Source organism: Rhodopseudomonas infernalis (assembly GCF_022271405.1).
In the GTDB taxonomy this organism is placed as follows: Bacteria; Pseudomonadota; Alphaproteobacteria; order Rhizobiales; family Xanthobacteraceae; genus Rhodopseudomonas; species Rhodopseudomonas infernalis.
Genome location: NZ_JAJNAL010000003.1, coordinates 1 through 113,411 on the forward strand (window position 1 = coordinate 1; position 113,411 = coordinate 113,411).

The 113,411-nt window shown below is 65.2% G+C and carries 104 protein-coding genes, 1 other RNA gene, 1 pseudogene and 1 riboswitch (1 of these 107 running past the window's edge); of the genes and pseudogenes, 42 read left to right on the plus strand and 64 right to left on the minus strand.

What is annotated here, in order from left to right; genetic code table 11:
* Positions 1-452: 452 nt before the first annotated feature.
* Positions 453-2,795 (minus strand): NAD-dependent DNA ligase LigA, encoded by a 2,343-nt coding sequence (gene ligA, locus LPW26_RS03420; RefSeq protein WP_238732884.1) that lies wholly within the window; start codon positions 2,793-2,795, stop codon positions 453-455.
* 187 nt (positions 2,796-2,982) lie between these two features.
* Here ligA and LPW26_RS03425 point away from each other — a divergent pair, with 187 nt between their 5' ends.
* A complete protein-coding gene (locus LPW26_RS03425) occupies positions 2,983-3,270 on the plus strand; it encodes a GIY-YIG nuclease family protein (protein ID WP_238732885.1) in 288 nt (95 codons plus the stop codon).
* Between the two features lie 174 nt (positions 3,271-3,444).
* On the opposite strand, the gene recN is transcribed toward LPW26_RS03425, so the two are convergent.
* The 8 genes from recN to LPW26_RS03465 form a co-directional block, all read right to left on the minus strand.
* Positions 3,445-5,130 (minus strand): DNA repair protein RecN, encoded by a 1,686-nt coding sequence (gene recN, locus LPW26_RS03430; protein ID WP_238732886.1) that lies wholly within the window; start codon positions 5,128-5,130, stop codon positions 3,445-3,447.
* A gap of 12 nt (positions 5,131-5,142) precedes the next feature.
* Positions 5,143-6,048: an outer membrane protein assembly factor BamD gene (locus LPW26_RS03435; protein WP_238732887.1), complete on the minus strand. Its 906-nt coding sequence runs from the start codon at positions 6,046-6,048 to the stop codon at positions 5,143-5,145.
* Between the two features lie 314 nt (positions 6,049-6,362).
* Positions 6,363-7,325, minus strand: coding sequence for a UDP-3-O-acyl-N-acetylglucosamine deacetylase (gene lpxC / locus LPW26_RS03440; RefSeq protein ID WP_238732888.1), 963 nt, complete (start codon positions 7,323-7,325; stop codon positions 6,363-6,365).
* A 362-nt stretch (positions 7,326-7,687) separates the two neighbouring features.
* Positions 7,688-9,466: a cell division protein FtsZ gene (gene ftsZ, locus LPW26_RS03445; RefSeq protein WP_238732889.1), complete on the minus strand. Its 1,779-nt coding sequence runs from the start codon at positions 9,464-9,466 to the stop codon at positions 7,688-7,690.
* A gap of 93 nt (positions 9,467-9,559) precedes the next feature.
* Complete coding sequence (gene ftsA, locus LPW26_RS03450) at positions 9,560-10,885, minus strand: cell division protein FtsA (RefSeq protein ID WP_238732890.1); 1,326 nt, start codon at positions 10,883-10,885, stop codon at positions 9,560-9,562.
* Positions 10,882-11,874: a cell division protein FtsQ/DivIB gene (locus LPW26_RS03455; protein WP_238732891.1), complete on the minus strand. Its 993-nt coding sequence runs from the start codon at positions 11,872-11,874 to the stop codon at positions 10,882-10,884. Before LPW26_RS03455 ends, ftsA begins: the two co-directional genes overlap by 4 nt.
* A gap of 278 nt (positions 11,875-12,152) precedes the next feature.
* Positions 12,153-13,142 (minus strand): D-alanine--D-alanine ligase family protein, encoded by a 990-nt coding sequence (locus tag LPW26_RS03460; RefSeq protein ID WP_238732892.1) that lies wholly within the window; start codon positions 13,140-13,142, stop codon positions 12,153-12,155.
* A gap of 138 nt (positions 13,143-13,280) precedes the next feature.
* Entirely contained in the window at positions 13,281-14,597 is a 1,317-nt protein-coding gene (locus LPW26_RS03465; RefSeq protein WP_238732893.1) for a glycosyltransferase family 87 protein, read from the minus strand.
* 297 nt (positions 14,598-14,894) lie between these two features.
* On the opposite strand from LPW26_RS03465, the gene LPW26_RS03470 reads away from it, so the two are divergent.
* Positions 14,895-15,728 (plus strand): bestrophin-like domain, encoded by an 834-nt coding sequence (locus LPW26_RS03470; protein WP_238732894.1) that lies wholly within the window; start codon positions 14,895-14,897, stop codon positions 15,726-15,728.
* Between the two features lie 4 nt (positions 15,729-15,732).
* Here LPW26_RS03470 and murB read toward each other — a convergent pair whose 3' ends face one another.
* The 11 genes from murB to rsmH all read right to left on the minus strand — a co-directional run bounded on the left by murB (position 15,733) and on the right by rsmH (position 29,837).
* Positions 15,733-16,665: a UDP-N-acetylmuramate dehydrogenase gene (gene murB, locus LPW26_RS03475; protein WP_238732895.1), complete on the minus strand. Its 933-nt coding sequence runs from the start codon at positions 16,663-16,665 to the stop codon at positions 15,733-15,735.
* A gap of 13 nt (positions 16,666-16,678) precedes the next feature.
* Entirely contained in the window at positions 16,679-18,082 is a 1,404-nt protein-coding gene (gene murC, locus LPW26_RS03480; RefSeq protein WP_238732896.1) for a UDP-N-acetylmuramate--L-alanine ligase, read from the minus strand.
* 125 nt (positions 18,083-18,207) lie between these two features.
* A complete protein-coding gene (gene murG / locus LPW26_RS03485) occupies positions 18,208-19,308 on the minus strand; it encodes an undecaprenyldiphospho-muramoylpentapeptide beta-N-acetylglucosaminyltransferase (protein ID WP_238732897.1) in 1,101 nt (366 codons plus the stop codon).
* A gap of 4 nt (positions 19,309-19,312) precedes the next feature.
* A complete protein-coding gene (locus LPW26_RS03490; RefSeq protein WP_238732898.1) occupies positions 19,313-20,455 on the minus strand; it encodes an FtsW/RodA/SpoVE family cell cycle protein in 1,143 nt (380 codons plus the stop codon).
* Positions 20,456-20,698: 243 nt separating this feature from the next.
* Positions 20,699-22,099: a UDP-N-acetylmuramoyl-L-alanine--D-glutamate ligase gene (gene murD / locus LPW26_RS03495; RefSeq protein ID WP_238732899.1), complete on the minus strand. Its 1,401-nt coding sequence runs from the start codon at positions 22,097-22,099 to the stop codon at positions 20,699-20,701.
* 166 nt (positions 22,100-22,265) lie between these two features.
* Positions 22,266-23,351, minus strand: a complete 1,086-nt coding sequence (mraY, locus tag LPW26_RS03500) for a phospho-N-acetylmuramoyl-pentapeptide-transferase (protein ID WP_238732900.1) — start codon at positions 23,349-23,351, stop codon at positions 22,266-22,268.
* A gap of 10 nt (positions 23,352-23,361) precedes the next feature.
* Entirely contained in the window at positions 23,362-24,801 is a 1,440-nt protein-coding gene (locus tag LPW26_RS03505; protein ID WP_238732901.1) for a UDP-N-acetylmuramoylalanyl-D-glutamyl-2,6-diaminopimelate--D-alanyl-D-alanine ligase, read from the minus strand.
* Positions 24,798-26,261: a UDP-N-acetylmuramoyl-L-alanyl-D-glutamate--2,6-diaminopimelate ligase gene (locus LPW26_RS03510; RefSeq protein WP_238732902.1), complete on the minus strand. Its 1,464-nt coding sequence runs from the start codon at positions 26,259-26,261 to the stop codon at positions 24,798-24,800. The genes LPW26_RS03505 and LPW26_RS03510 overlap by 4 nt, the downstream gene beginning before the upstream one ends.
* A 227-nt stretch (positions 26,262-26,488) precedes the next feature.
* Positions 26,489-28,201, minus strand: a complete 1,713-nt coding sequence (locus LPW26_RS03515) for a peptidoglycan D,D-transpeptidase FtsI family protein (RefSeq protein ID WP_238733054.1) — start codon at positions 28,199-28,201, stop codon at positions 26,489-26,491.
* A gap of 50 nt (positions 28,202-28,251) precedes the next feature.
* Positions 28,252-28,632 (minus strand): cell division protein FtsL, encoded by a 381-nt coding sequence (ftsL, locus tag LPW26_RS03520; RefSeq protein WP_238733055.1) that lies wholly within the window; start codon positions 28,630-28,632, stop codon positions 28,252-28,254.
* Positions 28,632-29,837: a 16S rRNA (cytosine(1402)-N(4))-methyltransferase RsmH gene (gene rsmH, locus LPW26_RS03525; protein ID WP_406676918.1), complete on the minus strand. Its 1,206-nt coding sequence runs from the start codon at positions 29,835-29,837 to the stop codon at positions 28,632-28,634. The genes ftsL and rsmH overlap by 1 nt, the downstream gene beginning before the upstream one ends.
* Before the next feature lie 302 nt (positions 29,838-30,139).
* Here rsmH and LPW26_RS03530 point away from each other — a divergent pair, with 302 nt between their 5' ends.
* The gene (locus LPW26_RS03530; RefSeq protein WP_249785037.1) at positions 30,140-30,997 is read left to right on the plus strand and encodes an N-acetylmuramoyl-L-alanine amidase; all 858 of its coding nucleotides are present in this window, start codon (positions 30,140-30,142) and stop codon (positions 30,995-30,997) included.
* A gap of 81 nt (positions 30,998-31,078) precedes the next feature.
* On the opposite strand, the gene LPW26_RS03535 is transcribed toward LPW26_RS03530, so the two are convergent.
* Entirely contained in the window at positions 31,079-32,023 is a 945-nt protein-coding gene (locus tag LPW26_RS03535; protein WP_238732904.1) for an AraC family transcriptional regulator, read from the minus strand.
* A gap of 31 nt (positions 32,024-32,054) precedes the next feature.
* Between LPW26_RS03535 and LPW26_RS03540 the strand changes: the two genes are divergently transcribed.
* The 3 genes from LPW26_RS03540 (at position 32,055) to rnpB (ending at position 34,420) form a co-directional block, all read left to right on the plus strand.
* The gene (locus LPW26_RS03540; RefSeq protein ID WP_238732905.1) at positions 32,055-32,663 is read left to right on the plus strand and encodes a type 2 periplasmic-binding domain-containing protein; all 609 of its coding nucleotides are present in this window, start codon (positions 32,055-32,057) and stop codon (positions 32,661-32,663) included.
* A gap of 38 nt (positions 32,664-32,701) precedes the next feature.
* On the plus strand, positions 32,702-33,853 hold the full coding sequence (locus LPW26_RS03545) for an MFS transporter (protein ID WP_238732906.1): 1,152 nt from the start codon (positions 32,702-32,704) through the stop codon (positions 33,851-33,853).
* A gap of 109 nt (positions 33,854-33,962) precedes the next feature.
* Positions 33,963-34,420, plus strand: an RNA gene (rnpB, locus tag LPW26_RS03550) — RNase P RNA component class A.
* Between the two features lie 209 nt (positions 34,421-34,629).
* Here the strand turns inward: rnpB and LPW26_RS03555 are convergent.
* Together LPW26_RS03555 and LPW26_RS03560 are read right to left on the minus strand one after the other, a co-directional pair.
* A complete protein-coding gene (locus LPW26_RS03555) occupies positions 34,630-36,216 on the minus strand; it encodes a DHA2 family efflux MFS transporter permease subunit (RefSeq protein ID WP_238732907.1) in 1,587 nt (528 codons plus the stop codon).
* Positions 36,217-36,406: 190 nt separating this feature from the next.
* On the minus strand, positions 36,407-37,657 hold the full coding sequence (locus LPW26_RS03560) for an HlyD family secretion protein (protein ID WP_238732908.1): 1,251 nt from the start codon (positions 37,655-37,657) through the stop codon (positions 36,407-36,409).
* A gap of 186 nt (positions 37,658-37,843) precedes the next feature.
* Between LPW26_RS03560 and LPW26_RS03565 the strand changes: the two genes are divergently transcribed.
* Complete coding sequence (locus LPW26_RS03565) at positions 37,844-38,485, plus strand: TetR/AcrR family transcriptional regulator (protein ID WP_238732909.1); 642 nt, start codon at positions 37,844-37,846, stop codon at positions 38,483-38,485.
* Positions 38,486-38,514: 29 nt separating this feature from the next.
* Here LPW26_RS03565 and LPW26_RS03570 read toward each other — a convergent pair whose 3' ends face one another.
* Both LPW26_RS03570 and LPW26_RS03575 read right to left on the minus strand, forming a co-directional pair.
* A complete protein-coding gene (locus LPW26_RS03570) occupies positions 38,515-39,717 on the minus strand; it encodes an extensin-like domain-containing protein (protein WP_238732910.1) in 1,203 nt (400 codons plus the stop codon).
* A gap of 108 nt (positions 39,718-39,825) precedes the next feature.
* On the minus strand, positions 39,826-41,781 hold the full coding sequence (locus LPW26_RS03575; RefSeq protein WP_238732911.1) for a methyl-accepting chemotaxis protein: 1,956 nt from the start codon (positions 41,779-41,781) through the stop codon (positions 39,826-39,828).
* Positions 41,782-41,998: 217 nt separating this feature from the next.
* Here LPW26_RS03575 and LPW26_RS03580 point away from each other — a divergent pair, with 217 nt between their 5' ends.
* On the plus strand, positions 41,999-42,235 hold the full coding sequence (locus LPW26_RS03580) for a hypothetical protein (RefSeq protein WP_238732912.1): 237 nt from the start codon (positions 41,999-42,001) through the stop codon (positions 42,233-42,235).
* A 24-nt stretch (positions 42,236-42,259) separates the two neighbouring features.
* On the opposite strand, the gene LPW26_RS03585 is transcribed toward LPW26_RS03580, so the two are convergent.
* Positions 42,260-46,387: an autotransporter outer membrane beta-barrel domain-containing protein gene (locus LPW26_RS03585; RefSeq protein ID WP_238732913.1), complete on the minus strand. Its 4,128-nt coding sequence runs from the start codon at positions 46,385-46,387 to the stop codon at positions 42,260-42,262.
* A 266-nt stretch (positions 46,388-46,653) separates the two neighbouring features.
* On the opposite strand from LPW26_RS03585, the gene LPW26_RS03590 reads away from it, so the two are divergent.
* Together LPW26_RS03590 and LPW26_RS03595 are read left to right on the plus strand one after the other, a co-directional pair.
* Positions 46,654-47,601, plus strand: a complete 948-nt coding sequence (locus tag LPW26_RS03590) for a LysR family transcriptional regulator (RefSeq protein ID WP_238732914.1) — start codon at positions 46,654-46,656, stop codon at positions 47,599-47,601.
* Positions 47,602-47,639: 38 nt separating this feature from the next.
* Positions 47,640-48,278: an HAD-IA family hydrolase gene (locus LPW26_RS03595; RefSeq protein WP_238732915.1), complete on the plus strand. Its 639-nt coding sequence runs from the start codon at positions 47,640-47,642 to the stop codon at positions 48,276-48,278.
* A gap of 237 nt (positions 48,279-48,515) precedes the next feature.
* Here LPW26_RS03595 and LPW26_RS03600 read toward each other — a convergent pair whose 3' ends face one another.
* Together LPW26_RS03600 and LPW26_RS03605 are read right to left on the minus strand one after the other, a co-directional pair.
* Positions 48,516-48,716 carry a DUF3606 domain-containing protein gene (locus tag LPW26_RS03600; protein ID WP_238732916.1) on the minus strand — a complete coding sequence of 67 codons (201 nt, stop codon included), beginning with the start codon at positions 48,714-48,716 and terminating at the stop codon, positions 48,516-48,518.
* Between the two features lie 209 nt (positions 48,717-48,925).
* Positions 48,926-50,374, minus strand: coding sequence for a tryptophanase (locus tag LPW26_RS03605; protein ID WP_238732917.1), 1,449 nt, complete (start codon positions 50,372-50,374; stop codon positions 48,926-48,928).
* A gap of 264 nt (positions 50,375-50,638) precedes the next feature.
* Between LPW26_RS03605 and LPW26_RS03610 the strand changes: the two genes are divergently transcribed.
* A complete protein-coding gene (locus tag LPW26_RS03610) occupies positions 50,639-51,343 on the plus strand; it encodes a L,D-transpeptidase (RefSeq protein WP_406676925.1) in 705 nt (234 codons plus the stop codon).
* Positions 51,344-51,545: 202 nt separating this feature from the next.
* The gene (locus tag LPW26_RS03615) at positions 51,546-53,084 is read left to right on the plus strand and encodes a DUF4403 family protein (protein ID WP_238732918.1); all 1,539 of its coding nucleotides are present in this window, start codon (positions 51,546-51,548) and stop codon (positions 53,082-53,084) included.
* A gap of 118 nt (positions 53,085-53,202) precedes the next feature.
* Here LPW26_RS03615 and LPW26_RS03620 read toward each other — a convergent pair whose 3' ends face one another.
* Together LPW26_RS03620 and LPW26_RS03625 are read right to left on the minus strand one after the other, a co-directional pair.
* On the minus strand, positions 53,203-53,760 hold the full coding sequence (locus LPW26_RS03620; protein WP_238732919.1) for a PRC-barrel domain-containing protein: 558 nt from the start codon (positions 53,758-53,760) through the stop codon (positions 53,203-53,205).
* Positions 53,761-54,075: 315 nt separating this feature from the next.
* The gene (locus LPW26_RS03625; protein ID WP_238732920.1) at positions 54,076-55,557 is read right to left on the minus strand and encodes a hypothetical protein; all 1,482 of its coding nucleotides are present in this window, start codon (positions 55,555-55,557) and stop codon (positions 54,076-54,078) included.
* Between the two features lie 173 nt (positions 55,558-55,730).
* Positions 55,731-55,879, plus strand: a riboswitch (TPP riboswitch).
* Between LPW26_RS03625 and LPW26_RS03630 the strand changes: the two genes are divergently transcribed.
* The 6 genes from LPW26_RS03630 (at position 55,868) to LPW26_RS03655 (ending at position 62,127) form a co-directional block, all read left to right on the plus strand.
* Complete coding sequence (locus LPW26_RS03630; RefSeq protein ID WP_238732921.1) at positions 55,868-57,019, plus strand: FAD-dependent oxidoreductase; 1,152 nt, start codon at positions 55,868-55,870, stop codon at positions 57,017-57,019. Its footprint overlaps the riboswitch before it by 12 nt.
* Positions 57,010-57,207 carry a sulfur carrier protein ThiS gene (gene thiS, locus LPW26_RS03635; RefSeq protein ID WP_238732922.1) on the plus strand — a complete coding sequence of 66 codons (198 nt, stop codon included), beginning with the start codon at positions 57,010-57,012 and terminating at the stop codon, positions 57,205-57,207. The genes LPW26_RS03630 and thiS overlap by 10 nt, the downstream gene beginning before the upstream one ends.
* A 364-nt stretch (positions 57,208-57,571) precedes the next feature.
* On the plus strand, positions 57,572-58,354 hold the full coding sequence (locus tag LPW26_RS03640; protein ID WP_238732923.1) for a thiazole synthase: 783 nt from the start codon (positions 57,572-57,574) through the stop codon (positions 58,352-58,354).
* Positions 58,341-58,949 (plus strand): thiamine phosphate synthase, encoded by a 609-nt coding sequence (locus LPW26_RS03645; protein ID WP_238732924.1) that lies wholly within the window; start codon positions 58,341-58,343, stop codon positions 58,947-58,949. Before LPW26_RS03640 ends, LPW26_RS03645 begins: the two co-directional genes overlap by 14 nt.
* Positions 58,950-59,183: 234 nt before the next feature.
* Entirely contained in the window at positions 59,184-61,124 is a 1,941-nt protein-coding gene (gene thiC / locus LPW26_RS03650) for a phosphomethylpyrimidine synthase ThiC (RefSeq protein WP_238732925.1), read from the plus strand.
* Between the two features lie 178 nt (positions 61,125-61,302).
* On the plus strand, positions 61,303-62,127 hold the full coding sequence (locus LPW26_RS03655; protein WP_238732926.1) for a hypothetical protein: 825 nt from the start codon (positions 61,303-61,305) through the stop codon (positions 62,125-62,127).
* Between the two features lie 462 nt (positions 62,128-62,589).
* Here the strand turns inward: LPW26_RS03655 and LPW26_RS03660 are convergent.
* Positions 62,590-63,119, minus strand: a pseudogene (locus tag LPW26_RS03660) (REP-associated tyrosine transposase).
* 240 nt (positions 63,120-63,359) lie between these two features.
* On the opposite strand from LPW26_RS03660, the gene LPW26_RS03665 reads away from it, so the two are divergent.
* Entirely contained in the window at positions 63,360-63,779 is a 420-nt protein-coding gene (locus LPW26_RS03665) for a cupin domain-containing protein (protein WP_238732927.1), read from the plus strand.
* Positions 63,780-63,963: 184 nt separating this feature from the next.
* Here the strand turns inward: LPW26_RS03665 and LPW26_RS03670 are convergent, their stop codons facing one another.
* From LPW26_RS03670 to LPW26_RS03685, 4 genes are all read right to left on the minus strand, one after another.
* Entirely contained in the window at positions 63,964-64,806 is an 843-nt protein-coding gene (locus LPW26_RS03670) for a hypothetical protein (RefSeq protein ID WP_238732928.1), read from the minus strand.
* Positions 64,807-64,885: 79 nt separating this feature from the next.
* The gene (locus LPW26_RS03675) at positions 64,886-65,113 is read right to left on the minus strand and encodes a DUF6429 family protein (RefSeq protein WP_238732929.1); all 228 of its coding nucleotides are present in this window, start codon (positions 65,111-65,113) and stop codon (positions 64,886-64,888) included.
* A gap of 603 nt (positions 65,114-65,716) precedes the next feature.
* Positions 65,717-66,181: a hypothetical protein gene (locus tag LPW26_RS03680; RefSeq protein ID WP_238732930.1), complete on the minus strand. Its 465-nt coding sequence runs from the start codon at positions 66,179-66,181 to the stop codon at positions 65,717-65,719.
* Between the two features lies 1 nt (position 66,182).
* The gene (locus LPW26_RS03685) at positions 66,183-66,848 is read right to left on the minus strand and encodes a hypothetical protein (RefSeq protein WP_238732931.1); all 666 of its coding nucleotides are present in this window, start codon (positions 66,846-66,848) and stop codon (positions 66,183-66,185) included.
* A 292-nt stretch (positions 66,849-67,140) separates the two neighbouring features.
* Here LPW26_RS03685 and LPW26_RS03690 point away from each other — a divergent pair, with 292 nt between their 5' ends.
* Positions 67,141-67,329: a hypothetical protein gene (locus tag LPW26_RS03690; protein WP_238732932.1), complete on the plus strand. Its 189-nt coding sequence runs from the start codon at positions 67,141-67,143 to the stop codon at positions 67,327-67,329.
* A gap of 187 nt (positions 67,330-67,516) precedes the next feature.
* Here the strand turns inward: LPW26_RS03690 and LPW26_RS03695 are convergent, their stop codons facing one another.
* Positions 67,517-68,809 (minus strand): flavin-dependent oxidoreductase, encoded by a 1,293-nt coding sequence (locus LPW26_RS03695; protein ID WP_238732933.1) that lies wholly within the window; start codon positions 68,807-68,809, stop codon positions 67,517-67,519.
* A gap of 142 nt (positions 68,810-68,951) precedes the next feature.
* Positions 68,952-69,329 (minus strand): hypothetical protein, encoded by a 378-nt coding sequence (locus LPW26_RS03700; RefSeq protein ID WP_406676972.1) that lies wholly within the window; start codon positions 69,327-69,329, stop codon positions 68,952-68,954.
* A 296-nt stretch (positions 69,330-69,625) separates the two neighbouring features.
* Between LPW26_RS03700 and LPW26_RS03705 the strand changes: the two genes are divergently transcribed.
* The 6 genes from LPW26_RS03705 (at position 69,626) to LPW26_RS03730 (ending at position 74,866) form a co-directional block, all read left to right on the plus strand.
* The gene (locus tag LPW26_RS03705) at positions 69,626-70,525 is read left to right on the plus strand and encodes a YiiG family protein (protein ID WP_238732935.1); all 900 of its coding nucleotides are present in this window, start codon (positions 69,626-69,628) and stop codon (positions 70,523-70,525) included.
* 267 nt (positions 70,526-70,792) lie between these two features.
* Positions 70,793-71,791 carry a hypothetical protein gene (locus LPW26_RS03710; RefSeq protein WP_238732936.1) on the plus strand — a complete coding sequence of 333 codons (999 nt, stop codon included), beginning with the start codon at positions 70,793-70,795 and terminating at the stop codon, positions 71,789-71,791.
* Between the two features lie 163 nt (positions 71,792-71,954).
* Positions 71,955-73,136: a cytochrome P450 gene (locus LPW26_RS03715; RefSeq protein WP_238732937.1), complete on the plus strand. Its 1,182-nt coding sequence runs from the start codon at positions 71,955-71,957 to the stop codon at positions 73,134-73,136.
* A 57-nt stretch (positions 73,137-73,193) separates the two neighbouring features.
* Positions 73,194-73,814, plus strand: coding sequence for a collagen-like protein (locus LPW26_RS03720; protein ID WP_238732938.1), 621 nt, complete (start codon positions 73,194-73,196; stop codon positions 73,812-73,814).
* A gap of 128 nt (positions 73,815-73,942) precedes the next feature.
* Positions 73,943-74,557 (plus strand): SOUL family heme-binding protein, encoded by a 615-nt coding sequence (locus LPW26_RS03725; protein WP_238732939.1) that lies wholly within the window; start codon positions 73,943-73,945, stop codon positions 74,555-74,557.
* A gap of 63 nt (positions 74,558-74,620) precedes the next feature.
* Positions 74,621-74,866, plus strand: a complete 246-nt coding sequence (locus LPW26_RS03730) for a DUF2188 domain-containing protein (RefSeq protein ID WP_238732940.1) — start codon at positions 74,621-74,623, stop codon at positions 74,864-74,866.
* Between the two features lie 249 nt (positions 74,867-75,115).
* On the opposite strand, the gene LPW26_RS03735 is transcribed toward LPW26_RS03730, so the two are convergent.
* Both LPW26_RS03735 and LPW26_RS03740 read right to left on the minus strand, forming a co-directional pair.
* A complete protein-coding gene (locus LPW26_RS03735) occupies positions 75,116-76,309 on the minus strand; it encodes a DUF1501 domain-containing protein (protein ID WP_238732941.1) in 1,194 nt (397 codons plus the stop codon).
* The gene (locus LPW26_RS03740) at positions 76,296-77,870 is read right to left on the minus strand and encodes a DUF1800 domain-containing protein (protein ID WP_238732942.1); all 1,575 of its coding nucleotides are present in this window, start codon (positions 77,868-77,870) and stop codon (positions 76,296-76,298) included. Before LPW26_RS03740 ends, LPW26_RS03735 begins: the two co-directional genes overlap by 14 nt.
* Positions 77,871-78,020: 150 nt before the next feature.
* On the opposite strand from LPW26_RS03740, the gene LPW26_RS03745 reads away from it, so the two are divergent.
* A complete protein-coding gene (locus tag LPW26_RS03745; RefSeq protein ID WP_238733058.1) occupies positions 78,021-78,401 on the plus strand; it encodes a DoxX family protein in 381 nt (126 codons plus the stop codon).
* Between the two features lie 77 nt (positions 78,402-78,478).
* Here LPW26_RS03745 and LPW26_RS03750 read toward each other — a convergent pair whose 3' ends face one another.
* From LPW26_RS03750 to LPW26_RS03770, 5 genes are all read right to left on the minus strand, one after another.
* Positions 78,479-79,357, minus strand: coding sequence for an MBL fold metallo-hydrolase (locus LPW26_RS03750; RefSeq protein WP_238732943.1), 879 nt, complete (start codon positions 79,355-79,357; stop codon positions 78,479-78,481).
* Positions 79,358-79,376: 19 nt separating this feature from the next.
* A complete protein-coding gene (locus LPW26_RS03755; protein WP_238732944.1) occupies positions 79,377-79,706 on the minus strand; it encodes a hypothetical protein in 330 nt (109 codons plus the stop codon).
* Between the two features lie 27 nt (positions 79,707-79,733).
* Complete coding sequence (locus tag LPW26_RS03760) at positions 79,734-80,996, minus strand: MFS transporter (RefSeq protein ID WP_238732945.1); 1,263 nt, start codon at positions 80,994-80,996, stop codon at positions 79,734-79,736.
* A gap of 76 nt (positions 80,997-81,072) precedes the next feature.
* Positions 81,073-82,551 carry an aldehyde dehydrogenase gene (locus LPW26_RS03765; RefSeq protein WP_238732946.1) on the minus strand — a complete coding sequence of 493 codons (1,479 nt, stop codon included), beginning with the start codon at positions 82,549-82,551 and terminating at the stop codon, positions 81,073-81,075.
* 93 nt (positions 82,552-82,644) lie between these two features.
* A complete protein-coding gene (locus LPW26_RS03770; protein WP_238732947.1) occupies positions 82,645-83,580 on the minus strand; it encodes a LysR substrate-binding domain-containing protein in 936 nt (311 codons plus the stop codon).
* A gap of 293 nt (positions 83,581-83,873) precedes the next feature.
* Between LPW26_RS03770 and LPW26_RS03775 the strand changes: the two genes are divergently transcribed.
* The gene (locus tag LPW26_RS03775; protein ID WP_238732948.1) at positions 83,874-84,422 is read left to right on the plus strand and encodes a hypothetical protein; all 549 of its coding nucleotides are present in this window, start codon (positions 83,874-83,876) and stop codon (positions 84,420-84,422) included.
* A gap of 38 nt (positions 84,423-84,460) precedes the next feature.
* On the opposite strand, the gene bfr is transcribed toward LPW26_RS03775, so the two are convergent.
* Entirely contained in the window at positions 84,461-84,943 is a 483-nt protein-coding gene (bfr, locus tag LPW26_RS03780; protein WP_238732949.1) for a bacterioferritin, read from the minus strand.
* 136 nt (positions 84,944-85,079) lie between these two features.
* On the minus strand, positions 85,080-85,283 hold the full coding sequence (locus LPW26_RS03785; RefSeq protein WP_238732950.1) for a (2Fe-2S)-binding protein: 204 nt from the start codon (positions 85,281-85,283) through the stop codon (positions 85,080-85,082).
* Between the two features lie 395 nt (positions 85,284-85,678).
* On the opposite strand from LPW26_RS03785, the gene LPW26_RS03790 reads away from it, so the two are divergent.
* Complete coding sequence (locus LPW26_RS03790) at positions 85,679-85,999, plus strand: hypothetical protein (protein ID WP_238732951.1); 321 nt, start codon at positions 85,679-85,681, stop codon at positions 85,997-85,999.
* 221 nt (positions 86,000-86,220) lie between these two features.
* Positions 86,221-86,505: a hypothetical protein gene (locus tag LPW26_RS03795; protein ID WP_238732952.1), complete on the plus strand. Its 285-nt coding sequence runs from the start codon at positions 86,221-86,223 to the stop codon at positions 86,503-86,505.
* A gap of 99 nt (positions 86,506-86,604) precedes the next feature.
* On the opposite strand, the gene LPW26_RS03800 is transcribed toward LPW26_RS03795, so the two are convergent.
* From LPW26_RS03800 to LPW26_RS03840, 9 genes are all read right to left on the minus strand, one after another.
* Positions 86,605-87,840, minus strand: a complete 1,236-nt coding sequence (locus LPW26_RS03800) for a lytic murein transglycosylase (protein WP_238732953.1) — start codon at positions 87,838-87,840, stop codon at positions 86,605-86,607.
* Positions 87,841-87,842: 2 nt separating this feature from the next.
* Positions 87,843-88,430, minus strand: coding sequence for a TIGR00645 family protein (locus LPW26_RS03805; protein WP_238732954.1), 588 nt, complete (start codon positions 88,428-88,430; stop codon positions 87,843-87,845).
* Between the two features lie 118 nt (positions 88,431-88,548).
* Positions 88,549-89,319: a trans-aconitate 2-methyltransferase gene (gene tam / locus LPW26_RS03810; protein ID WP_238732955.1), complete on the minus strand. Its 771-nt coding sequence runs from the start codon at positions 89,317-89,319 to the stop codon at positions 88,549-88,551.
* A 240-nt stretch (positions 89,320-89,559) separates the two neighbouring features.
* On the minus strand, positions 89,560-90,351 hold the full coding sequence (locus LPW26_RS03815) for an IclR family transcriptional regulator (RefSeq protein WP_238732956.1): 792 nt from the start codon (positions 90,349-90,351) through the stop codon (positions 89,560-89,562).
* Between the two features lie 73 nt (positions 90,352-90,424).
* Entirely contained in the window at positions 90,425-91,270 is an 846-nt protein-coding gene (locus tag LPW26_RS03820; RefSeq protein ID WP_238732957.1) for a VOC family protein, read from the minus strand.
* The gene (locus LPW26_RS03825; RefSeq protein ID WP_319942158.1) at positions 91,231-92,028 is read right to left on the minus strand and encodes an aspartate/glutamate racemase family protein; all 798 of its coding nucleotides are present in this window, start codon (positions 92,026-92,028) and stop codon (positions 91,231-91,233) included. The genes LPW26_RS03820 and LPW26_RS03825 overlap by 40 nt, the downstream gene beginning before the upstream one ends.
* Positions 92,009-92,899, minus strand: a complete 891-nt coding sequence (locus tag LPW26_RS03830) for an ABC transporter permease (protein WP_238732959.1) — start codon at positions 92,897-92,899, stop codon at positions 92,009-92,011. Before LPW26_RS03830 ends, LPW26_RS03825 begins: the two co-directional genes overlap by 20 nt.
* On the minus strand, positions 92,899-93,687 hold the full coding sequence (locus LPW26_RS03835; RefSeq protein WP_238732960.1) for an ABC transporter ATP-binding protein: 789 nt from the start codon (positions 93,685-93,687) through the stop codon (positions 92,899-92,901). The genes LPW26_RS03830 and LPW26_RS03835 overlap by 1 nt, the downstream gene beginning before the upstream one ends.
* Before the next feature lie 7 nt (positions 93,688-93,694).
* Positions 93,695-94,672, minus strand: a complete 978-nt coding sequence (locus LPW26_RS03840; RefSeq protein WP_319942159.1) for an ABC transporter substrate-binding protein — start codon at positions 94,670-94,672, stop codon at positions 93,695-93,697.
* Positions 94,673-94,764: 92 nt separating this feature from the next.
* Here LPW26_RS03840 and LPW26_RS03845 point away from each other — a divergent pair, with 92 nt between their 5' ends.
* The 3 genes from LPW26_RS03845 to LPW26_RS03855 are packed head-to-tail and all read left to right on the plus strand — an operon-like array spanning position 94,765 to position 97,933.
* Positions 94,765-95,772, plus strand: coding sequence for a quinone oxidoreductase family protein (locus LPW26_RS03845; protein ID WP_238732961.1), 1,008 nt, complete (start codon positions 94,765-94,767; stop codon positions 95,770-95,772).
* On the plus strand, positions 95,769-97,607 hold the full coding sequence (locus tag LPW26_RS03850) for an AMP-binding protein (protein ID WP_238732962.1): 1,839 nt from the start codon (positions 95,769-95,771) through the stop codon (positions 97,605-97,607). Before LPW26_RS03845 ends, LPW26_RS03850 begins: the two co-directional genes overlap by 4 nt.
* A complete protein-coding gene (locus tag LPW26_RS03855) occupies positions 97,604-97,933 on the plus strand; it encodes a PaaI family thioesterase (RefSeq protein ID WP_238732963.1) in 330 nt (109 codons plus the stop codon). The genes LPW26_RS03850 and LPW26_RS03855 overlap by 4 nt, the downstream gene beginning before the upstream one ends.
* A 48-nt stretch (positions 97,934-97,981) precedes the next feature.
* Here LPW26_RS03855 and ettA read toward each other — a convergent pair whose 3' ends face one another.
* Entirely contained in the window at positions 97,982-99,631 is a 1,650-nt protein-coding gene (ettA, locus tag LPW26_RS03860; protein WP_238732964.1) for an energy-dependent translational throttle protein EttA, read from the minus strand.
* Between the two features lie 226 nt (positions 99,632-99,857).
* On the opposite strand from ettA, the gene LPW26_RS03865 reads away from it, so the two are divergent.
* Positions 99,858-100,073 carry a hypothetical protein gene (locus LPW26_RS03865; RefSeq protein ID WP_238732965.1) on the plus strand — a complete coding sequence of 72 codons (216 nt, stop codon included), beginning with the start codon at positions 99,858-99,860 and terminating at the stop codon, positions 100,071-100,073.
* 88 nt (positions 100,074-100,161) lie between these two features.
* On the opposite strand, the gene LPW26_RS03870 is transcribed toward LPW26_RS03865, so the two are convergent.
* Positions 100,162-101,364, minus strand: coding sequence for a L,D-transpeptidase family protein (locus tag LPW26_RS03870; RefSeq protein WP_238733060.1), 1,203 nt, complete (start codon positions 101,362-101,364; stop codon positions 100,162-100,164).
* Positions 101,365-101,739: 375 nt separating this feature from the next.
* Between LPW26_RS03870 and LPW26_RS03875 the strand changes: the two genes are divergently transcribed.
* Positions 101,740-102,825 carry a hypothetical protein gene (locus LPW26_RS03875; protein ID WP_238732966.1) on the plus strand — a complete coding sequence of 362 codons (1,086 nt, stop codon included), beginning with the start codon at positions 101,740-101,742 and terminating at the stop codon, positions 102,823-102,825.
* Between the two features lie 11 nt (positions 102,826-102,836).
* Here the strand turns inward: LPW26_RS03875 and sseA are convergent, their stop codons facing one another.
* The 3 genes from sseA to LPW26_RS03890 form a co-directional block, all read right to left on the minus strand.
* Positions 102,837-103,694, minus strand: a complete 858-nt coding sequence (gene sseA / locus LPW26_RS03880; protein ID WP_238732967.1) for a 3-mercaptopyruvate sulfurtransferase — start codon at positions 103,692-103,694, stop codon at positions 102,837-102,839.
* 112 nt (positions 103,695-103,806) lie between these two features.
* The gene (locus tag LPW26_RS03885) at positions 103,807-104,229 is read right to left on the minus strand and encodes a rhodanese-like domain-containing protein (RefSeq protein WP_238732968.1); all 423 of its coding nucleotides are present in this window, start codon (positions 104,227-104,229) and stop codon (positions 103,807-103,809) included.
* A 143-nt stretch (positions 104,230-104,372) separates the two neighbouring features.
* Entirely contained in the window at positions 104,373-105,548 is a 1,176-nt protein-coding gene (locus LPW26_RS03890) for a vWA domain-containing protein (protein WP_119856514.1), read from the minus strand.
* 126 nt (positions 105,549-105,674) lie between these two features.
* Here LPW26_RS03890 and LPW26_RS03895 point away from each other — a divergent pair, with 126 nt between their 5' ends.
* The 6 genes from LPW26_RS03895 (at position 105,675) to LPW26_RS03920 (ending at position 110,479) form a co-directional block, all read left to right on the plus strand.
* Positions 105,675-105,878 (plus strand): hypothetical protein, encoded by a 204-nt coding sequence (locus tag LPW26_RS03895; RefSeq protein WP_238732969.1) that lies wholly within the window; start codon positions 105,675-105,677, stop codon positions 105,876-105,878.
* Positions 105,879-106,235: 357 nt separating this feature from the next.
* Positions 106,236-106,490, plus strand: a complete 255-nt coding sequence (locus LPW26_RS03900; protein ID WP_238732970.1) for a GlsB/YeaQ/YmgE family stress response membrane protein — start codon at positions 106,236-106,238, stop codon at positions 106,488-106,490.
* A gap of 121 nt (positions 106,491-106,611) precedes the next feature.
* Positions 106,612-107,454 (plus strand): AAA family ATPase, encoded by an 843-nt coding sequence (locus tag LPW26_RS03905; RefSeq protein WP_238732971.1) that lies wholly within the window; start codon positions 106,612-106,614, stop codon positions 107,452-107,454.
* 223 nt (positions 107,455-107,677) lie between these two features.
* The gene (locus LPW26_RS03910) at positions 107,678-108,721 is read left to right on the plus strand and encodes an aromatic ring-hydroxylating dioxygenase subunit alpha (RefSeq protein ID WP_238732972.1); all 1,044 of its coding nucleotides are present in this window, start codon (positions 107,678-107,680) and stop codon (positions 108,719-108,721) included.
* A gap of 3 nt (positions 108,722-108,724) precedes the next feature.
* The gene (locus tag LPW26_RS03915; protein ID WP_238732973.1) at positions 108,725-109,480 is read left to right on the plus strand and encodes a GntR family transcriptional regulator; all 756 of its coding nucleotides are present in this window, start codon (positions 108,725-108,727) and stop codon (positions 109,478-109,480) included.
* Positions 109,481-109,492: 12 nt separating this feature from the next.
* The gene (locus LPW26_RS03920) at positions 109,493-110,479 is read left to right on the plus strand and encodes a PDR/VanB family oxidoreductase (RefSeq protein ID WP_238732974.1); all 987 of its coding nucleotides are present in this window, start codon (positions 109,493-109,495) and stop codon (positions 110,477-110,479) included.
* Between the two features lie 134 nt (positions 110,480-110,613).
* Here LPW26_RS03920 and LPW26_RS03925 read toward each other — a convergent pair whose 3' ends face one another.
* The 4 genes from LPW26_RS03925 to LPW26_RS03940 form a co-directional block, all read right to left on the minus strand.
* Entirely contained in the window at positions 110,614-110,898 is a 285-nt protein-coding gene (locus LPW26_RS03925; protein WP_119856617.1) for a hypothetical protein, read from the minus strand.
* A 108-nt stretch (positions 110,899-111,006) separates the two neighbouring features.
* Positions 111,007-111,618, minus strand: coding sequence for a GNAT family N-acetyltransferase (locus tag LPW26_RS03930; protein WP_238732975.1), 612 nt, complete (start codon positions 111,616-111,618; stop codon positions 111,007-111,009).
* Between the two features lie 146 nt (positions 111,619-111,764).
* Positions 111,765-112,694, minus strand: a complete 930-nt coding sequence (locus LPW26_RS03935; protein ID WP_238732976.1) for an SMP-30/gluconolactonase/LRE family protein — start codon at positions 112,692-112,694, stop codon at positions 111,765-111,767.
* A 136-nt stretch (positions 112,695-112,830) separates the two neighbouring features.
* Positions 112,831-113,172: a hypothetical protein gene (locus LPW26_RS03940; RefSeq protein WP_238732977.1), complete on the minus strand. Its 342-nt coding sequence runs from the start codon at positions 113,170-113,172 to the stop codon at positions 112,831-112,833.
* Positions 113,173-113,284: 112 nt separating this feature from the next.
* On the opposite strand from LPW26_RS03940, the gene LPW26_RS03945 reads away from it, so the two are divergent.
* Positions 113,285-113,411, plus strand: the 5' end (the start) of a protein-coding gene (locus LPW26_RS03945) for a GIY-YIG nuclease family protein (protein ID WP_238732978.1). It continues 158 nt past the right edge of the window; only the first 127 of its 285 coding nucleotides appear in the window; its start codon is at positions 113,285-113,287; the stop codon falls past the right edge of the window.

Consider the following 113,411-nt stretch of genomic DNA (forward strand, 5'->3'; position numbering starts at 1 on the left):
CCCCCCCACACCCCCCCCCCCCCCCCCCGCGGGGGGCCCCCCCCCCCCCCCCCCCACGAACCCGGAATCTCGGCGGCGCGGCTGATACCGGGTGCCCTGAACCTCGGGATTCCGGGTTCGCTCGCTGACGCGAGCGCCCCGGAATGACGGTCGGTGGGGCCAAAGAGTTCGTGTCGCTTCGGCGCGCGGCGGGATGATGCCCCGGGCTCGGCCCCCCGTCCCTCCCCGAGTCATTCCGGGGCGGCCGCCCCGCAGCGGCGGGCGAACCCGGAATCTCGCGCGGTGAAGCACCGTGCCCAAGAACATCGAGATTCCGGGTTCGCACAGCTTCGCTGCGCGCCCCGGAATGACTCGCGGAGAGGATGGTGCTTCACCGCCAATGCTCTGGGATACTGGGTCGCCCGCCTGCGCGGGCGATGACGATGTGGTGCGTGGCGATACTGGCCGCCCAACTATCCCCCGATCAGCGCCAACCACTCGTCCTCGGTCAGCACCGCCACGCCGAGGTCGCGGGCCTTGGTCAGCTTCGAGCCGGCGTCCTCGCCGGCCACCACGTAGTCGGTCTTCTTCGAAACCGAGCCCGCAACCTTGGCGCCGAGTCGCTCGGCGGCGGCCTTGGCTTCGTCGCGGGTGAATTTCGTCAGCGAGCCGGTGAACACCACGGTCTTGCCGGCGACGGCGGTGTCGCGCTTCACTTCGGCGGCCGGCAGCACCTCGGTCAGTTCGGCGAGCAGCGCATCGAGCGCGGCGCGGTTGCGGGTCTCGGCGAAGAACTCGACCACCGCCTCGGCGACGACGTCGCCGATACCCGCGATGTTGTCGAGATCCTGATAGGCTTCGGACGTGTTGCCGTCCTCGGTCTGCGCGTCGGCGGCCGCGCGCATCGCGTCGAGGAAGGCGTCGAGCGTGCCGTAGTGCCGTGCCAGCAGCTTGGCGTTGCCTTCGCCGACGTGGCGGATGCCGAGTGCGAAGATCAGCCGGTGTAGTTCGATCGTCCGCCGCACATCGATCGCGGCGAACAGATTGCGTACCGAGGTTTCGCCATAGCCTTCGAGCTTCTCGATCTGAAGCTCGGCATTGCGTGCCCTCAGCGTGAAGATGTCGGCGGGCTCCTGCACCCAACCGCGTTCGTGGAACAACTCGATCTGCTTCTCGCCGAGGCCGTCGATGTCAAAGGCGAGCCGCGACACGAAATGCTTGAGCCGTTCCACCGCCTGCGCCGGGCAGATCAGCGCGCCGGTGCAGCGCCACACCGCCTCGCCCTCTTCGCGCACCGCGTGGCTACCGCACACCGGGCATTTATGGGGGAAGTGATAAGGCTGCGCCGAGTCCGGCCGCTTCTCCATCACCACGCTGACGATTTGCGGAATCACGTCGCCGGCGCGTTGCACCACCACGGTGTCGCCCTCGCGGATGTCGACGCCGTCGCGCAGCGGCGAGCCGTCGTTGCCGAGGCCCTTGATGTAGTCCTCGTTGTGCAGCGTCGCGTTCTGCACCACGACGCCGCCGACCGTCACCGGCTGCAGCCGCGCCACCGGCGTCATCGCGCCGGTGCGGCCGACCTGGATGTCGATCTTCTCCAGCACGGTCGTCGCCTGTTCGGCGGCAAATTTGTGCGCGATCGCCCAGCGCGGCGAGCGCGATACGAAGCCGAGCCGCTCCTGATAATCGAGCCGGTCGACCTTGTAGACCACGCCGTCGATGTCGTAATCGAGCTCGGAGCGGTGAAGTTCAATCTCTTGATGGAATTCTAGCAGTTCTTCGACAGAGAAGCATATCTTCGCTAGCGGATTGGTTTTGAACCCACACGTCTCAAACCACTCCGTCATCTTTGACTGAGTGGTTTCGGGCATTTCAGTAATCTCCCCCCACGCATACGCAAAAAACCCCAAAGGACGCTTCCCGGTGATCTTGGGATCCTTCTGCAACAGAGATCCAGAGGCAGCATTTCGTGGATTCGCGAAGACCTTCTCGCCTACAACCCTCTGACGTTCGTTGAGCGCGAAGAAGTCCGATCGGGTCATGTAGACCTCTCCTCTGACCTCGCACACATCAGGAATCCGGTTCCGCTTCAATCGCCGGGGCACCTCTGGGATCTGGAGGACGTTTGCAGTGACGTCCTCACCAATAGATTTATCGCCGCGAGTCGCGGCAGTGACTAAATCTCCTTGCTCGTACCGCAGCGACATCGAGAGACCGTCAATCTTAGGCTCGGCTTCAAAAACGAGAACTTCGCTGCCAGGCAGCTTCAGAAACCGGCGGACGCGCTCCACAAATTCCACAACCTCGTCTCGACTAAACGCATTGTTCAGTGAGAACATTGGCCTTGCGTGGCGAACCTTTGCAAATCCCTTCCTTGGAGGAGCACCGACCAGGAAGGACGGGCTGAAGAGTGTACGGAGATCGGGAAATCGATTCTCGATGCTGTCATTGCGAACTCGCAGCGCATCGTATTCGGCGTCAGATATTGCGGGCGCGTCTTCTTGGTAATATCGGCGATCATGCTCCGCGATTTCCGAAGCAAGTCTCTCCAGTTCTTTCTCAGCCTGCCGTTCGCTGAGACGGGAGACTGGAACCGAACGCAAATCAATCAGTTCGGGAAACCTCTGCTCGATAGCCACCAGCCGCTGCCGCAGCGCGTCGTACTCCGCATCCGAAATCTTCGGCGCGTCGTCCTGATAGTACGCGGCGTTGTGGCCCTCGATCTCCAGCCGCAGCCGCGTCAGCTCGACCTTGGCCTTCGGCTTGGTGAGGGTGGCGATGTCGGGTGTGGCGGGTTTTGTCTTGGCCATCATGTGTCGAGCTTGAGATTCCGGGTTCGCGAGCTCACGCTCGCGGTCGTGCCCCGAACTGCGGGATTCCGGGTTCGGTCGCTTTGCGACCGCCCCGGAATGACGGTGTGGGACGAAACCTATCCGCGAGTCATTCCGGGGCGCTTGCGCAGCAAGCGAACCCGGAATCTCGCCGCGAGCGAGAGCGCCGATGGCCTATTATGTCTATCTCCTCGCCACTCGGGAAGACGGTGCACTGTATCTCGGCGTGACCAACGACCTCGTCCGTCGGGTCTATGAACACCGGACCAAAGCCGTGCCCGGTTTTACCTCGCGATACAACATCAGCAGGCTGGTCTGGTTCGAGGTTTATGACGACCCGATTTCGGCGATCACGCGGGAGAAGGAGCTGAAGAAGTGGCAGCGCGACTGGAAGGTGGCGTTGATTCTGCGCGACAATCCGGGGTGGGAGGATCTGTACGAGACGATCGCGCAATAGGCGGACGCCGGCTGCCCTGAACGTCGGGATTCCGGGTTCGCTCGCTGACGCGAGCGCCCCGGAATGACGGTGTTTGTGGCCGCCCCCTTCTCAACCAGTCATTCCGGGGCGGCCGCCGCGCAGCGGTGGGCGAACCCGGAATCCCGAGATTCAGGGCACTGCTGCTGAGAAATTCTACCCCGCCGCCTTGATCAGCCGGTCCGCTGCAGCCCTCGCCTCGGCGGTGATCTCCGCGCCCGCCAGCATCCTCGCGATTTCTTCGCGGCGGTGGTCTTGTTCCAGCGCGCTGACGCGGGTGGCGACGCGTTTGCCCTTGTCGAGGGCGGCTTTTGAAATCAGCAGATGCTGGTCGGCGCGCGCGGCGACCTGCGGGGCGTGGGTGACGGCCATGACCTGGACCTTGGTGGCCAGCCGCGCCAGCCGGCCGCCGATGGCGTCGGCAACGGCGCCGCCGACGCCGGTGTCGATCTCGTCGAACACCAGGGTCGGCGCCGAGCCCTTGTCCGACAGCACCACCTTCAGCGCCAGCAGGAAGCGCGACAGCTCGCCGCCGGAGGCGACCTTCATCATCGGGCCCGGGCGCGTCCCGGGATTGGTCTGAACCCAGAATTCGACGCGGTCGATCCCCTGCGGTCCCGCCGTGGCAGCGTCGGCCTCGACCTGGGTCATGAACTTGGCGCGCTCGAGCTTGAGCGGCGCCAGTTCGCCGTTCACCGCCTTATTGAGCTTCTCGGCCGATTTGATGCGGGCCGCGGAGAGCTTCGCGGCGGCGGCGCTGTAGCGGCCATCCGCTTCGCCAGCGGCTTTCTCGAACGCGACCAGCTGGTCGGCGCCGGCGTCGATCAGCGCGACGTCGGCGGCATATTGGGCCGCCAGTGCAGCCAGCCCGTCGACCGGCGTCGAGTACTTTCGCGCCGCCGCGCGCAGCGCAAACAACCGCTCTTCGATACGCTCCAGCTCGAGCGGGTCGAAATCGGCGGCGGCGAGCGCGGCGTTGAGATGCTGGTCGGCCTCTTCCAGCGCATTGAGCGCGGCGTCGATCGCCTTGACGGCCGGCTCGATCAGTTGCGGTGCGCTGCCGGCGCGGCGCTCCAGCCGGCGCACCGCGGAAGCCAGCGCAGCAACCGGCGAATGACGGCCGCCGACCACTTCCTGCGCCTCGCGCAGATCGGCAGCGATCTTCTCGCCCTGCATCATCGTGGTGCGACGCTCGGCCAGCGACGTCTCTTCGCCATCCTGGGGTGCGAGCTGCTTCAGTTCGTCGGAGGCGTGGCGCAGATAGTCGGCCTCACGCGCGGCGCGGGCCATGCCGGCCCGGTGCTCGTCGAGCGCGGCGCGCGCGCTGCGGCGGCCTTCCCATAATGTCTCGAGCGCCACGACGTCCTTCTCCAGCCCGGCAAAGGCGTCGAGCAGGCGGCGATGGGTGGCGGCGTCGACCAGCGCGCGGTCGTCGTGCTGGCCATGGATCTCGACCAGCGTCGCGCCGACAGCCTTCAAGGTCTGCACACTGACCGACTGATCGTTGATGAAAGCGCGGGTGCGGCCGTCGGCGAGCTGAACGCGGCGCAGGATCATCTCGCCGGCGTCTTCCTCGTCGCGATCATCGAGGCCATTGGCGGCCAGGATCGCGAATGCCGGGTGCCCCTTGGCGAGATCGAAGGTGGCGGTGACCTGGCCGTGCTCGGCGCCGTGGCGCACCAGCGCGGCGTCGCCGCGGCCGCCCAGCGCCAGCGCGAACGCATCCAGCAGAATCGATTTGCCCGCGCCGGTTTCGCCGGTGAGCACCGCGAGCCCACGGGAAAATTCGATGTCGAGCCGCTCGATCAACACGATATCGCGGATCGACAGGCGGGCAAGCATGTGAGGTCAGTCCTATCCGAGACCGAGCTTTTTGAAGGACTTGCTGATCCAGGAGCCCTTGTTCTCGGTCGGTTCGAGTCCGCCCGACTTTACAAGATTATAAGCGTCTTTGTACCAGCGACTGTCAGGAAAGTTGTGGCCAAGCACGGCGGCCGCGGTCTGCGCCTCGCCGACGATGCCGATCGCCATATAGGCCTCGGTCAGGCGGGCCAGGGCTTCCTCGACATGGCGGGTGGTCTGATAGCGCGTGACCACGGTCTTGAAGCGGTTGATCGCGGCGGCGTAGTCGCGCTTCTTCATGTAATAGCGGCCGACATCCATCTCCTTGCCGGCGAGCTGGTCGCGGGCGCCTTCCAGCTTCTGCTTGGCCTGGTTGGCGTATTCGGAGGTCGGATATTTGCGGATCACCTCTTCGAGCGAGGCGATCGCCTTCTCGGTACGCCCCTGATCGCGGGAGATGTCGGGGATCTGGTCGTAATGCGAGGCCGCGATCAGATACTGCGCATAGGCGGCGTCCGGACTGCCGGGATGGAGCGTGACGTAGCGGGTCGCCGAGCCGATGCAGCTGTCATAGTCGCCGGCTTGATAATACGAGTAGGCGGACATCAGCAGCGACTTGCGGGCCCAGTCCGAATACGGATGCTGACGGTCGACTTCCTCGAATTTCTTGGACGCGGCCTTGAGGTCCTTGTCCTTGTTCATCAGGTACAAGCCCTCGTTGTAGAGCTTGTCGGCCGGCTCGTCGTTGAACTTGTCGTCGTCCTTGGACGTGAACTTGTCCCAGATCGCGCCGGTGCCACAGCCGCCGAGCGGCAGCGCCATGATCGCCAGACTGGCCACCAGGGGAAGGCTGCGCCAGAAGCGGTGGCTTCCGCGCGAGTCCGACCTGTTTCGCAGTCCGAGCCGCTGTGCCGACATCAATTCCAACCTGACCAACTGGAGAACGTTGCGCTCCGGCGCACGGTCGAGCCATGTTGGCTCGCTTGACCGGCCTGCCCCCGAAGCATCGAGTCAACCGTCCGGCTGTTTAGCCGAAAAAGTTTATCGGACCAACCGGGTAAGCAGGCATTCCGCCGGGAATAAGGCGACCGCGCGGCGACGTCCGTGGACGCAGAATGGCTTGCGCGGTGTGACTGCTAAAATGGTGTGACTTCTGAACAGTGCGACTTCTAGATCGAGCGACTTCTAGATCGAGAGACGTCTATATCGAGAGATGCCGGATCCGTCGCGGATCAGGACATGTCCGGACCGTAGGCCGGCGCAACCATGCCGCCGACCAGACCGGTGACGGCTTCGGCATGCCCCCGCACCGCGCGGCGCGCCGGTTCGGCTTCGACCACCCGGAAGTTGGTGCGGTCCGCCAGCAGCGCGGTCAGCACCGAATGGTTGAGCTTGTGGCCGCCGCGGACGGAGCGATAAGCGCCCATGATCGGCAGTCCGGCCAGCGCCAGGTCACCGATGGCGTCGAGCAGCTTGTGGCGGGCGCATTCGTCCGCGTAGCGCAGGCCTTCGGCGTTTAGCAGACGCTCGTCGTCAAACACCACCGAGTTCTCGAACGAGGCGCCGCGGGCATAGCCCAGTTCCCACAGACGGGCCACGTCGCTCATGCAGCCGAAGGTGCGGGCACGGGCGATCTCGCGGCGAAACGCTTCCGGCTCGACGCCGAGGGTGTAGCTCTGCTTGCCGATCACCGGATTGGCGAAGTCGATCTCGACCTCGACTCGGAAGCCGCCGGCGTGGGGGCGCAGTTCGCCCACCGATTGGCCTTGCGTGACGCGAACGGGCTTGAGAACCTGGATGTAGCGGCGCGGCGCGGACTGTTCGCGGAGGCCGGCCTGATCGATGGCGGCGACGAACGGGGCGGCGCTGCCGTCCATGATCGGAACTTCGGCACCGTCGACTTCGATGGTGGCGTTGTCGACGCCCATGCCGCGCAGCGCGGCAAGAACGTGCTCGGCGGTAGAAACCAGTGGGCCGTCGCTGTCGCCCAGCACGGTGGCGAGCTCAGTGGCGACCACCGATTTGGCGCTCGCCTTGATCTCGCGATCCGCGCCGTCGAGGCCGGTGCGAACAAAAATATAACCCGCATCAATAGATGCGGGCCCGATGGTAAGATTGACCGGAAGGCCAGAATGGACGCCGACGCCCGTCACCGTGGCTTGCGAACGCAGCGTCGTCTGCCGGCTGAATTTCATGCGTAAACCGCCCAATAATGACCACCGCCAGTCGGCTCCGGACCACTTTCTGATCTTTTCTCAAGATCTTGTCCGGGCGACTCGATGCGTCCCCAAGTCCGAAAAACCATAGCACTGCCCCAAAGAGCGCCAACTCACGCTTTTTTACGGATTGTTACCCCAACTCCGCCGCATTACCGCCGCCGCCGCCATGAACTCGGACGCAATGATGGCAACAGGCGATCCTCGCTATCGTTCCAGGATCTCAAAATACCCTTTCGAATCAATTACCTACGATCATTTCGGCGATTTGCAGCGCACAAGAAAATGGCCCCGGAGGTGGTCCTCCGGGGCCTTGTCACGGGCTGAAATGTGGCGGGCGTTCAGGTCGCCTGGCGCCGCAGGAAGGCCGGGATATCGAGATGGTCGTCGCCCTGTGGCGCTTGAGCAACAGGCGCCGGACGGCCATGGATGTCGAGGCCCTGCGGGCGCTTGGCATACTCCGACACCGGATCATGACCCATCTGCTCGGCGACGCTGCGCTGCTGCCGACGCTCCGGCAGCGGCGGCATCTGCGGCACCGCCGGGGCGGCGGCCACTCGGACGGGAGCCACCGGCTCCGATTCGTCGTCGCGGCGGCTGAGGCCGTTGGCCAGCCGCTGCAGCAGCGACAGGCGGGTCTTCTGCGGCTCGTCGTCGGTCTCACCGCGAGCGGCCTGACGGATCTCGTTCTGGGCCGGCACCGGCAGTTCGTCGAACCGCGGCATCCGCGGCGCGCGCATCGCGGCGCGGTCGGGCTGCTGCGGAATGAACGAATCGGGGGTCTCCGGCTCTTCGGACACCGCGCGGGTCTGCTCGTGGTCGGGGAACAGCGACGGCTTCTGCGGGATCGTGCGAACCGTCACATCGCCATAGGCGGCCGACTGCATCGGGGCCTGGGCGACCTGCGGGGCCGGCATCTGCTCGGTGCTGACCGCGGCGGCGATCGCCGCCAGCGCGGCACGTTCGACGTTCGGGTTGCGCGCCGCCGGGGCGGCCGGAGCGGCCGCCGGAGCCTGCGCCGAACGGGCGGCGGCGGCTTCGGCGATGCGCTGGTTGTCGGCGCGGAGCTTGGCAGTCAGTTCAGCCAGACGGCTGTCCGCCGGCGCAGCAGCCTGGGCAGCCGCGCCGGCCGCGGCTGCGTTACGCGACAACTGAGCCTGCTCGATGCCGGTCGCCACGACCGACACGCGGATGATGCCGTCGAGGCTCTCGTCGAAGGTGGCGCCGACGATGATGTTGGCGTCCTGATCGACTTCCTCGCGGATGCGGGTGGCGGCTTCGTCGACTTCGAACAGCGTCAGGTCCTTGCCGCCGGTGATCGAGATCAAGAGGCCGCGGGCGCCCTTCATCGACGAGTCGTCGATCAGCGGATTGGCGATCGCGGCTTCGGCGGCGGTCAGCGCGCGCTTCTCGCCGGAGGCTTCGCCGGTGCCCATCATCGCCTTGCCCATCTCGCGCATCACGGCGCGGACGTCGGCGAAGTCGAGGTTGATCAGGCCTTCCTTGACCATCAGGTCGGTGATGCAGGCGACCCCCGAATACAGCACCTGGTCGGCCATCGCGAAGGCATCGGCGAAGGTGGTCTTCTCGTTGGCGACCCGGAACAGATTCTGGTTCGGGATGATCAGCAGCGTATCGACGACTTTGTGCAGCTCGGTGATGCCGGACTCAGCGGTCCGCATCCGGCGCGCGCCCTCGAAATGGAACGGCTTGGTGACGACGCCGACGGTCAGGATGCCCATCTCGCGCGCGGCCTTGGCGATCACCGGCGCGGCGCCGGTGCCGGTGCCGCCGCCCATGCCGGCGGTGACGAACACCATGTTGGCGCCGGTGAGGTGATCGCGAATCTCGTCAATGACTTCCTGCGCTGCAGCAGAGCCGACATCGGGCTGCGAACCGGCGCCGAGACCCTGGGTCACCTGCGTGCCCATCTGAATCAGCCGCTGCGCCTTCGACATCGTCAGCGCCTGCGCATCGGTGTTGGCGACCACGAAATCAACGCCGTCGAGGCCGGCGGTGATCATGTTGTTGACCGCGTTGCCGCCGGCACCGCCGACGCCGAACACAGTGATCCGGGGCCGCAGCTCGCGAATGTCAGGAACGTTGAGATTGATGGTCATGGTTGCCTCTCGATTACGCGCGCGTTGGTTCGTGAAGTGCCCGGCAGACGGCCTGGACAATCTGTGATGGCGGAAGGGGGCGGAAAAGAGTCATCAGAAGCCCTCGCGGAGCCAGCGACCGACCTTGCCGAAGTAACCGGCGTGGTCGGCACTGCGAACAGGGCGGGCGTGCCGCGGCTCGATGTGTTCCAGATGGGCGTATTGCGGATAGACCAGCAGGCCGGTGGGAACCGCAAAGGATGCGCTCTTTGCTTCGGTCGGAAGCCGGCCGAAGCCGAGCGGACGGCCGACCCGCACCGGGCGGCCGAGAATGCGGGTGGCGAGTTCGGGGATGCCGGTGAGTTGCGACGCGCCGCCGCTCAGAACCACGCGGGCTCGCGGCTCAGCAGCAAACGGCGAATCCGCCAGCCGGTCCCTGACCATCTCAAAAATCTCCTCGGCGCGATGCCGGATGATGTTCGCGATCGTGGCGCGGGAGATGAGCTGGGGCGTGTCCCGCTCGTTGTCTCCGGCGGCCGGAATCGTCATCAGTTCGCGCGCGTCAGAACCGCCGGTTAGTACCGTGCCATATAACGTCTTGATTCGCTCTGCATCCGCAATGCACGCGCTTAATCCGCGAGCGAGATCCATCGTGATGTGGTGACCGCCGAGCGCGAAGCCGCTGGCATGCACGAAGCGGCCGCCCGAATAGACCGCCATCGTGGTGGTGCCCGCCCCCATCTCGATCAGCGCCGCGCCGAGATCGGCTTCGTCGTCGGTCAGCACGGAAAGGCCTGCAACGTAAGGGCTCGCCGCCATCGCCTCGACGTTGAGATGGCAGCGCTCGACCGCCAGCATGATGTTCTTGGCGACGGTGGCGTCGGAGGTGACGACATTCATGTCGACGCCGAACTGCCGCGCCACCATGCCCTTCGGATCGCGGATGCCTTTGACGCCGTCGAGCGTGTAGCCGACCGGCAGCGCGTGCAGCACGGCGCGGCCGGGCGCGGTGGCGTGATGCATGCCGGTCGAGGTGACCCGGCTGACGTCGTCGGAATTGACCGCGCCGCCCTTGATATCTGCAGCCGCTTCGATCAACTGCCCCTGCAGCCGGCCGGCAGAGACCGACAGCAGCACGGATTCGACCCGCACCTTGGCCATGCGCTCGGCGAGCGCGACGGCATGGCGGATCGCCTTCTCGCACTCGACCATGTCAACGACCGCGCCGGCCTTGACGCCGCGCGACTGGATCTGGCTGTAGCCGACGAGTTCGATGGCGTGACTGCGACCGCGCAGCGCGTCCTTCGGCGGGCACGGCTTGAGCCGCGCGATCATGCAGGCGATCTTGCTGGTGCCGATGTCGAGCGACGCCACCATCGCGGTGCGATGCGGCGGCATCGGGCGGGTCTTCGGCGTCTGAGTACGATCGAAGCCGGTCACGCGTCACCAGCCTTCTTTTTGGACTTCTTGTCCTTGAACAGGTCTTCGCGCGCCTTCGCGGCCGCGTCGGACAGCCGCACCGTGAGCCGGTCCGGCAACCGCATGTCGATCGTGGTGATGTCGCGCGAGAACAGCTTGTCTTCCTGATCGAGCCTGGTGAGCGTCGCCAGCGAGTTGCCGACTTCCTGCTCCGGCAGCCGGATCACCAGCCCCGTGCTCAGCCAGACATTCCAGCGCCGTTCACCGACCAAGGCGATGGCGCGAATCTGCGGCTTCACCTGCGGATAGCGATCGAGCAGCGCGAGGAAGTCCTTGGCGCGGGTCTCCGCGCCCTTCCCGACCACCAGAGGCAGCGACATGAAGCGCTTCGCCACATAGGGCTCGAGTACGGCGCCGTCGTCGGCGATCACGACGGTGCGGCCTTCGAGCTGCCAGCGCGCGAAGGCGGTGCGCTCGACGATGTCGATCTGCAGCTCACCCGGATAGAATTTCAGCACCGTGGCATCGGCGATCCACGGATTGGCCTTCAGCTTGTCGCGCACCGCCGCGGCGTCCAGGAACAGCAGCGACGATCGGCCGGTGACGCCGCCGATCGCCAGCACTTCGTCCTGCGTGAGCTGCTTGCGGCCGCTGATCGCGACCTGGTGAATGCGAAAGCCGGCGATGTTGGCGACCGCGTTGCGGGCATCGTCGAGCCCCTGCACGAACTCGTCGACGTGGCCGCCCTTGACGATGCCGAGGCCGGCGCTGCCGAGCAGGATGAACAGCGTTGCGAACACGCCGATCCGCCGGGGCGTATATTTCTCCAGCGTGGCGATGAAGCCGGGCACGGGCTCGGGACGGACCAGACGAGTCGGACGCGCTTCCGGCCGTTTGCGGCGCGCCCAGCGATGGCGCAGCAGTGCGACGATCGCAACCGCGACCGCTTTCAGGTCAGACTGAAACCCCGACAGCCGCGACGACCGGGCGAGGCGCCCTCCACCATCCATTGCACAAGCTCATACACGTTAGGCCCGCAACCAACCGGGCTCAGGCGCAAGGGACATCTCGGTGCCGCTCGAGAATCGATCGCGGGACGGAATGTCCGCCCGGTCGCGCCTCGGCAGCCGAGCGCCCGAATGCGCGGCCAGCGTTAACCTTCGGCCCTACTGGTAAACAAAAAGTAAAGGTCGCCGACTCAGGGCTGGATTTGTTGCGATTCATGAGGGATTTGGGCTCCGCAGCGGCAATTCTGCAGCGGTTCCGCAGCGATCCGGCAACGCGGTCGTTAACGCCGGAGAGCCTGCTCCGCGAGCGCAATCTGGCCGTCCAGGAAGTCGGCGAATGCGACGCCCTGCGCTTGCAATGCCTTGGGATACAGCGAAGCCTTGGTCAGGCCGGGCAACGTATTGGTTTCCAGGAAGATCGGCCCATCGGGGGCGACGATGAAATCGGACCGCGAGTAGCCCCGGCAGCCCATCACCCGATGCGCCCTCACGGCATAATCCATGATCACCGCCGAGACCTCGGGAGCGAACCGCCCTGGGCAGATCTCCTGGGTCGATTTGGCGAGATATTTCGCCGTGTAGTCGAACCCGCCCTCCGCCGGCACGATCTCGATCGGCGGCAGCGCCACCAGCGAGCCATCCGCCTGCTCCAGCACCCCGCAGGTCGCCTCGATGCCGGAGACGAACGTCTCGATCAGATAGTCTTCCGTCCTGGCGGCATTCCGCACCGCGACCAGATCCTGTTTGGCGTTGATGAAGAACAGGCCGTAGCTTGAGCCGTCGCGCGTCGGCTTGGCGATCAGCCGGCCGTGCGCTTCGAGCGCGGCCTCGGCCTCGGCCAGCGCGATGCTGACCGGCGCACGGACGCCGGCAATCGCGGCGAAGCGCTTGGCGGCGATCTTGTCGAACGCCAGATGCGACGCCGCTGCGCCGGAGCCGGTGAACGGCACCGACCTCATCTCGCACATCGCCTGCAGTTCGCCGTTCTCGGCGACGCCGCCGTGCAGGCCGAGCACCAGCAGCCGCTGTTCGGTGGCAGCGCGATCAAGCGCTTCGGCCAGCACGCCGAGCGCAGCGCCAGCAGGCCGAAAGGCTTCCTCGAACGGCCGGGTGTGCGCCAGCAGCGCCTCCGGCGTCACCGCATAAACATGGTCGTCGTCATTCCAGAACCACAGGTCGGCGTCCGGTAGCGCCGCGTGCAGCGCCTGCGCCGAAGCAACCGACACCAGCCGCTCCTTGCTGGTGCCACCGAAGAGAATCGTCTGTCGCATAAATCGGTCCGCCGGGCGGTCCCTGTTGGATCAGTGTGGTCCGTGCAGCGCGGGCCGGCGCGGACGCAATGTCCCCGATTTGGTTGATTCGGAGAAGCCGAAGGGTACCGCTTCGGAACCTGTGACGTCGCAGGTTCCTCAGCGCGCGCGGCGCAGGCAGACGAATCCCCAGCCGAGCAGGACAACGATCGCGGGGGTCGCCAGCCCCACGACACGCAACGGCTGCCATAATCCGCCCTCGGTCGCGACCATGCCGAGCCACATCACGCCCGCCCACGCGATCAGCGCTGGCACGGCCCGTACCTCGCCGTTGCGCCGCCATTCGTCGAGTTGCACCACCGCGACCAGCGGCGCCACGAAGGCAACGTAGTTCGGTTGCGACACCGACAGCAGCACGGGCAACGAGGCGCACACAATCGCGCCACCGATCAGCAGCGCCTCCGACAGCGGCGGCTGCGGACCTTGCAGTCGCCAGAACTTCCCGTGACCGAACCGCAGCAAAGCGGCCACGAACACGGCGTCGAACGCCAGCTGACCGAACGTCGCGAAGGCCGGCAGCTTGTCGTCGACTGGTAGTCCGCCGGCACCTATCCGGGCGAGCATCGCGCCGATGCTCAGCATGTCGTAGGAAGTGAATGTGATCTCGGCGGCGATCTTGTCGTTCGGAGTTCCCGTAAAAATCCCGCTGAGGTGCTGCGTCCACATCGCCGTGTAGAGCTTCGCCACTTCGGCCGGGCCGAGGCACAGCATCGGCACGACAAACAGAAACACTATGCTGAAGCCAGCGGTCGCAAGCAGGGTTTTGACGTCCCGCCGCAGCAATGGAAACATCAACAGCACCAGCGGAAACAGTTTGATGGTGAACCCGAGCGCCAGCGCCAATGCGGCGCTGTAGATCCGGCCGCGCACATAAAGAGCCAGAAAAGCCACCATCGTCAGCAGCACCAGCGCGCTCGGTTGGCCGCGGCCGAAGCCGTCGCCGATGAACGGCATCAGCGCCGCGATCGGGCCGAGCCGCAGCATCCACCAGCCGCTCCACGCGGTCTGGGCAAGCGCCGGCGCGCTGCGCTCGAGAGCCCTCGCCCACCAATCGACGGCCATCAGCAAAGCCGCGACGCTGAACGTGTACCAGACCGCGACCGACATCGGCAGCGGCATCGTCCAGGATGGCTTCGGATAGCCATCGAGCGGGTGGCCGAACGGCCCCATCAACAGCGCGAAAAATGGCGGATAATGGTAGGTCCAGCCGTGATGATCGGCGACCTCGTACAATGGATAGCCGGTCCACACCGCCCAGCCGGCGCGGAAGAAGACCTGCACGTCGCCGAGGCCCTGCACGGCCGAACGCTTGACCACGATCGGCAGATAAATGCCTAAAGCAAGCCCCACCAGGCCGATGAACGCGATTTCGTACCAATGCAAGTGCCGCAGTCGCGGCGCAAATTGTCGATCCACAAGATCGCTCCAGTCCGTCGGTCCGGGGAGTGCCACGCCGGCCCGGCAGAAACATGGCGTCGATCAGTCAGTCTAGGTGAAGGAGACGACGCTCCACAACCCGGACCAATTCCGTGCTTCCGCAGCCGAGAGCTGCGCCCACATCGCTTCCCAAACGCGAAAGTCAACGCGACCAGCCACGGTGGACGACGGCAGCTAATCGGGTCAATGTTCGCCGCCTGAGAAGCAGATTAGACCGCGCGATTCGCTGCATGAATTATGGGCAGCAGATCGAACGACCGAGTTACGGGAACCACGATGATCAGGGCTTGGCTCGACCTCTCCACCACCGGTACCTTTGTGACGTTGGCGCTGCTGTATTATGGCGTCGCACTCACGCTGGTCCTTGTGACTTTCGTCTCCCCGATGCGTGGATCGATCTCGAAGCTCAACGGCGTCGTGGCACCGTTCTTTTCGTCGGTTGCCGTGCTGTTCAGCCTGCTCACCGGCTTTCTCGGCTACGAGGTCACCGAGCGCAACCGCCGGGCGACCAGCGCGGTGCAGAGCGAGGCCGGCGAATTGCAGAACCTCTATACGCTGAGCGTCGCGTCGGTCACCGACATGCACAAGATCCGCATCGCATTGAAGGATTACGCCAAGTCGGTGGTGCACGAGGAGTGGCCAGCCTCACGCGGCGAGAGCGCGCCAATCACCACGGAAGCTTACGACGAACTTCTGACGCAGCTTAGCGATCCCGGCATCAGCCGTGACGCGAGCGCGGCGGTGCATGTCGCGATGCTAAGCGCCGCGGTCCGGGTCGGAACCGCGCGGAACTCGCGGCTCAGCCTGTCCACCGATCGCACGAGCGAGCTGAAATGGATTTCGGTGCTGCTGCTCGGCATCATCACGCAGGTTGCGCTAACGCTGGTGCATCTGGAGAAACCGCGGGCGATGGCGGCCGCGCTGTCGGTGTTCGCGACCGGAGCCGTCGTCGCGCTCGGACTGATCGCATTGCAGGAGGATCCGTTCAGCGGCGTGTTTCGGGTATCATCGGCACCGCTCGAACACGTGATAACGCTGCCGGACACACCGGCCTTGCCGCCATCGGCCCAGCCCCCGGTGGCGCCGTCGCCGCCTCCGGCCGCGAAGTAATCGCTCAGCGAGCGGCGGCGGCAGCGACGCCGATGCGCTTGATCTCCCACTGCAGTTCGACGCCCGACTGCGCCTTGACGCGCTCGCGCACGGTGTCACCGAGCGTCTCGATATCGGCCGCGGTGGCTTCGCCGGTGTTGATCAGGAAGTTGCAGTGCATCTCCGAAACTTGCGCTCCGCCGATCCTGAGGCCGCGGCAGCCTGCGGCATCGATCAGTTTCCAGGCGCTGTGACCGGGCGGATTCTTGAAGGTCGAGCCGCCGGTCTTCTCGCGGATCGGCTGCGCCATTTCACGATGCGCCTGCACCTCGTTCATCTTGGCCCGGATCGCGTCCGCTGAGGCCGGCGTGCCGCGAAACCGCGCGGATGTGAAGATCAGTCCGGTGTCGGCGCCGCTATGTCGATAGGAAAACTGCATCGCCGCATTGTCGAGCACATGCTTACGGCCGCTGCGATCGATCGCCGTTGCATCGATCAGCACTTCTCGCGTTTCGCGTCCGTTGGCGCCTGCGTTCATCCGCAGCGCGCCGCCGACCGTGCCAGGGATGCCGTAGTAGAACTCCAGCCCGCCGAGACCGACCGCAGCCGCGGTTTCGGCCACGCGTTTATCGAGCGCCGCAGAGCCGGCATGAACCACCTCGCCGTCCGAACGCACCTCGCCGAAGCCGCGCGGCGCCAGCCGGATCACCACGCCCGGCAGTCCGCCGTCACGCACGATCAGATTGGATCCAACGCCGATACACAACACCGGCACCTCGGCCGGCAGCTGCGACATGAAGTAACCGAGATCATCCGCATCTGCCGGCGTGAACAGCACCTGCGCAGGCCCACCGACCCGAAACCACGTCAGCGGCGCCAGCGACTCGTTGCCGAGGAGTCGCCCGCGCAGCTCCGGCATTGCGGCTTTCAGATCGGGAATGAGATCGGGAAAGCTCATGACGTCACGACCGTCATCCGAGTGCCTTCAGTTCGCCCGGCAGCGCGTAGGCCCATTGGGTGATGTTGCCGGCGCCGAGGCAGACCACGTAGTCGCCGCTCTTCGCCACCCCGGCAACGACCCCGGCGAGCGAAGCGGAGTCCTGCAGCGGAATAACTTCGCGGTGGCCGTGTGCGCGCAAGCCGAGCACGAAGTGATCGCGATCGATGCCCTCGATCGGCGCCTCGCCGGCCGCATAGACGTCGGCGACGATCACGGTGTCGGCGTCGTTGAAGCAGGTGCAGAACTCTTCGAACAGCGACTGCAGGCGGGTGAAGCGATGCGGCTGCACCACGGCGACCACCTTGCCGGCGGTCGATTCACGGGCCGCCTTCAGCACCGCTGCGATCTCGACCGGGTGATGGCCGTAATCGTCGATGATGGTGACGCCATTCCACTCCCCGGTCTTGGTGAAGCGCCGGCGCACGCCGCCGAATCCGGCCAGCGCCTTGCGGATGGTTTCGTCGCTCAACCCGAGCTCGTGCGCCACCGCGATGGCCGCCGTTGCATTCAGCGCGTTGTGGCGGCCAGGCATCGGCACCAGCAGATCAGCGATTTCATGCGCCGTGCCGGCCTTGCGGTCACGGAAGGCAACCTTGAAGGTCGAGCCGGCGCCCGACGGCATGAGATCGATCAATCGCGCGTCTGCCTGCGGGTTCTCGCCATAGGTGATGATGCGGCGATCCTCGATCTTGCCGACCAGCGTCTGCACCACCGGATGATCGATGCACATCACCGCGAAGCCGTAGAACGGCACGTTCTCGACGAAGGTGCGGAACGCTTCCTGCACGGCGTCGAAGGTCTTGAAGTGATCGAGATGCTCGGGGTCGACATTGGTGACGATCGCCACGTCGGCGGGCAGCTTGAGGAAGGTGCCGTCGCTCTCGTCAGCCTCCACCACCATCCAGTCGCCGGCGCCGAGCCGCGCATTGGTGCCGTAGGCGTTGATGATGCCACCGTTGATCACGGTCGGATCGAGGTCGCCGGCGTCGAGCAGCGCCGCCACCATCGAGGTCGTCGTGGTCTTGCCATGCGTGCCGGCGATCGCGACGCAGCTCTTCAGTCGCATCAGCTCGGCCAGCATCTCGGCGCGGCGGACCACCGGAATGCGTTGCGCCCGCGCTGCCAGCAGTTCCGGATTGTCGCGCTTGATCGCCGTCGACACCACCAGCACGTCGGCGCCGGTGATGTTGTCGGCCTGATGGCCGACGTGGATCTGAATGCCCTTCTCGCGCAGCCGGTTGACGTTGGCGCTCTCGGAGGCGTCGGAGCCCTGCACCGTGTAACCGAGGTTACACAGCACCTCGGCGATACCGCTCATGCCGATGCCGCCGATCCCGACGAAGTGAATGGGTCCGATCTCGCGCGGCAGTCTCATGGCAAAAGTCTCTCAAGCTCGGTCGACTGGCCCGGATCTGGGCCGCGACGATTCAGGGCACTTCATGCAAGACGAGGATGGCCGGGACAAGCCCGCTCGGGACAAAAGCCCGAGACCGCGACCGATCAGACCCGCGCCACCTGCATAACCAGATCCGCCAGCCGGTCGGCCGCGTCCAGCCGGCCGACCGTGCGGGCGGCGTCGGCCATGGCGGTGAGCTTTGCCGGGTCCGTGGCAAGCGCGGTGATCTCGCCGGCGAGCCGTTCGGGCGTGAAATCGTTTTGCACCATCCGGATCGCGCCGCCGGCATCGGCCAGCACGCCGGCATTGGCGAACTGGTCCTGGTCGATCGCGCCGGGCAGCGGCACCAGGATGGAGGGCCGACCGATCGCGCCGAGTTCGGCGACAGTCCCCGCACCTGAACGAGATACCACAAGGTGGCTGGCGGCGAGCCGGGCCGGCAGGTCGGTGAAGAACGGCGCCAGCTCGCAATTCAACTTCAGCCGATCGTAGACGGCGCGGACCCGCGCCATGTCCTCGTCGCGGACCTGCTGGGTCAGCACCAGCCGCGCCAGCAGCGCCGGGCCCAGTTGCTCGATCGCGCCGGGCACGATGTCCGCCATCACCCGCGCGCCCTGGCTGCCGCCGACCACGAGCAGCCGCAGCGGCCCATCCGCCTGGAGGGGCGCAAACGGCACCGCCGCAGCGGCGAGGATCGCCGGCCGCATCGGTGTGCCGGTCGTGGTCGTCTTGGCCGCGAGCGCCGGATCGCGGTCGAGCACACCGGGCAGCGAGGTGGCGATCGCACTGACGCGGCTCGACAGCAGCCGGTTGGCGCGGCCCATCACGGCGTTGGCGTCGTGGATCAGCGTCGGAATTCGCAGCGCGCTGGCCGCAAACAGCGGCGGCAGCGTCGGATAGCCGCCGAAGCCGATCACCGCGGCCGGCTTGCGTCGCAGCATCAGCGCCAGCGCCTTGGCGGTGCCGCTGCCGAGTATGACTCCCGTGCGGGTCAGCGCCCATGGCGATTTGCCACGCACTGTCTCGCTCGGCACGACGTCGATCATGTCGGCCGAGAACAGCCCGCTGTAGCGCATCGCGCGGCTGTCGGTGACCAGACGCACCCGCAGCCCGCGCTTCATCAGCACGACGCCGAGCGCCTCGGCGGGGAACAGATGGCCGCCGGTGCCGCCTGCGGCGAGAAGGATGAGGGGCGCGTCGCTCATGGCCTTACGCGTAGCTGCCGGCGGCTTCGATCGCATGGATCTCGGTCCGCGGCCGCTGCCGCGTCAGCGCCAGCATCATGCCGACGCCGTAGGCCAGCGACACCATCGAGGAGCCGCCATAAGAGATGAACGGCAGCGTCATGCCTTTGGCGGGGATCAGTTGCAGGTTCACCGACATATTGATCGCGGCCTGGATGCCGAACAGGATCGCCAGCCCGGACGCTGCGAAACGCGCAAACAGATCGTCGGACTTGTAGGCGCGCGACAGCGTGCGCAGCACGATGAAGCTGAACAGCGCCAGCAGCGCCAGGCAAAGCACGATGCCGAATTCCTCGGCCGCCACCGCAAACACAAAGTCGGTGTGGCTGTCCGGCAGGCTGCGCTTGGCGATGCCCTCGCCCGGCCCGAGCCCGAACCAGCTGCCGTTGCTGAACGCCTCGCTCGCCATGTCGACCTGGAAGGTGTCGCCCGAAGCCGGATTCATGAAGCGCTTGATGCGCCCTGCGACGTGCGGAACGAACAGATAAGCGGCGAACAGTCCGCCTGCGGCTGTCCCGGCTAACCCGAACACCCAGATCACCCGCATGCCGGCGATGAAGAACAGCGCGCCCCACACCATCGTCACCAGCATGGTCTGGCCGAAATCCGGCATCATCACCAACAGCGAGACCAGGGTCAGCACCAGCACCAGCGACATCGAGGTCGCCGGCATTTCAGGCCGCCGCGCGGCTTCCGAGAACAGCCAGGCGGCCAGCACCACGAACGACGGCTTGGCGATTTCAGACGCCTGGATATTGATCCCGAGCAGTGTGATCCAGCGCCGCGAGCCCTTCACTTCCGGCCCGAACATCAGCGTCGCGACGATCAGTATGATCGCCAGCACGAACACGATCAGCGCGCTGCGCCGGATCTGTCGCGGCGACAGAAACGACACGCCGATCAGCACGATCAGCGACGGCGCCAGGAACAGCACGTGGCGATTGAAGAAGTGGAACGGCTCGAGCCCGATGCGGGTCGCGACCGGCGGCGATGCCGCCAGCGACAGGATCACCCCCGCCAGCATCAGTGCGATCAGCGCCGCCAGCAACACACGGTCGACGGTCCACCACCATTCACTGAACGGCGTGCGTTGTTCACGGGAAATCATCGGCAATCCTGGGCCAAGGGTCACTCCATTGGTGCGCCCGTGTGGTTGCCAAGCGGTTAACGGGATGCGCGGCAATTGAGGTTGTGAACGGAGGGCGCATGCCCCAACCTCCTCGGTCATCCCCAGCGCATGCGGGGGATCCGGTATCCAGTGCATTCGTTGCTGATCGCAGGCGCTCTGGAATACTGGGTCGCCCGCATGCGCGGGCGATGACGGTGAAGTTGCGGGGCGGGCGGACCCGCCTCACACCACCGGCGTCACACCATCCAGCCCCAGCACCAGATCGCGAAACTTCGTGCCGCGGATTTCGAAGTTGCGGAACTGGTCGAACGACGCGCAGGCCGGCGACAGCAGCACCACCGGATCTGCCAGGCCCGAGATCGCCGCATCGCGTGCGGCGGCCGGCACGGCATTGTCGAGCGTTCGGCTGATCTCGTAGGGCACGCGGCCCTCCAGCGTCGCGGAGAATTCCGCCGCCGCCTCGCCGATCAGATAGGCCTTGCGGATGCGCGGGAAGTATTCGGCGAGACTCTCGATGCCGCCGGTCTTCGGCTTGCCGCCGGCGATCCAGAAGATGTCGCCGAACGACGCCAGCGCCTTGGCGGTGGCGTCCGCGTTGGTGCCCTTGGAGTCGTTGACGAACAGCGTCGTGTCCTTGCGGCCGACCTGCTCCATCCGGTGCGCCAGGCCGGGGAAGCTGCGCAGGCCCTTCTGCAGCGCATCCGGCGCGACGCCGAGCGACAGCGCGGCGCCCGCAGCAGCGGCGGCGTTCTGCGCGTTGTGCAGCCCGCGCAGCGAGCCGATGCCGCCGAGCCTGGCGATCTCGTGCGAAGCGCCGGCGGACAGGTGAGAAATGGCTTCGCGATCGGCGACGAGGCCGTCGGCCAGCGGCTGCTTCACCGAAATCCGCATCACGCGCTTGCCGGCGCGCTCCAGCCGGTCGGCGATGTCGCGGCCGAATTGATCATCGACGCCGATGATCGCGGTGCCGCCGTCCTGCACGCCGGCAACGAGACGCTCCTTCACCGCGGCGTAGTGCTCGATCGTGCCGTGGCGATCAATGTGATCCTCGGTGACGTTGAGCAGGATGCCAACGGTGGGATCGAGCGACGGCGTCAGGTCGATCTGATAGGACGACATCTCGATCACATGCACGCGGCCGGCGCGCGGAGGCTCCAGCGACAGGATCGCGGTGCCGATATTGCCGCCCATCTGGGTGTCGAAGCCGGCCTCGCGCATCAGATGCGCGATCAACGCCGTGGTGGTCGACTTGCCGTTGGTGCCGGTGATGGCGATGAACGGCGCGTCCGGCGCATGCAGCTTGCGCTCGCGGCAGAACAGCTCGACATCGCCGATCACCTCGACTCCGGCCTCCTGCGCCTTCAGCACGCTCCAGTGCGGCGCCGGATGAGTCAGCGGCACGCCCGGCGTCAGCACCAGCGCGGCAAAATTCATCCACGGCAGATTGCGCAGATCGGCGGTGATGAAATTGGCCTGCGTAGCTTCGACCATGCGGTCGAGATTGTCGTCGCAGGCGATCACTTCGGCGCCGCCGGCCCGCAGCGCATGGCAACTCGCCAGCCCCGACCCGCCGAGCCCGAACACCGCGACCGACTGACCGGCGAAAGACGTGACGGGAATCATCGCGGACCCTCCCCGCGCACGACGTCATCCCCGCGAAGGCGGGGATCCATCCTCCCGGCGCTCGCGTCGGGAGCGCGGAGCCGAACACGTTCATCCCAATGACCGCAGGGGTTATGGGTCCCCGCCTTGGCGGGGACGACTCGTGGAGAAGTTCGCATCGCGCCTCTCACCGCAGCTTCAGCGTCGACAGACCGGCGAGTGCCAGGACGACGGCGATGATCCAGAAGCGGATCACGATCTGCGGTTCGGTCCAGCCCTTCTGCTCGAAGTGATGATGGATCGGCGCCATCCGGAACACGCGCTTGCCGGTGAGCTTGAACGACGCCACCTGCACGATCACCGACACCGCTTCGAGCACGAACAGCCCGCCGATCACCGCCAGCACGATCTCGTGCTTCACCGCCACCGCGATCGAGCCGAGCATGCCGCCGAGCGCCAGCGAGCCGGTGTCACCCATGAAGATCGAGGCCGGCGGCGCGTTGAACCACAGGAAGCCGAGGCCGGCGCCGAGCAACGCCCCGCACAGCACAGCCAGTTCACCGGTGCCGGCGACGTAGTTGACCTGCAGATATTCGGCGAACACCGCGTTGCCGACGAGATACGAGATCATGCCGAAGCTCGCGGCCGCGATCATCACCGGCACGATGGCGAGGCCGTCGAGGCCGTCGGTCAGGTTCACGGCATTGCCGGCGCCGACGATCACGAAGGCGCCGAAGATGATGAAGTACCAACCGAGATTGAGCACGACTTCTTTGAAAAACGGGATCACCAGCGAGCTCGACAGCGTGCCGCGCCCGAGCCACACCAGCGCAAAACATGCCATGCCTGCGATCGCGAATTCGATCAGCAGCCGGGTGCGACCGGAGATGCCGGCGTGGGTCTGCTTGGTGACTTTCATGTAGTCGTCGTAGAAGCCGACGAAGCCGAAGCCGAGCGTCACCGCCAGCACGATCCAGACGTAGGGATTGACCGGATTGGCCCACAGCACGGTGCCGACCGTCAGCCCGGACAGGATCATCAACCCGCCCATGGTCGGCGTGCCGCGCTTACTGACGAGATGCGATTGCGGGCCGTCGGAGCGGATCGGCTGGCCCTTGCCCTGCCGCAACCGCAGATTGTCGATGATCCACGGGCCGCACAGGAACACAAACAGCGCGCCGGTCACCACGGCACCGCCGGTGCGGAAGGTGATGTAGCGGAAGACGTTCAAGGCCGGAAAAGAGCTGGAGAGGTCTACCAACCAATAGAGCATTCAAGCCGCCTTACACCGCAGCATCGTCGCGCGCGGCCTTGCCGGAAAAGCGCTTCTCGAGCGCGGTGACAATCGTTTTCATGCGCGATCCGAGCGAACCCTTGATCATCAGAACATCGCCGGGGCGGATCGCCGCGACGACCTGGGATTCGAGCTCGGCCGCAGTCTCTGCATAGCCCCCTCGCCTTCCGGAGGAAAGGGCGTCCCACAGATGCCGCATCAGCGGCCCGCAGCAGAACACCAGGTCGATGCCGTGGACCTTCACCGCCTCGGCGAGCCCGCGATGCAGTTCCGGGCCGGTCGGCCCGAGCTCGAGCATGTCGCCGAGAACGGCGATGCGCCGGCCCTGCCCTGAAATCTCGGCGCTGCCGAGCACGCCGATCGCCGCCGCCATCGAGGCCGGGTTGGCGTTGTAGCTTTCGTCGATCAGCGTCGCCTGCCCCTGCCGCAGTTCGAGCGGGCGCCGAACGCCGCGGCCGGCCGCGGGTTGCACCTGCGACAGCGCCAGCGCCGCCAGCGCCAGATCGGCGCCGACGAGTTCCGCCGCCGCCAGTACGGCCAGCGAGTTTATCGCGATGTGGCGGCCCGGAATGCCGAGCTTGTAGGTGACGTCGTGGCCGAGGATGTCGGCGTGGACCGCCGAACAGTCGGCATGCAGCGCGACGTCGAGCAGCCGGGCCTCAGCCTTCGGATCGGCGCCGAACGACACGATCCGCGCGACGCCGGCCTTGGCGGCGTTGTCGCACAGCCGACCGAACATCGGATTGTCGCGGTTCAGCACCACCGCCCCGCCCGGCTCCAGACCGGCGAAGATTTCCGATTTGGCATCGGCAATCGCCTCGACGCCGGAGAAGAATTCGAGATGCACCGGCTCCACCGTGGTGATGATCGCCACGTGGGGTCGCACCATCTTCACCAGCGGTTCAATTTCGCCGGCGTGATTCATGCCGATCTCGAACACCGCGTAGGCCGCGGTCGCGGGGCAGCGCGCCAGCGTCAGCGGCACGCCCCAATGATTGTTGAACGACGCGACCGAGGCATGCGTTTCGCCCTGGGGCCCGAGCACGCCGCGCAGCGCTTCCTTGGTCGAGGTCTTGCCGACCGAGCCTGTGACGGCGATCACGCGGCCCGTCAGCCGTGCGCGCGCCGCGCGGCCGAGATCGCGCAGGCCGCCCAGCACGTCGTCGACGACCAGCAGCCGCGCGTCGGCGGCGAACTTGTCGCGCTGCGCGGCTTCGACCACCGCCAGCGCGGCGCCGGCTTTGAGCGCGGCATCGACGAAGGCGTGGCCGTCATGCACGTCGCCCTTGATGGCGAAGTAAGCATCGCCCGGCGCCAGCGTGCGGCTGTCGATCGAGATGCCGAACACGTCGCGCGGCAGCGCGCCGTTGGTGACGGCGTGCATCGCCGTCGCCATCGCATCCGAGGTCCAAAGCGGCTGTTTGCTCATGCTGCACTCGCTGACAACGCCGCCGCGGCGGCTTCGTGATCGCTGAAATGCAGCACCGTGCCCTGCACGATCTGCCCGGTCTCGTGTCCCTTGCCGGCGATCAGCAGCGCGTCACCCTGCTGCAATTCGCCGATCGCAATGCGGATCGCTTCGGCACGGTCGCCGATCTCGCGCGCGCCCGGCGCGGCGCCCAGAATGGCGGCGCGGATCGCGGCGGGATCTTCGCTGCGCGGATTGTCATCGGTGACGATCACGCTGTCGGCGTGCTCGGCCGCGATCGCGCCCATCAGTGGCCGCTTGCCGGCGTCGCGATCGCCGCCGGCGCCAAACACCACGACGAGCTTGCGCTTGGCATAAGGTCGCAGCGCCTGTAGCGCCTTGGCGAGCGCGTCCGGCTTATGCGCGTAGTCGACGAACACCGGCGCGCCATTATGCGCACCGACAAGGTCGAGCCGCCCCGGCGCGCCTTCGAGATGTTCGAGCGCCGCGAACGTCGCCGCCGCATCGCCGCCGGTGCCGATCACTAGCCCGGCCGCGACCAGCGCGTTCTCGATCTGAAATTCGCCGACCAGCGGCAGCTTGATGGCGACGCGCTGGCCGGCATGTTCGATCAGCAGCTTCTGGCCGAAACCATCGATCGCCGCCTCGATCAGGTTGATGCCCTCACCGGGATCACCGTTGCGGCCGATGGTGATCAGCCGCAGGCCGCGGCTGCGCACCGCCTCGATCACTTCGGCCGAACAGTCATGATCGGCCGAGATGACCGCGGCCCCACCGTCCCGCACCAGATCGCGGAACAGCCGCAGCTTGGCGTTCAGATAGTGCGCGACGTCCGGATGATAATCCATGTGATCGCGCGACAGATTGGTGAAGCCGCCGGCCGCGACGCGGACTCCATCGAGCCGGAACTGATCGAGCCCATGCGACGACGCTTCAAGTGCCAGATCGGTGATGCCCTCGCCGGTGATCTCGTCGATCGAGCGATGCAGCGCGATCGGATCAGGCGTGGTGAGCGAGCCGTAGACGCTGCGGGTCGGCGTCACCAGACCAATCGTGCCGATACTCGCGGAGGCGTGCCCGAGTCGCTGCCAGATCTGGCGCGTGAACGCCGCCACCGAGGTCTTACCGCTGGTGCCGGTCACCGCCGCGATCACCTGCGGCTGGCGCGGATAAAACCGCGCCGCAGCCAGCGCTAACCCGCGGCGCGCGTTGTGCAGCCTCAGGAATGGAACAGGGATGTTGCCGGCGGGCGCGTGCTCCCCGGCCACCGCCACCGCGCCGGCTGCGACTGCCGACGCGACGAAGCGCGCGCCATCGGTCTTGGCGCCGGCCAGCGCGAAGAACAAATCGCCCGGCTTCGCCGCACGGCTGTCGACCGCGAGCCCGCCGATGGCGAGTCCCGCGGCCTCGGCCGGTAGCGCGGCTACGTCGGCGTCGCTGAAGAGGTCACTGAGCTTCATGGTCACGCGGTCCGGCCGATCTGATTAAGCTCGCCCGCCAAGTCCGTCATTGCGAGCGAAGCGAAGCAATCCAGTTCAGTACACTGCGCTCTGGATTGCTTCGCTTCGCTCGCAATGACGGGGCGAGTCATCGATTCCCCTCGGGCCGCTGACCGAAAGCCCGGCCCGTCTGCAAGTCCAACGCAAACCGCGCCTTTAAGCGCAAGCGTCCCCCCGGCGCAACTCGGCTAGCGCGGTTCCGCCTGGGCCGTCCGCGATGCCGCAAGAATGAGGCGGTCCGGCGGCGGCAGGTCGAAACGCGGCTCAATCCCGAGCAGGGGTGCAATGCGCGCGATCACGTTGCCCCCGGTGGGCACCGCGTTCCAGCCCGAAGTGATGAAGCCGTGGGTCTCCGGCAGCGCCTTCGGCTCGTCCAGCATCACCAGCACCTGATATTGCGGATTGTCGGCCGGCAGCACGGCAGTGAACGAGTTCAGCACCTGCTTCTTGGCGTAGCGGCCGTTGATGACCTTTTCGGACGTGCCCGTCTTGCCGCCGAGATAATAGCCCTTGGCGATCTGATCGGCCGTCTTGGCGGTGCCGACTTCGGCATTCAGACGCATCAGATAGCGGATCTTGTCGCTGGTCTCTTTCTTGACGACGCGCTTGGCCATCTTCAGCGCATCTTCCTCGGTGCGACGCAGGAAGGTCGGCGGGATCAGATAGCCGCCATTGACCATCGCGTTGATGCCCATCACCGCCTGCAGCGGCGCCACCGCGACGCCGTGGCCGAACGAAATGGTGATGGTGTTCAGTTCGCCCCAGCGCTTCGGCACGATCGGCGATGCGCTTTCCGGCAGTTCGGTGCGCAGCCGGTCGAGCTGGCCGACCTTCTTCAGGAACGCCTTGTGAGCGTCGACGCCCATCGACAGCGCGACGCGGGCCGCGCCGACGTTGGACGAATAGGTGAACACTTCCGACAGCGAGATCGCGCGGCCCATATTGTGGGTGTCGTGGATCTTGAACTTGCCGTAGTGCAGCGGGCCGCGCGCGTCGTACATCGTGTTCAACGTCGCCTTGCCGGCGTCGAGCGCCATCGCCAGCGTCAGCGTCTTGAAGGTCGAGCCCATTTCGTACACGCCGGTGGTCAGCCGGTTGATGCGATCGGGATCGTTGGCTTCGCGCGGATTGTTCGGATCGAAGTCGGGCAGCGACACCATCGCGACGATTTCGCCGGTCCTGACGTTGGACACCAGCCCCGACGCCGCTTTGGCGCTGAACTTCTGCTTGGCCTTGATCAGTTCGTCGCGCAGCGCATGCTCGACGCGAATATCGACGGCGAGTTCGACCGGCTTCTGCAGGCGGTCGGATGCGAAGCCGGCTCGATGCAGATCGGCGAGGCCATTGGTATCGAGCCATTTCTCGATGCCGGCGATGCCCTGGTTGTCGATATTGACGAGGCCGATCAGGTGCGACACCTCGGGGCCGGTCGGATAGACGCGCTTGTTCTCGCGCAGGAAGCCGATGCCCGGAATGCCGAGCTTCTTGATGTCGGCCTGCTGACGCGGCGTGATCTCGCGCTTCAGCCAGACAAACCCCTTCTTCGACGCGAGGCGCTCTCGCACTTCCTGCGTCTCGAGATCCGGCAGCGTCGCGGTGAGCAGTTCGACCGCCTCGTCCTGATCGATGATGCGGCGCGGCTCGCCGAACAGCGACGGCGTCTTGACGTCGGTCGCCAGGATCGTGCCGTTGCGATCGACGATGTCCGGCCGCGCCGTCGCGATCGCATCGGAGGCGGCGGTGCGCCGTGCGCCATGGCTGTCGCCGAGCACCGCGATCATGGTCAGCTTGAACATGATCACGCCGTAGACGCCCGCGAAGGCGAGCATCGCCAGCCCGACGCGGGCACGCGCCTTGGCGTCTCGATCGACGTCGCGGCCGTAGATCAGGCTGCGGATCATGCGCCGGCGCCAATTGACGTGATGGCCGACGAGGGGAAGCGGCGGTTGTGTCACTGCGCTGGCTCCGGCCCCGGCAACGAGCCGGTGATGATGTCGGGATCGATCTTCTCGATCATCGAGGCGATCGGATCGGGGTCGCCCGGATTGACGATGCTCGGCGGCCGCTCCGGCAGGTTCTTGAGCTGGTCGAACTGCCGTGCGTTGATCGGCTTCAGCTTGAGGTGGCGCTCGGCGAGCCCCTGCAGCCGCCCCGGCGCATCCAGCTTGGCCCATTCGGCGCGGAGCTGCGCAATCGCCTCGCGCTCCTTGCGCACTTCGGCGTGGAGCTGCAGCACCTTCTCGGTGCGCCCGGTCGATTCCAACTTGATGCGATAGACATAGGCGGCGGCGAACACCAGCGTGCAGATCACCGCCACATGAATGATGCGCATCATCGGCCGGCCCTCGCCCCGCCCGGTGCCATTACACGCGCCAGCGTCGGCCAGCCCGGCAGGTCATCCGGCACATGCGCCGGCGCGGCACTGCGTTCGCCGCCGCGCAGCTTGGCAGAGCGCGCGCGGGGGTTGGCGGCGATCTCGGCGGCATCCGCGACGATCGGGCGCTTGGTCAGCACGGTGAAGCTCGGCGCCGCCAGCGCCTGCTCGGGCACATGCCGAGAGCCGCCGCCAACGCGACTGCGCGCGGCGAAGAACGTCTTGACGATGCGGTCTTCGAGCGAATGAAACGACACCACGGCGAGCCGGCCGCCGGGGCTTAGCACCCGCTCGGCCGCGGCCAGCGCCTGATACAATTCGTCGAGCTCTTCATTGACGAAGATCCGCAGCGCCTGGAACGTCCGCGTCGCCGGATGGATCTCGCCCGGCTTGCTGCGCACCACCTTGCCGATGATGTCGGCGAGCGCCCGGGTGGTGGTGATCGGCGCCTCGCTCCGGGCCGCGACGATCGCCTTGGCGACGTGGCGCGAATAGCGCTCCTCGCCGAAGATGTAGATGATGTTGGCGAGATCGGCCTCCGATGCGTGCGCGACCACATCGGCCGCACTCGGGCCGTCGCCGCCCATCCGCATATCGAGAGGTCCGTCCAACCGGAACGAGAAGCCGCGCTCGGCCTGATCGACCTGCATCGACGAGACGCCGATATCCATCACCACGCCGTCCACCGCATCGAGCCCCTGCGCGGCGCAGACCTCGGCAAGGTTGGAGAAACGGTCCTCGACCAGCGTCAGCCGGCCGCCGGCGCTCTGCACCAGGTCGAAGCCGCCGGCAATCGCCGTGCGGTCGCGATCGATCGCCACGACCCTAGTGTCGGCCGCGTCAAGAAGCAGCCGCGTATAGCCGCCGGCGCCGAAGGTGCCGTCGACATAGACGCCGCCGTCCCGCGGTGTCAGCAGGCCGACGGCCTCGGGGCCCAGCACAGGAATATGCGGCCGCTGCTCGGTCATGCCGGCTCCACAGCCGCGCGGACGCCTCCGACCTCTCGCCGCCGGCAACCGGCAGCCGGATCGTTGGGCAGCGACATCGTGGATAACCGGTGCATCGTGGTTCGAAACTCCCGGTTCGACGCGGATTTTCGCCAACAGGCCGGCCACCGACCCTGGCGAGCCCGCTGCTCCGGCGGAAATCTGTTGGATTGCCATCGGCTTAAGGGCTGTCCAGAGGGGGCTCGGCCGTTCCCGGCGACATGGCTCTTCACCCCTCAGTAACGTCTCTTAGCCTTAAGAAACCGTTGACGCAGACCGCTCACATGTCCGCGCTCAGCGCGATTTCAACACGTTGGCCAAGCGGTAGCGGGTGATGCTGATCGTCCACACTCCACAGAAAACGTCAAAATCATGACAGCGGCGCGTTGCGACCGGCGGTCGTGCCCGGGATAGTGAACATGGCGCTGCGCCGTGTCGCGCCGGCGTCCTCGCCGTTCTCCTGCCGTTTGGATAGTGTGATGCCTGCTTCGTCCGCCTCTGCCGGTCCGGAGTCGAAACAACGACGTGTCATCCCACTGCCCAAGGGCATCGTGGCTATGCGGACCTTCTTGCCCGATTCCTCGGTCGTCTCCGACATCATCCCGTCGCCGAATTTCGGCGAGCGCAACAGGGGCCGACAGCCCGACATGATCGTGCTGCACTACACCGGCATGCCGGACGTCGAGGGCGCGCTGACCCGGCTGTGCAAGGCCGGCACCGAGGTGTCGGCGCATTACGTCGTGCTCGAGGACGGCCGCATCCTGCAATGCGTGCAGGAATCCAAGCGCGCCTGGCATGCCGGGCTCGCCAAATGGGCTGGCGAAGAGGACATCAATTCCTGTTCGATCGGCATCGAGATCATCAACCGCGGCCATGATTGGGGCTACCCCGACTTCCCGCTCCGCCAGATCGCCGCGGTGATCGCGCTATGTCGCGGCATCATCATCCGCCGCGGCATCGCCCCGCATCGCGTGCTCGGCCATTCCGACGTCGCGCCGGCGCGCAAGAAGGACCCCGGCGAGAAATTCCCGTGGCGCTCGCTCGCCGCCTCCGGAGTCGGCCACTATGTCGAGCCGGCGCCAATCGAATCAGGCGACGCGTTGCGGCTGGGATCCGATGGCGACGACGTCCGCGCGCTGCAGCAGGCGCTGGCCGACTATGGCTACGGCGTCGCCGTCACCGGGAAATACGACCAGGCCACCGCCGAAGTGGTCATCGCCTTCCAGCGCCACTTCCGCCCCGCAAAGGTCGACGGCATCGCCGACGCCTCGACGCTGGCGACGCTGCAGGCGTTGCGGGCGGCGCTGCCGGAATATCTCGAAGCGACCACGCGCTGATCGGCTCGCCGCTCGGCCGGCAAGCAACGCGGCGTTTCGTCCGCAGACGGCGCCATCGCCTCGACGCCGTGGTCTGCCCTATCATCCGATCATGTGGTAATAGCGCGCATAGTTGGTCGGGCTGACGCCCCGCGTTGCCTTCAGCTCCCGATGCAGATGGGCCTGATCGGAAAATCCCGATGAGGCCGCCGTCATCGCCGGCGAGATGTGTTGCAGCAACAGCTCCTCGGCCGCATGCAGGCGCAATTGTTTGCGGAAGAACACCGCCGTCACGCCAAAATTGCGGCGAAAGGCGCGGGCGAAGCCCTGTCCGGTCATCGCCATGCGCGCCGCCGTCTTCTCGATCGAGCATGGCTCGAACGCGAAAGTCTGCATCCAATGCATCGCGCGCGATCGCCATGCCACGGATGATCGCGCACCCGCGACGAAGCGTGCATCGTTGCGGAGGATCATGGAGGCGACCGACGAGATCGCGGTTTCGTCCGCGTGCGCGAAGGCCTGGGTCAGTCTGTCGGCAAGCTCTCCGCCGTCGATTACATGCGGCGCCCGCCAGCAGCCGTTCCATCGATCGTCGCCGCCGGGCAACCATCTGCGCATCCATGGGCCATCGAGATACACGCCCTTGTAGAGCGTTCCCTCACCGCAGCGGGCGGCGTGCACATGGAACGGCGGGATGATCGAGATCTGCCCGGCCCCGGCGGAAAATTGTAGTCCTTCGCACTCGAAATCACAGACGCCGCGCAGAGTGACGCTGATGAAGAACTCGGTATGGAAATGCGGAGCGAAGCCATGCGCCCGCCCCGGCCAATCGAGTAGCTTCATCATCGACGAGAGTATCGCCGCAACATGCGATTCTCCTCCAGCCCAACTCCGGCGCGCAACGCGCGGCTCACCGCCATCGCGATGACTGCAAGAAAGGGACCGCGTCCGTATCGGCACGCCACCCGCCCCCGCAGCGCCTCGCTTCGAGCGATGCTCGGCGATCGGTTCAATAATTTCAATACGAACAGGCTTCCTTGTGACCAAAATTCAACACTTGGCTGCGAGAGGAATTCGCATGTATCAATCGATTGGGCCCGACCAACAGTTTGCGCACGACAAACCGCCGATTATCGGCAAGGTCGCCACGTTGTGCGACGAGCCGGCAGGCCTCACTTGCAGCGTCGACGCAGCCCGGCGGGCACGCATCGCGAACGAAGTGATCTTCTGCGAGTCGTTTGAGATTGCCGCGGAGAAGGTAAAACAGGAGGATATCGACGCCCTACTGGTGCCCGCGGCCTATCCCGGCCTCAATCGCTTCATCATGGACTCGTCGCTACAGGTCTTTCACTCCTTCGTTCAAAAGATACCGCCATTGGTTTACGCCATGCGTGCAGACGCAAGCGGCGAAGCGCACCGATCGGCTCCGACACGTTTGTATCATCATGTCGCCGTCACGCCCCTGATCGCCGAGATCGAGGTGATCGCGCCGGCCACGCGGTTCGTCCCGGTAAGTTCGAACAGCGAGGCCTGCAAAAAATTGCTGGCCGACGATGGCGACGGCGCTGCTTGCATTACCAATGAAATCTGCTCGTTGCATTACGGGCTGCACGTCGTCCAGGTGCTACGGCAGGGCATCGCGATGCCGTGGATCCTGTTCCGGCAGAGCCGCGGGAGCGTCGCGTGACGACAACCGGCTCCGGTCTCTCCAGCTATGTCGGGCTGGTGCTGGGCATCGTCGTCGTCGGAGCCGATGCGTTGGCATTGTCGCCGCTACTGATCGACATCGCCGCGTCGTTTCACACGCCGGTCGAGACGGCAGGGCTGCTCGTTGCGGCTTATGGGCTGGCACTGGCGACGACGGCTCCTCTGGTTGCGCTGAAATTCCAAGACCGCCCGCGGCGGACACTGATGCTCGCCGGCCTGACGCTGCTGGCGCTGGCCGCTGCCTGCTGTGCCTTCGCTACGTGGTTCGGCGTGCTGCTGGTCGGCCGCACGCTCTGCGGCGTGGCAGCCGGGCTGTTTATCCCGGCGTGTTACGCATGGGTCGGCGACAATGTCCCCTACGAGGTCCGCGGCCGCGTCATGGGCCGCGTGATGGCCGGCTGGTCGATCGCGCTGATCTGCGGCATTCCGGCTGGGGCGTGGATCGCCGAGGCTTTTAGCTGGCGCGCGACGTTTCTGGCCGTGTCGTTCCTGGCTGCGGCCGCGGCGGTGTTCGTGCTGCGCATGTCCGAGCAGCGCCCGAGCGAGCAGGGTCAGGTCTCGATCAGCGGCCTGCTGCGCATCACTCTCAGCGCCGACGTCGTCAAACTGCTGAGCATCAATTTCCTGGATATGCTGTCTTTTTACGGGTGCTACACGTTTCTGGGCACCGCCGTGCGCCGCGAACTGGGCGTGGGCAGCGGCGTGTTCGGCGGCCTGGTGCTGTTTTATGGCCTGGGTCTGCTGTGCAGCAGCCTCAACGCGGCGGTGCTCGATAAGGTCGGCAAGGCCGCCGCCTTACGGGCCGCTCTGATGCTGCTCGCGCCGCTTTTTCTGGTGATGCCGTGGGGTCTTTCCAGCACGCTGTCGGTTGCGGTGCTGATGACCCTCTGGGGCCTGCTGCAGGGCGCGATCCAGACCAGTTCCGCGACCTTGATGACCCAGCGGGCCGCGACCGGCCGCGGCATCGGCCTGGCCTTGATGAGTTCGACCACCTACCTGGCGGTGGCGATCGGCTCCAGCCTCGGCGGACGGCTGATGACGGCTTACGACTTTGGCGCGCTGGCCGTGATGGCGTTCGCCGCGCTGCTGCTGGCCAGCCTGATCGCGTTGACGATCGCGGACAGTGCCGTCGGCAGCACCGTCCGGCCAGGCGGCCGGCCCGCCGACTGAAGCTTGCTCGTTCAACGTCCGATGCGATCGACGCCATACCCGGCTTTTCTGCCCGCGCGGCCGCGACGCGGCTTGACGTCGCCGCGCACAGCCCGCATGGCTTGCCGCGTCAGTCGGCCGGACGGCCGCTCCGGCAAGCGCCGAAAGGCCGCCGGGGAGGAAAGTCCGGGCTCCATCGACATACGGTGCCGGATAACGTCCGGCGGGGGCGACCCCAGGGAAAGTGCCACAGAGAACGAACCGCTTCCTCTTTCTTCTCCCTCCCCCGCTTGCGGGGGAGGGTCGGGGTGGAGGCAAGTAAGGGTGAAAAGGTGCGGTAAGAGCGCACCGCGTCGCCGGCAACGGAGACGGCATGGTAAACCCCACCGGGAGCAAAACCGAATAGGGATGGCATCGCGGATAGTTCGCTCTTCGGAGCGATAACTCCGCAGGGTGATGTCAAACCCGCCGTCCGGGTAGGTTGCTCGAGGCGCTGTGCAAACAGCGTCCCAGAGGAATGGCCGTCGCGTATCACGTCCGCAAGGAGGTGGTGCCCTCCAGAACCCGGCTTACAGGCCGGCTGATACCTATCAATGAAGGGCTCGGCGGGAACGCCGGGCCCTTCGCCATTTGGCGACCGCCGCTTCCGCGTCATTACGAGCGAAGCGAAGCAATCCAGAAGCTCAGTGCGCTGGGCTGGATTGCTTCGTCGCTCCGCTCCTCGCAATGACGAACAGCGTACTCATTGCCAATGATAGTAAAGGACCAGCAACGCGGCGGCATTCATTGAAATACCCTCAATGCCCCCCGCCGCCGGCCGCCGCCGGGTTCGCCGGCTTTGCCACCAGCACCACCATCGTGCTCAGGCCGATGTAGAAGATCGTCAGCAGGAAGAACGCGTCGCCGAAGCTCATCGTGACGGCCTGGCGGTGGACGATCTGATTGAACTGCTTCAGCGCCATCAGCGAGGCGTCGCCCATGCCCTGGAAGCGCTGGGTCAGCATGTTGAGGAAGTCGACCGCTTGGGCGTTGCCCCAGTTCACCTTGTCGTGCAGGCGCGAGATGTGGAAGTCGGTGCGGCCGTCGAGGATGGTGTTGATCAGCGCGAGGCCGAGCGCGCCGCCGAGGTTGCGGGTCAGGTTGAACAGGCCGGAGGCGTTCTTGACGCGCTCGGGCGGCAGCGTGCCGAGCGCGATGTTGTTGACCGGCACCATCGCCATCATCATGCCGACGCCGCGGAAGATCTGCGGCCACAGCAATTCATAAAAGTCGTAGTCGCGTGTGATCCAGGTCATTTGCCAGGTGCCGCCGGCGAACAGCAGCAGACCGATGGCGATCAGGATGCGCATGTCGACCAGCGTCATCAGCCGGCCGACCAGCGGCGCCGACAGGAACATCGCGATGCCGGAGACGAACATCGTCTCGCCGATCATCAGCGCGCTGTAGCCGCGCACTTCGGCGAGGTAGCGCGGATAGATGTAGGTCAGACCGTACAGGCCGATGCCGACGCAGAACGAGAACAGGCAGCCGAACGCGAAGTTGCGGTTGGTGAAGGCGCGGATGTCGACGATCGGCTCGCGCGCGGTCAGCACCCGCCAGAAGAACGCCACGCCGCAGACCACGCAAATGATGGCGAAGATAAAGATCGACTCGTCGTTGAACCAGTCGTTGCGCGGCCCCTCTTCCAGCACGTATTCGAGCGAGCCGAGGAAGCCGGCCATGAAGCCGAGCCCCCACCAATCGAAGTGATCGAGCAGCTCGTAATGCGGCTCGTCGAAATCGACCAAGAACCAGACGCCGATGGTGATGCCGATGCCGGGGACGACGTTGATGAAGAACAGCCAGTGCCACGACATCAGGTCGGTGATGTAGCCGCCGACCGTCGGGCCGATGGTCGGCGCCAGCGTCGCGACGAGACCGATGATCGGGCCGACCAAATTGAATTTGCTCCGCGGAAACACCGTATAGGCCGAGGCGAACACGGTCGGGATCATGCCGGCCCCAAGGAAGCCCTGGATCGCGCGCCACACGATCATCTCGGTGATCGACGAGGTGAAGCCGCACATCAGGCTGGCGAAGGTGAAGCCGGCCGCCGAGATGGCGAACAGGTTGCGGGTACCGAGCGCGCGCGATAGGAAGCCCGACAGCGGGATCGCGATCACTTCGGCGATCAGATACGCGGTCTGCACCCAAGAGACTTCGGACGACGACGCCGACAGGCCGGCCTGGATTTCGGAGAGCGATGCCGAGACGATCTGGATGTCCAGGATCGACATGAACATCCCGAACACCATGATCAGGAACGCGATCAGCCGACTCGCCGGCACGTGCTCCGACGGCTCCTGCGGCACTGCTTCGGCAGTTGTGGTTGTCGATGCCGACATCGGCGATTCCCTAGAGCCTCATGCTCCCACCTCCGTCATGGCCGGGCTTGTCCCGGCCATCCACGCCTTTCTCGAGGCTTCCCCAGCAAGGCGTGGATGCCCGGCACAAGGCCGGGCATGACGAGCAACTCATTCTTTGCTCAGACGTCGACGCGTCGCCGGCAGGAAGCCTGCCGCCGCAGCAATATGCTTACTTCCCCGTCCGCGTATCGACCTTGACGTAGACCGACATGCCGGCGCGCAGCAGGCCTTCGCGGGCGACGTCGGCGGGGACGCGGATGCGGACCGGGACGCGCTGCACGATCTTGGTGAAGTTGCCGGTGGCGTTGTCGGGCGGCAGCAGCGTGAACACCTGCCCGGCTGCCGGCGCGAGGCTTTCCACCGTGCCTTCGATCTTGCGGCCCGAATAGGCGTCGACCGAGAGGTCGACGGTTTGTCCGGGCTTCAGCCGCGCGAGCTGGGTTTCCTTGAAATTGGCGTCGACATAGACGCCACTGAGCGGGACGATGTTGGCGAGCCGCTGGCCGGCGTTGATGTAGTCGCCGGTGTTGACCATCCGGTTGGAAAACACGCCGTCGACGGGAGCGCGCACATTGGTGAATTCGAGATCGCGCTCGGCCTTCGCCAGCGCGCTCTGCAGCTCTGCGAGCTGGGCACGAGCCTCGGCCTGTTGCGCCTTGGTAACTTCGACATTGTCGCGCGCCGCGTCATAGGCGGCCTTGGCAGCGGCGACCGAAGCGACGCCCTGATCGCGGCTGGCCTGCGAGGTCTCGAACACGGCGCGGGAGGCGAAGCCCTTTGTGCTCAGCGACTGCTGGCGATCGAAATCCAGCGTCGCCCGCCTGGCGGCGGCTTCGGCGGAATCGCGCTGCGCCTGCGCCTGCTCGACCGCGCTCTGCTGCGCGGTGACCTGACGGCCGATCCGTTCGATCGTCGCCTGCTGGGTGGCGATCTTGGCACGTGCGCTGTCGACCGCGATCTTGTAGTCGCCGTCGTCGATCTTGAACACGACATCGCCGGCCTTCACCCGCGTGTTGTCGCCCGGCAGGATCGCGGCGATGTGGCCGGCGACGCGGGCGCCGAGCGTGGTGTTGTTGGCGCGGACGTACGCATCGTCGGTCGAGACCATGAAGCGGCCGACCAGCATGTATTCGGTGCCGAAGTAAGCGACCGCGGCCAGAACCGCGAGGCCGACGCCGAGCAGCACCATCCGCTTGCGCTTCGGCTTTTTCACCACCTGCGCCGGACGCCCGGCGGTGGCAACCGGCTCGGCTTCGCTGTCCGGCTGCGGCGGCTCGGCAAGCTTCAGCGTAGTGTCGTCATGCACGGATTTTCGGGCCTCGCCCGGCGCAGCGGCGGGCGGTTCGGCAGCCGGGACGACGTCGTCCGACTCAGGCTCTGACCTGATCACGCGGGCAGCAGCTTGGTCGCGTCCGGACATGGGGGCTTCTCCCTGACTGGCTCACACGTGAGCACCTGCCGGGATCTTGGTCCTGACAGTCAATCTCGATTATATTGACCGAACGGTTCGGTCAAGCTAGCGTACTGCGCAAAGCCTAGCAGCACTGCCAAAGCATTGTGCTTAAGGGCAGCGAGGCTGATCACTTTTTCGGGACACGCTGAACCAATGGTTGCACCTGCTGTCCACCATTCCGGCCCGGACGACGACAGTGCCAAGCGCCGTCAGATCGTCAAAGGCGCCCGCACGGTGTTTCTCGAGCACGGCTTCGACGGCGCCAGCATGGGCGAGATCGCGCGCGCGGCGGGTGTGTCGAAGGGCACGCTCTACGTCTATTTCGCCGACAAGACGTCACTGTTCTGCGAGATCATGGAACAGGAAAGCCTGTCGCAGGGCGTGTCGGCGTTCGAGTTCGTGCCGACCCTCGACGTCGAAGCCTCGCTGAAAGTGTTCGGCGCCGCCTACATCAAACTGCTGTGCGACCCGCGCGGCGCCTCGGCGATCCGGACCGTGATGGCGATCGCCGAACGCATGCCGGAGGTAGGCCATCACTACTACGAGCGCGTGATCGCCAATTCGCTCGGCAAGTTCACGCGCTATCTGGAGCAGCAGGTGCAGGCCGGCACGCTCCAGATCGACGACTGCCATCTCGCCGCGGCGCAATTCACCAAGCTGTGCCAGGCGACGCTGTTTCTGCCGTTCATCTTCCAGATGACCGGGGCGCCCTCCCCCGAGCGCATCGCCGAGGTGGTGGACAGCGCCACGCGGATGTTTCTGGCCACTTACCGGGCCAAGCCGGGGATCAACTGATCATTGCCGACTGAGCTTCATCCGCCGGACTAATCGTCTTCCGCCTCGTCGCGGCTAACCGCCTTGCGCGCGGTCGGACGGCCGATCGAACCGGTCGGGCCGTTCCAGCCGGTCGACGCATAGGGATTGCGCTGCTGCAGCCGCGCCGCGATCACTTCGCCCGGCACGGCGGCCGGCTTGCAGATGCTGCGGGCGCTGCGCCGGCGCATCAGGTCGACGTGGATGTGATCGTAGTGATAGACGTTCGAGCCCGGCGCCAGCACGGTGGTGAACATTCCGCAGGCCGAGTTCTGCACGTCGTGCAGGAACGCCTGCTCTTCCGGCAAGCCCTTCCAGCCGCCCTTCACGGTGACGCGCCGGCCATCCGCGAGCACGAAGGCCGCGATGTCGAGCGCATTGCCGAACGCGTGCTCGGAGATGTGCGCGTTGGGATTGCCGTTCATGCCGCGACACGAATAGGCCGAGATCTGCTTGATCTCGACGACCCGAACTCCGAACCAGCGCATCGCCGATGGCTGTACGGATTCCGCGAGCCAGCGATCCAGCGCCGAAACAATCGGGCACGCCAGCGTCGCCGCCGGCTTCACCGCCACCGGGCCGACCGAGCCGGTGATATTGCCCTGCGACGGGCCGAGCCGCGGCAGCGGTCGCTGCTCTTCGGGATAGCGCGGCGCTCCGCTCGGTCCACGTGAATAGCCCGTGACGTTTTCGGCCGGCGGACGCTCGTCGGCTTCCGGCGGCAGATCGATATCCTGCGCGGCCGGCCCGGTCCCGGGCGCATTCAGCGACACCGGTCCACCGCGTCCATTGTCATAGCTTGCGTTCGCCCCATAGCCGCCCTGGGCCGTGCCGTAGGACGGCTGTTGCGCGGGCTGCGCCGGATAGTTGCGCGACTGTGCGCCATAGGCCGGCTGGGTGCCCGGCCAACGCGGCTGGCTCGCGCCGCCGACTGCAGCCGGCGGCCGCAGATCGTTGGCGAAACCCATCGCGCTGTTTTCGCCAAGCGCGGCGACCTTGAGGGGGAATTCGGCGCCGCATACGCCCGGCCCCGAGATCGGATCGATCCGGACCAGTTCGGGCGTCTCCTTGACGGCCCCCGATTTCATGCATGCGACCTCGGCCTCGGTTCGCCACGGTTCGCGTTCGGCGGTCTGAAACAGACCGCGTCCACAACCAGCAAGCGACACAAGGACGAAGGAGCCGACGAGATACAAACGAACTCCGCGCGTCATGCGCGCACAGTCGCTCAATCTGATTAATGAGAATTGAATGGTATCAATTTAACGCTGCTTAACCATGACGCCGCGAGAGCGGAACTCTCGCGGCGCTGATACGCGTAATCAGGCCGCGCGGACTTCGCGCAAAAAGGCCTGCACCTGAGTGTTGAGGGCCTCGCCGGTCTGCGACAGCTCGGTCGCGGCGTCCACCACCTGGCCCGCCGCGACGCCGGTCTCGCGCGCCGCATCGTTGACGTGCGCGATGTTGCTCGACACCTCGGTGGTCGATCGCGCGGCTTCGGCAACGTTGTGGGCGATCTCGCGCGTCGCGGTGCCCTGTTCGCGCACCGCGCTGGCAATCGCCGTGGCGATCTCATTGACGCGGCTGATGGTCGTGGTGATGCCTTCGATGGCCGTCACCGAGCTCTGCGTGGCGAGCTGGATCGCGCCGACCTGCGAGGAGATCTCCTCGGTCGCCTTCGAGGTCTGCTCGGCCAGCGCCTTGACCTCGGCAGCGACCACCGCGAAGCCGCGCCCCGCTTCGCCGGCGCGCGCCGCCTCGATCGTCGCGTTGAGCGCCAGCAGATTGGTCTGCGCCGCGATGTCGCTGATCAGCGTCACCACCTCGCCGATCTTCTGCGCAGCCTCGGCGAGACCCTTCACCTCTTGGTTGGTGCGCCCAGCCTGCCCCGCCGCTTCGCCCGCGACCTGCGCCGACTGATCGACGTGCTTGCCGATCTCCGCGATCGAGGCGTCGAGCTCCTCGACGGCGGCCGCGACGGCCTGCGCATTCGAGGTGGCTTCCGACGACGCGGCCGTTGCAGCATTGATCAGCCGCTGGGACTCCGTCGCGGTGCCCGCCATCGAATCCGCCGTGCCGCGCAGTTCGGTCGCCGCCGAGCCGACCAGATCGACCACGCTGCCGACGCTCGACTCGAACCGCGCCGCGAGTTCGAGCATCGCCTGGCGGCGCTCACTCTCGTTGGCGACGCGCTGCTCGTCCTGCGCGGCGCGCAGCCGCTCGGTTTCGATCAGGCTTTCCTTGAACACTTCGACCGTGCGCGCCATCGAGCCGACCTCATCGCGACGGTTGCAGCCGGGCACGTCGACGGCGTGACGCCCCTGGCTGATCTCGCGCATCGCGCCCTCCAGCGCCTGGATCGGCTTGGCCATGCCACGGCCGAGCCACACGGCGATCGCGGCCGCGGCCAGCGCAGCGCCGAGCGTCGCGAGCGCCAGCCATTGCATCGCGCTGTCCTTCAACGCCTCATAGGCGCTGGCGTCACGCACGATCTGCAACACCGCGACCGGCGCGCCGGAATAGTTCTTGATCTGACCGAACGAGACGCCGGTCGCCTTGCCGCCGTCCTCGCCCTTGCGGATCACCAGTTCGCCGGTCATCGCCCGGCGCACCGCGTCGGCATCCGGCACCAGGCCGATGATCGACGACGCGATGACATTGGTCTTGTCGGCGGTCGGCTGCAGGATCGCGACATCGACGCCGAACCGCGATTTCATCCGCTCGACGAAATTAGCGCCGAACGGCGAGCCGATATCCATCGTGCCGATCAGCCCCTTGCCGTCGACGATCGGCGCGGTGCCGAACACGGTGAGATTGTCGCGGCCGGGCTCGATGCCGCCCTCTGACTTGGCCTTCGACAGCGCTTCGAGGACCATCTTGCGGCGGCCTGAGATATCGTCGCCGAACGCATCCGGCTTGTGGACGCGGGCGAAGGTGGTCGACGGCGGAAGCTGGATAGTGATCAGATCGAGCCCGCGCGACGCCAGCTTGCCGTGCGCCTCCTTCAGCAGCGCGATCGTCGCGTCACGGTTACCCGCGCGAACCGCATCCTTGACCACCTGCATCGCCGCCATGGTCTCGCTGAGCGCCAGGACCGTGCGGGATTCGGCCTCGATTGCCCCGGTCAGATTGGCGTAATCGGCCCTCAGTTCGCGCTCCAGCGCGACATCGATGGTCGCCTGTTGGCGCCAGAAACTGAAACCAGCGAGCGTCGCGCACGAGCCGATGGCAACCAGCATGATCGCCACGATCATGCGTGCCGAAATGGATTTCAGCATAAATAAACTCTCCCTGGTCCGGCCCGGCCGTTCTCGGCTTCGCCAAACAGATGTATCTGGGAGAAATGTGTAATTTCAGTCGGACAACATTGTATTAACGTAGAAATCTGCCTGATGTATTCCAGAACTCCAACATATACTCGCCCGGTAAGGTTGATCAGTTAGGTTAAGCCTGCAATTTCGTTGACCCCCGCCGCCTGGATGGTCATCTGGCGGCATGATCAAGGACGACGACTACGTACTCGACTCCTCGGGCAACAGGGTGCTGATCGGCCTCACTTCAGAAGAGACGGCCGAGTTCTTCCGGCTGGACGAGATCATCAGCAAAAGCGGGCCACCACCCTCGACCGACGAGGAATGGTACAGGCCCGAGGACCGGCGCTGGCTCGAGCTCTACGAGAAACACGAATCCGCCCGTCGTCCATTTCTCAAAAGCAGCAAGACGATGCATTGAGGCGACGAACGCAGCGCGGAGCGTTTACCACGCGTAGCGGACGACGCCCTTGCCAGCGTAGCTGCGGGTGACAGCCGAGAACTCGCCTTCGAAGCTGGCGCCGACCGAGAAGCCGTTCATCCAGTTCACATCCGCTGACACCGTGGTCAGCGCCGCATCGCGCGCCGGTCGGGCGCCACTGACCACGAAGCTGGCGCCCGGCAACGCCTGGAACGTTGCCGCGACCGAGCGGTCGATGTCGAACTCGTGCGCCCAGGCGGCGCGGCCGCGCAGCGTCAGCAGCGCGCCGGCGATCGCGAAGGATTTGTCGGCCCGAAGGCCGAGTTCGCTGCGCGTCGAGGTCGCGGTCCGGGCGTCGTAGCCGAGTGCGAACACGCCGGTGCCGCTCACCGCCTGCTCCGCATAGGCCGGCAGATCGAACGCCGTGACCTGCCCGGCGGCGTAGGGTGTCAGGCCGATGCCGCCGGCAAACGGCGCGACCCATCGATGGCCGGCCTCGACCCGCGCCGAATAGGCGTTGGCGTTGAAGCCGGCGCGAAGCTGATTGAAGCCGCCGAGCGCGACGGTGCGGTCGGTGGTGATGTCCTGCCAGCCATAGGCGGCCGCCGCGGTCAGATAGCCGGCGCCGACGCTGTGGCGGATGAAGCCGCCGACCTGCACCAGATCGGACCGGCCCGAGCCGAGGCCGTTGGCGAGGCCGAACTGGGTCGCCCCGCCGGCCATCGCGAAGCCGGCCACGGTCTGCGGCGACAGCCAGTAATCGGCGCCCGCCGCGAGGCCGTACAGCCGGCTGGTCGAGGTGGCTGAGCCGAGCGAGGCATTGCCATCGGTGGTCTGCGCGCCGCCGAAGACGGCGCCCCAACTGACCCAGCGCGACTCGAACGGCGCCGCGACACCAGCCTTGGCGATCATCGCCTGAGCGTCACGCACCGCGCCACCGCGACCGGCGGCGCCAGCCGCGTAGGACATCGCTCCCGGCGAAGGATCCACCAACCCGCGGCCGTTGCTGAACGGCTCGGTCAGCACGCCCATGAACATATTCATGGCGTTGAAGGTCGCTTGCTGCGCGCCAGTCGGCGTCTCGCCCGAAGCGATGCTCAGTCCGGCCGGGGTCAGCGCACCGAACACGATCGGAATGCTGCCCTCGCGCGCGAAGTAACTGCTGAGCGCGTTCGCGACCTGGGTCTGATTGGCGTTGAGGCCGCTGTTGATGATCGGCGGCGTCGGCGGACCGGGGGGAGTCGGCGGCGTCGGCGTGTAGTCGAGCACCAGATTGAGGTAGGCGTTGTTGGAGTCGTAGCCGAGGCTCGACTTGAAGCCGGACGGCAGGTTGGTGTTGACCAGTGTGCCGAACGTGCCGACCACCCCGCCTGTCGCGTTGACGATGGTGTATTGCCGGTCAACGTAGCCGCCATTGGCGAACGAGGCGTTCACCGTCGCGCCGCCGAGCGTCGCGGTACCCGAGACGTTGACGCGGTCGGCGCTGGTCGGCGACACCTCGACCATGTAGCTCGACGCCGCCGTGAACGTCAGATTGCCGGTCACGCTGAGCGTGCCGATCGAATTACCCGGCGCCAGCGCGCCGCCGTTGATGAGCGTAGTGCCCACGGTGCCGTTGCCGCCCAGCGCCGCACCGGCATTCACCGTGGTCAGCGACGACGATGCGATCGAGCCGTTGACGCTGAGCGTACCGTCCTCGAGCGTTGTTGCGCCTGTGTAGCTGCTAGTCCCGGTCAGCGTCAGGTTGCCGGCGCCGCGCTTGATCAGCGAGCCGGCTCCCGAGACCGCGCCGCCGAAGCTTGTCGCATCACCGCGATTGAACGCCAGCGTGCCGTTGTTGAAGACGTCTCCGGAGATCGAACCTGTGGTGCCGCCGTTGCCGATCTGCAGCGTGCCCGCCGAGATCGTCGTGCCGCCGGTGTAGCTGTTACCTCCCGTCAGCGTCAGCGTGCCGGCGCCCTGCTTGACCAGATTGCCGCTGCCGGAGATCAACCCACCGAAGCCGATCGCATCGGAGCGATTGAACGCCAGCGTCGCGTTGTTGGTGACGTCGCCGACGATCGAGCCCGAGCTGCCGCCGTTGCCGATCTGCAGCGTGCCGGCCGAGATCGTCGTGCCGCCGGTGTAGCTGTTGGCGCCAGTCAGCGTCAGCGTGCCGGCGCCCTGCTTGACCAGATTGCCGCTGCCGGAAATCAACCCGCCGAAGCCGATCGCATCCGAGCGATTGAACGCCAGCGTCGCATTGTTGGTGACATCGCCGGAGATCGAACCTGTGGTGCCGCCGTTGCCGATCTGCAGCGTGCCCGCCGAGATCGTCGTGCCGCCGGTGTAGCTGTTACTACCCGTCAGCATCAGCGTGCCGGCACCCTGCTTGACCAGATTGCCGCTGCCGGAAATCAACCCGCCGAAGCCGATCGCATCCGAGCGATTGAACGCCAGCGTCGCATTGTTGGTGACGTCGCCGGAGATCGAACCTGTGGTGCCGCCATTTCCGATCTGCAGCGTGCCCGCCGAGATCGTCGTGCCGCCGGTGTAGCTGTTACTACCCGTCAGCGTCAGCGTGCCGGCGCCCTGCTTGACCAGATTGCCGCTGCCGGAGATCACGCCGCCGAAGCCGATCGCGTCCGAGCGATTGAATACCAGCGCCGCGTTGTTGGTGACGTCGCCGATGATCGAACCGGTGGTGCCGCCGTTGCCGATCTGCAGCGTGCCGTTGCTGATCGTGGTGCCGCCAGTGTAGGTGTTGGCGCCGGTCAACGTCAGCGTGTCGGCACCGAGCTTGGTGACGCTGCCGCTGCCGGAGATCGCGCCGCCGAAGCCGATCGCATCCGAGCGATTGAACACCAGCGCCGCGTTGTTGGTGACGTCGCCGGTGATCGAACCGGTGGTGCCGCCGTTGCCGATCTGCAGCGCGCCGTCCGAGATCGTCGTGCCGCCAGTGTAGGTGTTGGCGCCGGTCAACGTCAGCGCCTCGGCACCGAGCTTGGTGACGCTGCCGGTGCCGGAGATCACGCCGCCGAAGCCGATCGCGTCCGAGCGATTGAACACCAGCGCCGCGTTGTTGGTGACGTCGCCGGTGATCGAACCGGTGGTGCCGCCGTTGCCGATCTGCAGCGTGCCGTCCGAGATCGTCGTGCCGCCGAGGTAGCTGTTACTACCCGTCAGCGTCAGCGTGCCGGCGCCCAGCTTGACCAGATTGCCGGACCCGAAAACCACGCCGCCGAACGTCGTCGCATCCGAGCGATTGAACGCCAACGTCGCACTGTTGGCGACGTTGCCGGCAATCGATCCGCTCGTGCCGCCATTGCCGATCTGCAGCGTGCCCGAGGAGATGATCGTCCCCCCGGAGTAAGTGTTCTGCCCCGTCAGGGTGAGCGTGCCAGTGCCGACCTTGCCGACCACCAGCGGCGCGTCGCCGTCGACCATCGTCCCCGAGAACGTGGTCGATCTATTCAGGCTGCCGATATTCAGGGTTTGAACTGTGCCGGTCGTGCCCTTGAATGCCGCGACCGTACCACCGCCGGAGAGCGAGCCGATCTCGACTGTGCCGATGTCGGTCCGCAAGTAAAGAATTCCATTGTTTATGATCTGCGCCGTGCCGCCGGACGCGTTCTCGCTGAACAGCATTGCGCCGCCGGACGCCACATTGAAGCTTGCGTTGCCGGCAGTACTGGTGCCGCGAAAGTCCAGCTGGGCCCCCGCGGAGCCCACCTCGAAAATCTGCGGGATGCCGGAATTGTTCACGATCCCGGCGCCTAACATTGCCAAACTGGCAGCAGGCGCCAGCGAGATCGTGTAATACGGCACGTCCGCATCAAACGTGAAACCGCCTACGCCGAAATTGCCGGACACCGTCACCGAGATCGGCGCGCCGTTGTTGGTGAACACCGCCGTTGCTGACGGGTCCGGCACCGTGGCAGGATTGCTCCAGTTCGCAGCTGTGCCGTAATCCGTGCTGCTGATGCCGGTCCAGACCTGCTGCGCCATCGCCGGCTGCGCCAGCGCCACGAGCGCGGTCGACGTCAGCAGTGCGGCAAGCCTGAGGCTTCGGCGCCGCGCACAACTTGCAATCGACTCGACAGCTCCGCGGCCAAAACCCATCGCCCGCACGGCCGACGGCAGCGCCGCCGCAACATCCTGTCCGTCCTGCACGCGAAGCCCCATCGCAATCGCGGATCAAATCGATCCGTCCCCGCATACACCCTAAAGACGCATCGCGATGATGAATAATTGTGTCTGCGAATACAGAGCATCGACGCCGCGAATGATTGGAACCCGTTCGCGACGACTCGAATCAAATCCCAAACATCTGCGACAATTCAACGGAGCGCGACGCGGTCGATGGGTTGAACGACTTGCAGTATTAGTCCGTGCACAGTACTGGCAGCAAAACCCCATCAACAACAAAAACGGTGCCAATGGGGACGATCAACCTTCGTAACGTCGACCTCAATCTTCTGATCGTATTCGATGCCGTCTATGCGACGGGAAACATCAGCCATGCGGCGAGACAATTGTCGCTCAGCCAGCCGGCGGTTTCGAACGCGCTGACGCGGCTGCGCGAGCACTTCGACGATCCGTTGTTCGTACGCGCCGGGCGCGGCGTCGAGCCGACACTGCGCGCGCAGCAGATGATCAATCCTCTGCGCGAGGCGCTGCGGCTGATTCGCGAGCAGTTTGACGCCGACCGTAGCTTCGATCTCGGCTCCGACAAGCGCACGTTCCGGATCGTGCTCGTCGATCTTCTGGAGGTGCTGCTGATGCCGCCGCTGCTGCGCCACATCGCAGCGTACGCGCCGAACGTCAGCATCGAGTCCCGCCCCGCCTGGCCGTCCGGCGTCACCGAGGATATCATCGCCGGCACGCTCGATCTCGCCTGCACCACGCTTCCGGCGAGCGCGCCAGGGCTTGTGTTCGAGACGATCTGCCCGTGCGATTACATCGTGGTGTCGCGGCGCGGCCATCCGCGGATCGGCACGGAGCTCGACCTCGACACTTACCTGTCACTCGATCAGATCGCACCGATCCCGGAGTTGCGCAGCCACAGCGCGGTCGACCGCGATCTCACCGCGCGCTGCGGTCCCCGCCGCATCGCCTATATGGTGCACAAGATGGCGTCGATACCCGCCGTCGTCGGCGGCACCGATCTCGTCGCGATGCTGCCGCGGCGGTTCGCCGAATTGATGGCGCCAAAGTTCGGCCTGCAGATTCACGCTTCACCGGTGGCGATCTCGCCGCAGGACTATCACCTGATCTGGCACGAGCGCCAAACCGACGATCCCGGCCACCGCTGGTTGCGGGAGACCTTGCTGCAGGGGATGCAGCGCGAGGCGCACGACGCACTGGCCGCAGACGCTCGCCCGTGATAGCGGTTCCTGCAACAACAGCGGGGAGATGGAACGCGATGGTCGAGGCGGTGATCTGGGATTTTGGCGGGGTGCTGACGACCTCACCCTTCGAGGCGTTCGCGCGGTTCGAGATCGAGCGCGGGCTGCCGGCGGACATCATCCGCAACACCAACGCGGCCAATCATTTCGAGAACGCCTGGGCCAAATTCGAACGCGCCGAGATCGATCTCGACACCTTCGACGAGCTGTTCGCGGCGGAGTCCCGCGCGTTCGGGGCCGAGGTGCGCGGCAGGGAGGTGCTGCCGCTGCTGTCCGGCGAGCTGCGACCCGAGATGGTCAATGCGCTGCGGATCATCAAGCAAAACCACAAGACCGGCTGCATCACCAACAATCTGCCCGCCAATGCGATCGGCTCGGCCTCGGGCCGCACGCTCTATGTCGCGGAGGTGATGGAGCTGTTCGACCACGTCATCGAATCCGCCAAGATCGGCCTGCGCAAACCGGACCCCAAGATCTACCAGATGATGACCGACAAACTCGGCGTCGACCCGAAGCGTTGCGTTTATCTCGACGACCTCGGCGTCAACCTGAAGCCGGCACGCGAAATGGGCATGACCACCATCAAGGTCGTCACCGCCGAACAGGCGCTGACCGAGCTGGAAGCCGCGACCGGGCTGAACTTACGCGGCGGCTAGAGCGCTTGATCGATTGATTGAAGCAGCGCTGGCTTCAAGCCCGGAGTCGTCAACCTGCGGTGCGCGCGAAGCGCGCCTCGAAGGATGCGGCCAAGGGATGCGGCCAAGGGATGCCACCAAGCGACGTGTCCAAAGGCGCTTGTGGCTCATCCTTCGAGGCCCGCAGCGCCGCGCTGTGCACGAGGGCCTTCGCTGCGCATCGCACTGTCGATTTCGCCGCGCTGCTCCGACGGCGCTTCAGCCCTTCTTCGCCAGCTTCTTTTCGACTTTCTTCCGGACGTTGCCGACTTTCTTGACGGCCTTCTTCACCGCCGACTTCGAGCGACCGGTCTTCTTGGCCTCGTAGCTGACCTCATAATCCTGCCCGCCGGCGACCCGCGCCCGGTCCTGCTTGCGCCCGCGGGCGGTCGTCGTCTTGGTGATCTTCTTCGCAGCCATGCTAGCCTCCTGGTGTTGCCGATGGAGCAACGCGCTGGGGAATCGCAGGTTCCGAGAACGGCGCACCGAGAGAGAATGTATGACCTCGAGCGGTCGTGGCCCCTCCTCGCCGTCACTGCGAGGAGCGTAACGACGAAGCCATCCAGCGCAGTGCACCGCTGGATGGCTTCGCTTCGCTCGCAATGACGATGTCTGGGGCGATGCACCGCTTACAGACTATCCCCGAAATCCTCGCGGAATTTCGCGACGAGATGATTCTGCCAGTCCGACACCGGCTTCAGCAGGCCGTAGAAGAATCGCAGCACCTGCGGCTCCTCGACGAAAGTCAGCCCGCCGATCAGGTGGCGGTTGTCGTACAACCAGGTGATGCGGTCGACTGCGTATTTCACCTGCGACAGCGTGAACACCCGGCGCGGCAGCGCGAGGCGGACCAGCTCCATGTTGGCGAAGATCTCGGTGCCGTCCGGCTCGCGTTGCTCGGAAAGCGTGCCGCGCTCCATGCCGCGAATACCCGAGGCGATGTAGAGCGCGCTCGCCAGCGCGCCCGCCGGGTACTGTGACTGCGGGATGTGATCGACGAACCGCTTGGCGTCGACATGGCAGCCGAGCCCGCCGGCCGGCGTGATCACCGGCACGCCGCGCTCCTCCAACTGCTCGACCATGTAGCCGATGAACATCGGCCCCTGGTTGATCATCTCCTCGTCCATGGTCTCGTCGAGACCGACGGTGAGCGCCTCCATCTCGCGCACCGACATGCCGCCGTAAGTGAGGAAGCCCTCGTACAGAGGCACCAGCGGCCGCATCTTCTCGTACAGCGCGCGGTCGCGAATGCAGATGCCGCCGCCGCGGGCGCAGCCCAGCTTTCGCGCGGAGAAATAGATGATGTCGCACAGGTCGGCGGTGCGGCGAGTGATCTCGCGGATCGACAGACTCTTGCAGTGATCCTCGCGGGTCTTGTTGAAGTACAGATTGTCAGCCAGCAGGCTGGCGTCGAGCACCAGCGGCACGCCATATTCCTTGCAGACGTTGCTGACGTCGGCGAGGTTCTGCAGCGAGAACGGCTGACCGCCGATCAGATTGGTGCCGCTCTCCATCCGCACGAACGCGATGTTGCCGGCCCTCGCCTTCTCGATCACCGCGCGCAGCTTCGCGATGTCCATGTTGCCCTTGAACGGGTTGACGCTGACGACTTCCAGGCCGGCGTCGGTCACCAGCTCCTCCACCGTGCCGCCCTGCAGCGTGATGTGCGCCTTGGTGGTGGTGAAGTGATAGTTCATCGGCACCACCTTGCCGGGCGAGACGAACACCTTGGCGAGGATGTGTTCGCAGGCGCGTCCCTGATGCGTCGGCAGGAAGTAGTTCATGCCGAAGATTTCGCGCAGCCTGGTCTCGAGCCGGGTGTAGGTGGCGCTGCCGGCGTAGCTGTCGTCGGCGACCAGCATCGCGGCCTGCTGGCGGTCGCTCATCGCGTTGACGCCGCTGTCGGTCAGCATGTCGAGAAAGACGTCGTCGTTCTTCAGCAGGAAGGTGTTGTTGCCGGCCTCGGTGATCTTTTCCAGCCGGCGCTCGATCGGCGGCAGGCTGAGCTTCTGGACGATCCGCACCTTGTGCATCTCGAGCGGCACCGTTTCGTTGCCGTAGAACTTCACCGTCGCCATTCCCAACTCCCCAGCAGACCCGCACCACGCGGCGGCCTTGGCTTACCGGGACGCCGAAAGATCGGAATTGCGTCCGATCAATCCTGCCCACGGCCGAATGGCGGGCGCCGGCCACGCCCACGAAACAAAACCCCGCCGCGACGAAACCAAATCCGGGTGCCGACGAAAACGTCCTGAAACCGGGCGCGCGGTACTGATAGTGCCAACAAGTCGCCGAAAACGGCGCTGGCGAACAAAACAGGCGTTCAGAACAGGGAGCGAGCCATGATCCGTTTGATGACCCATCTCCAGCATGCCGGCCGAGCAACCGCGCTGGCCGGCGTCGCGATCGCAGCCATGACCGCCGGCCCGGCCGATGCCGCCCAGCCGCTGCCCTTCCCGTTTCTGCTGATGCCGCAGCCGGCCGCGCTGCAACCGGCGCCCTATGTGCCGCAGGTGCAAGCCGCACCGCAGGACGAGGAGGACGTCGCGCCGTCCGAATTGCCGGCCCGGTTGAAGCGCCAGATCGTCAGCTACGCGACCCGCGAAGCCCCCGGCACCATCATCATCGATACGCCGAACACCTATCTCTACTACGTGCTCGGCGGCGGCCGCGCGGTGCGCTACGGCATCGGCGTCGGGCGCGACGGCTTCACCTGGTCGGGCGTGCAGTCGATTACCAAGAAGGCAGAGTGGCCGGACTGGACGCCACCGCCGGAGATGATCGCCCGCCAGCCCTATCTGCCGCGGCATATGGCCGGCGGCCCCGGAAATCCGCTCGGCGCGCGCGCCATGTATCTCGGCGGCACCATCTACCGCATCCACGGCACCAACGCGCCCTCGACGATCGGCACACACGTATCGTCCGGGTGTATTCGATTGACCAACGAGGACGTCACCGACCTGTATGCGAGGGTCAACGTCGGCGCCAAGGTGATCGTGCTGCCCGACAACCGCCGCGCCGATAACAGCAGCGGCCGCCGCGGGTAGCGGCTGCCAACCAGCCGACGGGAGCAGGCGACCGTGCCGTCTATGAGTCGGCCGGCGCCTGAGTGTCCGCTGCGACACATCGGCGTCGCTTCCGGCCGACATTGCGGCGATTTAACCTCGCCGAGCACCGGCGAACAGGCGCCCCGCTGGCGCCGCCGGGCGCGGGGCTGTATGGTCCCGGCCGTTTCAGCCCGGGGAATTGATGCGTTTCAAGACGATCCTATTCGCGCTTGCCATTGTCGCGCTCTCATTCGGAATCACGCTGGTGGGCTTCGAATGGCTCTCGCCGCGCGCGGTGAGTCCGCCGACGCTGCAGGCGTTGCCGCCGCTGCCGCCGATCCGTCAATCCTCGGTAGTGGTGCCAGTGTCTGTGCCGCTGACGGCGATCCGCGACCTCGTCGACCGCACCGCCCCGCGCAACTTCGCCGGCAAGGCCGACAACCCGCTGCCGCAGCTCGTGCAGAATGCCGATATCAACTGGACGGTGGCGCGCGGCGCGGTCGCCGTGAAGGGCGCCCCCGAACAGGTGACGGTGACGGCGCCGCTGACCGGTACGCTGTCGGCCAAGGGGTCGCTGTCCGCCAGCACGCAGAACAAGGTCGGCGATACGCTCGGGCGCATCTTCGGCGACAGGGTCGCCAAGCAGGTCGGCGTCAACATCAAATCGCTCAGCGCCAGCGGTGAGATCAAGGGCACGATCGCCATCACGGCAAGGCCGAAGGTGCTGCCCGACTGGCACGTCGATCCCAACCTCAGCGCCCAGGTGCTGCTCGCCGATTCAAACGTAGGTGTCGCCGGCGCGCGCATCAACATTCCGGCGCAGGTCAAGCCGGTGATCGACAAGGCCGTCAACGAACAGGTCGCGCAGCTGCAGCAGACCATCCGCAACGACGGCGCGCTGGAGCGCAGCGCCCGCCGCGAATGGGCGCGGATCTGCCGCTCGATCCCGCTGCAGGGCGCCGGCGTCCCGAACGGCTTCTGGCTCGAACTGCGGCCCACCAAGGCGCTGGCGGCGCAGCCGCACATCGATGCCGCGACCGTCGCGCTGACGCTCGGAATTGTCGCCGACAGCCGTATCACCACCGCGCCGACCAAGCCGGAATGCCCGTTCCCGGCGGCGCTGGAGATGGTGGCGCCGAACAGCACGGGCGTGAAAGTCGCCGTGCCGATCGACATCCCGTTTCAGCAGCTCAGCCGGGTGATCGAGCCGCAATTCGTCGGCCGCACCTTCCCGGAGGCCGGCACTGGCGCCGCGGCCGTCACGGTGAAGAGCGTCAACGTCGCCGCTAGCGGCGACCGCCTGCTGGTGTCGATGCTGGTCGATGCGAAGGGGAGCAAGAGCCTGTTCAATTTTGGCGGCGAAGCGACGCTGCACATCTGGGGTCGCCCGGTGCTGAACCAGGAAGACCAGACGCTACGGTTGTCGGATATCCAGCTCGCGGTCGAGTCCGAAGCGGCGTTCGGCCTGCTCGGCGAGGCCGCGCGCGCCGCTGTGCCGTATCTGCAGAAGGCGATCGCCGAGCGGGCGGTGTTCGATCTCAAACCGGAATCGACCAACGTGCAGCGCCGGATCGGCGCGGTGATCGCCTCCTATCAGCGCAACGAGGACGGGCTGCGGATCTCATCGGAAATATCGAGCTTGCGCCTGACCGATGTGGCGTTCGACTCGTCGATGCTGCGGGTGACCGCGGAAGCCAACGGCATTCTCGAAGTCACCATCACCAAGTTGAAGAATCCTTGAGCGCGTAGTTGGCATCGCACGAACACGAAAAAGCCGGGCGGCAGATGCCACCCGGCTCGTTCGATCCGATCATTCGACCGACGATCATCGCCGGTCAGCCTGGATCAGACGTCTCGTCTTACGAGCGGCCGTACTTGAACTCCGGCATCGCCTTCAGCTGATCCTTGGTGGCGTCAAACACCGCATGGTCGGGGTACATCCGCTCCGCCGTGCTGTTGGTGTTCGACGTCGTGGTCGTGGTGGTGGTGGTCGCCGCACCCGTGGTCGTCGCTGGCGCAGTGGTGGTGGTCGCACTGCCAGCCGGGGCAGTGGTCGACGCGGTGGTCGACTTGACCGGCGTATCGACGAATTTCAGCTGGTCGAACTTCACGGCGACGTCGTGCTGGCCGACGCCAAGGAAGCCGCCCACACCGATCACGACGGCATGAACCTTACCCGCCTTGTCGAGCAGAACCTCGGAGATGTCGCCGAGCTTCTCGTTGGCCTGGTTGTAGACGTTCAGGCCGATCATCTTCGACGCGCGCCATTCGGAATTGGCCGACATCGAGCTGGCGGCGGGAGCCGCAGTGGTCTTCGACATCGAGCTATCGGTCGCAGCCGGCGACTGCGCGAACGCGGCGGTCGCGATCAGCGTCGAGCCGAGCAGGCCAGCGAGAACGGTGTTGGTCTTCTTCATTGTGTAGTGCCCTCCGTATTGGTCATGGTCACCAACAAACGAGCAACACTGCGCGCAGTTCCGGAAGTGGATCGCTTTAATTGCGTCGGGCTGCGCACCAAATCGTCACACAGCCGCCACATCGGACGCATCGCGTTCAGTGCGCCGTACAAAGCGACGCAGCATGCCGCCAGCTACAAACGCAAATCCCCGCCACGGTGACGTGGCGGGGATTTGGTTCCAACGGCGTCACTCGTCGGTGGGTAGCATCACGCATGACGAACGGCGACGAGCTGTTAGTTGTTCCGGCGGAACTTTAGAATTCGATAGAGGCGCTCAACGCGCCGGATCGATCTTCGGCTCGGCCGTGTGGGACGCATCCGGTTTGCGCAGATGGATGGTGGCGACATCGTCGCTGTAGACCTTCTCCCAGCCGTCGACGTGGTCGAGCAGCTTGGTGGCGGGATCTGCGGTGCCCAGCAGCGTGGCGTCGATACGATAGCTGTCCAGCAGTTCGAACAGCTTGGCGGGCGGCCGCAGCCGCACCGCGTCGTTCTGCGCGACGACGAAGCGCTCGCCGTACAGCTCGGTGCGGCCGTCGATGAACGGCGATACGCCGGAGGCGATCAGGTAGCCGCCGAAATCGTAGTCATTGAAAACGCGCTGCACGCCGAGCGTCTTCAGCGTCGCCACGGCCGCGACCGGCGTGTGGCTGCGCGGCGGCGCGAACGAATGCAGCGTTGCGAAAGCCAGAGTGCCGCCGATCGCCAGACTGAGGACCGCCGCGATGGCGCCGAACGCCGGCTGGGCCGGGCCGTCCGGAGTTTCGGCGCCGCCGATCTGCCGCGCCAGCGGCGCCGCGATGATCAGCGGCGTCAACAGCGCCAGCACTTCGAGATTGCGGTTGGCGCTGAGCGCCATATGCAGCAGGCCGAGCAGCATCAGGATGCGCAGCGGCGGCAGCGTGACGCCGCGCCACAGCGCAAGGCCGAGCCCGACCAGCAGGGTCACTTCGAGCGGGCCGATCCGCGAGAAATCGGTCGGCGCCCACTCCCCGATCGTTGCCAGCGCCTTGCCGAGATCGAGGATGCGCCGCGATGCCAGGATCGCCTCCCAGCCATAGGGATTGGCGCAGCTCGCGATCAGCGCCAGCACGCCGAACAAGGCCCAGCGCAGCAGCAGCGACCAGCGCCGCTCCGGCGCGCCGAGCGCCGCGTCCAACCCGATCGGCGCCACCAGCGCGAGGCCGAGCACGAAGCCGCCGTGCAGATTGGCCCACAGCGCCATCAGCGGCAGCAGCCACAGCGACGGCGCCGCGCGCCGATCCGCCGCATCCATCAGCGCCGCGACCCACGCCACCATCACCGGCATCGCCATCACATGCGGCCGCGCCACCATGTGCGGCGCCATCAGGATCACCGCGGCGATCACGAACACCAGCGCTGTGCTGTCGCGCAGCCGCCGGCCGAGCGCGCGCGCCATCAGCGCCAGCGTCAGCGCCAGCGATCCCGCCGCCACCACCACCGGCCCGGCCCAGCCGCCGACCGTGTAACTGATCGCAAGCAGCACCTGCGCCAGCCACTGCGTCGAGATCCAGGGTTGGCCGGCCATCGTGAAGGAATACAGATCGGTGCGCGGCACTGCGCGATGATCGATGATCCACTGCCCGATCGTGATCTGCCACAGCGTATCGGGATCGTTGAGCAGCCGATCGCCGACGCTGATCAGCACCGCATAGACCAAGAGGCCGACCCACAGCGGCATCAGGCTGCGCCGCGCGCCGGCCAGTGCAGTCGTCTCGGCAGTGAGGATCGTCATCGGCGCAGTCCGGTCACGGATCGGGTTCCGGGATCAAACACGCGACCGGATAATTTGAAGTAAACCCGTGCGGAGCGGAGCCGCACGCGGCGTGCGCTGGGCGCCGGGCAGGCCCCCGCGCCGCGCCCGCGCCGAAAGGCACGTTGACACCGGGGGTGATCGGCCTACATTAGATTCGTTCCGAGGGGGGCTCCGACGAGGAGCTGAGATACTGCAAGCTCGCCGCTTCAACCGTTTGTCGCATTGAAGCTGAGCGAGACCGCAGTGACCCTTTGAACCTGATCCGGGTCATGCCGGCGAAGGGACAGGGATGCACCAGAGACTCGAAGGCCTTCGCGGGGCCGAATCCGCTCATTCACCCGTATACGCATCTGCAGCAGTGACCTCCGCAGCAGCGACAGCTGCTGCGCCCCCCCGTTCGGCCACCGAGCCGAGCGCCGCGGCGCTTCGCAGCGAGAAGCCGGACCTGCGCAAGGACGCGCCGGTGTCGGTGGTCGGCGCCGGCATTTCCGGCGCCTGGCAGGCGCTGCTGCTGGCCCGCGCCGGCCGCAAGGTCACTCTGTACGAGCGCGGCGACCGGGCGATGACGCAGGCGACCAGCCATTGGGCCGGCGGCATGCTGGCGCCGTATTGCGAGGCCGAGGGCGCCGAGCCGATGGTCGGCCAGATCGGGCTGCGGTCGTTAGAGATGTGGCGCGCCGAATTCCCCGAGGCGGTGTTCAACGGCTCGCTGGTGGTGGCGCATCCGCGCGACCGCGCCGATTTCGAACGCTTCGCCAAGATGACCTCCGGCCACAAGCGGCTCGACGCCGACGGCGTCGCCGAGCTCGAGCCGGCACTGGCCGGCCGGTTCCGCGAAGGCTTGTACTTCCCCGACGAAGGCCATGTCGAACCGCGGCTGGTGCTGGCGCGTCTGCACGAGCGACTGATCGAGGCCGGCGGCGAAATCCACTTCGAATCGGAGATGACGCCGGAACACCTCGACGGCCTGGTGATCGACTGCCGCGGCATGGCCGCGCGTGACAAAGCTCCCGAACTCCGCGGCGTCAAGGGCGAGATGGTGGTGATCAAGACCAGTGAGATCACGCTGTCGCGCCCGGTGCGCCTGATGCATCCGCGCTGGCCGCTCTACGTCATCCCGCGCGAAAACAATCACTTCATGCTGGGCGCCACGACGGTCGAGAGCGAAGATGAGCTGGTGATGGTGCGCTCGGCGCTGGAACTGCTCAGCGCCGCCTACGCGGTGCATCCGGCGTTCGGCGAGGCGCATATCGTCGAGATCGGCGCCGGATTGCGTCCTGCGTTTCCCGACAATCTGCCGCGGATCGCGATCGGCAACCGCCGCGTCGCGACCAACGGCCTGTATCGCCACGGCTTCCTGATGGCGCCATCCCTCGCCGAGAAGGTGGTGGCCTATGTCGAGCGCGGCGAGATCGATAATCAGGTGATGCGATGCTTGTGACGGTGAACGGTGAACAGCGCGAGACCGATGCGACCAGCGTCTCGGCGCTGATGCAGGAACTCGGCTGCACCGCCGGCCACTACGCGGTCGCGATCAACTACGACGTCGTGCCGCGCGGCAAATGGGACGACGCCCCGGTGACCGCCGGCGACGAAATCGAAATCCTCACGCCGCGGCAGGGGGGATGAGAATGGCCTCGCTCCACACGCCGCCGTGCTCGCATCGGGGTGACGCACAGCGCACGCCCCACACCCTGCCGTCATCGCATCGCGGTGAAGCACAGCGCCCGCCCAACACCCCGCCGTCATCGCCCGGCTTGTCCGGGCGACCCAGTATTGCAGAGCGCTCGTGTTCAACCACTGACTCTCTGGGATACTGGATCCCCGCCTTCGCGGGGATGACGGGTGTAGTTGGAGTGGGCGCCCCTGCTCCCCTCCCCCTTGCGGGGAGGGGTCGGGGTGGGGGTCCGCGAGTCGCAGTGCCTGTGTCGCCCTCACCCCAGCCCTCTCCCGCAAGCGGGAGAGGGAGCGCGCAGTGCTCGGAGCATAGCCCATGGTGAAATTCTACGATCGCGAGATCGCCTCGCGCCTGCTGATCGGCAGTGCGCTGTATCCCTCGCCCGCCATCATGCAGGACGCGATCCGCGAGTCCGGCGCGCAGATCGTCACCGTGTCGTTGCGGCGCGAGGCCGCTGGCGGCAAGGCGGGCGATCAGTTCTGGTCGCTGATCCGCGAACTCGGCGTCACCGTGCTGCCGAACACCGCCGGCTGCCGCAGCGTGCGCGAGGCGGTGACCACCGCCAAGCTGGCGCGCGAATTGTTCGGCACGCCGTGGATCAAGCTCGAAGTCATCGCCGACAACGACACGCTGCAGCCCGACGTCGTCGGCCTGGTCGAAGCCGCGACGCTGCTGATCAAAGACGGCTTCGAGGTGTTCCCCTATTGCACCGAAGACCTCAGCGTCGCGCATCGCCTGGTCGATGCCGGCTGCCGCGTCATCATGCCGTGGGCCGCGCCGATCGGCAGCGCGCGCGGCATCACCAATCGCGACGCGCTGAAGCTGCTGCGCGACCGCCTGCCCGATATCACCCTCGTGGTCGACGCCGGGCTCGGCGCGCCGAGCCATGCCGCCGAAGCGATGGAGCTCGGCTACGACGCCGTGCTGCTCAACACCGCCATCGCCAAGGCCGAAGATCCGGTGGCAATGGCACGCGCCTTCAAGCTCGCGGTCGACGCCGGCCGCTCCGGATTCGAAGCGGGGCTGATGGGCGCCCGCGATTTCGCCTCGCCCTCCACTCCTGTCATCGGGACCCCGTTCTGGCATGCCGTATCCTGACCGCTTCTATCCCGTCGTCGACAGCATCGCTTGGGTCAAGCGCCTCGCCGCGCTCGGCGTCGGCACCGTGCAGCTCCGCGCCAAGGATCTCGACGACGGCGCCGCGCTGCAGCTCGTCACCGACGCGCTCGACGCGGTGAAGGGCACCAGCGTCAAGCTGATCATCAATGATTACTGGCGCGCCGCGATCGTCGCCGGCGCCCAGCATCTGCATCTCGGCCAGGAGGACCTCGCCGAGGCCGACCTGCACGAGATCAAGAGTGCCGGTCTGACGCTCGGCCTCTCCACCCACGACGACGCCGAACTCGAAACCGCGCTCGCCGCCGAGCCGGACTACATCGCGCTCGGCCCGATCTTTCCGACCACGCTGAAATCGATGCGGTTTGCCCCCCAGGGCATTCCGAAGATCACCGAATGGAAGAAGCGCGTCGGCAACATCCCGCTGGTCGCGATCGGCGGCATCAAGCTGGAACACGCCGAAGAGATTTTCGCCGCCGGCGCGGATTCGATCGCGGTGGTCAGCGACGTGACGCAGAACCCCGATCCCGACGCGCGCGTGCGGGCATGGCTCGATTTCGTCGCCGAGACGGCGTGATGATGAGCGTGAACGCTGCGACGCGCGGCGCCCTCACCCCAGCCCTCTCCCGCAAGCGGGAGAGGGAGCGCGCCGTGCGCGCGGCGCCGCCCAGACCGATGCGCTAATTCCCCCTCTCCCGCTTGCGGGAGAGGGTCGGGGTGAGGGCGACACGCAACGTGCCCTCACCACTCTGACGAACAGTTCACGAAACAAACAACGCTGCCCGATAACAACCGATAACAGGAGGATGGCATGAATATCCGCTCCAACCCCGAGACCACCCGCGCGGCCGTCACCACCGGCGCCCTGCCCTCCTCGCGCAAGATCTACGCGAACCCGGTCGCGGCGCCCGAGCTACGCGTGCCACTGCGCGAGATCATCCTCAGCGAAGCTGCGACCGAGCCGAACCTGCCGGTGTACGACACCTCCGGCCCCTACACCGATGCGAGCGTCGTGATCGACGTCAACAAGGGCCTGCCGCGCCCGCGCACCCAGTGGGTGCTGGAGCGCGGCGGCGTCGAGCAGTACGAAGGCCGCGACGTCAAGCCGGAAGATAACGGCAATGTCGGCGCTGCGCACGCGGCCAAGGCCTTCACGGCGCACCACCAGCCGCTGCGCGGCGTCGGCGATGCGCCTATCACCCAGCTCGAATTCGCCCGCGCCGGCATCATCACCAAGGAGATGATCTACGTCGCCGAGCGCGAGAACCTCGGCCGCAAGCAGCAGCTCGAGCGCGCCGAAGCCGCGCTCGCCGACGGCGAAAGCTTCGGCGCCGCGGTGCCGGCGTTCATCACGCCGGAATTCGTCCGCGACGAAATCGCCCGCGGCCGCGCCATCATCCCGTGCAACATCAACCACGGCGAACTCGAGCCGATGATCATCGGCCGCAACTTCCTCACCAAGATCAACGCCAATATCGGCAACAGCGCCGTGACGTCGTCGGTCGAGGAGGAAGTCGACAAAATGGTGTGGGCGATCCGCTGGGGCGCCGACACCGTGATGGACCTCTCCACCGGCCGCAACATCCACACCACCCGCGAATGGATTTTGCGCAATTCGCCGGTGCCGATCGGCACCGTGCCGATCTATCAGGCGCTGGAGAAATGCGATGGCGATCCGGTGAAACTCACCTGGGAGCTGTACAAGGACACGCTGATCGAGCAGTGCGAACAGGGCGTCGATTACTTCACCATCCACGCCGGCGTGCGGCTGCAATACATCCACCTCACCGCCAGCCGCGTCACCGGCATCGTGTCGCGCGGCGGCTCGATCATGGCGAAGTGGTGCCTGGCGCATCACCAGGAGAGCTTCCTCTACACGCATTTCGACGAGATCTGCGACCTGATGCGCAAGTACGACGTGTCGTTCTCGCTCGGCGACGGCCTGCGGCCGGGCTCGATCGCGGATGCCAACGACCGCGCCCAGTTCGCCGAACTGGAGACGCTCGGCGAACTCACCAAGATCGCCTGGGCCAAGGGCTGCCAGGTGATGATCGAAGGCCCCGGCCATGTGCCGATGCACAAGATCAAGATCAACATGGACAAGCAGCTGAAAGAGTGCGGCGAGGCACCGTTCTACACGTTAGGCCCGCTGACCACCGATATTGCTCCGGGCTATGACCACATCACCAGCGGCATCGGCGCCGCGATGATCGGCTGGTTCGGCTGCGCGATGCTGTGCTACGTCACGCCGAAGGAACATCTCGGCCTGCCCGACCGCAACGACGTCAAGACCGGCGTGATCACCTACAAGATCGCCGCCCACGCCTCCGACCTCGCCAAGGGCCACCCAGCCGCGCAACTGCGCGACGACGCGCTCTCCCGTGCGAGGTTCGAATTCCGCTGGCAGGACCAGTTCAACCTCGGCCTCGACCCCGATACGGCCCAGGCCTTCCACGACGAAACCCTGCCGAAGGACGCCCACAAGGTCGCGCATTTCTGCTCGATGTGCGGCCCGAAATTCTGCTCGATGAAGATCACCCAGGACGTCCGCGACTACGCAGCCGGATTGGGCGACAACGAGAAGGCTGCGTTGAATCTCGCTGGCGCCGGGTCGTTCGGCAACGTCGGCATGACGATGTCCGGCGTGATCGAAGACGGCATGGCGCAGATGAGCGAGAAGTTCAAATCGATGGGCGAGCAGCTGTATCTCGATGCGGAGAAGGTGAAGGAGAGCAACAAGGCGCTGTCGTAAGGACGGCGGACTGCCTCCTGCAATACATCATTCTCTATTGATCAGACGACAAGTCGCAGCTCAAGCCCTGCCGATCTAGGAGCATTGGATGCCAATCCCTGCCACAAGATCTTGCTCGGAAGAGAAACAAGCCGTTCACATCGTTTTGGTGCACGGGACATGGGCGCGCGGAATCCTGGTGAAAACACCGGTTGCCGCGTGGTGCCACGAAGAAGCGGAATTCATAAGAGTCTTAAAACGTAAGATCTCCGAAATCATGGATAACACCTACCACATCCACATTGAACCATTCAATTGGAGTGGTAGTAATTCGATATTCGCCAGAGAAGAGGCAGCCAAAAACCTAGCAGCAAAGCTCGATGAGATTCCTGCAGATCACCTTTCCTTCGTAGTCGGACACAGTCACGGAGGAAATGTCGGCCTCTTGGCGATAAGCAGGACCGAACAATCGGGCCGACATTATCTCGCCACTGTCGCAACCCCCTTCTTAAAAATATACGCCACAAATCGAGACTACTCGCTTGGTGGATGGCTCCTAAGTTTATACATAGCTCTTCTTTCTATAAGCGCCGGCATTTTTGCACATCGCAACATGGGATCTATTGAAATCTCAATGCCCCTCTATCTCATTTTACTATCTCTAGCAGCAACATTCGGCTGGCTCATTGGAGCCTCCGTCTACCGCTTCCTTATCAACCCCCCTCCAAAAAATCGGCTCTCATGGACTCCCTTTCAGATGAAACCTCGCCTACTGGAGAGAGCTACAGCGTATAACACCAAATGCATTCCTCACCCCCTGCTCGTTGTTCGCGGAATCGACGACGAGGCCGGACTTGTCCTCAGCGCAGGCTTGATAGCAAATCGTGTTACCCGGCTAGTCTACGACTTCTCCACTGGCCAAACAGCGGCAATGATGATAAATCTCGCTTTTGCGATCAGCACTTTATTCAGCCCTGCCCACCCAACGAAATGGGACTGCACCCCCCCGAAATTCTCTGACTGAGACCTGCGAATATATTGGCGACGCAGCACATCAACGATCTTCAATACTAAGCCTTCTAGAATTTGCCCCGTTGGTAAGTGCAATCTTGATTGCATCAGCTCTAATACTCCCCTCGATTTTAAGGGTCATTTTCGGCAGAGAACTAGCGTTCGGATCCGGCAGATGCGACATCTCAGTCGACGCCGTGCCTGACGGGAACGGCGCAACGGTCTTTACGTTACCTATACGCGCGAACCACCAATTTGTGCACAGCCTCTATCATCACGATCAATGCCCAACGCAATTAGCAAGATGGATCGCAGCTTGCACCGCATTGAAGCGATGATACTTCCTTACTATTTTCTGAACCTCCAGCCCGTAGGGCGGATTAGCGAAGCGTAATCCGCCATTGCGCCGACGCAAGCAGTGCGTTTGGCCCGGCGGGTTACGCCTTCGGCTAACCCGCCCTACGGCCGGGTTCCGCTAAGCCTCACCGAACTCACCTTCGGCACCGGCATCTCCCGCCCAGTCGACCGGAAACACCCCGAGCCGGACGTCGCGGTGAAACGACGAATATGGCCAATCCTGCACCCGGCCGACGAGGCCGTGCTTCACCGGATTGATCATGCAGTAGTCGACGTGCCGCGCGTAGTCGGCCTCGTCGCGGATCAGGTGCTCCCAGAACCGGCGCTGCCAGATGCCCCGCTCGCGGCGCCTTGCGCGGACTCTGCTCAGTCGTTCTTGCTTTGGTAGCCCCTTGGCGAAATGCGTCTTGATCAGCCGCCAGCGGGTGGAAAAATCGGCGTCCTCGGCGGCAAGGTCCAGACGGCGTGAAGATGGTCAGGAAGCACCACAACGGCATCGATCTCGAATGGAAGCCCCTGCCGCGTGCGCGCAACCGCGTCGCGCAGGATCGCGATGTGATCGACCAGCAGGGTATTGCGGCGTTCGAGCAGATTGTCGGTGAAGAACCAGCACCCGCCCGGGACGAAAGCGCGACGGTAGTTTGGCATGGCGCATGATAGCAGGATTGGCGCCAGCGTGCCTGGTCGGCGGGTTACGCCTTCGGCTAACTCGCCCTACAAGCTTGCCTCGAACAACCATCGGCCATCCGGCCCGTCCGCATTAACACCGCCTCAACCATGCCTCGCGACCGGACGCCGTCCGACCCCGCCGTCAATTGTTCTGACAGCCCGCGGCCCGCATCATCGCGATGAAGCGATCCCGCTTCCAACAAACAACAAGGATCACCGATGCGGCCCCAAACCTCTGTGGCGCTCGCCATGCTGGCCTACGTCGGCCCCGCCGCCGCGCATGATGCGCCGCACGGCTACCCGGCGGTGCCGCTGCTCTCCACCGGCACGACGATCCTCGGCGAAACCATCCGCTACCCGGCCGGCGACGCCCATGTCACCGCCGCCATCGTCACCCTGGCGGCTGGCGAACGCACCATACTGCACAAGCATGAGGTGCCGCTGTTCGCCTACATTCTGGAGGGCGAACTGACCGTCGACTACGGCGCCCACGGCACACGGATCTATCGCACCGGCGATTCGCTGATCGAGGCGATGGGCGTCGCGCATTTCGGCCACAACACCGGCGCCGTGCCGATGCGCCTGCTCGGCGTCTATATGGGGGCGACCGGGATCAAGGACGTCACGCCGGTCAATTAGTGCGTTTGGCACGGCGGGTTACGCCTTCGGCTAACCCGCCCTACGGGCTACGAGCTGCGCGATCGACCGGCCGGTCGACAGCTGCAGCGGGCCGCCGGCGGCGTCGATCGCTCGTTGCCAAGCTGCGATGCTGGCGAGATGCCGATCCGACAGGACAAATAATTCCATCGACCCGGCTCGCCCCCTACACGTACTTGAACTTCGACGCTAGATTTATGGTCTTGCCGTCGGGGTTGGTGAGGCTGACGTCGACCGTGCCGCTGCCGTCCGGCAGGATGCCAGCGATCGATTGGCCGTCGTCGGCGACGATGGGATTGACCAGCGGCTGGCCGGCGAATTTGATCGCCGCACCCTTGGAGAAGCCGCTGCCGCTGATCAGGACGGCATCACCCTTCTTGCCTTCACCCGGCGTCAGCCCGGTCGCCGCCAACACCTTCTCCTGGCCCTCGTTCGGCACCCGTACCACCAGCGCCGCCACCTCGTAGAGAAAGTTGAAGAATCGACGTTCCTGCGTGCCAAAGATGAAGGCTATCGCATACACCACCGGCTCGCTCGGCGAGGCGTTCGGGTTGATGGCCAAGAGCAGCGTCAGCGCGACCAGACCGGTGAGCGCGCCGCTGATCGGCCGCCCGAAATGCCACAGCGCGAAGCCGTCGTCCCACTGGCCGCTGGATACGCTATTGTCGTACACGCCTTTGAGGCTGATCACGATGCCGCCGAGCGCTCCGAACCACATTGCCGGCATGGCAAACGTGATGTTGAGCACTCTGCCCGTACCCAGATCGAACCATTTCGGGTACCAGAAATACGCGACGCCGAGCGCGAGCAGCAGCACGACGACGATCAGATCGTAGGCGAAGACGCTGTTGCGGCAACGATCCGTTCCGTGCCCGGTGGCCGGCGCATTCGACGCGGACGCAGAACTATCAATATTACTGTCAATGTCTGGAGGCGCCATGCTTCCTCCCGCAAAATCATAAGTTGCAACCAATGACAGGATTGCACGCTTAACGAGAAGTAAAGTCAAGGCCGTCGAGAGGTAGGCGTTCAGAATTTTCAGTGAGACCCCATGTCGCTTCGCTCATGCGGGCTACGTCACCATGTCACTACGTCTTCCCGAACATCGTCTCGAACAGTTCCTTGGCGCGCTGCTGGCCTTCGTCGGTGAAGATGACGGACTTGACCTTGCCGCGCGGGATCTCGATCAGGCCCTTCGCTTGCAGCCGATCGAGCGCGTCCCAGTCGTGGCCTTTCCAGGCGCGGGTGCCGTCGTGCAAGGTGAGATACAGCAGCGCCAGCGTGGCGTCGTCGATCTTGTCGCGGTCGATGTCCATCGCCCTCTCCGTTCAAGCGGCAACCATCTTAGCCAGCAGGCACGTCGGCACAACGAAGCTTAACCATTCATCAACGATAACATCGTGCGGCGCAAAGCCAAGCAGTTGACATTGCATCTAACACGTCATCAGCAAGCGACGGAGTGAGACGATGAGTGAAGCGACATTGATACTTCCGAACATGCGCGGCGCGCTGTGCGACGGTCGACGGTCGACGGTCGACGGTCGACGGTCGACGGCAACGTGCACACACCATTCCAGCTTCGCAACCGCAGCAGCCGGCCGATACCCCGGCCGGCCGTCGCGAACTCGGCGCCGACGCGCGATGATAGCGACGCGGAGAACACGGCGCAGGGGTACGACGAGTGATTCAGTGATCAGGATACGGGCTTGCCGCCGCGAAGCAGAGCTCACGGGTTCGCCGCTGCGCGGCGCTCCGGAATGACCGACGAGAGGACGCATCTGAAGCGCCGGTAGCCTCGATGCAGCAAAGCGAAATCGAGGGTCGAGACCAATGCGCCGGACGTCGGGCACCCGGCTTCGCCGCGAACCCGCCCTACGGTCGTCATCCGAGCATCTTTCTGACTTGTTATTCCCGACGCTTCACGGCTTGCGGAACATCTCGGTAGCCCGGCGGACCGCCTCCGCGATGAGCGCACGGCCCTGGTCGAGCTCCGTGGCGGTCTTGGCGGCTTGTGCGGGAGAGACCAGCTTGCCCTCTGCGCAATCGAGCACCCGGCCACCCGTCGCCGCGGCGTAGGCGGCAGCGGCCAGATAGGCGGACACCCCGGCGTCGATGTCCCCGCCCCAGCGAAACACGATCGCGTATCGCCAAGGCCGCCCGAACGAAACGTCCGGCGTCTCCGATATCACCGTCTTGGCGTCGCGATGATCGCATTCGAATGCCGATGACCGGTCGTGAAGCGTCACCGGCAACGCACCGTGAATTGTCCCTAGAGGCATTGCGGCCGACAGCCGGAGCGGGAAACCTTCGGAGTCGATGGCGCTCTGCCACTCCGACATCGAGCTCAGCTTCCGATCCGACAGCACATAAATTTCCATCGACATGTCAATTCCTCTCAATCACTGCGCGCGACGACGCACGCGACCTGAAAATGGTTAGGATGAGTTGCTTTCGCGAAATGCCGCGAACGATATTCAGTTCGAAGACGGGCGTATCCGGAGCAGCTCGTGTTTTGGTGCGAAGTTCCTCTGCCCGGGCGCGCGAAATCGTCTGAGCACCGGTTTTGACATCGTAAATGGCAATGATGTCACCTTGGATATTGCGGAGCGTTGCATCGGTCCTGATCGTGCCGGCGAGCCCGTAATAAGGATCAACGGTATCGAGACTAAAGCTCCGTTCGATATCGCCCACGCCAGGAAGCCCCTCGAGCCACACCGCGGTCGCGAACGCCGTATGCACCGCGGTCCCGTACATCGCGGGCGACATCGTTGGCAGATATTCCACCATGTTCATGACGCGTACCAGTGTATCACTCAGCGCCAACGATGTTTCATCGATTTCCTGGATGCCCGTAAAGAAACCCGAAGAGGTCGATACCTGGACACCTCCCTGCAGGGTCCATCTTCCCACCTCATCTCGAGGCTGATCTTCTCTGAAGCCAGCTTTGAGCTGCAATCGAGTGTATCGGCGCTCTGTTAGTTCAGCTTTGATCGCAGCAAGCTCGCTTCTCCACCGCCGCAAGTTCCGGCGTTCCAAGGATAGCCACATCATCTGAACCCTCCATCACCGGGCTCAACATTATAGGCTTTAATTCCTTATCTGAAGACGGGGGCCATGTAGACTTTCTTCCTAGGCAATCGAGCGGGTCAGCGAAGCGTATCCGCCTCTCCGCAAACGCCGCCCGGCGGGTTACGCCTTCGGCTAACCCGCCCTACGCTCTGCGCTCGCGGCGCGAGGGACCGACATCGCGCTTAACGTTTCGTTAGGCATAATCCGCTGTTGCCGCGAACCAGACAATTGACATCGCATTTATCACGTCATCAGCAAGCGACGGAGTGAGACGATGAGTGAAGCGACGTTGATACTTCCGAACATGCGCGGCGGCTGCGCAACGGTCGACGGCAAGGTGCACACGCTGTTCCAGCTCTCCAGCCGCAGCAGCCGCAAGATGGCGCGGCCGGATACGACGCGGTCTTCGGCGACGCGCGACGACAGCGCAGTGCCTGCGACGACAAAGTGCGCCGGCGATTAGTTGATGATCAGCTCCCCTCTCGTCATTCCGGGGCGCTCACAAAGTGAGCGAACCCGGAATGACGAACGCGGGGGTGGTGTGCACGTAGCCTCGATGAAGCGTAGCGCAATCGAGGGGCGGTCTCCGCCATCGCTCACGGTTCTAGGCAGCCGCTGGCGCGGCCCCGGATTACGCTGGGCGCAGCGAACTACACGCCCACCCGTTCCTTCACCCGCGCGCCCGACGCGATGGTCGGCGGGGCGGCGTTTAGTTTTTCGATGGCGAAGCCGGCGGCTTGTTTGTAGCCGGCCATGAAGGCGGCGCGCTCGGCGGCGGGGATAACGTCGTCGATATTGTCGAAGGTGCCGCCGCAGCGCTCGTCAACGAGGTTGAGCAGGCCGAACGGGCCGGCGCCGCGGTTGCGCAAAATCAGCTGCGAGATCGGGCCGCACAGCTTGGCGTCGAATGCCGCAAGCGCTTCCTGCGTTGCACCGTGCACGACCATCGCGGCGCCGAGTTCGCGCGCGTCGACGATCGCCTGCGTGCCACCGTTCGAGCCGGTCGGGTACATCGCATGCGCGGCGTCGCCGATCAGCAGCACCGGGCCGTCGCGCCAGGTCTCGACCGGATCGCGATCGATCATCGGGTTTTCGTAAGCGGAGTCGGCGCTGCGGATCAGCGCCGGCATGTCGAGCCAGTCATAGACCCAGCCGTCGAAATGATGCGCGAACTCGCTGGTCGGCACCTGCCGGAACCAGCCCTGCTGCTTCCAGCCCTCGGTGTTGTCGAGCGTGACCTCGGCGATCCAGTTGAGCATCGACAGCCCGGTCTGCGGATCCGGATGCGAGATCGGATAGATCACCACGCGATGCTTGTGGGTGCCGAGCCCGACGAACGAGGCGCCGGTGCGGGTCGGCTTGCCCCAGGTGGTGCCGCGCCACATCACCGCGCCGCCCCAATGGATCGGCGGCTGGTTCGGATGCATCTGGGCGCGGATCGCCGAGTGGATGCCGTCGGCGCCGATCAACAGCGCGCCCGCGACCTCCGAGCTGCCGCCCTCGGCATGCTCGATCGTGGCAACCACGCCGTCCGCAGTCTTGCGATAGCCGCTGACGCGGCGGCCGAGTTGCACCGCATCAGCGCCGAGCCGTTCCACCACCTTGTCGTGCAGCAGCATGTGGAAGCGGCCGCGATGCACCGCGTATTGCGGCCAGTTATAGCCGGCCGGCGTGCCGCGCGGCTCCGCATAGATGTCGTTGCCATTGAGGCCGACCAGCGCCCATTCCCTGGCTGGCAGGCCGACGCTGTCGAGATCGGCCGCGGTGATGCCGAGGTCGTAGAGCTCGCGCACCGCGTTGGGCTGCAGATTGATGCCGACGCCGAGCGGCCGCATCTCGCGCGCCGCTTCGTAGACGACGCATGGCACGCCGATCTGATGCAGCGTCAGCGCCGTCGCCAGTCCGCCGATGCCGCCGCCGGCAATGATCACCTTGTCGCTCATGAACGTCCCGCCCTGATCGTGATTGCGATTGCTGTAGCCAGCTACGGCCGATCAGGCAACCGCGTGATGTCCAGCGGAAACCCGACTTGACGAGCGAAACATAACAGGAACGCCCCAGTACGGGCGACAGGCGCCGACCGAACTACTTCAACCCGATCGCCAGACCGCTGAGATCGAGGTCGGCGATTAAGCCGACTTGTCGGCCGGAGAGTTCGAGCACCGCGCCCTTCTCGTTGCGCAGCACGATGGCGCGTGCGCCGACACCGATCGCAGCCCCCGCGCCCGCGGCGCCGTAGATGCCGGCGACGTCGCGCGGCGAGCGGATGTTACTGACGCGGCCGGTCAGATCGGCCTTCGAGCCGCCGAACACCAGGCCGTAGGACAGCCCGCCGATCGACAGCGGATAGCGCCGCCCCTGGAACGTCAGCGTTCCCGAGCCGCCGGAGCCGCCGATCACCCAGCCGCCCTTGAAGATGCTGAGCGCGACACGTCCCTCGTCTGCGTGAGCCGACGCCCCCATCCCGACGACACCGATCAGTCCGGCAACAACTATTGCAAGCAATCCACGCATCCTGCTCCCCTTTGGCGATTGCGCCCCTTACGGGCTTCATCTTTCCGGTTTAGCACTGCGCTCGCGATTCGCCCGCCATCAGGCGAAGCAGTAAGGCGCTCGCATCGAACGAGGCGAGCCATCGCTGAACCTGAGCCGCAATGGCACCGACAACGAAGCGCCAACGTCTACGGTTTCACGACCCCAAGGAGAATCGAATGGTTGCCACCCGCCGATCCGCTGTCTGCTTGCTTGTCGGCAGCCTCATGAGTCTCGTCGTCGTGGCGCCCGCCGTCGCCGAAACAGCCGACTCCTCGGGCGCTCTCACCGCCAAGCTCAATGCCTATATCGGCTGCCTCAATCGGCTGTCGGGCCGCGCGTTCGACGCCCGCGATCGCTACTTCTCCTGGGCACCCAAAGCAGGCCCGACCGGCAAGGAGCGGATCATCTACGGCACCTACACGATCTACGACACCAAGGACTGCCGCGCCTCGGTCGAAAAGGCCAACGCGATCGAGCCGCACGAGCCCGACCTCGAAGCGGCCGCCTCGGCATATGTCGACGCGGTCGGCAAGCTCGAGCCGCTCCTCAAGGAGACAGACGACTACTACACGCAGGAGAACTACAAGGACGACAAGATGGCGAAGGGCAAGGCCCTGCACCCACGCTTGGTCGCCACCTGGGATGCCTTCGCGGATGCCGATCGCAAATTGCGGAGCGGCGTCGAAACCATCAAGGACCGTCAATCCACCGAGAAGCTCGCTGCCATCGAACGCAGCGAAGGCCGCAAGGCGCGCTACCAGATCGAAGCGACGATGATCGACGCCAAGCGTGTCGTCCGCCTCGTCAACGCCGATAAGCCGGATCTCGCGGCGCTGACCGCGGCCGTTAGCGCCTACGAACAGACCGTCGCCGCGAACGAGGCTTTCACCGAAGGCGAGCCGAACATGAAGATCGGGTCGATGTTCATGTCCAACGCCAAATCACTTCTCGTCACCGCCAAGCAGCTGATGCGCCGCCTGCGCGACAAGACACCCTATTCGAGCGGCGACAAGATGATGCTGGGCAACGCCGGCTCGGGATGGATGGTGCAAGGCTCGCCGCCCCGCTTGCTGCGCGACTACAATCAGCTGGTCGATTCCTACAATCGCGGGCCCGGCATCTAGCAGGCTGATCACCGGCGCGCGTCACCAGCATGGTGGCGACGCTGCCGGATCCGGCCAGGCTGAGCGAGACCGAAGGCGATGCGCCGGGAGCGGAGTCGGGCGTCGGCGTCCTTGATGCAGGTCAAAGCCGCAGCCCCGCTCGCGGTCATTTACTTGCGGACAAAGGCCGATCAACCATGGGTAAAACCCGCTCCCCGACGCACGTCCAGCTTTCGGCGGCCTGTGATTGGCGGTAGGTTCGACGGGTCATCAGGTCGGGGATCAGCGGTGCTGCGCAAAGCTTTCATGAAAGTGTTTTCGGCCCATCCGGTCGAGACCATCGCCGCGTGCACCGGTCTGTTCATGATCCTGCTCGGCGTCGCGCTCGGCACGCAATCGGGCTGGATCTGGTTCTGGGGCCAGATCTCGGCGATCTGCGGCGCCAGCCTCGCGACGCTCGCAGTGGTGTGGACGGTCCGTCAGCGCGCCGCCGAGGCGCGCACCGCCGCCCACCTCAACGTGCTGGCGCGCCAGCTCGAGACCTCGATCAGCCAGATCCACAAATCGATCAAAGGCGGCCGCGACGAGTCGCTGCCCTCGGCCGTGTATCTGGCGCAGATCGAGCAGTGCATCGACAATCTGATCGGCGTCACCCACGAGATCGGCGAGATCACCGGCCGGCAGCTGCCGTTCGACGTGATCGAGATGCTGACGGCGCGCGACACGCTGCAGATCGAGGCGCGGATCACCGATACAACGGCGCCGGAGCGCAAGCTCGCGACCGAGACCGAGAATTGCCCGGCCTGCAAGAAGGCGGTGGAATTTCAGATCGGCAGCCTGCCCGGCGACAGCGCCAAGCCGACCTGCCCGCATTGCGGCCAGCGCTTCCACGCCCACCGCTCCACCTCCGGCAACATCTTCCTGCGGATGCCGGGGGCTTCGCAGTTCACCCGGGCGGTGTCGGTCAATTGCCCGGTCTGCGCCAGCAAGATCCCGGCGAATATCGACCAGGGCAAGCAGCATGCGGAGACGCGGTTCTGCTTCTCCTGCGGCGCCAAGGTCAGCATCGATCCGCAGGCGCAGCAATGCACGCTGGTCGGCAAGCAGGACCGCCTGCCCGGCGCCGTCAACAGCGCCGGCACGCTGGTGTGCGAGAAATGCGGCGACCCCGCCCAGGTGCTGACCTCGAACAGCGCCGGCACCTACGGCATCTGCCGTAAGGACGACGGCCTGGTGTTCCTCGCCGCGAACTCCGCCGCGCCGCCGCGAAGCGACGCCGCGGAGTAACAACCCGCGGCCGCGTCCTGACGGCGCGGCCTGGAGCTCTCCTTCGCGCTCCCCGCCTCCGCGCTCCGCGGAACGCCGGCCAGTTTCGATTTGACAGACACGCTGCGCTTGATCACGCTTGCAGTTGCTTCGCAATTTCTCTTGCACTGCAGCAGATCACCACATGAGCAATGCTCCGCATTTCGATATCGACGTCGCCGCGTTCTGGGCCGATCCTTATCCCGCACTCGCGAAGATGCGCGCGGAAGCGCCGATCGCTTTCGTGCCGCAGCTCGGCTCGGTGGTGCTGACGCGGCGCGACGACATCTTCATCACCGAGAAGCGCATCGACGTGTTCTCGTCGCATCAGCCTGCCGGGCTGATGAACAAGCTGATGGGCCACAACATGATGCGCAAGGATGGCGACGCGCATCTGGCCGAGCGCACCGCGATGTTTCCCGCAGTATCGCCGCGCACCGTCAAGGACACCTGGCGCACCCAGTTTCAAGCCCACGCCGATCGCATCCTCGATGAGCTGGCGCCGCAAGGCCACGCCGATCTGGTCAAGGCGTTCGCGCTGCCGCTATCGGGCGAGTGCCTGAAGGCGATCACCGGGCTCACCAATATCAAGTATCACGAGATGGATGCGTGGTCGCAGGCGATGATCGACGGCATCGCCAACTACACCGGCGACGCCGCGGTCGAGGCGCGCTGCCACGCGGCGACGGCCGGCATCGACGCGGCGATCGACGACATGGTCCCGGTGCTGCGCGCCCATCCCGACACGTCGATCCTCAGCGTCTTGCTCGGCGCCGGCATGGCGATGGACAGCATCCGCGCCAACATCAAGCTGGCGATCTCCGGCGGCCAGAACGAGCCGCGCGACGCGATCGCGGGCTGCATCTGGGCGCTGCTGACGCATCCGGCCGAATACGCCAAGGTGGTCGCCGGGCAAGCGAGCTGGCTCGACGTGTTCGAGGAGTACGCCCGCTGGATCGCGCCGATCGGGATGTCGCCGCGCCGCGTGGCAAAGCCGTTCCATCACCGGGGCGTCGATTTCGAACCGGAGGACCGCGTGTTCTTCATGTTCGGCTCGGCCAATCGCGACGAGGCCTGCTTCAGCGATCCCGACGTGTTCGATGTCAGCCGCGATCACGCCAAGAGCATCGCGTTCGGCGCCGGGCCTCATTATTGCGCCGGCGCGTTCGCGTCGCGCGCGATGGTGGCCGATGTCGCGCTGCCGAGCGTGTTCGCGCGGCTTAAGGACCTGCGGCTCGATGCGCGCGAGCCGGTGCGGATCGGCGGCTGGGCGTTCCGCGGCCTGCTCAACCTGCCGGTCGCTTGGGAAAACGCGGCACCGAATTGAAGCCGTCACGTCGTCTCTGCTAAGGGAGAGACGTTTTGGAATCGTTTGGGGGCGCGCGTGGCCGAAGCTGAATCCACCCGCCGCGGACGTCCGGGGCCGCAAGGGCCACGGGGACGTCCCGGCGAACCAGGTCGACCGGGACCGCAGGGGCATCCGGGACGGCCGGGGCCGGAAGGCCCGCGCGGCAAGCCCGGCCCGATCGGCAAACCCGGCCCGCAGGGCAAGGCCGGCCCGCAAGGCAAGCCCGGCATCGACGGCAAGCCGGGGCCGCAAGGGCCCCACGGCAAGCCCGGCCCTGACGGCAAGCCAGGTCCGGTCGGTCCCGAGGGCAAGGCCGGCCCGCAGGGTCCCCGCGGCGAGCAGGGCCTGCGCGGCGAGCAAGGCCCACGTGGCGAGGCAGGCCCGCCCGGCGCACTGCCCTCGATCGAGCAGGTAATGCCGTGGCTGCACCTGCTGTTCGACGCCTATGAGGACTACAAGGCGAAGCGCGAGCAGGATGCGCGCGACCGCGCCGAGCGCGAGGCCGAGGAGGCGCGCGAAGCCGCAGAGCATGCCGCTGCGGAGCGCGAGATGGCCGAAGCGCTGGCGCAGGAGGATCCTGTCCCGGACGACGAGACCGACGACGCCAAGGATCGTGACAAGAAGCACAAGAAAAAGCGGCACAAGCAGAAAGACTGAGCGCGGCGCCGCCCGGCCTGAGCGGCCAAATCCCGATGCCGCGCAGATAGAAACGCCGGGCACGCAGCCTTGCGCCCGGCGTCGACGTCATTAGCTGACCAGTCGCAGGCTGCGACGCGGAGAGGCTGATGTCGACGATGTGGTACTACACTGTGCTGATCTTCGAATCCGTGCTCGGCGTGTTCGGGCTGCGGCTCTACGAGGAGCCGCCCTACAAGGTGCTGGCACGCCCAGCCGACGCCATCGAGATCCGCAGCTATGGCCCGCGACTCGCCGCCGAGGTCGCTCTGGATCGCGAGAGCGGCGCCGACGGACGCGCCTTCTCGCTGCTGTTCAACTACATCGCCGGCGCCAATCGCGGCGCGCAGCGTATCGCCATGACGACGCCGGTCGACGTCACCCGCCCCGAGAAGATCGCCATGACCACGCCGGTCGAGACCGAGCGCAAGGACGGTGCGATCCGGATGCGGTTCTTCCTGCCGACGCAGTTCAGCGCCGACACCGCCCCTGCCCCCGCCGATCCGCGCGTCAAGATCGTCACCGTGCCGGAGCAGACGATCGCGACGCTGCGTTTCACCTGGACCGGCCGCGATCTGCCGGCACGGCAGCAGCAGCTCGTCGCCGCACTCGGCACGACGAAATGGCAGCCGACCGGCGAGCCGTTCGGGCTGTTCTACGACGCGCCCTTCACCATCCCGTTCCTGCGCCGCAACGAGGCCGCGGTTCTGGTCGTGCCGCGCTGAACCGCGGAACAGCGACGGCACGCCGACGTTGAACAAGCCTATTCACGAGGGCATGAGGCAATGATGAGCGACGTCACCTACAAGATCGTCGAACACGACGGCGGCTGGGCCTATCAGGTCGACGGCAGCTTTTCCGAGACCTTCCCGAGCCACGAGGCTGCGCTGACCGCAGCCAAGCGCGCGGCGGCCGAGCAGCGTGCGCCGGGCTCGACCGAAGCGATCCAATACGAAGATCCGTCCGGCCGCTGGCACGAAGAAACCGCCCCCGGCAACGACCGCCCCAACACCACGGTGGTCGACAAGGGCTGAGTGACGCACGAAGCTCGCTGAGCGCTTAAAGTGAGTATCCTCACAAATTCGGTGAGCGTCCTCACAAATTCCGTCATGGCCGGGCTTGTCCCGGCCATCCACGTCTTCAGGCGTTTCCGTCAGCAAGGCGTGGATGCCCGGCACGAGGCCGGGCATGACGGGTGGAAATGAAACTGCCCGATTTCAAAGGGCGTATTTCCGATCAGACTGTGATGCGCGCGCGTTGATGGACTGGGCTCGCGAAGCTAACTACACCAACCCGAGATCGACCGGCTTCGTCCCCGCAAACACTCTTCCAACGGCGGCGGCGTCGAGGCCGTACATGCGCTGGATCAGGCCGGCGAACAGCGCGCGATAGTCGGTGAGCACCGGGTAGTCGCGGTTCTGAAACAGCCGCGCCTGCTCGACCTTGACCTGATCGCCGACGATCCGTCCGCCGTTCAGGCCGCCGCCCAGCACCCAATACACGCTGCCGTGGCCATGGTCTGTGCCGCGATCGCCGTTCTCGCGAAAGGTGCGGCCGAATTCGGAAATCACCACCACCACGGTGTCGCGCCACGCGCCGGGCCCGATCTCTTCGCAGAATCCGCTGAGGCCGCGTCCGAGTTCGCCAAGCCGATCGGCCAGATAGCCGGTCGCTGCTCCCTGGTTCACATGCGTGTCCCAGCCGCCGACATCGACGAAGCCGAGATTGAACTGCTCCCGCATCAGCCGGCCGATGCGGCGCGCCGACAGTTCGAAGCCGCGCGGCGATACTGCGCCGCGATTGGCTGCCGTCATCTCGTCGGAGATCGACTTCACCACCTCGTCGCGCACACGAAATCCTTCGGAAACAGCCGAGGCCAGCTTGGTCCTGGCGTACATCTCCTTGATCAGCTGCGCCTGTCGATCGTCGACGCCCGGCTTGCCGATAGTGTTGAGGGCGATGTTGGGGATCTCGGCCTTGCCGCGGAAAATCAGCGGCAACTGATCGGTGAAGGCGATCGGCCGCACGCGCGTCAGTTCCGCGGCGAGCCGGCTCATGAAGCCGGAACGATAATCGCGTGTGCCGCCCGTCGCCTGACCGAGCTCGATCGTGTCCTGGGTCTCGAAATGACTGCGGGTGACATCGTCGCTGGTGCCGGCAAACGGCACGAAGGCGATCTCGCGCTTCGCCCACAGCGGCGCAAGGCTGTCGCGCAGCGCCGGATGCAGGCCCCAATCGGCGTCGAGCGCCACCGCGGCGTTCGGATTGCCGACGTCGGGCTTTGCGATCGCCAGCGTCGGCCGGGATTCGTAGTAGAACGATGACGACACCGGCACGACGACATTCGCCGCATCGTAGGCGCCGCGCAAGAACACCACGAGCAGCCTGGCGTCGGTTGCCGGCGCGGCCCAGACGCGGCCGGCGACCGTCATCGGCGCCAGCGCCGCGAAAGCCTTGAGCAGATCACGACGGTTCATGGGGCGCCTCCGCACGCAGCCGGTACATGAATTCGGGTGAGGACAGAAACAGCGTGTTCCAGTCCTGCGGCGAGATCGCCTTGTCCAACGCCGTGCGTGTGGTCGCGCTGAGCGTCTGCCGCAGGCCGCCAAAGTAGAGCGCGTTCTGCACCAGCGGAAACGCCGGGCGATCCTTCGCGTCCGGGCCTTCGGGCTTGAACAGGCCGGCCGATCCCGAGCCGATCTGCCGCGCGATCTCGAAGCGCAGCATCATCTGCCCCGGTCCGCTCCAGGACTCGCTGGTCAGCGCATAGCCGTCCGGAGTCTGGCGGTTGTACAGCCCCTCGCCGAGCCGATTGAGCCAGTTCTGGATCGGCGCGGTGTTGGCGATCACCTTGTCGTCGTAGGCGAGCCGGACGGCGGAGTAGACGTAGCTCACCGGATCCTTGAAGCGCTCGCTGGATTTAAGCGCGGCTTCGAACTCGGGTGACTGGATCATTGCACTCAGCACGGCTGCGATGTCGCCGTCCGATGCGGTGAAGGCCTTGGCCATCCGGGCGATCAAGGCCGGCGGCGGATTGTCCGAGACGAAGTACACCGCGATCTTGCGCGAGATGAACTGCGCCGTGGCCGGATGATGCACGATCAGATCGAGCGCCTCCTCGACCTCGGCATAGCCACGCCCCTGAATGAGATGGCCGAGAAACGTCTTGTCGCTCATGTCGTGGCGGGCCGGATTGAACTCGAAGGCGCTGTGGCGGACCAGCAGCGGCCGCAGCTCCGGCTTCAGCTTCGGATCGTCCGGCTTCAGGTCGATGCCGACCCCGGTGAAGATCTTCGCCAGCGCCTCGACGTCGGCCTGGGTGTAGCCGCTGCCGACGCCCATGGTGTGCAGCTCCATGATCTCGCGCGCGTAGTTCTCGTTGACGCGGCCGGCGGCGTTGCCGGAGTTATCGAGATAGCGCAGCATCGCCGGATGCCGCAACGTCGCGCGCAGCAGCGCGCCGAACTTGCCGAGCGCGTGGGGCCGGATCGCGCGATCCTCGTAGTCGCCGACCAGCAGCCGCAGATCGGCCTTGCCCTGATGCACGTTGAAGTGATTGAGCCAGAACCAGCTCATCCGTTCGCGCAGCTGATCCGGCGTATACAGTGACCGCAGAATCGAGCGCGCGGCCGCCTGCTTGGCGCGGTCGGTCATCATCTGCTGCTGCGCCTGCTTGGCGGCCTTGCGCTGGTCCTCGTCGGCAATCTGGTTGGCTTCTTTAGCCTGCTCCTGCAGCGCCAGCAGGGTGGCGGGCGTGACACCGCGCGCGTCCGGCATGGCGTCGATCTGCACGCTGACGGGCCCGGGGAGCGCCGCCTCGGCAGGCGGATGCAGCTGCTGCTGCAGCCAGACGGCCACGCCGACGCCGCGAACCCGCTCGGCCGTCGAGGCGTTGACACCCCAGCTCAGCCGATCGATCAGCGCGAGGTCATGCGCCGACAGCTCGGCCGCGCGAGAACCCGTGTTGCCGAAAGTTGCCATCACGGCGACGATGGCCGCTACCGCGGCGAACTTCTTCGCGTTTCGCGTCTTGAACATCATGGCTTCGCCGTTCATCCTCGGATGGAGACCGGGTCAATCTGACGCAGGATGATACGAGGCGGAACGCTGAACCGCCGGTGAATGGAGGATGGCAGGGTCGTGGCGGAAGCAGTCGTGGCGCAAACAGGGTCACTGCATCGCGCGGTGATGCGATGGGTTCTGGCGGCCTTCTTCGCCGCTGCCGGCGTCGCGCATCTCGCAGTCCCGGACAAGCTGCTGGCAATGACGCCGTCCTGGGTGCCGTTCGCTCCCCAGGTGATTTTGCTCACCGGCATTTTCGAATTCGCCGCAGCGCTGGCGCTGGTGACACGGCCGCTGCGCTGGTGGGCCGGCGTGGCGTTGGCGCTGTACTCGCTGTGCGTCTGGCCGGCGAATATCAACCACGCGCTCGGCGGCATCGACATTGCCGGCATGCCGAACAGCTGGTGGTATCACGGGCCAAGATTAGCCGCACAACCGCTGATCATCTGGGCGTCGCTCTATGCCGCCCGCGTAATCGATTGGCCATTCGGCCGGCGCAGTCGCTGACGATTTGCGCGCGATCTATCCCGCGGCCTGAAAGAATCGAGACGCCGGCCGCCATCATCGCGGCCGGCGGCTTCCGGTTACAACGCCGGTGACCACGCTTCCGGAACCAGATCGTAGCCGTCGCCCCGCCGTGTGACATACGAGAAGCCCGGAAAGTGTACGTGCATTCCGGCAATCAGCATCCGATCGGTGGTCGCCATATCGAACAGCCGGCGGCGCATCGCGACCGCAGCGGCGGGATCGCTGTCGAAGTCGAGCGTGACCTCGGGCCGACGGACCTGGATCTCGGGAACGTGCACCGTGTCTCCCCATACCAGCACCGACTCCGCGCCGTCCGCGATGAGATAAGCCGTGTGGCCCGGGGTGTGGCCGGGGATCGGAACCGCCGTCACACCGGGAAACACTTCGCCGTCGCGGATCGGACGTAGCTGACCTCGATACGGCGCGAGCTGCTTGCGCGAGGCTTCGTAGTAGCGCACGCGTTTGCGTTCCGGCGCCACGCTCATCGCAGCGTCGTCGGTCCAGTGATTGACCTCGTCCTCGTGGATCAGAAGCTCGGCGTTCGGGTAGTTGCGCTCCCCCGACGGGTTGCAGAGCCCGTTGGAGTGATCCGGATGCATGTGCGTCAGGAGCACCGTGTCGACGTCCTCGGGACGCGTGCCTGACGCCCGCATGTTGTCGATCACCTTGCCGAGCGTCGGCCCCATCGTCACGCCGGCGCCGCTCTCGATCAGCGCAACTCGGCCCTTGGCGTGAACCAGGAAGGCGTTGACCGACAGCCGCGGTGGCGTCGGCCTAAAGGTGTCGGCGAGGATCTGATCGATCTCGGGACGCGTGATCGATTGAAATACGCCGACGTCGGCATCGAGATAGCCGTCGCTGAGCGCCGTGACGACAATGTCGCCGATCCGGCGCCGATACACGCCGGGAACTTGCTGAACTGGAACGGGGTTCATCGTGCCTCTCGACTGCATGTCAATTGAGTGCATGAACCGCTTCGCGGCCGTAGCCGAAGCAGCGGATCCGCGCAGTGAAGCCGAATTCGTCCTTCACCAGCCGGTCGACCTTGGCAATGAAGTCCTTCATCACTTCGGGCGGCCGGAAGGTCTCGAGCCGGTACTGCACCTCGATCCAGGCGCTGTGGCCGCGGCCCTGCGGCAGCACCGGGATGAAGATGATGTGGACGTTATCGAGCGAAGCCTTGAGCACGCCGGTGCAGAGTTCGGTGCACGTCGCCGTGAAGCGATCGAGCTTCTCCGCCTCCGGCATGCGCGGGCCCGGAATGTAGACTGAAACGTTGGGCATAGTGTCCTCGCTGCTAATGAAGGCGGATCAATCGACGCGGAGCTCCTGCCCCTTGGTCTCGGGAAGAGCCAGGACCGCCAGCAACACGAGCGCATAGGAGCCCGTGGTGAAGATCCCGATCGCAGTCTCCAGCGCGATTTGCTGACTGAGATAGCCGACCAACGCCGGAAACAGAGCGCCGATCGCCCGGCCGAAATTGTACGAGAACCCCATTCCGGCGCCGCGAACCCGGGCCGGGTACAGCTCGGCGAAGTACGAGCCGAGCCCCGCGAAGGTCCCTGCGTAGCAGAACCCGATCGGAAAGCCGAGCACCAGCATCCAGGCGTCGGAAATCGGGATGAAGGTGTAGAGCACGACCGTGATGATGGCGCCGATCGCGAACAGCGCGAAGGTCAGCCGGCGCCCGATCGCGTCGGTGAGGTAGGCGCCGACGATATAGCCGAAGAACGCCGCGACGATGATCACCGCCAGATAACCGGAGGTGTTGAGCACCGACAGCCCGCGCACCGTTTTCAGATAGGTCGGCAACCAGGTCGCGATCGCGTAGAACCCGCCCTGCACGCCGGTCGCCAGCAGCGCCGTGAAGATCGTGGTGTAGAGGATGCGGCCGGAGAAGATTTCGAGGAGCGACGCCTTCTGCTGCGAAGCGCCGACGTGCTTTGTAAACACCTCCGGCTCTTCCACGTGCTTGCGGATGTAGAACACGAACAGCGCCGGAATGATCGCCACGAAGAACAGCACGCGCCATGCGATCGTCTCCGGCAGCAGATAGAATGTCAGCGCAAAGATCAGCGCCGCGGCGCCCCAGCCGACCGCCCAGGAGCTCTGCACGAAGCCGAGCGCCTTGCCGCGATGTTTGGCCGGCACGATTTCGCTCATCAGCGCGGCGCCGATCGCCCATTCGGCGCCGAAGCCGAGGCCCTGCAGCGCACGAACGATCATCAATTGTTCGGACGAGTTGGTGAAGCCGCTGAGGCAGGTGAAGAAGGTGAACCAGGCGATGGTGATCTGTAGCGTCAGCACGCGGCCATAGCGGTCCGCGAGGATGCCGCCGACCCAGCCGCCGGCCGCCGACACCAGCAGCGCGACCGTGGCGATCATGCCGGCTTCCGCCCGGCTCATTGCCCACAGCGAGATCAGCGTCGGCATCACGAAGCTGTAGAGCTGGACGTCGAGCGCGTCGATTCCGAAGCCGCCGAACGACGCCCAGAACGTGTGCTTCTGCTTTTTCGTCAGGCTGCCGAACCAGCCGGTGGCCGGCGTGGCTGCAGCGGTGATCGTGTCACCCATGGTGTTTCCCTCCCGATCTCATGCGGCGTCGTGGCGGGAAGACCCCGCACACGATCAGCACGAGTTTTGTTTGTTGTTAGTATTTACGGATGAACGGATCGGGCATCTGGAGATCGCTCGAGATCCAGACACTCTTGACTTCGAGATATTCCTTGACGGCCTCGACGCCGCCCTCGCGACCGAGACCGCTGTCCTTGAATCCACCGAACGGGGTGGTGAAGCTGGTCGAACGATAGTTGTTGATCCACACCGTGCCGGCCTTGAGTTTGTCGGCCATGTACATCGTGCGCTTCAGGCTGCGGGTCCAAACGCCGGCGGCGAGCCCGAACCGGATATCGTTGCCGATCCGCACCGCGTCCTCTTCGTCCTTGAAGCGCAGCACCGCGAGCACCGGACCGAACACTTCTTCCTGCGCGATGCGCATGTCGTTGGTGACGTCGACGAAGATGGTCGGCTCGACGATACGGCCGGCGCCGTAGTCCGGCCCGGTCAGGGCGCGGCCGCCGGCGATGCAGCGCGCGCCTTCGCCCTTGGCGACGTCGATATAGTGCATCACCTTGTCGAACTGCGGCTTGGTGGCGACCGGCCCGACTTGCACGCCGGGTGCACGCGGATCGCCGGCCTTGGCCCGCTTGGTGATTTCGAGCAGCTTCGCCACGAAGGCGTCGTGGATGCCGTCCTGCAGCAGCAACCGCGAACCCGCCATGCAGGTCTGACCGCCGGCCGAGAAGATGCCGGTGATCACACCGTTGACCGCCTGGTCGAGGTCGGCGTCGTCGAACACGATGTTCGGCGACTTGCCGCCGAGTTCGAGCGACACCCGCTTGAGGTTTTCCGCCGCGATCCGCGCCACGGCGCGGCCACCCTGGTCGCCGCCGGTGAAGGCGACGCGGGCAACGTCCGGATGCCGGATCAGCGGCTCGCCGGCATCCGCCGCAAAGCCCGTGATGACGTTGAACACGCCCGGCGGAATGCCAGCCTTGGCAACCAGCTTGGCGAGTTCGAACATCGACGCGGAGGTGAATTCGGAGGGCTTGGACACGAAGGTGTTGCCGCCGCACAGCGCCGGCGCCATCTTCCAGGCGGTGAGCAGCAGCGACGAATTCCACGGCGTGATCGACGCGACGACGCCCATCGGCTCGTACTTGGTGTAGTTGAACACCTTGGGCTTGTCGATCGGGATGACGGCGCCCTGAATCTTGTCGGCGAGCCCGGCGTAGTAATAGAAATACTTCGCGACGTAACGGACCTGGCCGGAAACTTCGCTGAGCAGCTTGCCGTTGTCGCGCGCTTCGACTTCAGCGAGAGTCGCGGCGTTTTCGTCGATCAACTGACCAAGCCGGTACAGCAGCATACCGCGGTCCGTCGCCGACATCGTGCCCCACGGCCCGTCGAGCGCCGCCTTGGCGGACTTCACCGCGCGATCGACGTCGGCGGCGTTGGCACGCGGGATTTCCGCCCAGGCCTCGCCCGTAAACGGATCCTCGGTCTCGAACCATTCGTTCGAAGCCGGATCGTGCCAATCGTTATCGATGAAGAGTTGGTATCTATGCATTAGGGTGCTCCTGATGGAGCGAACCTAAAGTCCGTCGTCTGCGGCCTCAATGAACACTGGTACAAGGGCCAGTGACACAATGTAATGGGCTATTCAGCCTCGAGACGCGGCACGTTTCGGCTTCAGCGCCGCCGCGTCGCGCTGGCGCACGTAGGATTCCGATTCCTGTACCAACCAGTCGAGAAATGGTCTGAGCGGCCAGGAGCCGTATTTGTTTTCCGGGCAGACCAGGCAATAATGCTTGTCCCCAGGCACGTCGTGATCGAAAGGAATCACCAACCGGCCAGCCTGCGTGTCCTGCGCCACATACAGCCGCGGCACCAGCGCCACCCCGAGGCCCGAGGCAGCGGCTTCGATCGTCATCGAGAACAGGTCGTACTGCGCGCCTTCCATCGGATTGAGACTGGTGACGCCGAGGTGGTCCCACCACTTCTTCCAGGAGTCGATGCGTCCCCGCTTGTGCAGTAGCGGCAGCGTCTTCAGCTCGGCGAGCGAAAGGGTGCGGCGGCCGCCGATCAGCTTCGGACTGCAGACCGGGACGAGTTCTTCGGCAAAAAGGTCCTTCTTGATCATTCCGGCCCAGCCCGGATGGTCGTAGTGGATCGCCGCGTCAAACGGGCTCTCGGCGAACAGAAACGGCTCCGGCCGCTCGCTCATGTTGATAACGATGCCTGGATTCCTGGCGTGGAAATCCGGCAGACGCGGAATGATCCACTTGTTGGTGAAGGTCGGGATCACCGCCAGTTCGAGGACGCCGCCCTCCGAAGGCCGCGCCAGCAGGTTGAGCGTATCGCGTTCGATCCGGTCGAGATCGCCGACGATCTGCAGCCAGTACTGCTTGCCGGCTTCGGTCAGATGGATGCGGCCCTTGACCCGGTTGAACAACATCAGCCCGAGAAAATCCTCGAGGCGTGCGATCTGGCGGCTGACCGCGCCTTCCGTCATCGCCAGCTCTTCCGCCGCGCGCGAAAAGCTTTCGTGCCGGCCGGCGGCCTCGAAGGTCAGGAGCGCGCTGGTGCTGGGAATCATGCGACGCAAGGTCGGGCCTTTCCATTCGTCATCGGTGCAGCAGCAACCAGCGCTTCAGATTGGTCGGCTGCCTGCGGAATTGGCACCATAAGACCAAATCCCCTCGTGGCGCGATGGCGTGCTGCGAACTTTGGCTCACGCGTCATCAAAGATCAGGCGATGCCGGCAGTTGTGTTGATCACAGCACGACCGGGTCACCGGCACGCCGAGCGCCCGCGTTCAGCTCCGGCCCGCACATGATACGGTTGCAGGTCTCACGCGCAGGTTGCACACTTGGGCCCGAGGAGGCCGACGTGGCTCGCGTATTGCGTATCTCGGCGTTGGTGGGTGCGGTCGCGCTGAGCGGGTGCGTGACCAGCAACACGGTGCGTTCAGGAACGTGGGTAATCGACCAGCGGCCGGACCAGATCACCGGAGCCCCGGTCGGCGGTGCCTACACCATGGTCTGGGGCGCGACAAAATCAGGCGACCCGTCGATCTACTCCGCCAGCCTGCAGCTGACCTGTTTCGAAAACCGGCCGATCGCGAAGCTCGCCTTCCAGTTCCGGATCGGCTCCGATCGCAACACCAGCTTCGGCTATCGCTTCGACGACAAGCCCGGGCACGACGCAGTCGAGTCGCGCGTGCTGTTCGGCAATCGGGTTTTGATCGTCGACGATGATGCCGCGCTGCGGCAGTTCATTGCGGAGCTGCGCGGATCGACCAAGCTGTTCGTCCGGATCCGCGCGCTCAATGCCGGCAACAGCGCGGTCGAATTCAAGGTCGATGGCTCGGAGCCGGCGATCGAAGCGGCTTACGCGGGGTGTCCGCTGCCGCCATTGCCTTCGGGCCGGACGAGTTGAAAGGCGCGCGTCCAGACCGGACGCGCGCCGCAACCGGATCAATCGTGATCGAGTTCGCCGATGTGGTGCTGCTGATACAGTTCCACGCCGATGCGGTTGACCAGCTCGATCTGCGTCTCGAGGAAATCGATGTGATGTTCCTCGTCCTTCATCAGCTGTTCGAACAGGTCACGCGAGACGTAGTCCTTGACGCTGTGGCAGTAGGTCGCCGCTTCCTGATACAGCGAACGGGCGTCGATCTCCGCCTGCAGATCGGAATTCAGCACTTCCTTGACGTTCTGGCCGATCCGCAACGGATCGAGCACCTGCATGTTCGGGAACCCGTCGAGGAAGATGATGCGGTCGGTCAGCTTGTCGGCGTGGACCATTTCCTCGATCGATTCCTTGCGCCAGGTCTTGGCGAGGTCCTTCAACCCCCAATTGTCCAAAAGCCGATAGTGCAACCAATATTGACTGATGGCCGTGAGCTCGCTGCGCAAACCGCGGTTGAGATATTCGATGACCTTCGCGTCGCCCTTCATGACTTCTCCTGTCGCAAACGCGCGTGATCCGGCAACAGGCCGGACGCTCGTTCAGTTTAGAATTGGAATAGTTCTAGATCAGAAGTCGTATGGACCGCAATCCCCGCCCGTACTCGGGCTGGGCGCCAGATTCAGCTTACGAGACGCGAGCTGGAGCGTGACCGGCAGCGCAGCCGGCATCCGACATGATTTTCCGGATCGTATGCATGCAGCGCCCGCACTTCCGGCTGCAGCCGAGGCAACGATGAACCTCGCCGGCGCTACTTGCATTCCCGCCTTCGGGATGCAGGGCGCTACGGACATCGTGGTCGGACAGGACGTTGCAGGAACAGACAATCATGGAAGTACGAAGATCCCAATGACGACGGTACGAGCTTTTCGATAGTGAAGAGATAGGGTGGAAGCAAAAGGAAAACCGGCGTTTTGAAGCTATTCCAAACTCGGCGGCCGGTTTTGATCTCCCGCAATCTCGTCCCACTCGCCGTGCGGCTCGAGCAGAAGCGCTATCGTTAGTTCGCTGCGATGAGCCGGATCGTCGCGGCTGGCGCCGGCATGCCGCGCCCTCTCGGGTGATGGAAAAACCGTTGCCACGAGTTTGCCGCAAGCCGCTGGCCAATCGTGGCAGGTCTGGGCCCACGCATTCACGGATCGTTCAAGAGAAAGATGGATGCTGCAGCCTGCGACACGATCGCACCGGTCCCCGATCGGACCGGGCCAGTAAGAAGGGTTGAATCCATGAGGAAAGCACTGACGGGGCTGGTGGCCGCCACCGCTCTCGGGCTTGCAGCAGTCGGCGCATCGGCGCCGGCCCAGGCGCATGACGGCTTCGGCGCGGGTCTCGCCGCCGGCCTCCTCGGAGGCGCGCTGGTCGGCGGTGCACTGGCCAGCCCGGGCTACGGCTACGGGCCCGGATATTATTATGCGCCGCGCCCGGTTTACACGCCGGCACCTGCCTATGTGGTCGAGCCCGGCCCCTACGGCGACTGCTTCTGGCAGCGCCAGCGATTTTGGGATGGCTATGGCTGGCGAATCCGCCGGGTCCGGGTTTGCGGCTGAGATTGAACCGTCTGACGGCTCTCACGACTACCAACCACCCCCGAGTTTTTCCAAGCTCGGGGGTATCGCTCCGGGTGGCCCGAAAAAAGACCGTTTTTAAGGGACATTGATCCGTAGCTGGATATGCGACGATTGACGGCATTGCATTTTCTTGTTGCTGTCCGGTCGGTTGGGCGACCTTCTGTCAACGCGCCAGTGGCGGCGCCACTCTGGAGAGAGAAATGAAGAAGACTGTTTCGGTCATGGTTGCGGTCGCGACCCTCGCCGGCTCGCTGGTCACCGCGGTCCCGGCGGCCAAGGCCGATGGCGGCCGGATCGCTGCTGGCGTCGCTGGCGGCCTGATCGGTGGCGCCCTGCTCGGCGGCGCGATCGCCGCGAGCCGCCCGGCCTATGCGGCCCCCGCCCCGGTGTATGTCGAAGAGCCGGAATGCCGCGTTGTGCGCCAGCGCTTCTGGGACGACTACCGCGGCATCTGGCGTTCGCGCCCGGTCGAGGTTTGCGATTGATTTGAGCCATCGGCTCGAGCGACTAGCGTTTCAAGAAAGCCCGGCCGAGCGATCGGCCGGGCTTTTGCTGTACGAAGCGGCCTGCTGACGATGCCGCGCTCAGCGCGCCGCCTGGATCGAGCGCAGCACGGTTTCGCTCGGCCAGCAATCCAGCTTCAGCCGCGCCGACTTCTGATAGGCGCCGAGTGCGGCGCGCGTCAGCATTCCGGCCTTGCCGTCGACCTTGTCGTTGTAGAAGCCGAGCCGTGTCAAACCGTGCTGCATCGCCTCGACATCCGCGGTGCGGAGCTGTTTGGTCGCTGTCCACGGCGTCGCGAACGGCTGCGGATTGGTGATGCGATCGGCGAGATGCCCGACGAACAGCACATAGAGATCCGAGAAATTGTACTCCTTGATGACGAAGTAGTTCTTCGTCGTCAGGAACGCCGGACCATAGATCCCTTCGGGCTGCAGCAGCGAAGCGGGCTCGGCGAGTTCCTCGGCGCTGAGCCGCTCGCCCCGCACCGGCGCAAATCCCTCGCGCACCCACTGCCCGATGGGTTTCGAGACCTCGGGGCGACCCTGCGTGCAGTCGGCATTGGCCGGAGCGCTCACTTCGTAGGCCCATCGCACGCCGGGCTTCCAGCCCTTATTGACGAGCTGCTGCGCGGCGGAGGCAAGCGCATCCGGCACAGAGCGCCAGATGTCGATCTTGCCGTCGCCGTCGAAGTCGACACCGTGCTTGTAATACTCGGAGGGCAGGAATTGCGTCAGACCGGTCGCGCCCGCCCATGACGAGCGCATCGCCTCTCGTGGCACAACGCCATCGCTGATGATCTTCATCGCCTCGATCAGTTCGACGCGGTACTGGTCTTTGCGCCGTCCCACATAGGCCTGCGTCGCCATCACCCGCACGGCATCGTAGGGCAGACGATAGCGGCCGTAGTCGGTCTCGCGCCCCCAGATTGCCAGCACCACCGTGGCCGGCACGCCGAAGCGCTGCTCGATCGCCCGCAGGGTCGGTCCATACTGCGACAGCAGCTTGCGACCATGCCCGGCCAGCCCTTCGATCCGGGCTTCCTTCAGATAGTCCGCAGGGACCTGAACGAATTCAGCCTGCGACGGCGCGCCGGTCTTCGGCCGCCCCGGCAGCAGCAGATCGGGCAGCTTGTAGTCCGGCTCAAGCCCCGCCGTGACCGCGTCGAAGGTGGCGCGAGATACGCCGACCTTTTGCGCCTCGGGCCACAACGAGGCAACGAAGCGCGAGAAGCCCGCATCGGCCGCCAGCGCCGCCTTCGGCAATGGCCCCAGACACAACGTCATACAGGCCGCAAGGACGATTGCGACTGCGCGCATCGTCACTGCGCCGAGTGCGCCTTCGCTTCTTCGACCGCCTGATTCGAAATCCGATCGACCCACGCGATCCCAATCGCCGACAGGATGAACACAGTGTGGATAATGGTCTGCCACATCACGCCGGTCTCGGTGTAGCCGGCCCGGCCCGGTGCGCCGAGGCTGCCGGCCTCGATGAAGGTCCTCAGCAGGTGGATCGACGAGATGCCGATGATCGCCATCGCCAGCTTGATCTTCAGCACGCTCGCATTGACGTGGCTGAGCCATTCCGGCTCGTCCGGATGCCCGCGCAGGTTGAGGCGCGACACGAAGGTCTCGTATCCGCCGACGATCACCATCACCAGCAGGTTGGAGATCATCACCACGTCGATCAGTCCCAGCACCGCCAGCATGATCTGCTGCTCGCTGAAATCGAAAGAGTGCTGAAACAGGTGCCAGAGCTCTTTCAAGAACAGAACGACGTAGATGCCCTGGGCGACGATCAGTCCGACATACAATGGCAATTGCAGCCAGCGCGAACCGAAGATCAGCATGGGGATCGGGCGCAGCGCCGAGCCTTTCGGCGGCAGCGGCGTCTCGGGCGTCATCGACATGGGAATTGGCTCCAGGCGGGAAAAATTGGCGACCTCTCAAGTGGGAACTCCGTACGATTCTGTCGAGGCGACGAGCAGCGGCGATTAACCGCATCGGCCGCCACGAATCAGGCGGAAACTACTTGATGGCGACGATGAAGATACGCGGAAACCGTAACAGTACTTTGCCATCCGCCTGTGGCGGATAAGCGGCCGCAATGCGTGCCGTGTAGGCGGCTAAATACGCCTTCCGCTCGGGCAGATCGAGCGGATCGACGAACGGACGCAAACCCGTCCCTTTAACCCATTCGACGACAGCAACCGCGTCATCGAGAACGTGGTTGTAGACGGTGTGCCAGATCTCCAATCGGCTGCACAGCGGCCGCAGGGCGTCGTAGTATACGCCCGGTTTGGGGAGGGAGTCGCGCAGCTCGGCCGCCTTGGACAGCTGATGCCGCCACGGCTCTTGAAACGCGACTTCGCGCATCAAGATGTGGGACGGCTCGTCGAGGTTGTCCGGCATCTGCACGGCGAGCACCCCGCCCGGCCCGAGACCCGAGACCAGCCGCTTGAAATGCTTCAGATGGTCCGGCACCCACTGAAACACCGCATTGGCGAACAGCACGTCGGTACCGGCCGGCGGCGCCCAATGTGCAACATTGGCTTCGATGAACTTGTGCTGCGGCAGCCGCTCACGCGCCTGGCGCAGCATGTCGGCCGAGGTGTCGATGCCGATCACTGCAGCCTCCGGCCAACGCTCGACCAGGAGCTGGGTCGAATTGCCGGGTCCGCAGCCGATATCGGCAACCTTGCGCGGCGCGACAACCGGAACCTGCGCCAGCAGGTCACGCGCCGGCCGGGTGCGCTCGTCCTCGAACTTCAGATATTGCTCGGCACTCCAGTCGGCCATCCATCCACCCATACGCCCCGAGTCGGGCTGGAAAGCTATTGATCCGGCGGGATTTTGCAATATCCCGCAGCTGCCGTCGTCGCTTCCACCTTCTATGCCATGCCGCAAAGGGTCGCGAGCAAGCCGAACTGCCGGCAGGCGAATAGGCGTCCGCTTGAGCGCAACGTAGGTCCGCTCATGACGAACTCATCCGGGCCGTGAGGCTCGGGAGGCCGCGGACAGAGCGCAGTCAATCACCTATCAGCGCTTCCCGCCCTTGACAGGCACGTCCCCTGGCACAAAGCCGAGCTGCTTCGACACCTGAGCTGCAGCGTCGACCAATGCACGAACCGCAGGATCGTTCTTGGCGCTGTGACCGTCATCGTTTCCAGCGATCGCGAGCACGGCGACCAGTTCACCTTGTGAATCGAACACAGGCGCCGCGGCACCGCGGATATCCTGGACGAAGTGACCTTTCAGCCAGCCATAACCGTCCCGACGAACAGAAAGCTTGACGGACTCGATCGCCGCACGTCCCTCGGGTGAGGACACGAATCTCGCTCCCTTCTCCTGCACCAGACGCTTACGGGTGAACTCTTCCTTCATGTAGGTCAGGAACACGAGGCCGCTGGCAGAGGAAAAGATTGGAAAGATGGTACCAAGTCCCATCGAGGTGACACCCAGCCCGGCGCCACGGAACCAGCGCACCACGGTGGGGCCTTCCTCGCCCCACACCGCCAGCGTGCCGCCCTGCCGGATCCGCGCGAGAAGCTCCTTCAATGCCGCGGCCGCGAGGTCGACTGCCTCGACCCGGGCCAGGGCGACCAGACCGATCTGCAACGCGCGCGACCCGAGATCATAAAGTCCCGTCGACGGATCTTGCATCGCAAGGCCGCAACGAACGAGACTCACCAGATAACGACGCGCCTGGCTGAGCGACATATCGGCGCCCCGCGCCACGTCTCCCAACGACATCGAGCCGCCGCTGGCCGCCAGAACCTCCAGCACCGAAAACCCGATCTCGACCGACTGGATGCCTTGAACGCCGTCCATTGCCGGCTCCGCCACAGCCTTCCGCCGAGCGCCTGTCGGTGTCTCTTCTCCACCTCGAGTTCTCCGAGCCATCTCATGTTCCATCTTCCGTAAACACGATCAGGTTTCCGAGTCCGGCATTCGGGTCAATGATAATCGTCTTTCCTTCGCATCGATACGCCACAGCCCCCGCCTCGAGACAGGCGCGCAGGCGCGGCAACGATTCGACTTCGAGGACGTAGCCGAGATAGGCTGCGGCTTTTCCAGACAGGGATGCCGCAGCGCCGTAGGCCCCGGCCGCGGCCTCCGGCGTGATGATATCGAGCTGCACCCCGCCCGGCGACACCGTCTCCGATGACGGCGCAAACAACTTGCCGAACCTGCTCGCCAGTGCCGATGGATCGTCCGCCACGGCAAGCACACGGCGCAAGTGCCGCGCTCCGTTGGCATGCGTCAACCATTCCGGACGCAGATAGAGCCCGACGTTATGATATTGGCAGGCATTGAATGTCAGCTCCGCGCCGATGGGCAGAATGACGTCGAACTCGGGAAACACCGACTCGCCGGGAGCGATGAACCACTCCCTGCGGACATGGATCGGGGGTGAGGCATCAAAGCCGCGGTCGCGCATCAAGGCGTAAGCGCCGGCCGCGTCTCGCGCGCCGAGCACCATCGACTTCGTACCCTGCTCGCCGGACAGAACGCCCGCCATCGCCGGCGGCAAACACGAGCGATCGTGTGCCGCCATCAACTCGAGAAAGTTCGCGAATCCATCCACGAGCGGCTGCATCAGGACGAGGTAATTCGAAATCCCCATCGGCTCGATTCGACTGATCGGCGAGAGCGTGAAGCCCATCCGCCGAAACAACGAAGCCGCCTCGTCGAGGTCGTTCACGTAGGTCAGCAGATGATCGATGGTGGCGATGGTACGATCTGACATGGGCGATCCAATTCAGGAATAATCCGATCGCAGAGATCGTCGACATGCAGCGCGACGACATCGACCACCGGAACAGATGGAGAGGTGAGAGGAAGCAGAAGGGGCAGTTCCGTGCAAGCCAGTACGACCGCCTCCGCGCCGTGCCGGTGCATTGTCTGCACGATGATCTCCAAACGCTGCCGCGCCTGATCATCCGCGCCTTCATTGGTGAGGACGTTCTGGATCAGATCATCCAGGGCACGCTGATCATCCGCCTCCGGACACAGAACCATACGGCCGCGCGCGAGATAGCCGTCCAAGAACGGCGACGAACAGGCGAGACTAGTCCCGAGGACGGCGACGTTACCGAGCCCAAATGCGTCGAGATGTGTCGCGGTCGCGCTGAGAACGTGTGCTACCTCCGTCCCGGGAACAGCACTCGCGACCGCATCGTACCAACGATGCGCCGTCACAGCCGTGAGCGCGATCACCTCGCAGCCGGCAGCCGCGAGCTGCGCCGCCGCCTCCGCCAACGTCGCCTCGACCTGCGCCCAATGCCCCGCTTCAGCGGCCGCCAGAAGATCGGCGTAGTCGAGATTGCACACTTGGCCGCGAAAGCTGTGATGCCGCCCTGTCCGCGCCTCAATGGCGCGGTTCAGACGTTCGTAGTAGAGCGCTGTGGAATGCCAGCTCATGCCGCCGATCAGTCCGATCCGCCGCGCTTGAACTACCGATCCGGAGATGCTCACAATCCGGACCTCAGATGCCACCGAACGCACGCGAGCGCCCGCTAATCAGAGGCAGGCCGAGCGTGATCAGCACGAAAGCGCCGGTCAGGAATTTGAGGTCCGATGGATGCAGGCCGGTCGCGAGCCCGAGCGACACGAGCTGGTAATAGATCAGGGAGCCGACGATCGGTGCCGCGACCTGCCGCTCGATCGAAGATCGCCCGGTAATCGCCTCGCCGATGATCAGCGCGGCAAGGGCATTGACGAGAATGCCGAAACCCATGGTGACGTCGGCATAGCCCTGCTGCTGAACCACGAGAGCGCCGGCCAACGCGCCGAATGCGTTCGCTAGGCCGAACCCCAATAGAATATAGAGACGCGAATTGATACCGATCGCCGGCGCCAGCCGCGCATTGGCGCCGACACAGCGCAGCGACAGCCCGATTTCCGTTCGGTAGAACACGATCAACGTGATCAGCAACACAACGATGAGCGCGAAGAACAACGCGACCTGCGTCCCGTTGCTGAGCAAAATCCGAGGTGAGATCCAGTCGAACAACGTCATTTCGGGCAGAACCGGTCTGTTGGGCATCCCCATGACGCGCAAATTGACGCTCCAGATCATGGTCGCCACCAGAATGCCCGCCAACAGCGAGGGGACCTTGAGATACAGATGAATGACGCCCGTTGCGATGCCCGCGAGGAGGCCGGCGCAGATCGCGACCGCCGTTCCGGTCCATGGGTCGAGCCCGGCGGTCACCAGGGTCGCTGCAATACACCCGCCGAGCGGAAAGCTGCCTTCCACCGTCAGATCTGGAAGCGAGAGGGTCCGGAACGGAATCATCACCGCCAGCGCGACGATCCCGTAGACGAGGCTCTGAACCAGCGTGACGGGGACGAGATTGAGGAACACCGCCAACATCACACACCAGCCTGGCTGAGGACGATACGGTCGTCTTGAATATGGAAGCGCGCCACCAAATCGGCCGGCTTCAAGCCGCGAATCTCGTCGGCCTCGATACTGGCGACGACACGGCCGGCATCCATCATGATGATACGGGTGGCATAATCGAGCGCGTGCTGCATGTTGTGGGTCACCATCAGAGTTGTCAGCCTGCCGGTGCGCACCAACATCACCGTGGCGTCCATCACCAGTTGGGAGGTGCGCGGATCAAGCGCTGCTGTATGTTCGTCGAGCAGGAGCAATTTCGGGGGACAGAGCGTGGCCATCACCAATGCCAGCGCCTGACGTTGTCCCCCTGAGAGGTCACCCGCCAGAACATCGAGTCGGCTTTCCAGCCCGAGCCCGAGCCGCGCCAGCGCGGCACGGAACGCATCGCGCCGCAGAGCGCTGTGGGCCGGGCGTAACCCGCGCCCATTGCCGCGCATCAGAGCGAGGGTCAGATTGTCCTCGATCGTCAACGACGGCGCCGTCCCGATCATCGGGTCCTGAAACACCCGGGATATGAACGCGGCGCGCCGATACTCGGGCTGAAAGGTGACATCGATATCGTCGATCGATATCTGCCCACCGTCCGGAATGACCGCACCGCCCAGGAGATTGAGAAACGTACTTTTTCCGGCACCGTTGCCGCCGATCACGGCGACGAACTCACCGGCCGTCACGCGCAGATCGATGCCACTCGTCGCGACCTTTTCGGATGCCGTGCCGGCGTTGAAGACTTTGCGCAGCCCTGAAACCGAGATCATGGACGGCTCAGTCGATCAGGCATTTGCAGTCGGCCAGCGACGTCGGCAGACTGAGCCCCTGCGACTCGAGCTTGCGACGGCTGATGAGCGGCCTGTGGTCGGCCTCGGTGGCGCGATAGACGGGAATCGTCGCGGGATCACGTCCCTTGAGAATTTGCCCCGCGATCCGCCCCGCGGCTTCCCCCGATTGTCCGAATGACAGTGCAAGCGCCGCGAGCGCGTAGTTTTGCTGCACAGCCTGAGGGATCGACGTGAGGACCGGAAGCTTCGCGCGATCTGCCGTCGCCGAGATCGCAGCCATGCCCTGCTGGATCCGTCCCGACGCGACCGTGAAGATCGCATCGACCCGCCCGACCGCGGACTGCACACGCTGCGGCAGCTCGTTCGGATTGTCGACGCCGATCCGAACGAGTTCCAGGCCGGTGTCCTTGACGACACCCTCCAGCGCATCCACCGCGGATTTCGAGCTGTCGTCGCCAGTATCGTAAAGCAGCCCGAGCTTCTTCATGTTCGGAAGGAGCTTCTGAAAGAACGCGAGCACTGCCCGATAATCAAGTGCGACGGACGAGCCCGTCATCAGCTTTTCGCTCTTGTCCCAGGACGGCACCAGGCCGGCGTGCACGGGATCCGCCACCGGAAAGAATACGATCGGGAACGTTCTCGCACGCAACTGATTGCGTGCCGCGATCGAGACCGGCGTCGCGATCGTCGCCATCAGATCCGGCTGAGAACCACTCAATCTCACGAGCATCTGCGGAATCAGCGCCGCGTCGAAATTGACGTTGGTCTCGTCGAACACGACGCCGGCGCCCTCGGCGAAGCCTTCTTCGGCCAACCCTTTCTTGAAGCCGACAATCGACTCGTTAAGCGTCGGATGAGGCCCCCAACCCGCAATCGCCACACGCATCGGCTGAGCCTCCGCAGCCATCGCCGTCACCATTGTGGCGACAGCGACCACCGTTACCAGTCCGATATTTCTGAACATCAACGCCTCCAAATTGAGCAACTATCGTTATTGCATAATGTGCAATCTCGTGCAGGATATGCAAGAGCAGAAAATGTGCGTTGGAGGCGAGAATGAAGGCAGTCTATTTCGAAGAGCACGGTGATCTCTCGGTTTTGAAGTATGGCGAAGTACCTGTGCCGGAGCCGGCGCCGGGTTGGGTGCGTCTTCGGGTGAAAGCCTGCGGCCTGAACTATCTCGATATCTTCTCGCGGCGCGGCATGCCGGGCATCAAGGTCGAGCTGCCCGGAATCACCGGCGGTGATTGCGCAGGCGTGATCGACAAGCTCGGCGACGGCGTCGAGGGCTGGCGCGTCGGGGAGCGGGTCCTGCCGGTCTCCCATCATGTGGATTGGGAAGGTGGACAATTCGAGATGCTCGGCGAAACGCGCAACGGCGCGATGGCCGAGTACTGTACCGTCCGTGCGAGCCAGTTGATGCGGTTGCCGGACAGTGTCGCGGATGAAAAGGCCGCCGCCCTGCCCTGTGCCTATGGCACCGCGTACCGGATGCTCCATACGCGCGGTGGCATCAAAACGGGCGAAACCATCCTCGTCTTGGGCGCGTCGGGCGGCGTCGGCACCGCCTGCATCCTGCTGGCCAAGCTTACCGGCTGCAAGGTCATCGCAGCCGCCGGCAGCGAAGACAAATGTGAACGCCTGCGGGCACTCGGTGCGGACGAAACCATCAACTACGCAACGACGAAGATCGACAGATACATTCGCGAGACGACCGGGACTCTGCTACGGGGTGGCGGCGTCGATGTCGTGGTGAACTTCACCGCCGGCGATACCTGGGCCGCCTCGATGCGATGCGTCAAACGCTTCGGTCGGCTGCTCTGCTGCGGCGGCACCGGTGGCTATTCGGCCGTGACCGACATTCCTTATCTCTTCATGTCGGAGATGAACATCATCGGCTCCACCGGGTGGACGGTCGCGGATCAGAGAGCCTGTCTCGATCTGGTCGCGTCCGGGCGGCTCGATCCGCCGATCGATCGCGTGTGTACGTTGGCGGATGGCATCGACGCGGTCCGCGCATTGGAAGAACGGGCCGTCGTCGGGAAAGTGATCGTCAAGCCATGACCTCGCATCCGCAACTACGTCGTGTACGGTTTGCCTCGCACGCGGACGTCGCCGCGTTCGAACAGATCCCCTTGGACGAACGCCTCGGCGGCCGCGATCTGGTCGCGCTGTTTGCCGGTCAGGTGGCGGCCGCCCCCTCCGCGCCTGCCATTCAGTATCTACCCGGAGGGGTTTCCGATATCTCGACGGTGCCGGTCACGCGCCGGGACCTTCTCGATGGTGCGCGGGGCATCGCGGCCGAGTTGCGGCGCCTCGGCGCCGGTCCGACCGACGTCGTCGCGTCGTTGCTGCCGAACGGGCCCGGCACGGTCTGCGCGGCGCTGGCGGCGCTGGCCGTCGCGACGCTGGCGCCCATCAACTACTACCTCGAACCATCCCAGATCCTGAAGCTGATCGCCGAATGCGGGGCGAAGGTGATCCTGGTGCCGCGCGACAAGCCTTCAATTCTCGCCGCCGCATTCGACTCCATTCTGTCCGCGAAACTCGACGCACACATTCTGGAGATCGATCCCGCGACCGCGTCTTTCGGGCAGTTTGGAACTGTCGACTTCGCCACGCGCGCGCCGCACGAGCGCGTCGCCCTGTTTCACACCGGCGGAACCACGGGGCTGCCGAAATTCGTCCCGCTCACCGCCCGCAATCTCGCGGCCGGCGCGCTGATCAGTGGTTTCGGCTATGGCTACGCGGCGGACGACAACGTTTCGTGCGCCATGCCGATGTTTCACGTCGGCGGACTTTTCGCCTGCGCATTGTTTCCGCTTTGTGCGGGCAGCACCGTCACCGTACTCGGCCCCCTCGGCTATCGGGGGGACGGCGTCGTTGCCGCGCTTCCCCAGACGATTGCAACGTGCGGCATCACCGTGGCGGTCGGACCTCCGACGATCATGGCGCAACTCGCGACCAATCCACCGGATCGAACCAAAGCCGACCGTCTTCGCCTGCTGGTGAACGGTGCGGCCGCGTTGCCACACCTGATCGGCGAGCGTCTGAGCGCGGCGTCAGGCGTGCCGGTGGTCGAACCATGGGGATTGACGGAGGCCACGCTCGCTGTGACCAGCGGACCATTCGATGGACAAGGACGACAGGGCTCCGTGGGATTGTCCCTGCCCTATTGCGAGGTCAAAGCGATCCGCACAGATGCTGACGGCAAGGCCATCGGCGATTGCGACGTCGACGAGATCGGAACGCTCGCCGTGCACGGCCCCACGGTCTTCAACGGCTATTGGAACAGGCCTGCAGAGAGCCAACCGTTTTTTCCCGGTCGCTGGCTCGATACCGGCGACCTCGGCCGCGTCGATCCCGAAGGATACATCTGGGTGACGGGCCGCGCCAAGGAACTGATCAAGCGCGGCGGCCACGGTATCGACCCTGCGACGATCGAGGACGCCCTGATCGCGCACGAGGCAGTCGCGCTCGCCGCCGCGGTCGGAAAGCCGGACGCCTATGCGGGCGAACTGCCGGTCGCCTATGTCCAGTTGCATCCCGGCGCAACGGCTGATCCGCGCACCATCCTTGCCTTTGCCGCAGCACGCATTCCCGAGCGCGCCGCCGTTCCGAAGGACGTCTTCATCCTGCCGCGTCTGCCGATCACGGCCGTGGGCAAGGTGCACAAGCAGCCGCTGAAAGCGGACATCATCGCGCGCGCGGTCCGCGATCTGCTCGCGCAGACGCTCGAGCTCCAGGAGGTCACGGTGACGGTCGAACCCGACCAACGGCACGGATTGGTCGCGCGCGTGCGGGTTCCCGCCGAATGCGAGAGCGCGGCGAGAGACGCCCTAGGCACATTGCCGATCAAATCGACCATCAACTCCTTGGACGGAGCCATTCGAGAATGACCGACATCAAATCCTATCGCCGCGTCGTCGACGCCGCTGCCTTTCATCGGCTGGTCGGGATCACGCTCGAGCGTGCCGACCTCGACGGCGGGATTGCGGTGCTGAGGCTGTGCTATCAGTCCGCGTTGAGCATCTTTCCTGACAGCGGCAACTACCATGGCGGCGTGATCGCGACGCTGGTCGACGTCGCCGGCTCGGTCGTGTGCGGACTCGCCGCCGGGCGTCCGGCACCGACGGCCAATGTACGGATCGACTACCTCACATCTCCGGTGAAAACCGACCTCATTGCCACCGGGCGCCTCGTACGCGCCGGCGATCCGATTTAGCAGCGCATCATCGCCGGCGCTCCGACGGACGAAGCCTCGCCCGTCGCCTCAGCGCGTCAGCTTCTTGTACTTCGCCCGATGCGGGATGATGGCGTCCTGGCCGAGGCGGCGCATCTTGTCCTTCTCGTAGTCCTGGAAGTTGCCCTCGAACCACTCGACGTGACTGTCGTCCTCGAACGCCAGGATATGGGTGGCGATACGGTCGAGGAACCAGCGGTCATGGCTGATGATCACCGCGCATCCGGCGAAATCCTCGAGCGCCTCTTCGAGCGCACGCAGCGTGTCGACGTCGAGGTCGTTGGTCGGTTCGTCGAGCAGCAGCACGTTGGAGCCGGACTTCAGCATCTTGGCGAGATGGACGCGATTGCGCTCACCGCCGGACAGTGAACCGACCTTCTTCTGCTGATCGCCGCCCTTGAAATTGAACGACGAACAATAGCCGCGTGAATTGACTTCCTTCTTGCCGAGTAGGATCAGCTCGTTGCCGCCGGAAATCTCCTCCCACACCGTCTTCTTGGCATCGAGGCTGTCACGTGACTGATCGACGTAGCCGAGATGCACGGTCTCGCCGACCGTGATGGTGCCGCCGTCCGGCTTCTCCTGCCCGGTGATCATCCGGAACAGAGTAGTCTTGCCGGCGCCGTTCGGGCCGATCACGCCGACGATGCCGCCGGGCGGCAGCTTGAAGGTCAGATCGTCGATCAGCAGCTTGTCACCGAAGCCCTTGGTCAGATGATCGAACTCGACGACGTTGTTACCGAGCCGCTCAGCGACCGGAATGATGATTTGCGCGGTCTGGGTCTGCTTCTCGCTGGCCTTGGCGAGCAGTTCGTCATAACGCTGATAGCGTGCCTTGGACTTAGCCTGGCGAGCCTTGGGCGAGGACGCGATCCACTCCTGCTCGCGTTCCAGCGTCTTCTGATGGGCCGCATCCTCGCGCCCCTCCTGCAGAAGCCGCTTCTGCTTCTGCACCAGCCAGGACGAGTAGTTGCCCTCGTAGGGAATCCCCTTGCCGCGATCGAGCTCGAGAATCCAGGAGGTGACGTTGTCGAGGAAGTAACGATCGTGGGTGACGATCAGGATCGCACCCGGATAGGCGCGCAGATGGCTCTCCAGCCACGACACGCTTTCGGCGTCGAGATGGTTGGTCGGTTCGTCGAGCAGCAGCAGTTCGGGCTGGTCGAGCAGCAACTTGCACAGTGCGACGCGGCGGCGCTCGCCGCCCGAAAGTTTGGTCACGTCGGCGTCGTCGGGCGGGCAGCGCAGCGCGTCCATCGCCTGATCGACCTTGCTGTCAAGATCCCACAGGCCGGCGGCTTCGATCTGATCCTGAAGCGCCGTCATCTCGTCGGCGGTCTCGTCGGAGTAGTTCATCGCCAGCTCGTTGTAGCGATCGAGGATCGCCTTCTGCTTGGCGACGCCGAGCATGACGTTCTCGCGCACATTCAGTGCGGGATCGAGATGCGGCTCCTGTTCGAGGTAACCGACGCGAGCACCTTCGGCGACCCAGGCCTCGCCGGTATATTCCTTGTCGATCCCCGCCATGATCTTGAGCAGGGTCGATTTGCCGGCGCCGTTGACGCCGAGCACGCCGATCTTGGCGTCCGGGTAGAACGACAGATGAACGTTATCCAGCACCTTGCGGGTCGGATAGGCCTTGGTCAGACCCTGCATGAAATAGACGAACTGGCGAGCCATCGTGGTCCTTGAGCGCGGTGCGTGCGGGGAAATCGGTTGCCGCTGATGTAACTGTGCGGCCGGCAAAGGGCAACCCGAAGGGGGCCGCCGGTTAACCGATCGTTCAGCATCGCAACAACCGGTGCGCCGATGCGGACAATTCGCACCAATTCTTAAGGAGCTGGATCAACAGTCGAGACGTGCCACGGCGCGTGCTGCTTCCGCCGGCACTCACCACGAGGCCATCATGGGACGCTTCCTATCGACGCCGGTTCAGCCCGAGCCGATCGAGCGCACCGCGCACCGCGCAGGCTTGATCCAGGAAATCGGCGAGTTCTGGAGCCAGTTCTTCGTCCAGGCTTTCAGCCCCTATCGGCCGGAGCTTCACTACATGCGGGGCCCCGGCCCGGCTTGGCGTGCCAAGCATGGCCGCGACGCGATCCGAATGCCCCACGACAGCTGACTCTCGCCGACAGACCAATCCCAGACAGCAAAAAGCCCGCGCAGACGGCTCTGCGCGGGCGTTTTGCTGTGCAGGGCTGTGCCCCCGATTAGCGGATCGTGACCGGCGCGGGCAGCGGCGCCACCGAGGTCGGCTGGGCGACGGGTGCCGCCGACATCTGAGGCGGAGCCGAAGGCGACGCGGAGGCGATCGGCTGCGGCTTGGCGCTTGCGGTCGGCGCACCGCCCGGAAGCACCACCACGCGCGTGCCGACCTTGGCGCGCTCGAACAGGTCGCTGACATCGTCGTTCAGCATGCCGATGCAACCCGAGGACACGAACTTGCCGATCGTCGAGGGCTGATTGGTGCCGTGGATGCGATAGACGGTCGAGCCGAGATACATCGCGCGGGCGCCAAGCGGGTTGCCCGGGCCGCCGGCCATGAAGCGCGGCAGATAGGGCTGGCGTTCGATCATCTCGGTCGGCGGATGCCAATCCGGCCACTCCGCCTTGCGGGTGATCTTCTGCACGCCGGTCCAGGTGAAGCCGTCGCGCCCGACGCGGACGCCGTAGCGCATCGCGCGACCGTTGCCGAGCACGTAGTACAGATAGGTGTTGCTGGTATCGACCACGATGGTGCCGGCCGGCTCCTTGGTCTGGAAGGCGACTTCCTGACGGCGCAGGTTCGGCGGCAGTTGATAGCTTTGATCGGCGTCGGGCTGCTCTTCCGGCGGCAGCGCGGCAACCTGCATCGGCCGGCCATCGGCACCGAGCTGCGGCGTGCCCTGCACCGAACCGGTGGCCTGCTGCGGCGCCCCGGACTGCCCGACCCCTTCCGGCGGCCGCGGCGAACCGTCACCCGTGTTGGAATAGATCACCGCCGGCGGACCGGCCGGACGACCATAGCGCGGATCATCGGGCGACATCACCGGGCCCTGTGGCGCCGGCCCGCGATCCGAATACACCGGGGCTTCCATCGGGCGGCCGTAGCGCGGATCGTCCGGCGACATCACCGGACCCTGCGGCACCGGCGCGCGCTCGGAGTACACGGATGCACCGGCCGGACGGCCGTAACGGGGATCATCCGGCGACACCACCGGGCCCGGCGGCGGCAAGGCTGCTGACGGCCCAGCCGACTGGCCCTCTTCGTCGTCAACATTGTCGAAATCCGGCATCTGGCGGCGATATTCGCCGGGAGCTGCCGTCGCATAGGCGCCCGAGGCCGGAGGATAGCTCTGCGCCTGCGCGAGAGAAGTTCCGGCCGCGATCGCCGCAGCCGTTGCCAACAACGTCAAGATTCGATTGTTCATCATCGCCCGCTTATACACCGAAGCCGAGACCGGATCGTTAACGCGCAGATGCAGGAGGATCACGGCACATTCAAGACGAGACCGGCACATTCGCGCCAAATTCGGGGTTATTCGGCCCTGTGTGCCGCTTTTGTCGCGCTTTGATGCGGCGGGTGCCTTGCCCTGACGGGCGCGTCGTGATCGTGCCCCTGATCTCCCACCGCAGCCCCGCGATCGAAATTTTGGCGGCCTGCTGCAAACCCGTTGGGCTATTCTCGATTTGCTGTGATTCGCGGCGCGCATGCGTCCCGCCGTTCGATCTCAGCGAGTACTGTCGCCGCGTTTTGTTTGCTCAAGTGCCTTCGCGCGCTCGTCGCCCGAAGATGGAATGAACCCGAGATGCTTCCCGGAATCCGGTTCCTGTTTGCGGCGGTTGCGCTTGCGGTCTCGATGCTGGTGTTTGGGCTCGGCGCCGCGGCGCTTTTGCGAGCCTCCCATGAGCAGTTCGCCAATGTCATGACGGTGCGCCCGACCCCTGTCCAGTTCGCGGCGCGCCCGACCGAACCGCCAATGCCGGCACTGAGCATGTTGCGCGTCGAACCGGCGCTTGATCCGCAACCGCCGAGCGCTCCTGCAGCTGCATCCTCGGCCCCCGCTCCGGAGCCGGAAACCGCTCCGCTAGCCTCGACCTCGAGCGAGTTGAAACCGGAGGTGCGCAGCGACGAGCCGAAGTCCGCGCGCGTGGAGGCAACGAACGCAACAGCGAATGCCACGCCGCCGGAGGGCGTTGCCGCAGCGCCATCGCCGGCACCCGCCAAAGCGGACAAACCGTCCCAGCAGGCCAACCTCAACCTCCCGGAGCGCGACGCTGCCCATGCAACGGCGGTGGAGGCCGCGAAGTCCGATCAGGCGGCGCTCGATGTCGCGGCGCAGACAGCTTCCGCTCCAGCTACGCTCCCGCCTCCGACGCCTGGATCGCATGCTAGCGCCCCAGAGGCCGGAGCGACGCCTGAACCCGACAAGCCCGCCGCTGAGACAGCGGAGACCGCACAGTCGGCCTCTCCGGAAACGGCCAAACCCGACGAGCCAACCGCGGCGCCCAAGCCAGCCGCCACAGAGGCCGCGACCAACGAAGACGTCGAGCCGTTGCCTCAGGTTGCGGCCTTGACCGGCCGGATCCCCACGCCGCGCCGGGATCCGCGTGCGCCGGCCAAGCCGGCGGTCAGCACCTCGGAGCAGCCAAGCTCCTCCGACACGGCGCAGGAGCGAGCGGCGGAGCCGAGCACACCGGAGACGACGTCATCAATCTCGCCGCCAGACGACAAGGCCGAAAAGCCATCGGCGACGAAGCAGAAGGCGACCAAGCCACAGCAGGTGAAGCGCAAGGTCAAGCGCCGACGCCAGACGGAAGTGCGCAGCTCGACCCCGGTTTTCGCGCGACCGGCCCTGGCGCCAGTGCAGCCGTTCGGCTTTCCACCGACCTGAGGAAGGGTTCTCTAAGCGGGCCCCACCGCGACTGGCGGACCGTCGGTCAGTCCCCATTCCGACCACGAGCCGTCGTAGAGCGCGCTCCCGCGCACACCCAGCCTGTACAGCGCCAGGGTCAGCACGGCCGCCGATACGCCGGATCCGCAGCTGGTGACGATCGGCCGCTCGAGCGCCACGCCGGCACGTTCGAACGCCACACGTAGCTCGGCCGGCGACTTCATGACGCCGGTCGCGGCATCGAACAATTCATTGTAGGGCAGATTGCGACTGCCTGGAATGTGGCCGGCCCGCAGCCCCGGCCGCGGCTCTGGCACGCGCCCCTCGAAGCGATCTGCCGCGCGCGCATCGATCACCTGCTCGGCCGCGCTGTCGAGATTGTCGACCAGTTGCTGCTTGCTGCGCAGGTAGTTCGGATCAAGCTGCGCTGTGAACTTGCCGGGCGCCGGCGACGGCTTTCCAGCCTCGACCGGCCTGCCCTCCGCCTGCCATTTCTTCAATCCGCCGTCGAGGATGCGAACCCGATCGTGGCCGAACGACAGGAACATCCACCACGCGCGCGGCGCCGCAACCCAGCCGCCGGCGTCGTAGATCACCACCGTGTCGCCAGTCGAGACACCCATCGCCGCGACATCCCGGGCGAACTGCGCGGCATCCGGAAACATATGAGGCCGCGGGTCGCTGGCGTCACAAACTTCCTCGACATCGAAATACACCGCGCCGGGGATGTGGGCCGCCAGATAGTCGTCGCCCGGCCGCGGCATCACCCCCGGCATCTTGAACGACGCGTCCAGCACCTTGACGGTGGGGTCGCCCAATCGCGCCGCGAGCCATTCGGTGGGCACCAGCGGATCATCGGTCATGGTCATCGGCCAATCCTCGGCACTGATAGGAGGCGAGCGGTCTTTCGGACGGCTCGCCCGGGTCGCATTGAGAACGGAGAACGGCCGCTCTCGTCAAGCCACCGCTATGGGATTGGCCTCAGCCTTTCGGCGCCTTCGGCGTCCAAGCCTCGACCGGACCGCCGGCACTACGCCAGGCGCCGAACCCGCCGTCGATATGGGCGACCGGCTTCAGCCCCATGTCATAGGCGGTCTTGGCGGCCAGCGCCGAACGCAGGCCGCCGGCGCAGTAGAACACGAACTTCTTGTCCTGCTGGAAGATCGGCTTGGCGTAGGGGCTTTGCGGATCGATCCAGAATTCCAGCATGCCGCGGGTGCAGGAGAACGACCCCGGGATCTTGCCGTCGCGCTCGATCTCGCGCGGATCGCGAATGTCGACGATCACCACGTCATCGGCGCCCGATTGATGCAGCGCGATCGCATCGGCGGTGGAGAGCGTCTCGATTGTAGCATTGGCCTCGTCGACCATTGTCTTGATGCCGCGGGTGATGGTCTGGGGCATGGCGATTTCCTCGTTCGACTTTTGATCGGCTCGGTCATTGCGGGGCGTACGAAGCGCGCTCCCGGGATCTCGCTATCAACTGGTGGGGACTTCCCGGTTCGCAAGCTTGCGCCCGCGCCCCGAAACGACGGCGGATGGCCCGCTCAGCGCACGAGCTCGCGCATCGCGCCTTCGAGACCCTCGATCGTGATGGGATACATCCGCTCCGAGAACAGCCGGCGGATGATCGTGGTGGATTCCGAATAGTCCCAGTGCCGCTGCGCCACCGGATTGAGCCACACCGCGTGCGGATAGGTGCGCAGCACGCGGTCCAGCCAGACCGAACCGGCTTCCTCGTTGACGTGCTCGACCGAGCCGCCCGGCACCATGATCTCGTAGGGGCTCATCGACGCATCGCCGACGAACACGACCTTGTAGTCGTGCGGGAACTTGTGCAGCACGTCCCAGGTCGGGGTGCGGTCGGTGAAGCGGCGCTTGTTCTGCTTCCACACGCCTTCGTACAGGCAGTTGTGGAAGTAGAAATACTCCATGTGCTTGAACTCGCTCTTCGCCGCCGAGAACAGTTCCTCGACCTGGGCGATGTGCGAATCCATCGACCCGCCGATATCGAAGAACACCAGCACCTTGACGGCGTTGCGCCGCTCCGGGCGCATGTGCACGTCGAGATAGCCGTGATTGGCGGTCTCGCGGATCGTGGTGTCGAGATCGAGTTCGTCGGGCGCACCGGTGCGGGCGAACTTGCGCAGCCGGCGCAATGCCACCTTGATGTTGCGAATGCCGAGCTCGACATTGCCGTCGAGATCCTTGAACTCGCGCTTGTCCCAGACCTTCACCGCGCGCTGGTGGCGGCTCTTCTCCTGGCCGATCCGCACGCCTTCCGGGTTGTAGCCTTCGGCGCCGAACGGCGACGTCCCGGCGGTGCCGATCCACTTGTTGCCGCCCTGGTGCCGCTTCTTCTGTTCCTCGAGGCGCTTCTTCAGCGTCTCCATGAGCTTGTCCCAGCCCATGGCCTCGATCTGCTTCTTCTCTTCCTCGGTTAGATACTTCTCGGCGAGCTTCTTCAGCCATTCGGCCGGGATCTCGGCCTTCTCCATGGCGTCGAGGAGATTTTCCAAACCCTTGAAGGTGGCGCCGAACACCCGATCGAATTTGTCGAGATTACGCTCGTCTTTGACCAGCGCGGCGCGCGACAGATAGTAGAAATTCTCGACGCTCTGATCCGCGAGGTCGGCATCGAGCGCCGCCATCAAGGTCAGATATTCGCGGAGAGTGACCGGCACCTGGGCGTCGCGCAGCGACGTGAAGAACTGAAGGAACATGACAAACAGATTGCCCGAGCGGTGCCGGGCGTCAAGTGCGCAGGAAGGCGCCCTGTCTGATGAAAACAGGCCCGGGAGCTCAAATGCCGTCAAACGGAACAATCCGATCATCAGAGCCAGACGGAGATGCGCAACCTGATGCATACGCTCGCGCATAGGATCAAGCAGTCGCCCTTGCGCGCCGGAGTGATGGCATTCGCTCCGATGCGGCCGGTCGGACCCGCGCTGCATGCCGGCATCGTATTGTCGGTCGCCCTCCTTGCGGGGCAGCTACGCAATCGCCGGCGGTTCCAAGGAACCCTGCGCGAGCGCGGCGCCGCGATCGCCTGATCGATATCGTCTGCACGCTCCGTGACGTGCCACGCCGCGAGGAGATTGCGGACGAAGTCGACGCGCTGAATTCCCCCTTTGCGGAATTTGAGCGCACTGGCTCGTACTCGCGGGCGCCGATGCCGACGCGCCGACATGGCGCTTTGTCAAACCAAGCGCGGCGGCCGTCATCGCAGCGTTGCCGCCATCGCGCGGGGCGACCATGCGACGCTAATTCCGGAAAAGGGTACAAGCGCCGCTACCTCGGCAAAGGCCAGCTTCCGAGTTCCAAACGCCTAGACCCTGCGGGCCGGTTTCCCCTAAGGTTGGCGCACTGCGGCACATTGCCCGCATGCAAGGCATCAAGGGGGACCCTCCATGGGTATCGATTCCATCATTGTCTGGCTCCTGGTGGGCGCAATCGCCGGCTGGCTCGCGGGCCTGCTGGTGCGCGGCGGTGGCTTCGGACTGATCGGCAATATGGCCGTCGGCATCGTCGGCGCGGTGGTGGCCGGATGGCTGCTGCCGTTCCTGGGCGTCTCGCTCGGCAGCGGGATCTTTCGGGCGATCATCAACGCCGCGATCGGCGCGGTGATCGTGCTGGTGCTGCTGGCCATGATCCGCAGAGCCTGATACGCAGGCGATCGGCGCTGCGATCTTCGGGTCGCAGCGGGGATGGGCCACCACCCGAAGACGCAACAAACAAACAACAAGAATGGCGCGCGCCGCCTGTTCACAGACGAGGCAGAAACGCATGAAGTTTACCGGCACCAAGGACTATGTGGCGACCGACGACCTCAAGGTCGCCGTCAATGCGGCGATCGTGCTCGAGCGGCCGCTCTTGGTGAAAGGCGAGCCCGGCACCGGCAAGACCGTGCTGGCCGAGGAAGTCGCGCGCGCGCTCGGTGCCCCGCTTCTGACCTGGCACATCAAGTCCACGACGAAAGCGCAGCAGGGTCTTTACGAATACGACGCCGTCTCGCGCCTGCGCGACAGTCAGCTCGGTGATCCGCGCGTGTCGGACATCAAGAACTACATCAAGCGCGGCAAGCTCTGGGATGCCTTCACCCACGACCAGCGCCCGGTGCTGCTGATCGACGAGATCGACAAGGCCGACATCGAATTCCCCAACGACCTGCTGCTCGAACTCGACCGCATGGAATTCCACGTCTACGAGACAGGTGAAACCATCCGCGCCGAGAAGCGGCCGATCGTGGTGATCACCTCGAATAACGAGAAAGAGCTGCCCGACGCCTTCTTGCGCCGCTGCTTCTTCCACTACATCAAGTTCCCCGACGCCGACACCATGCAGGCGATCGTCGACGTCCACTTCCCCGGCATCAAGCAGCGCCTGGTGGCGGAAGCACTCAAGATCTTCTTCGAAGTCCGCGACGTGCCCGGCCTGAAGAAGAAGCCGTCGACCTCCGAACTGCTGGACTGGCTGAAGCTGCTGCTCAACGAGGAGATGACCCCGGAGCAGCTCAAGGAACGTGACCCGCGCAAGTTGATCCCGCCGCTGCACGGCGCTCTCTTGAAGAACGAGCAGGACGTCCACCTGTTCGAGCGGCTGGCGTTCCTGAGCCGGCGCGAGGTCTGACCGCACGGCCATCAGAGCGCCGATCTTACCTTCTTGACCACGATGCCCGGGCCTGGCCCGGGCATTTTCCGTTTTGGGGCGTCGATCGCAATGCCGGTCCCAAGTGCAACCCATTCAGTATACATAAATAAGTTCGATTTTATCATTCAACTGGGATTTTGCTTGCCTCCACGCGCTTCCTGTATACATTCTGGACCCAACAGAAGATCTCAGGGAGGCCGCGATGCCCGCTTTTCCGCTGAACGCCTGGTATGCGGCGGCGTGGGATGCCGACATCAAGCACGCGCTGCTGCCGCGCACGATATGCGGCAAACATGTGGTGATGTATCGGAAGAGCGACGGCAGCGTCGCGGCGCTCGAAGACGCCTGCTGGCATCGGCTGGTGCCGTTGTCCAAGGGCCGGCTCGAGGGCGACACCGTAGTCTGCGGTTATCACGGGCTGAAATTCAACGCTCAGGGCCGCTGCACCTACATGCCGTCGCAGGAGACCATCAACCCGTCGGCTTGCGTGCGTAGTTATCCGGTCGTGGAGCGCCATCGCTTCATCTGGCTGTGGATGGGCGATCCGACGATGGCCGATCCGGCGCTGGTGCCGGACATGCACTGGAACAACGACCCCGCCTGGGCCGGTGACGGCAAGACCATTCACGTCAAATGCGACTGGCGGCTCGTCGTCGACAATCTGATGGACCTGACCCACGAGACGTATGTGCACGGCTCGTCGATCGGCAACGAGGCGGTCGCCGAGGCACCGTTCGACGTCACGCATGGTGACCGCACCGTCACTGTGACGCGCTGGATGCGGGGAATCGAGGCGCCGCCGTTCTGGACCGCGCAGCTACGCAAACCCGGGCTGGTCGATCGCTGGCAGATCATCCGCTTCGAGGCGCCCGGGACGGTGACGATCGACGTCGGCGTCGCTCCCGCGGGAAGCGGTGCACCGGAGGGCGATCGTTCGCAGGGCGTCAACGGCTTCGTGCTCAACACCATGACGCCCGAGACCGAGACCACCTGTCATTACTTCTGGGCCTTCGTGCGCAACTACCGACTGACCGAGCAGCGCCTGACCACCGAGATCCGCGAAGGCGTCGCCGGCATCTTCGGCGAGGACGAGATCATCCTCGAAGCCCAGCAGCGCGCGATCAGCGAGAATCCGGATCGCGTGTTCTACAATCTCAACATCGACGCCGGCGCGATGTGGTCGCGCAGGCTGATCGACCGGATGACGGCGAAGGAAGCAGCGCCGCGGCTGCAGGCTGCGGAGTAAGCGATGAGCGAGAAAGCCGCAGACCGCTCGATGTCGCAGACCGTGCGCGCGCAGCTCGCGTTGCGCGACATGGTGCTGTCCGGCCAGCTCCGCGCCGGCGAGCGCATCTCCGAGCTTCAGGCCGTCGATATCACCGGCGTGTCGCGCACGCCGGTGCGCATGGCGCTGGTCCGGCTGGAGGACGAAGGCCTGCTGCAGGCGATCCCGTCGGGCGGCTTCATGGTTAAGGCATTCTCGGAGCGGGACATCCTCGACTCGATCGAATTGCGCGGCACCATGGAAGGTCTCGCGGCGCGGTTCGCCGCAGAACGCGGCGCCAGTGCACGGCAGCTCGAGCCGCTGAAGGAATGCCTCGCCGATATCGATCAGCTGGTGAAGCAGGATTCGATCTCGGTCGAAGCGTTCTCGGCCTACGTGTCGCTGAATGCGCGTTTCCACGCGCTGCTCAACGAGCTGTCCGGCAGCGGCCCAGTGATGCGGCAGATCGATCGCGTTGCCGCCCTGCCCTTCGCCTCGCCGAGTGCTTTCGTGATGGCGCAGTCGGCGCTGCCCGAGGCGCACCAGATCCTGATGATTGCGCAGGACCACCATCGCATCGTCGTCGACGCGATCGAGAACCGTGAAGGCGGCCGCGCCGAGGCGGTGATGCGCGAACATGCGCGGCTCGCGGTGCGCAATCTGCGGCTCGCGCTGCGCAACCGCACCCATCTGGAATTGCTGCCGGCGCTGACGCTGGTGACGTCCGCCGCGGACAGATAGGACGGAGTCCCGATGCGTTTCGCCGAGCACTGGAGCCACGCCACCGTCGTCGCCACCCGCGACCTCGCCCCGTCGATCCGGGAAATGACCCTGAAGCCGGACGTCGCGGTCGGCAACTGGGCGCCGGGCAGCCACATCAGCGTCACGGTGCTGATCGATGGTCAGCCGGAGCGGCGCAGCTACTCACTGATCCCCTGCGCGGATGGTCTGCTGCGCATCGCCGTGCGCCTCGCCGACGACAGCCGTGGTGGCTCGCGCGCGATGTGGGCGCTGCAGCCGGGCAATCGCCTGGAGATCACCAACCCGACATCGCTGTTCGAGATCGACTGGAGCCGAAAGCACTATTGCCTGATCGCCGGCGGCATCGGCGTCACGCCGATGCTCGGCATCGCGGCCGCGCTAGCCCGCAAGGATGTCGGCCTGTCGATGCACTATGCGGTGAAATCCCACGAGGACGCCGCGCTGCAGGGCGAGCTGGGCGCGCTGCTCGGCGAGCGGCTCCGCGTTCACCCGAGCGCGGCCGGCGCAGGGCTCGACCTGGACGCCACCTTTGCGGCCCTTCCCGACGACGCTATCGCGGTTCTGTGCGGGCCGCTGCGCATGCTCGAAGCGGCGAAGCATGCCTGGGCCAACGCCGGCCGGGCCGCCAGCGACCTGTGCTTCGAAACGTTCGGATCGAGCGGCCGGCTGCCGACCCGCGAGTTCCGGGTTCGGATCGAGCCGACCGGCCAGGAAATCCTGGTGCCGCGCGATCGCTCGATGCTCGACGTCCTCAACGCCGCCGGCTTCGACGTGATCTCGGATTGTCAGCGCGGCGAATGCGGCGTCTGCGCCGTCGATGTCGCGAGCGTGGACGGCGAGATCGACCACCGCGATGTCTTCTTCAGCGCCGAGCAAAAACAGCATAGCGCCAAGATCTGCCCCTGCGTGTCGCGCGCGAACGGAACCGTGACGATCGACACGTTGTACCGGGCGGAGCAGCTGCCGGGAGCGGTTTAGTCCTCGCGTCATCGCGAGGAGGCGAAGCCGACGAAGCAATCCAGTCCCGCACACTGCGGCTGGATTGCTTCGCGGCGCTGGCAATGACGGGGAACGGCGGTTGGCCGGCTTGCGACTGGCGTTGCTGAAGACGCTCAGCGCCAGCCTTCGTGCACGTCGGTCGGCTGATCGCAAACCCATTCGGGCCGCAGCATCACCTGGCAGCCTTTGTCGAATGGCAGCGCGCAGACGCGGCGATGGTCCTGCATGATCTCGATGGCCCAGGTCTTGGGCACGGTGGGCTGCAACTGGATCAGCCGCTGGATGACGCCAGCCGCGAACAGCGTCGCGTCGATATCGTCAGCGAGCGCCGCTCCGTCGTGGCCCGGGCCATCGACGCGGTTGATCGGATCGCAGACGTGAAAGCGGTAGAACGGCATTGTCGTAGCATGGCGGAGCCGGCCTGGCCCCGGAATGATGTAAATCAAACCAACTCAGTTTAACCGATGGTTCTTTGGATCAGCAAGCAGTTAGCTTTCTGCCGGGGATCACACTGGAACCCGGCCGTTCCGCGGCTTCGTCGTCAGCTGGTAGTTCAGATGCGCCTTCACGGTCGGCCACTCCGCGGCGATGATAGAATACACCACCGTGTCACGCAGCGTTCCGTTTGGTGCGATCTGGTGATTGCGCAGGATACCATCCTGCTTGGCGCCAAGCCGCTCAATGCCGCGCCGGGACTGGTGATTGAAGAAGTGGGTGCGGAACTCCACGGCGATACAATCAAGAGCCTCGAAGGCATGCTGGAGCAGCAGCAGTTTGCACTGCGTATTCAGCCCGGTCCGCTGCACACGCGATGCGTACCAGGTCGAGCCGATCTCGACGCGGCGGTTGGCAGCGTCGACATTCATGTATGTCGTCATGCCGGCGATCCGGCCGTCCGCATCTCTCACCGTCCACGGCAGCATCGCGCCCTGCGCCTGCAGCGCCAGCCGCCGCGCGATCTCCGCCTCCATCTTGGCGGGCTCGGGAATGAAAGTGTACCACAGCTTCCACAACTCGCCGTCCTGCACAGCCTCGATTAGCCCGTCGCGATGCGCCGGCTGCAGCGGCTCCAGCGTCGCGTGCGGTCCACTGAGGGTGACGGGTTCGAGCCAGGGCATCGGCGTAACTTCCTTGTTGAGGGGAACCCAACTTAGCCGTCATGGCCGGGCTTGTCCCGGCCATCCACGTCTTTTTCGGATCGGCGCTGCAAGGCGTAGATGCCCGGGACATGACGGAGAGGCAGTCGTTTGCCTTGAACAATCGCTTACTTATTCAAGAAATTCAGCGGCAAGCCTCCGCGCGGCCAGTCCATGGCGATCAGTTCGCCCTTGCCGGACAGCGTGATGTAGGCGGTCTTCAGATCGGGGCCGCCGAATGCGATGTTGGTGGTGACGCGGTCGCCGGTCGGCACCTGTTCGACCAGCGAGCCGTCGGGCGCGATGACCGAGATGCAGCCCGACACCAGGGTGGCGACGCAGACATTGCCGCCGGCTTCGACCGCCAGCGAGTCGAACATCTGATAGCCGCCGAGGCCGGCGATCGGCTTGCCCTTCTCGCCGCGATAGATCACGTCGCGCGGCTTCACCTCGCCCGGCGCCGTGATGTCGTAGGCCCACAGCCGCGCGGTCGGTGTCTCGGCCGCATACATCGTGGTCTCGTCGGGCGACAATCCGATGCCGTTGAGCGGCAGCGTGCCGAACACCTGCTCGGTGATCTCGCTCATGCCCGGCTTGATGTAGTACGCGGCGCCGACATCCATGTCGCGGGCGCGGCGCTTGCCGAGATCGGTGAACCACAGCCCGCCGTGCTTGTCGAACACCAGATCGTTCGGCCCCTTCAGCGGATGCTCGCCGCATTTATCGAACAGCGTCTCGACCGCGCCGCTCTGCAGGTCGATGCGCTGGATCGAGCCGCCGATGTATTCGTGCGCGGCCGGTGCGCCGGGCATCATCGTGCCGCGCGACGGAAACCAGCCGAAACCGCCATTGTTGCAGATGTACATCTTGCCGTCGGGACCGAGCGCCGCGCCGTTCGGCCCGCCCGGCACCTTGGCGACGACTTCCTTGCGGCCATCGGGCCAGATGCGCGTCAGTTGCTGCGCGCGGATCTCGACCAACACCACCGAGCCATCGGGCATCACCACCGGACCTTCGGGGAATGCGAGATCGGTAGCAAGAATGCGGATGTTGGACATGGATCCTCCCGATGGCTGTTGTTGCCGGGCGGATTAAGACCCCCGCCCTGTTGTCGGCGGGATGTTAGGCATGTCGGCGTGTGCTGCCAAGCGCAGCGCTGCGTTGAATTCCGCGAAGCGGCAGGCGTCGCGGCTGTTACTTGGCGTCGGTCTTGGCCGGAGACGTATCTTTCGCGGCCGCGGGCTCCGGCTTCTTCTGTGCCGACTGGAGCTGCTCGACGGTCTTCTGCATCGCCGCCAGCGTGGTCTTGAGCGCCTCGATCTGGCGGTTGGCTGCATCGAGCTTCTGCTGCTGTTCGAGCCGCACTTTGTCGATCGACGTCTTCAGGAAATTCACGTTGCTCTGCAGGCAGCTGGTGCGCCGTTCCATGGTCTTCTCGGCCGTGCAGATCTCGATGCCGGGCACGTCCTGGGCCAGCGCCGTGCTGCTGCCGAGCAGCGCCGCCACCATCGTCCACGCCACCGCTCTGCCGATCATCACGCTCTCCCTCATTGATTGCACGCCAGCCAAGCGGCTTTCGCCCGGCGCTGTCAACGCTGCGGGCCCGCGGCGGATTGCCGGACTCGGGCGGCCATGCGAGATTCGAACGATGCAAGAGATCGCCGCCGAGGAAGAGTGTTTCGTCTACGTGCTCGGCTGCGCGAGCGCGAGCCGCTACCTCACCTATGTCGGCTGGACGCTCGACCTCGACCGCCGTCTGGCCCAGCACAATGCCG

What these genes read in the sequence shown, in the direction of transcription:
- ligA (WP_238732884.1), bottom strand. Translation starts at nt 2,795, where the DNA reads ATGATGGCCAAGACAAAACCCGCCACACCCGACATCGCCACCCTCACC.
- LPW26_RS03425 (WP_238732885.1), top strand. Translation starts at nt 2,983, where the DNA reads ATGGCCTATTATGTCTATCTCCTCGCCACTCGGGAAGACGGTGCACTG.
- recN (WP_238732886.1), bottom strand. Translation starts at nt 5,130, where the DNA reads ATGCTTGCCCGCCTGTCGATCCGCGATATCGTGTTGATCGAGCGGCTC.
- LPW26_RS03435 (WP_238732887.1), bottom strand. Translation starts at nt 6,048, where the DNA reads ATGTCGGCACAGCGGCTCGGACTGCGAAACAGGTCGGACTCGCGCGGA.
- lpxC (WP_238732888.1), bottom strand. Translation starts at nt 7,325, where the DNA reads ATGAAATTCAGCCGGCAGACGACGCTGCGTTCGCAAGCCACGGTGACG.
- ftsZ (WP_238732889.1), bottom strand. Translation starts at nt 9,466, where the DNA reads ATGACCATCAATCTCAACGTTCCTGACATTCGCGAGCTGCGGCCCCGG.
- LPW26_RS03455 (WP_238732891.1), bottom strand. Translation starts at nt 11,874, where the DNA reads ATGGATGGTGGAGGGCGCCTCGCCCGGTCGTCGCGGCTGTCGGGGTTT.
- LPW26_RS03460 (WP_238732892.1), bottom strand. Translation starts at nt 13,142, where the DNA reads ATGCGACAGACGATTCTCTTCGGTGGCACCAGCAAGGAGCGGCTGGTG.
- LPW26_RS03470 (WP_238732894.1), top strand. Translation starts at nt 14,895, where the DNA reads ATGATCAGGGCTTGGCTCGACCTCTCCACCACCGGTACCTTTGTGACG.
- murB (WP_238732895.1), bottom strand. Translation starts at nt 16,665, where the DNA reads ATGAGCTTTCCCGATCTCATTCCCGATCTGAAAGCCGCAATGCCGGAG.
- murC (WP_238732896.1), bottom strand. Translation starts at nt 18,082, where the DNA reads ATGAGACTGCCGCGCGAGATCGGACCCATTCACTTCGTCGGGATCGGC.
- murG (WP_238732897.1), bottom strand. Translation starts at nt 19,308, where the DNA reads ATGAGCGACGCGCCCCTCATCCTTCTCGCCGCAGGCGGCACCGGCGGC.
- LPW26_RS03490 (WP_238732898.1), bottom strand. Translation starts at nt 20,455, where the DNA reads ATGATTTCCCGTGAACAACGCACGCCGTTCAGTGAATGGTGGTGGACC.
- murD (WP_238732899.1), bottom strand. Translation starts at nt 22,099, where the DNA reads ATGATTCCCGTCACGTCTTTCGCCGGTCAGTCGGTCGCGGTGTTCGGG.
- mraY (WP_238732900.1), bottom strand. Translation starts at nt 23,351, where the DNA reads ATGCTCTATTGGTTGGTAGACCTCTCCAGCTCTTTTCCGGCCTTGAAC.
- LPW26_RS03505 (WP_238732901.1), bottom strand. Translation starts at nt 24,801, where the DNA reads ATGAGCAAACAGCCGCTTTGGACCTCGGATGCGATGGCGACGGCGATG.
- LPW26_RS03510 (WP_238732902.1), bottom strand. Translation starts at nt 26,261, where the DNA reads ATGAAGCTCAGTGACCTCTTCAGCGACGCCGACGTAGCCGCGCTACCG.
- LPW26_RS03515 (WP_238733054.1), bottom strand. Translation starts at nt 28,201, where the DNA reads ATGATCCGCAGCCTGATCTACGGCCGCGACGTCGATCGAGACGCCAAG.
- ftsL (WP_238733055.1), bottom strand. Translation starts at nt 28,632, where the DNA reads ATGCGCATCATTCATGTGGCGGTGATCTGCACGCTGGTGTTCGCCGCC.
- rsmH (WP_406676918.1), bottom strand. Translation starts at nt 29,837, where the DNA reads ATGGCAATCCAACAGATTTCCGCCGGAGCAGCGGGCTCGCCAGGGTCG.
- LPW26_RS03530 (WP_249785037.1), top strand. Translation starts at nt 30,140, where the DNA reads ATGCCTGCTTCGTCCGCCTCTGCCGGTCCGGAGTCGAAACAACGACGT.
- LPW26_RS03540 (WP_238732905.1), top strand. Translation starts at nt 32,055, where the DNA reads ATGTATCAATCGATTGGGCCCGACCAACAGTTTGCGCACGACAAACCG.
- LPW26_RS03555 (WP_238732907.1), bottom strand. Translation starts at nt 36,216, where the DNA reads ATGTCGGCATCGACAACCACAACTGCCGAAGCAGTGCCGCAGGAGCCG.
- LPW26_RS03560 (WP_238732908.1), bottom strand. Translation starts at nt 37,657, where the DNA reads ATGTCCGGACGCGACCAAGCTGCTGCCCGCGTGATCAGGTCAGAGCCT.
- LPW26_RS03565 (WP_238732909.1), top strand. Translation starts at nt 37,844, where the DNA reads ATGGTTGCACCTGCTGTCCACCATTCCGGCCCGGACGACGACAGTGCC.
- LPW26_RS03570 (WP_238732910.1), bottom strand. Translation starts at nt 39,717, where the DNA reads ATGACGCGCGGAGTTCGTTTGTATCTCGTCGGCTCCTTCGTCCTTGTG.
- LPW26_RS03575 (WP_238732911.1), bottom strand. Translation starts at nt 41,781, where the DNA reads ATGCTGAAATCCATTTCGGCACGCATGATCGTGGCGATCATGCTGGTT.
- LPW26_RS03580 (WP_238732912.1), top strand. Translation starts at nt 41,999, where the DNA reads ATGATCAAGGACGACGACTACGTACTCGACTCCTCGGGCAACAGGGTG.
- LPW26_RS03590 (WP_238732914.1), top strand. Translation starts at nt 46,654, where the DNA reads ATGGGGACGATCAACCTTCGTAACGTCGACCTCAATCTTCTGATCGTA.
- LPW26_RS03595 (WP_238732915.1), top strand. Translation starts at nt 47,640, where the DNA reads ATGGTCGAGGCGGTGATCTGGGATTTTGGCGGGGTGCTGACGACCTCA.
- LPW26_RS03600 (WP_238732916.1), bottom strand. Translation starts at nt 48,716, where the DNA reads ATGGCTGCGAAGAAGATCACCAAGACGACGACCGCCCGCGGGCGCAAG.
- LPW26_RS03605 (WP_238732917.1), bottom strand. Translation starts at nt 50,374, where the DNA reads ATGGCGACGGTGAAGTTCTACGGCAACGAAACGGTGCCGCTCGAGATG.
- LPW26_RS03610 (WP_406676925.1), top strand. Translation starts at nt 50,639, where the DNA reads ATGATCCGTTTGATGACCCATCTCCAGCATGCCGGCCGAGCAACCGCG.
- LPW26_RS03615 (WP_238732918.1), top strand. Translation starts at nt 51,546, where the DNA reads ATGCGTTTCAAGACGATCCTATTCGCGCTTGCCATTGTCGCGCTCTCA.
- LPW26_RS03620 (WP_238732919.1), bottom strand. Translation starts at nt 53,760, where the DNA reads ATGAAGAAGACCAACACCGTTCTCGCTGGCCTGCTCGGCTCGACGCTG.
- LPW26_RS03625 (WP_238732920.1), bottom strand. Translation starts at nt 55,557, where the DNA reads ATGACGATCCTCACTGCCGAGACGACTGCACTGGCCGGCGCGCGGCGC.
- LPW26_RS03630 (WP_238732921.1), top strand. Translation starts at nt 55,868, where the DNA reads ATGCACCAGAGACTCGAAGGCCTTCGCGGGGCCGAATCCGCTCATTCA.
- thiS (WP_238732922.1), top strand. Translation starts at nt 57,010, where the DNA reads ATGCTTGTGACGGTGAACGGTGAACAGCGCGAGACCGATGCGACCAGC.
- LPW26_RS03640 (WP_238732923.1), top strand. Translation starts at nt 57,572, where the DNA reads ATGGTGAAATTCTACGATCGCGAGATCGCCTCGCGCCTGCTGATCGGC.
- LPW26_RS03645 (WP_238732924.1), top strand. Translation starts at nt 58,341, where the DNA reads ATGCCGTATCCTGACCGCTTCTATCCCGTCGTCGACAGCATCGCTTGG.
- thiC (WP_238732925.1), top strand. Translation starts at nt 59,184, where the DNA reads ATGAATATCCGCTCCAACCCCGAGACCACCCGCGCGGCCGTCACCACC.
- LPW26_RS03665 (WP_238732927.1), top strand. Translation starts at nt 63,360, where the DNA reads ATGCGGCCCCAAACCTCTGTGGCGCTCGCCATGCTGGCCTACGTCGGC.
- LPW26_RS03675 (WP_238732929.1), bottom strand. Translation starts at nt 65,113, where the DNA reads ATGGACATCGACCGCGACAAGATCGACGACGCCACGCTGGCGCTGCTG.
- LPW26_RS03680 (WP_238732930.1), bottom strand. Translation starts at nt 66,181, where the DNA reads ATGTCGATGGAAATTTATGTGCTGTCGGATCGGAAGCTGAGCTCGATG.
- LPW26_RS03685 (WP_238732931.1), bottom strand. Translation starts at nt 66,848, where the DNA reads ATGATGTGGCTATCCTTGGAACGCCGGAACTTGCGGCGGTGGAGAAGC.
- LPW26_RS03690 (WP_238732932.1), top strand. Translation starts at nt 67,141, where the DNA reads ATGAGTGAAGCGACGTTGATACTTCCGAACATGCGCGGCGGCTGCGCA.
- LPW26_RS03695 (WP_238732933.1), bottom strand. Translation starts at nt 68,809, where the DNA reads ATGAGCGACAAGGTGATCATTGCCGGCGGCGGCATCGGCGGACTGGCG.
- LPW26_RS03700 (WP_406676972.1), bottom strand. Translation starts at nt 69,329, where the DNA reads ATGGGGGCGTCGGCTCACGCAGACGAGGGACGTGTCGCGCTCAGCATC.
- LPW26_RS03705 (WP_238732935.1), top strand. Translation starts at nt 69,626, where the DNA reads ATGAGTCTCGTCGTCGTGGCGCCCGCCGTCGCCGAAACAGCCGACTCC.
- LPW26_RS03715 (WP_238732937.1), top strand. Translation starts at nt 71,955, where the DNA reads ATGAGCAATGCTCCGCATTTCGATATCGACGTCGCCGCGTTCTGGGCC.
- LPW26_RS03725 (WP_238732939.1), top strand. Translation starts at nt 73,943, where the DNA reads ATGTCGACGATGTGGTACTACACTGTGCTGATCTTCGAATCCGTGCTC.
- LPW26_RS03730 (WP_238732940.1), top strand. Translation starts at nt 74,621, where the DNA reads ATGAGCGACGTCACCTACAAGATCGTCGAACACGACGGCGGCTGGGCC.
- LPW26_RS03735 (WP_238732941.1), bottom strand. Translation starts at nt 76,309, where the DNA reads ATGAACCGTCGTGATCTGCTCAAGGCTTTCGCGGCGCTGGCGCCGATG.
- LPW26_RS03740 (WP_238732942.1), bottom strand. Translation starts at nt 77,870, where the DNA reads ATGTTCAAGACGCGAAACGCGAAGAAGTTCGCCGCGGTAGCGGCCATC.
- LPW26_RS03745 (WP_238733058.1), top strand. Translation starts at nt 78,021, where the DNA reads ATGCGATGGGTTCTGGCGGCCTTCTTCGCCGCTGCCGGCGTCGCGCAT.
- LPW26_RS03750 (WP_238732943.1), bottom strand. Translation starts at nt 79,357, where the DNA reads ATGAACCCCGTTCCAGTTCAGCAAGTTCCCGGCGTGTATCGGCGCCGG.
- LPW26_RS03755 (WP_238732944.1), bottom strand. Translation starts at nt 79,706, where the DNA reads ATGCCCAACGTTTCAGTCTACATTCCGGGCCCGCGCATGCCGGAGGCG.
- LPW26_RS03760 (WP_238732945.1), bottom strand. Translation starts at nt 80,996, where the DNA reads ATGGGTGACACGATCACCGCTGCAGCCACGCCGGCCACCGGCTGGTTC.
- LPW26_RS03765 (WP_238732946.1), bottom strand. Translation starts at nt 82,551, where the DNA reads ATGCATAGATACCAACTCTTCATCGATAACGATTGGCACGATCCGGCT.
- LPW26_RS03770 (WP_238732947.1), bottom strand. Translation starts at nt 83,580, where the DNA reads ATGATTCCCAGCACCAGCGCGCTCCTGACCTTCGAGGCCGCCGGCCGG.
- bfr (WP_238732949.1), bottom strand. Translation starts at nt 84,943, where the DNA reads ATGAAGGGCGACGCGAAGGTCATCGAATATCTCAACCGCGGTTTGCGC.
- LPW26_RS03785 (WP_238732950.1), bottom strand. Translation starts at nt 85,283, where the DNA reads ATGATTGTCTGTTCCTGCAACGTCCTGTCCGACCACGATGTCCGTAGC.
- LPW26_RS03790 (WP_238732951.1), top strand. Translation starts at nt 85,679, where the DNA reads ATGAGGAAAGCACTGACGGGGCTGGTGGCCGCCACCGCTCTCGGGCTT.
- LPW26_RS03795 (WP_238732952.1), top strand. Translation starts at nt 86,221, where the DNA reads ATGAAGAAGACTGTTTCGGTCATGGTTGCGGTCGCGACCCTCGCCGGC.
- LPW26_RS03800 (WP_238732953.1), bottom strand. Translation starts at nt 87,840, where the DNA reads ATGCGCGCAGTCGCAATCGTCCTTGCGGCCTGTATGACGTTGTGTCTG.
- LPW26_RS03805 (WP_238732954.1), bottom strand. Translation starts at nt 88,430, where the DNA reads ATGTCGATGACGCCCGAGACGCCGCTGCCGCCGAAAGGCTCGGCGCTG.
- tam (WP_238732955.1), bottom strand. Translation starts at nt 89,319, where the DNA reads ATGGCCGACTGGAGTGCCGAGCAATATCTGAAGTTCGAGGACGAGCGC.
- LPW26_RS03815 (WP_238732956.1), bottom strand. Translation starts at nt 90,351, where the DNA reads ATGGACGGCGTTCAAGGCATCCAGTCGGTCGAGATCGGGTTTTCGGTG.
- LPW26_RS03820 (WP_238732957.1), bottom strand. Translation starts at nt 91,270, where the DNA reads ATGTCAGATCGTACCATCGCCACCATCGATCATCTGCTGACCTACGTG.
- LPW26_RS03830 (WP_238732959.1), bottom strand. Translation starts at nt 92,899, where the DNA reads ATGTTGGCGGTGTTCCTCAATCTCGTCCCCGTCACGCTGGTTCAGAGC.
- LPW26_RS03835 (WP_238732960.1), bottom strand. Translation starts at nt 93,687, where the DNA reads ATGATCTCGGTTTCAGGGCTGCGCAAAGTCTTCAACGCCGGCACGGCA.
- LPW26_RS03840 (WP_319942159.1), bottom strand. Translation starts at nt 94,672, where the DNA reads ATGTTCAGAAATATCGGACTGGTAACGGTGGTCGCTGTCGCCACAATG.
- LPW26_RS03845 (WP_238732961.1), top strand. Translation starts at nt 94,765, where the DNA reads ATGAAGGCAGTCTATTTCGAAGAGCACGGTGATCTCTCGGTTTTGAAG.
- LPW26_RS03850 (WP_238732962.1), top strand. Translation starts at nt 95,769, where the DNA reads ATGACCTCGCATCCGCAACTACGTCGTGTACGGTTTGCCTCGCACGCG.
- LPW26_RS03855 (WP_238732963.1), top strand. Translation starts at nt 97,604, where the DNA reads ATGACCGACATCAAATCCTATCGCCGCGTCGTCGACGCCGCTGCCTTT.
- ettA (WP_238732964.1), bottom strand. Translation starts at nt 99,631, where the DNA reads ATGGCTCGCCAGTTCGTCTATTTCATGCAGGGTCTGACCAAGGCCTAT.
- LPW26_RS03865 (WP_238732965.1), top strand. Translation starts at nt 99,858, where the DNA reads ATGGGACGCTTCCTATCGACGCCGGTTCAGCCCGAGCCGATCGAGCGC.
- LPW26_RS03870 (WP_238733060.1), bottom strand. Translation starts at nt 101,364, where the DNA reads ATGATGAACAATCGAATCTTGACGTTGTTGGCAACGGCTGCGGCGATC.
- LPW26_RS03875 (WP_238732966.1), top strand. Translation starts at nt 101,740, where the DNA reads ATGCTTCCCGGAATCCGGTTCCTGTTTGCGGCGGTTGCGCTTGCGGTC.
- sseA (WP_238732967.1), bottom strand. Translation starts at nt 103,694, where the DNA reads ATGACCATGACCGATGATCCGCTGGTGCCCACCGAATGGCTCGCGGCG.
- LPW26_RS03885 (WP_238732968.1), bottom strand. Translation starts at nt 104,229, where the DNA reads ATGCCCCAGACCATCACCCGCGGCATCAAGACAATGGTCGACGAGGCC.
- LPW26_RS03890 (WP_119856514.1), bottom strand. Translation starts at nt 105,548, where the DNA reads ATGTTCCTTCAGTTCTTCACGTCGCTGCGCGACGCCCAGGTGCCGGTC.
- LPW26_RS03895 (WP_238732969.1), top strand. Translation starts at nt 105,675, where the DNA reads ATGCGCAACCTGATGCATACGCTCGCGCATAGGATCAAGCAGTCGCCC.
- LPW26_RS03900 (WP_238732970.1), top strand. Translation starts at nt 106,236, where the DNA reads ATGGGTATCGATTCCATCATTGTCTGGCTCCTGGTGGGCGCAATCGCC.
- LPW26_RS03905 (WP_238732971.1), top strand. Translation starts at nt 106,612, where the DNA reads ATGAAGTTTACCGGCACCAAGGACTATGTGGCGACCGACGACCTCAAG.
- LPW26_RS03910 (WP_238732972.1), top strand. Translation starts at nt 107,678, where the DNA reads ATGCCCGCTTTTCCGCTGAACGCCTGGTATGCGGCGGCGTGGGATGCC.
- LPW26_RS03915 (WP_238732973.1), top strand. Translation starts at nt 108,725, where the DNA reads ATGAGCGAGAAAGCCGCAGACCGCTCGATGTCGCAGACCGTGCGCGCG.
- LPW26_RS03920 (WP_238732974.1), top strand. Translation starts at nt 109,493, where the DNA reads ATGCGTTTCGCCGAGCACTGGAGCCACGCCACCGTCGTCGCCACCCGC.
- LPW26_RS03925 (WP_119856617.1), bottom strand. Translation starts at nt 110,898, where the DNA reads ATGCCGTTCTACCGCTTTCACGTCTGCGATCCGATCAACCGCGTCGAT.
- LPW26_RS03930 (WP_238732975.1), bottom strand. Translation starts at nt 111,618, where the DNA reads ATGCCCTGGCTCGAACCCGTCACCCTCAGTGGACCGCACGCGACGCTG.
- LPW26_RS03935 (WP_238732976.1), bottom strand. Translation starts at nt 112,694, where the DNA reads ATGTCCAACATCCGCATTCTTGCTACCGATCTCGCATTCCCCGAAGGT.
- LPW26_RS03940 (WP_238732977.1), bottom strand. Translation starts at nt 113,172, where the DNA reads ATGATCGGCAGAGCGGTGGCGTGGACGATGGTGGCGGCGCTGCTCGGC.